The sequence below is a fragment of the Streptomyces umbrinus genome (assembly GCF_030817415.1).
In the GTDB taxonomy this organism is placed as follows: Bacteria; Actinomycetota; Actinomycetes; order Streptomycetales; family Streptomycetaceae; genus Streptomyces; species Streptomyces umbrinus_A.
Genome location: NZ_JAUSZI010000002.1, coordinates 2,284,354 through 2,399,696, shown reverse-complemented (window position 1 = coordinate 2,399,696; position 115,343 = coordinate 2,284,354). Strand labels below are relative to the sequence as shown.

At 66.8% G+C, this 115,343-nt stretch carries 75 protein-coding genes and 18 pseudogenes (2 of these 93 only partly in view); 50 read left to right on the top strand and 43 right to left on the bottom strand.

All coding sequences use genetic code 11. From position 1 onward, the window contains the following. A protein-coding gene (locus QF035_RS11160; protein WP_307519950.1) for an ISKra4 family transposase crosses the window boundary here: on the top strand, positions 1-846 show its 3' portion. Its footprint begins 693 nt before the window's first position; only the last 846 of its 1,539 coding nucleotides appear in the window; its start codon lies beyond the left edge, outside the window; it ends in the stop codon at positions 844-846. On the opposite strand, the gene QF035_RS11155 is transcribed toward QF035_RS11160, so the two are convergent. After that, complete coding sequence (locus QF035_RS11155) at positions 836-1,702, bottom strand: IS110 family transposase (protein ID WP_307519948.1); 867 nt, start codon at positions 1,700-1,702, stop codon at positions 836-838. The genes QF035_RS11160 and QF035_RS11155 overlap by 11 nt on opposite strands. A gap of 724 nt (positions 1,703-2,426) precedes the next feature. On the opposite strand from QF035_RS11155, the gene QF035_RS55715 reads away from it, so the two are divergent. From QF035_RS55715 to QF035_RS11140, 3 genes and pseudogenes are all read left to right on the top strand, one after another. Further along, on the top strand, positions 2,427-2,639 hold the full coding sequence (locus QF035_RS55715) for a restriction endonuclease (protein ID WP_373466630.1): 213 nt from the start codon (positions 2,427-2,429) through the stop codon (positions 2,637-2,639). Positions 2,640-2,696: 57 nt separating this feature from the next. Continuing rightward, on the top strand, positions 2,697-3,251 hold the full coding sequence (locus QF035_RS11145) for a hypothetical protein (protein WP_307519947.1): 555 nt from the start codon (positions 2,697-2,699) through the stop codon (positions 3,249-3,251). Between the two features lie 45 nt (positions 3,252-3,296). Continuing rightward, positions 3,297-4,829: pseudogene (locus tag QF035_RS11140) on the top strand (ISKra4 family transposase). 253 nt (positions 4,830-5,082) lie between these two features. Here the strand turns inward: QF035_RS11140 and QF035_RS11135 are convergent. Both QF035_RS11135 and QF035_RS11130 read right to left on the bottom strand, forming a co-directional pair. Then, on the bottom strand, positions 5,083-5,439 hold the full coding sequence (locus tag QF035_RS11135) for a non-canonical purine NTP pyrophosphatase (RefSeq protein WP_307519945.1): 357 nt from the start codon (positions 5,437-5,439) through the stop codon (positions 5,083-5,085). Next, on the bottom strand, positions 5,420-5,686 hold the full coding sequence (locus tag QF035_RS11130) for a non-canonical purine NTP pyrophosphatase (RefSeq protein WP_307519943.1): 267 nt from the start codon (positions 5,684-5,686) through the stop codon (positions 5,420-5,422). Before QF035_RS11130 ends, QF035_RS11135 begins: the two co-directional genes overlap by 20 nt. A 278-nt stretch (positions 5,687-5,964) precedes the next feature. On the opposite strand from QF035_RS11130, the gene QF035_RS11125 reads away from it, so the two are divergent. Then, the gene (locus tag QF035_RS11125) at positions 5,965-7,296 is read left to right on the top strand and encodes an IS701 family transposase (protein WP_307519941.1); all 1,332 of its coding nucleotides are present in this window, start codon (positions 5,965-5,967) and stop codon (positions 7,294-7,296) included. Positions 7,297-7,325: 29 nt separating this feature from the next. On the opposite strand, the gene QF035_RS11120 is transcribed toward QF035_RS11125, so the two are convergent. After that, positions 7,326-7,682 (bottom strand): reverse transcriptase N-terminal domain-containing protein, encoded by a 357-nt coding sequence (locus QF035_RS11120; protein ID WP_373466629.1) that lies wholly within the window; start codon positions 7,680-7,682, stop codon positions 7,326-7,328. Positions 7,683-8,318: 636 nt separating this feature from the next. After that, positions 8,319-8,597, bottom strand: a pseudogene (locus QF035_RS11115) (transposase); the annotation flags it as partial. Between the two features lie 278 nt (positions 8,598-8,875). On the opposite strand from QF035_RS11115, the gene QF035_RS11110 reads away from it, so the two are divergent. Then, positions 8,876-10,045, top strand: coding sequence for a sensor histidine kinase (locus tag QF035_RS11110; RefSeq protein WP_307519939.1), 1,170 nt, complete (start codon positions 8,876-8,878; stop codon positions 10,043-10,045). 45 nt (positions 10,046-10,090) lie between these two features. On the opposite strand, the gene QF035_RS11105 is transcribed toward QF035_RS11110, so the two are convergent. The 6 genes and pseudogenes from QF035_RS11105 to QF035_RS56235 form a co-directional block, all read right to left on the bottom strand. Beyond that, positions 10,091-11,518 (bottom strand): IS701 family transposase, encoded by a 1,428-nt coding sequence (locus QF035_RS11105; RefSeq protein ID WP_307519937.1) that lies wholly within the window; start codon positions 11,516-11,518, stop codon positions 10,091-10,093. A 1,363-nt stretch (positions 11,519-12,881) separates the two neighbouring features. Further along, positions 12,882-14,060 (bottom strand): IS4 family transposase, encoded by a 1,179-nt coding sequence (locus tag QF035_RS11100; protein WP_307519936.1) that lies wholly within the window; start codon positions 14,058-14,060, stop codon positions 12,882-12,884. Positions 14,061-14,237: 177 nt separating this feature from the next. Then, positions 14,238-15,008 carry an IS21-like element helper ATPase IstB gene (gene istB, locus QF035_RS11095; RefSeq protein ID WP_307519934.1) on the bottom strand — a complete coding sequence of 257 codons (771 nt, stop codon included), beginning with the start codon at positions 15,006-15,008 and terminating at the stop codon, positions 14,238-14,240. After that, entirely contained in the window at positions 15,005-15,484 is a 480-nt protein-coding gene (locus QF035_RS56245; RefSeq protein WP_444968448.1) for a Mu transposase domain-containing protein, read from the bottom strand. The genes istB and QF035_RS56245 overlap by 4 nt, the downstream gene beginning before the upstream one ends. Positions 15,485-15,487: 3 nt before the next feature. After that, positions 15,488-16,126: pseudogene (istA, locus tag QF035_RS56240) on the bottom strand (IS21 family transposase); the annotation flags it as partial. Positions 16,127-16,138: 12 nt separating this feature from the next. After that, complete coding sequence (locus tag QF035_RS56235; RefSeq protein ID WP_444968429.1) at positions 16,139-16,423, bottom strand: hypothetical protein; 285 nt, start codon at positions 16,421-16,423, stop codon at positions 16,139-16,141. Between the two features lie 747 nt (positions 16,424-17,170). Here QF035_RS56235 and QF035_RS11085 point away from each other — a divergent pair. Continuing rightward, the gene (locus QF035_RS11085) at positions 17,171-17,449 is read left to right on the top strand and encodes a hypothetical protein (protein WP_307519933.1); all 279 of its coding nucleotides are present in this window, start codon (positions 17,171-17,173) and stop codon (positions 17,447-17,449) included. 360 nt (positions 17,450-17,809) lie between these two features. On the opposite strand, the pseudogene QF035_RS55710 reads toward QF035_RS11085, so the two are convergent. Then, positions 17,810-18,505: pseudogene (locus tag QF035_RS55710) on the bottom strand (transposase). Continuing rightward, the gene (locus QF035_RS11075; protein ID WP_307519932.1) at positions 18,505-18,885 is read right to left on the bottom strand and encodes a transposase; all 381 of its coding nucleotides are present in this window, start codon (positions 18,883-18,885) and stop codon (positions 18,505-18,507) included. The pseudogene QF035_RS55710 and the gene QF035_RS11075 overlap by 1 nt, the downstream one beginning before the upstream one ends. A gap of 773 nt (positions 18,886-19,658) precedes the next feature. On the opposite strand from QF035_RS11075, the gene QF035_RS11070 reads away from it, so the two are divergent. The 11 genes from QF035_RS11070 (at position 19,659) to QF035_RS55705 (ending at position 39,776) form a co-directional block, all read left to right on the top strand. After that, positions 19,659-22,862: a non-ribosomal peptide synthetase gene (locus QF035_RS11070; RefSeq protein ID WP_307519931.1), complete on the top strand. Its 3,204-nt coding sequence runs from the start codon at positions 19,659-19,661 to the stop codon at positions 22,860-22,862. Further along, a complete protein-coding gene (locus QF035_RS11065) occupies positions 22,816-29,331 on the top strand; it encodes a non-ribosomal peptide synthetase (RefSeq protein WP_307519930.1) in 6,516 nt (2,171 codons plus the stop codon). Before QF035_RS11070 ends, QF035_RS11065 begins: the two co-directional genes overlap by 47 nt. Next, positions 29,321-30,145 (top strand): thioesterase domain-containing protein, encoded by an 825-nt coding sequence (locus QF035_RS11060; protein WP_307519929.1) that lies wholly within the window; start codon positions 29,321-29,323, stop codon positions 30,143-30,145. The genes QF035_RS11065 and QF035_RS11060 overlap by 11 nt, the downstream gene beginning before the upstream one ends. Before the next feature lie 140 nt (positions 30,146-30,285). Then, positions 30,286-33,312: an amino acid adenylation domain-containing protein gene (locus tag QF035_RS11055; RefSeq protein ID WP_307519928.1), complete on the top strand. Its 3,027-nt coding sequence runs from the start codon at positions 30,286-30,288 to the stop codon at positions 33,310-33,312. A gap of 151 nt (positions 33,313-33,463) precedes the next feature. Further along, the gene (locus QF035_RS11050; RefSeq protein WP_307519927.1) at positions 33,464-34,192 is read left to right on the top strand and encodes a hypothetical protein; all 729 of its coding nucleotides are present in this window, start codon (positions 33,464-33,466) and stop codon (positions 34,190-34,192) included. Then, complete coding sequence (lysA, locus tag QF035_RS11045; RefSeq protein ID WP_307519926.1) at positions 34,176-35,468, top strand: diaminopimelate decarboxylase; 1,293 nt, start codon at positions 34,176-34,178, stop codon at positions 35,466-35,468. The genes QF035_RS11050 and lysA overlap by 17 nt, the downstream gene beginning before the upstream one ends. Continuing rightward, entirely contained in the window at positions 35,465-36,619 is a 1,155-nt protein-coding gene (locus tag QF035_RS11040) for a pyridoxal phosphate-dependent aminotransferase (RefSeq protein WP_307519924.1), read from the top strand. The genes lysA and QF035_RS11040 overlap by 4 nt, the downstream gene beginning before the upstream one ends. A 90-nt stretch (positions 36,620-36,709) precedes the next feature. After that, on the top strand, positions 36,710-37,582 hold the full coding sequence (locus QF035_RS11035) for a 2,3,4,5-tetrahydropyridine-2,6-dicarboxylate N-succinyltransferase (protein WP_307519922.1): 873 nt from the start codon (positions 36,710-36,712) through the stop codon (positions 37,580-37,582). Continuing rightward, positions 37,579-38,250 carry a hypothetical protein gene (locus QF035_RS11030; RefSeq protein WP_307519921.1) on the top strand — a complete coding sequence of 224 codons (672 nt, stop codon included), beginning with the start codon at positions 37,579-37,581 and terminating at the stop codon, positions 38,248-38,250. The genes QF035_RS11035 and QF035_RS11030 overlap by 4 nt, the downstream gene beginning before the upstream one ends. Then, on the top strand, positions 38,247-39,458 hold the full coding sequence (locus QF035_RS11025) for a tryptophan dimethylallyltransferase family protein (protein ID WP_307519920.1): 1,212 nt from the start codon (positions 38,247-38,249) through the stop codon (positions 39,456-39,458). The genes QF035_RS11030 and QF035_RS11025 overlap by 4 nt, the downstream gene beginning before the upstream one ends. A gap of 99 nt (positions 39,459-39,557) precedes the next feature. Beyond that, positions 39,558-39,776 carry a transposase gene (locus QF035_RS55705; RefSeq protein ID WP_373466628.1) on the top strand — a complete coding sequence of 73 codons (219 nt, stop codon included), beginning with the start codon at positions 39,558-39,560 and terminating at the stop codon, positions 39,774-39,776. 59 nt (positions 39,777-39,835) lie between these two features. On the opposite strand, the gene QF035_RS11020 is transcribed toward QF035_RS55705, so the two are convergent. Further along, positions 39,836-40,207, bottom strand: coding sequence for a thiopeptide-type bacteriocin biosynthesis protein (locus tag QF035_RS11020; RefSeq protein WP_307519918.1), 372 nt, complete (start codon positions 40,205-40,207; stop codon positions 39,836-39,838). Between the two features lie 462 nt (positions 40,208-40,669). Here QF035_RS11020 and QF035_RS11015 point away from each other — a divergent pair, with 462 nt between their 5' ends. Together QF035_RS11015 and QF035_RS11010 are read left to right on the top strand one after the other, a co-directional pair. After that, entirely contained in the window at positions 40,670-41,677 is a 1,008-nt protein-coding gene (locus QF035_RS11015) for a tyrosine-type recombinase/integrase (RefSeq protein ID WP_307519917.1), read from the top strand. Between the two features lie 53 nt (positions 41,678-41,730). Next, positions 41,731-41,934: pseudogene (locus QF035_RS11010) on the top strand (helix-turn-helix domain-containing protein); the annotation flags it as partial. Positions 41,935-42,014: 80 nt separating this feature from the next. On the opposite strand, the gene QF035_RS11005 reads toward QF035_RS11010, so the two are convergent. Next, positions 42,015-42,377, bottom strand: a complete 363-nt coding sequence (locus QF035_RS11005; RefSeq protein WP_307531045.1) for a VOC family protein — start codon at positions 42,375-42,377, stop codon at positions 42,015-42,017. A 69-nt stretch (positions 42,378-42,446) separates the two neighbouring features. Then, a pseudogene (locus QF035_RS11000) lies at positions 42,447-42,677 on the bottom strand (IS256 family transposase); the annotation flags it as partial. An 88-nt stretch (positions 42,678-42,765) separates the two neighbouring features. On the opposite strand from QF035_RS11000, the gene QF035_RS10995 reads away from it, so the two are divergent. Then, positions 42,766-44,016 (top strand): IS701 family transposase, encoded by a 1,251-nt coding sequence (locus tag QF035_RS10995; RefSeq protein ID WP_307519916.1) that lies wholly within the window; start codon positions 42,766-42,768, stop codon positions 44,014-44,016. A 111-nt stretch (positions 44,017-44,127) separates the two neighbouring features. Here the strand turns inward: QF035_RS10995 and QF035_RS10990 are convergent. After that, positions 44,128-45,141 (bottom strand): annotated as a pseudogene (locus QF035_RS10990) (IS256 family transposase); the annotation flags it as partial. Positions 45,142-45,709: 568 nt separating this feature from the next. After that, on the bottom strand, positions 45,710-46,333 hold the full coding sequence (locus tag QF035_RS10985) for a hypothetical protein (RefSeq protein WP_307519915.1): 624 nt from the start codon (positions 46,331-46,333) through the stop codon (positions 45,710-45,712). A 101-nt stretch (positions 46,334-46,434) separates the two neighbouring features. Here QF035_RS10985 and QF035_RS10980 point away from each other — a divergent pair. Next, positions 46,435-46,935: pseudogene (locus QF035_RS10980) on the top strand (IS701 family transposase); the annotation flags it as partial. Between the two features lie 301 nt (positions 46,936-47,236). Beyond that, a pseudogene (locus QF035_RS10975) lies at positions 47,237-48,388 on the top strand (IS701 family transposase); the annotation flags it as partial. 353 nt (positions 48,389-48,741) lie between these two features. Here QF035_RS10975 and QF035_RS10970 read toward each other — a convergent pair. From QF035_RS10970 to QF035_RS55690, 5 genes and pseudogenes are all read right to left on the bottom strand, one after another. Further along, positions 48,742-49,302, bottom strand: coding sequence for a hypothetical protein (locus QF035_RS10970; RefSeq protein WP_307519914.1), 561 nt, complete (start codon positions 49,300-49,302; stop codon positions 48,742-48,744). A gap of 365 nt (positions 49,303-49,667) precedes the next feature. Then, positions 49,668-52,514 (bottom strand): AfsR/SARP family transcriptional regulator, encoded by a 2,847-nt coding sequence (locus tag QF035_RS10965; RefSeq protein WP_307519913.1) that lies wholly within the window; start codon positions 52,512-52,514, stop codon positions 49,668-49,670. Positions 52,515-53,200: 686 nt separating this feature from the next. Further along, positions 53,201-53,473 (bottom strand): annotated as a pseudogene (locus tag QF035_RS55700) (transposase); the annotation flags it as partial. 95 nt (positions 53,474-53,568) lie between these two features. After that, a pseudogene (locus QF035_RS55695) lies at positions 53,569-53,703 on the bottom strand (hypothetical protein); the annotation flags it as partial. Beyond that, positions 53,684-53,857, bottom strand: a pseudogene (locus QF035_RS55690) (transposase); the annotation flags it as partial. The pseudogenes QF035_RS55695 and QF035_RS55690, both read right to left, overlap by 20 nt. 237 nt (positions 53,858-54,094) lie before the next feature. On the opposite strand from QF035_RS55690, the pseudogene QF035_RS56230 reads away from it, so the two are divergent. Next, a pseudogene (locus QF035_RS56230) lies at positions 54,095-54,382 on the top strand (helix-turn-helix domain-containing protein); the annotation flags it as partial. A gap of 227 nt (positions 54,383-54,609) precedes the next feature. Here the strand turns inward: QF035_RS56230 and QF035_RS10950 are convergent. Further along, positions 54,610-55,326, bottom strand: coding sequence for a helix-turn-helix domain-containing protein (locus QF035_RS10950; protein WP_307519911.1), 717 nt, complete (start codon positions 55,324-55,326; stop codon positions 54,610-54,612). Between the two features lie 672 nt (positions 55,327-55,998). On the opposite strand from QF035_RS10950, the gene QF035_RS10945 reads away from it, so the two are divergent. The 5 genes and pseudogenes from QF035_RS10945 to QF035_RS10925 all read left to right on the top strand — a co-directional run. Continuing rightward, positions 55,999-59,694 (top strand): LamG-like jellyroll fold domain-containing protein, encoded by a 3,696-nt coding sequence (locus QF035_RS10945; RefSeq protein ID WP_373466627.1) that lies wholly within the window; start codon positions 55,999-56,001, stop codon positions 59,692-59,694. A gap of 112 nt (positions 59,695-59,806) precedes the next feature. Further along, positions 59,807-62,524, top strand: a pseudogene (locus QF035_RS10940) (RHS repeat-associated core domain-containing protein); the annotation flags it as partial. A gap of 92 nt (positions 62,525-62,616) precedes the next feature. Further along, positions 62,617-62,904, top strand: a complete 288-nt coding sequence (locus QF035_RS10935; RefSeq protein WP_123471932.1) for a transposase — start codon at positions 62,617-62,619, stop codon at positions 62,902-62,904. Between the two features lie 14 nt (positions 62,905-62,918). Further along, positions 62,919-63,818, top strand: a pseudogene (locus QF035_RS10930) (IS3 family transposase); the annotation flags it as partial. A gap of 32 nt (positions 63,819-63,850) precedes the next feature. Continuing rightward, positions 63,851-65,476, top strand: a pseudogene (locus QF035_RS10925) (RHS repeat-associated core domain-containing protein); the annotation flags it as partial. 4 nt (positions 65,477-65,480) lie between these two features. Here the strand turns inward: QF035_RS10925 and QF035_RS10920 are convergent. Further along, positions 65,481-66,689 carry an ISAs1 family transposase gene (locus QF035_RS10920; protein WP_307519909.1) on the bottom strand — a complete coding sequence of 403 codons (1,209 nt, stop codon included), beginning with the start codon at positions 66,687-66,689 and terminating at the stop codon, positions 65,481-65,483. Positions 66,690-66,883: 194 nt separating this feature from the next. On the opposite strand from QF035_RS10920, the pseudogene QF035_RS10915 reads away from it, so the two are divergent. From QF035_RS10915 to QF035_RS10910, 3 genes and pseudogenes are all read left to right on the top strand, one after another. Continuing rightward, positions 66,884-69,097, top strand: a pseudogene (locus QF035_RS10915) (polymorphic toxin-type HINT domain-containing protein); the annotation flags it as partial. 36 nt (positions 69,098-69,133) lie between these two features. Continuing rightward, positions 69,134-69,448, top strand: a complete 315-nt coding sequence (locus tag QF035_RS55685) for a polymorphic toxin type 50 domain-containing protein (protein ID WP_373466942.1) — start codon at positions 69,134-69,136, stop codon at positions 69,446-69,448. Further along, a complete protein-coding gene (locus QF035_RS10910) occupies positions 69,445-69,777 on the top strand; it encodes a hypothetical protein (protein ID WP_307519906.1) in 333 nt (110 codons plus the stop codon). The genes QF035_RS55685 and QF035_RS10910 overlap by 4 nt, the downstream gene beginning before the upstream one ends. Before the next feature lie 168 nt (positions 69,778-69,945). On the opposite strand, the gene QF035_RS10905 is transcribed toward QF035_RS10910, so the two are convergent. The 7 genes from QF035_RS10905 to QF035_RS10875 all read right to left on the bottom strand — a co-directional run bounded on the left by QF035_RS10905 (position 69,946) and on the right by QF035_RS10875 (position 77,340). Further along, a complete protein-coding gene (locus QF035_RS10905) occupies positions 69,946-71,952 on the bottom strand; it encodes an NACHT domain-containing protein (RefSeq protein WP_307519904.1) in 2,007 nt (668 codons plus the stop codon). 950 nt (positions 71,953-72,902) lie between these two features. Next, the gene (locus QF035_RS10900; protein ID WP_307519902.1) at positions 72,903-73,463 is read right to left on the bottom strand and encodes a hypothetical protein; all 561 of its coding nucleotides are present in this window, start codon (positions 73,461-73,463) and stop codon (positions 72,903-72,905) included. A 282-nt stretch (positions 73,464-73,745) separates the two neighbouring features. Beyond that, positions 73,746-74,204: a DUF4333 domain-containing protein gene (locus tag QF035_RS10895; RefSeq protein WP_307519901.1), complete on the bottom strand. Its 459-nt coding sequence runs from the start codon at positions 74,202-74,204 to the stop codon at positions 73,746-73,748. Positions 74,205-74,376: 172 nt separating this feature from the next. Then, positions 74,377-74,601 (bottom strand): peptidoglycan-binding domain-containing protein, encoded by a 225-nt coding sequence (locus QF035_RS10890; protein WP_307519899.1) that lies wholly within the window; start codon positions 74,599-74,601, stop codon positions 74,377-74,379. Between the two features lie 727 nt (positions 74,602-75,328). Next, positions 75,329-76,093 (bottom strand): hypothetical protein, encoded by a 765-nt coding sequence (locus QF035_RS10885; RefSeq protein ID WP_307519898.1) that lies wholly within the window; start codon positions 76,091-76,093, stop codon positions 75,329-75,331. Positions 76,094-76,225: 132 nt separating this feature from the next. Then, a complete protein-coding gene (locus QF035_RS10880) occupies positions 76,226-76,843 on the bottom strand; it encodes a hypothetical protein (RefSeq protein ID WP_307519896.1) in 618 nt (205 codons plus the stop codon). A gap of 29 nt (positions 76,844-76,872) precedes the next feature. After that, complete coding sequence (locus QF035_RS10875; RefSeq protein ID WP_307519894.1) at positions 76,873-77,340, bottom strand: peptidoglycan-binding domain-containing protein; 468 nt, start codon at positions 77,338-77,340, stop codon at positions 76,873-76,875. A gap of 350 nt (positions 77,341-77,690) precedes the next feature. Here QF035_RS10875 and QF035_RS10870 point away from each other — a divergent pair, with 350 nt between their 5' ends. Next, a complete protein-coding gene (locus tag QF035_RS10870) occupies positions 77,691-80,072 on the top strand; it encodes a sensor histidine kinase (protein WP_307519892.1) in 2,382 nt (793 codons plus the stop codon). Next, positions 80,069-80,725 (top strand): response regulator transcription factor, encoded by a 657-nt coding sequence (locus QF035_RS10865; protein ID WP_307519891.1) that lies wholly within the window; start codon positions 80,069-80,071, stop codon positions 80,723-80,725. Before QF035_RS10870 ends, QF035_RS10865 begins: the two co-directional genes overlap by 4 nt. Positions 80,726-80,765: 40 nt before the next feature. On the opposite strand, the gene QF035_RS10860 is transcribed toward QF035_RS10865, so the two are convergent. Then, entirely contained in the window at positions 80,766-81,203 is a 438-nt protein-coding gene (locus QF035_RS10860; RefSeq protein WP_307519890.1) for a hypothetical protein, read from the bottom strand. 746 nt (positions 81,204-81,949) lie between these two features. Next, positions 81,950-85,400 (bottom strand): annotated as a pseudogene (locus QF035_RS10855) (CARDB domain-containing protein). 510 nt (positions 85,401-85,910) lie between these two features. Between QF035_RS10855 and QF035_RS10850 the strand changes: the two are divergent. The 6 genes from QF035_RS10850 (at position 85,911) to QF035_RS10825 (ending at position 96,742) form a co-directional block, all read left to right on the top strand. Continuing rightward, the gene (locus QF035_RS10850) at positions 85,911-90,197 is read left to right on the top strand and encodes a discoidin domain-containing protein (protein ID WP_307519888.1); all 4,287 of its coding nucleotides are present in this window, start codon (positions 85,911-85,913) and stop codon (positions 90,195-90,197) included. 100 nt (positions 90,198-90,297) lie between these two features. Further along, a complete protein-coding gene (locus QF035_RS10845; protein WP_307519887.1) occupies positions 90,298-91,308 on the top strand; it encodes a LacI family DNA-binding transcriptional regulator in 1,011 nt (336 codons plus the stop codon). Between the two features lie 222 nt (positions 91,309-91,530). Beyond that, positions 91,531-92,952, top strand: coding sequence for an ABC transporter substrate-binding protein (locus QF035_RS10840; RefSeq protein WP_307519886.1), 1,422 nt, complete (start codon positions 91,531-91,533; stop codon positions 92,950-92,952). A gap of 145 nt (positions 92,953-93,097) precedes the next feature. Then, positions 93,098-94,060: a carbohydrate ABC transporter permease gene (locus QF035_RS10835; RefSeq protein WP_307519884.1), complete on the top strand. Its 963-nt coding sequence runs from the start codon at positions 93,098-93,100 to the stop codon at positions 94,058-94,060. Positions 94,061-94,080: 20 nt separating this feature from the next. Continuing rightward, entirely contained in the window at positions 94,081-94,956 is an 876-nt protein-coding gene (locus tag QF035_RS10830; RefSeq protein ID WP_307519883.1) for a carbohydrate ABC transporter permease, read from the top strand. A gap of 169 nt (positions 94,957-95,125) precedes the next feature. Beyond that, entirely contained in the window at positions 95,126-96,742 is a 1,617-nt protein-coding gene (locus QF035_RS10825; RefSeq protein ID WP_307519882.1) for a glycoside hydrolase family 13 protein, read from the top strand. 83 nt (positions 96,743-96,825) lie between these two features. Here the strand turns inward: QF035_RS10825 and QF035_RS10820 are convergent, their stop codons facing one another. The 3 genes from QF035_RS10820 to QF035_RS10810 form a co-directional block, all read right to left on the bottom strand. Continuing rightward, the gene (locus tag QF035_RS10820) at positions 96,826-97,317 is read right to left on the bottom strand and encodes a nucleotidyltransferase domain-containing protein (RefSeq protein WP_307531041.1); all 492 of its coding nucleotides are present in this window, start codon (positions 97,315-97,317) and stop codon (positions 96,826-96,828) included. 90 nt (positions 97,318-97,407) lie between these two features. Beyond that, positions 97,408-97,776, bottom strand: a complete 369-nt coding sequence (locus QF035_RS10815; protein WP_307519880.1) for a low affinity iron permease family protein — start codon at positions 97,774-97,776, stop codon at positions 97,408-97,410. Between the two features lie 17 nt (positions 97,777-97,793). Further along, positions 97,794-98,210, bottom strand: coding sequence for a hypothetical protein (locus tag QF035_RS10810; RefSeq protein WP_307519879.1), 417 nt, complete (start codon positions 98,208-98,210; stop codon positions 97,794-97,796). Between the two features lie 238 nt (positions 98,211-98,448). On the opposite strand from QF035_RS10810, the gene QF035_RS10805 reads away from it, so the two are divergent. Next, positions 98,449-98,799, top strand: a complete 351-nt coding sequence (locus QF035_RS10805) for a PRC-barrel domain-containing protein (RefSeq protein WP_307519877.1) — start codon at positions 98,449-98,451, stop codon at positions 98,797-98,799. 29 nt (positions 98,800-98,828) lie between these two features. On the opposite strand, the gene QF035_RS10800 is transcribed toward QF035_RS10805, so the two are convergent. Further along, positions 98,829-99,566: a DUF6585 family protein gene (locus QF035_RS10800; RefSeq protein ID WP_307519875.1), complete on the bottom strand. Its 738-nt coding sequence runs from the start codon at positions 99,564-99,566 to the stop codon at positions 98,829-98,831. Positions 99,567-99,768: 202 nt separating this feature from the next. Between QF035_RS10800 and QF035_RS10795 the strand changes: the two genes are divergently transcribed. After that, the gene (locus tag QF035_RS10795) at positions 99,769-100,653 is read left to right on the top strand and encodes a LysR family transcriptional regulator (protein ID WP_307519873.1); all 885 of its coding nucleotides are present in this window, start codon (positions 99,769-99,771) and stop codon (positions 100,651-100,653) included. A 69-nt stretch (positions 100,654-100,722) separates the two neighbouring features. On the opposite strand, the gene QF035_RS10790 is transcribed toward QF035_RS10795, so the two are convergent. Beyond that, positions 100,723-102,333, bottom strand: a complete 1,611-nt coding sequence (locus QF035_RS10790; RefSeq protein ID WP_307531039.1) for an ABC-F family ATP-binding cassette domain-containing protein — start codon at positions 102,331-102,333, stop codon at positions 100,723-100,725. 384 nt (positions 102,334-102,717) lie between these two features. On the opposite strand from QF035_RS10790, the gene QF035_RS10785 reads away from it, so the two are divergent. Both QF035_RS10785 and QF035_RS10780 read left to right on the top strand, forming a co-directional pair. Continuing rightward, on the top strand, positions 102,718-103,836 hold the full coding sequence (locus QF035_RS10785) for an NAD(P)H-dependent amine dehydrogenase family protein (protein ID WP_307519872.1): 1,119 nt from the start codon (positions 102,718-102,720) through the stop codon (positions 103,834-103,836). Between the two features lie 41 nt (positions 103,837-103,877). Next, positions 103,878-104,357: a carboxymuconolactone decarboxylase family protein gene (locus QF035_RS10780; protein ID WP_143633754.1), complete on the top strand. Its 480-nt coding sequence runs from the start codon at positions 103,878-103,880 to the stop codon at positions 104,355-104,357. Positions 104,358-104,447: 90 nt separating this feature from the next. On the opposite strand, the gene QF035_RS10775 is transcribed toward QF035_RS10780, so the two are convergent. From QF035_RS10775 to QF035_RS10765, 3 genes are all read right to left on the bottom strand, one after another. After that, positions 104,448-106,091 (bottom strand): GMC oxidoreductase, encoded by a 1,644-nt coding sequence (locus QF035_RS10775; RefSeq protein WP_307519871.1) that lies wholly within the window; start codon positions 106,089-106,091, stop codon positions 104,448-104,450. Between the two features lie 180 nt (positions 106,092-106,271). Continuing rightward, positions 106,272-107,402: an NAD(P)-dependent oxidoreductase gene (locus QF035_RS10770; RefSeq protein ID WP_307519870.1), complete on the bottom strand. Its 1,131-nt coding sequence runs from the start codon at positions 107,400-107,402 to the stop codon at positions 106,272-106,274. Then, positions 107,402-107,719 (bottom strand): RraA family protein, encoded by a 318-nt coding sequence (locus QF035_RS10765; protein ID WP_307519869.1) that lies wholly within the window; start codon positions 107,717-107,719, stop codon positions 107,402-107,404. Before QF035_RS10765 ends, QF035_RS10770 begins: the two co-directional genes overlap by 1 nt. 38 nt (positions 107,720-107,757) lie before the next feature. Here QF035_RS10765 and QF035_RS10760 point away from each other — a divergent pair, with 38 nt between their 5' ends. Next, on the top strand, positions 107,758-108,264 hold the full coding sequence (locus QF035_RS10760) for a TetR/AcrR family transcriptional regulator (RefSeq protein ID WP_307519868.1): 507 nt from the start codon (positions 107,758-107,760) through the stop codon (positions 108,262-108,264). Positions 108,265-108,339: 75 nt separating this feature from the next. Here the strand turns inward: QF035_RS10760 and QF035_RS10755 are convergent, their stop codons facing one another. Then, entirely contained in the window at positions 108,340-109,365 is a 1,026-nt protein-coding gene (locus QF035_RS10755) for a LacI family DNA-binding transcriptional regulator (protein ID WP_307519867.1), read from the bottom strand. A gap of 335 nt (positions 109,366-109,700) precedes the next feature. Between QF035_RS10755 and QF035_RS10750 the strand changes: the two genes are divergently transcribed. The 5 genes from QF035_RS10750 to QF035_RS10730 all read left to right on the top strand — a co-directional run. After that, a complete protein-coding gene (locus QF035_RS10750; RefSeq protein WP_307519866.1) occupies positions 109,701-111,074 on the top strand; it encodes an ABC transporter substrate-binding protein in 1,374 nt (457 codons plus the stop codon). Positions 111,075-111,198: 124 nt separating this feature from the next. Continuing rightward, a complete protein-coding gene (locus QF035_RS10745; RefSeq protein WP_307519864.1) occupies positions 111,199-112,107 on the top strand; it encodes a carbohydrate ABC transporter permease in 909 nt (302 codons plus the stop codon). 2 nt (positions 112,108-112,109) lie between these two features. Next, positions 112,110-112,997 carry a carbohydrate ABC transporter permease gene (locus QF035_RS10740; protein WP_307519862.1) on the top strand — a complete coding sequence of 296 codons (888 nt, stop codon included), beginning with the start codon at positions 112,110-112,112 and terminating at the stop codon, positions 112,995-112,997. Positions 112,998-113,049: 52 nt separating this feature from the next. Beyond that, positions 113,050-114,567 carry an arabinosylfuranosidase ArfA gene (gene arfA / locus QF035_RS10735; RefSeq protein ID WP_307519861.1) on the top strand — a complete coding sequence of 506 codons (1,518 nt, stop codon included), beginning with the start codon at positions 113,050-113,052 and terminating at the stop codon, positions 114,565-114,567. Positions 114,568-114,626: 59 nt separating this feature from the next. After that, positions 114,627-115,343 carry the 5' portion of a sialidase family protein gene (locus tag QF035_RS10730; RefSeq protein WP_307519860.1) on the top strand. The gene runs 480 nt beyond the window's last position, so the window shows 717 of its 1,197 coding nt (coding positions 1-717); it begins with the start codon at positions 114,627-114,629; its stop codon lies off the right edge, out of view.

The window sequence follows — 115,343 nt, the reverse complement described above, 5'->3', positions numbered from 1 at the left end:
GGACGGCGCGGACGCCTGGCTCCGGGGGAGAAGCCCAATCGCAAGCGCATGGCGACCGTGGCCTGCATCTTCGACATCGTGCCCGCCCCGCGCCGGCCGCACGACATCGTGCACCCGCCCGGCGGTCGCAGCCAGGCCCGGCCGCCGAGGCCGGGCCCGAAGGCGGAACAGAAATGGTGCACCGCCTCGGTGATCCGTCCTCCGGAACAGGTCGTCGCCGACGCCTTCGGACAGGCCGAGGCCCGCGACCCGCAGCAGCTGCGGGACTGGATCGTGCTCGTCGACGGCGCCCGCCACCAACTCGACCTGATCCAAGCCGAAGCCGCCCGCCGCGGCATCCACCTCAACGTCCTGCTCGACTTCGTCCATGTCGCCGAGTACTGCTGGACAGCAGCGCATGCTTTCCATCCGCCCGGCAGCCGTGCGGCTGAGACCTGGGCCGCGGACAAACTCACCGCGATCCTCGCCGGACATGCCGAGCGCGCCGCCACCGAGATGACCGCCCAGGCCGCAGCCGAACGGCTTCCCGCCGCCCGCCGCGAGGCAGTCACCACCTGCCACCGCTACCTCACCGGCCACCTCGATCAGCTTCACTACGACACCGCCCTCGCGGCCGGCTGGCCGATCGCCACCGGCGCCGTCGAAGGCGCCTGCCGCCACCTGATCGCCGACCGCCTCGACATCACCGGCGCCCGCTGGGGACTCGACGGCGCCGAAGCCGTCCTCCAACTCCGCACACTGATCACGAACGGCGACTTCGACAACTACTGGGTCTTCCACGCGGCCCGTGAACATCAACGCCTCTACCCCGGCCCCGACCAGCAGAAGTACAGCCTCACAGCTTGATCCCCACCCTCCCTTCAGAGGATCCGCACCCGCTGGGCACGGTCGCCTGGGGGTGCTGGGAGAGAATTTCCTTGATCTTGCTTTCCAGTTCCTTCAGGCGGACGTTCATCTGCGTGATCTTCTGGGCGAGTTCGGCTACCAGCTCGGCCGCCAGGTCCTCTCCGCTAATAGCTGAGTCCTGTGCCTTAGCGGCCGTCACTGCCTTCTCTGCGATGGTTGCCGCTTTCCTCACGCCGCGCTTGGCGAGCCAGGCTGTGAGCCTGCTCTCGCCCATCCGCCGAATGGCTGCTGGTGTCTGGTATCCGGAAAGCAAGACCAGCGGGCCGTCGGATCGGGCGAAATCGAAGGACCGCTCCAGCTCGGGGAAGATGCTGGTGAGCATGGCCCTCATGCGGTTGATGGTTCTGGTGCGTTCGACTGAGAGGCCATTGCGGTGGGAGAGGATCAGAGTGAGTTCCTTGGTGATCCTCGGAGGTGCTGGCACCGGGACTGTCTGCCGCCTGAGACAGCGGGCGAACTCGGCGATGACGTAGGAGTCTTTCAAGTCGGACTTGCCCTGGCCGCTGAAGCTCTTCTTGAACGCTGCGAACTTTGAGCCTGTGACGTACCGGGGACTCTGACCGTGGTTGGCCAGGGTCCCCAGCAGCAACGCTGCTGGCCCGTCAACGAGGTCAAGTGCCCACGTCACGTGGTCTGCTGTATCCATAACCTCACCGAATACGGTCAGGATGTCGGGCTCGGAGTTGATCACCTTGCGGTTCCACAGTGGGTCGCCATCGGCATCGACCACGGTGATCCAGTGATGTCCTTTCCCCACGTCGATCCCGGCCCATACCTGTGGCGGCCGTTGCGTCATCTCGCCTCTCCAGATCGAACACGAACAGGAAGTGCCAGGCCACCCCTGAAGCAAGTCCGTACGAGCGATCGAGGTCGCAGCTCTTAATCAGTTATGGCGGGTGACCAGAAGACTGGCCGACGGAGTCGACATGAGCCCCATGACGGGCAGGAGTACGAGAGCCGCATCCAGCCCTCCTGGCTATAGATGCAACGATCATCAGACAGTCGGGACACCCGCTGGCAAGTCCGTACGAGCGATCGAGTCGCCACTCTTAATCAGCAGTTACGGGGCGTCCCGGAAGGCCGGCCGACGGAGTCGTGAAGAGCCCTTTGATGGGCAGGCTGCTACGAGTCGCATCCGGCCTTCCTGGCCGGACGCGGAGTTTACAGCCCGACCGGGTGCCCACCTGCACGCCCGTACTGTAGCGATCCTGATCGCAGCTCTTAATTAGCAGCGAGGGCGAGCAGCAGCACCGGTGTCCCGGGGATGCCGCCCATGCCCGATCGAGCCTGATTGAAGGGTACGGGCTGCTACTCGGCCTCGTCTGCGCTGCAGCAGTCAGTAGCGCCGGTTGGTACCTGTGGGCTGCGCACCGCCGCGAACGCCACGGCGATCTCTCGTGGCGCCAACAGGACCAGCGCATGGCGCTGGAACGATCCATGGCTGTCATCGACGACATGACCTGGCAGGACTTCGAACGATACGTGGCTGAACTCTGTAGGCGCGATGTACCGAGGTCGCAGTGGTCGGCGGCTCGGGTGATCTGGCGGCAGACGTTGTCGGCAACCTGCCGGACGGCCGGCGCCTGGTTGTGCAGGTCAAGCACTATGCACCCAACCGTACTGTGCCCAGTGGTGACATGCAGAAGTTCGTCGGCATGGCGTTCGCCGAGCACAACGCGGATGGGTGTAGCTCTCCTCCGGGGAAGCCCTTGAGCTGGGAGAGCGCTGGTTGACGGTGTGGGCGGGGTAGGCGTCCTTCTACTGTGGCGGGTGAAGTAGGGGGGGCGTCGATGGTGTCGTTGATCGAGGAGTTGGAGGCGCGGGAGGCGGCTGCCCGTGTCCGGGTGGAGGAACTCGAGGCGGAGATCGCCGAGTTGACCTCGCGGTTGGTGGGTGAGCGTGAGGTGTGGTCGCGGCTGCGGGTGACGCGCGAGACGGTGGCCCAGGTGCTCGCTGAGCTGTCCGGGCAGGACGTGGCCGAGACTGCGCCGTTGCGGGAGCCGGTGGCGGCGAAGGCACCGGTGGAGCCCGAGGTGCGGGTGGTGGGGTCGATCATGGTGCCGCACTGGCGGGAAGGTCTCACGACGGTCGTGCTGCCGGATGTGTACCGCGACATCGTGGAGGTGATCGCGGACGCGTCGGGGCCGATGCAGGCCAAGCAGATCGTGCCCCGGATCGGGCTGCCCGCGGTGACCGCGAAGATCGAGGGGACGCGGGGGAAGCTGAAGCGGCTGGTGGAACGGGGCTGGCTGATCGAGGACCAGCCCGGACGGTTCGCCCCCGCACATCCGGGGTCGGGCGGGGAATCGGCGAACTCGCGGAACGATAAAGGCTCTTCTCTCTAACTTCGGAGGTACCACACCAAACCGAAGTCGCTGAAAGAAGAGCCGGTGGAACCCTACGACGCCTTCGATGCCATCGATCCATTCACTGCCGCGACAAGGGCCTTCGACTGCCTGAAAGGCGCGTTGGCCGGGCCGGAGTCGGCCGCGCTGTCCCATCACGAACTCGAGGACCTTGTCGGGCTTCAAGGCCGTGAACTGTTGCGGCTGCTGTTCCAAGCGCATCTCGATCTGCGGGAGAAGCGGGAGCGGGAACAACTGCTGCAGACGAAAGACCAGGTGGTCCGTGGTGCGGACGGACACGTACGCCCGCACCATGAGACGGGACATTCCCGCCTGCTGGCCTGCGTGTTCGGCACGGTCACCATCACGCGGTGCGCTTGGCGGGGCAAGGGCCAGAGCAGCGTGCACCCGGCCGACGCGGAACTCTCACTGCCCGCCCACCTGCACTCCCACGGCCTGCGTCGGCTCGCCGTCCTCGAAGCCGTTCGCGGCTCCTACGACCAGGCCAAGGAGGCAATTGACCGCAGCTGCGGGAGAGTTCTGGGCAAACGGCAGGCCGAACTGCTGGTCGTCGCCGCAGCGGTGGACGTCGATGACTTCTACCGGTGCACGATTCCGCACCCGTCGACCGCCGCGACCGCGCTCGTGATACAGGTCGACGGCAAGGGCGTCGTCATGCGGCCCGAGGCTCTGCGGCCCGCGACACTGAAAGCACACCTGAACGGCCGACGGGCTCTGCGCACCCGGCTGGCTCCGGGCGAGAAACCGCACCGCAAGCGGATGGCCACCCTGGCCTGCGTCTTCGATACCGACCCGGCCCCGCGCCGACCCCACGACGTGATCGCCCCGCCCGAGGGCCGCAGCACCACACGGACGCCTCGCCCGGGGCCAAGAGCACAGCGCAAGTGGCTCACCGCCTCCCTGGTCCACCCGCCCGAGCACGTGATCGCCGCCGCATTTGACCAGGCCGAAGCCCGTGACCGGGACCATCTGCGCGACTGGATTGTCCTGGTCGACGGCGCCCGCCACCAACTGGAGTTGATCCGAGCCGAAGCCGACCGACGCCATATCAAGGTGCACGTCCTGCTCGACTTCGTGCACGTGGCCGAGTACGTCTGGGCAGCGGCCCACTGCTTCCACAAGCCCGGCACTCCCGACGCCTAAGTCTGGGTCGCAGGTCACCTCACCACGGTCCTCCACGGGCAGGCAGACCGAGCCGCCGCCGAGATCACGGCAGAGGCCGACCGGGCCCACCTGCACGGAACGAGGCGCGAAAGCGCCGACGCCTGCGTCCGCTACCTCACCGGACACCTCGACCAGCTTCGCTACGACACCGCCCTCGCAGCCGGCTGGCCGATCGCCACCGGCCCGATCGAAGGCGCCTGCCGCCACTTGATCGGCGACCGCCTCGACATCACCGGCAGCCGCTGGGGACTCGACGGAGCCGAAGCCGTCCTCACGCTCCGAGCCCTCATCGACAACGGCGACTTTGCCGCCTACTGGCGACATCACCTCGCCCGCGAACACGAACGCCTCTACCCCACCCCCGACCAGCACAACTACAACCTCACGGCCTGATCAGGAACGTCCCTCAAGGAGAGCCACACCCAACGCGGATGTAGCCGTCTTCGTCGCGACCTGCGAGTTCAGCAGATCCGCTCGGGACCTCGCTCTCAAGCACAACATCGTTGCTTTGAACCGCAACCTCTTCGGTTCATGGAACAGCGGAGCGCCGTTCGTGTCCCTGCTTCCGCTCAGCGGCGCTGGCGGCGGACTGCGTCACGGCCGAAATGCGCGTCGGAAGAGGGGAAGGCAGGGCACGGCATAGCGGTCAGTGCCGAGGATCCACTTCGGCCAGCCAGGCACCCAGTGCAGCAACAACCGAGTTCCCTCGCCACTCAGCAAAGATCTGATCCTGATCAGTCGGCGGCAGCGCCGCCAGTGTCGACGTGGTGCCCTCTGGAACGAAGATCGACCACAAGTCGGACCAGGAACGCAGACCGGTCCCACGATCCGGCGCTGGAGCAATGGTGCCGGGCTTCCGGGAATCGTCGGCGAAGGTATGCAGTACCCCTTCCGCGTCAGCGTAGACGGCGGCGCTGGCGAACCGGCACGTCCGCTTCTCCGTGAGATCCGCGAGATGCGTAAGACCTGCAGGGCCGAATGCCTCAAGGGCCTGCTTCACCATTGGTCCCGGCCAGCCGCCGAACTCCTCGATGTAGAAGCCCGGAATCCTCCACAAACAGCGGTCGCTTGAGAACTTCGAACGCTTGCCCAGCCTTGTGACGCGCAATCTCTGCGACCGATGTCGTCTGGATCTCATCCAAGTCCAGTGCCACCTGCTCCACCTCAATTCCCCACGGGGCGAGGTGTTCTTGGGTCGTTTGGAACTTTCCTGGATATCCCGTACACATTGCCACCTTGAAGCCTGGCATGAGTGAAGTGTCTCCTTTTAAGAGTGATGTAGGACGAGACGCGGAGGGGGCAAAGCCGCGACCGGGGTCGATGTCAACTTGCCTGAAGTTCGGCCGCAATGCGTGCCGATTCATATCGAGCGAGCCCCCGCCTGGGGTCCTCGGCGTAGGCGTTAGGGCCGATGATGTGCGTGCAGTCACGGCAGCTGTAGATGCGGCTGCGTCGTGAGTTGAGGCTGGTCAGCGGGATGGCGGGGAGCATGCGGGCATGAGTACGGCCACCTTGATCATGAACGTTTGTGACGACGTTTCAGAACCAGGTGGCCGCGGAGGCCACGATAGCCGAGCAGACATGGACGGCGGCGTTGGGGGCGGTGAACGAGGAGATCGCGGACTGCTTCGAGCGCCGTGAACCACGCGCTGTGGTCCGGGAGATGACCGAGGCGATGCTGATGGAGCTGGACACGCGGAACTGCTGGACGCTTGCCGAGGCGCTCGGCCACCGCGGGCCGCACCGGCTGCAGCACCTGCTCTCCCGTGCCGCCGTCGACCATGATCTGGCCCGGGACCGGATCGCCGCCTGGGCGGCCGGTGAACTCGCCGATCCGGACGCGGTGCTGATCGTGGACGAGAAGTCCTCCACAAACTGCGTCGGCGCGGCCCGCCAATACTCCGGAGCATTGGGCGGTATCGGTCTGTGCCAGGTCGCTGTCCACCTCACCTACGCCGGCCGGCACGGGCACGCTCCGATCGACCGGGCCCTGTACCTCGGCGCCGAGTGGGCCGCTGACGAGGAGCGACGGCTGCTCACCGGTGTCCCCGACGACGTCGTGTTCGCCACCAAGCCGCAGTTGGCCGGCGCCCTGCTCGCCCGCACCCGCGACCTGGGCATCAAGGCCCGCCGGCTGGCCGGCGACGAGGGCTATGGAGGCAAGGAGCTGCGCCGGACGGCCCGCGCACTCGGCTTCGTCTACGCGCTGGCCGTCCGCACCGACCACCGCGTGGACACCGCCATCGGCCGTCTGACCGTCACCCAGCTCGCCGCCCGGGTCCCGAGGAAGAACTGGATGCGCCTGCGCACCGGACACGGCCTCAAGGGCGACCGCCACTACGACTGGGCCATGCTCGACATCCACCCCGATGACACCTCTGACGGGCACCGGCCCGGGCACGCCACCGTCCTGGTCCGCCGCCACCGCTACACCCGTGAACTCTCCTTCTACCGCTGCCACTCGGCCACTCCCGTCACCCTGGCCGATCTTGTGGATGTGGTGTGCTGCAGGTGGCGCGTCGAGGAGGACTTCCAGACCTCCAAGGGCGTCTGTGGCCTGGACCAGGGCCAGACCACCTGCTGGAACTCCTGGATGCGCTGGACTTTGATCAGCCTGCTTGCCGCCGCCGTCCTGGCCGTCATCCGCGCCCGCACCACCACGGCTACCACCACCGGCAGCGAACTCGTCCCGGCCAGCGGCCGCGAACTGCTCCGACTCCTGCGGATCACCGCCCTGCCTCGCCCCCGACGCGCCCGCGACCACCTCCTGCACTGGTCCGCCTGGCGCCGTCACCACCAATACCAGGCCGCCGAAGCCCACCGGAGATGGAACAACATCACCGCCACCGCAACGACCTGACCAGCCGTGATGCTCTGCCGATCAAGGAACTACAGCTGCCGTGACTGTGGCAGAAGTGCCGTCTTGCCGTCGATTCCCGCCGTCTTGCGACCGGCGTTGACCTCCGTGACCCGGCGCACGCTCGCAAGCGTGTTGGCGCGGGAGCGGAGCATCAGTTTCTGCAGGTTCCTGACCCTGGCCAGGTCCCCTGCCTGCGATGCCGCGAAGATGCGCTGCCGCAGACGCCGTACATCCTCCTCGACCTGCTGCCAGTCGATCGACGGCCAGTCGGTGGGGACGTCCTCCGGTCCGTTCACAATGCCGACGGCCGATGCAGGCTTCGCTGCCTCGGCCATGCGTGTCGTCATGTGTCTAACTTGCCCTTCGGTTCCGGTGCTGTCGGTCATTGACTCTCCACAGGCTCACCAGACCCACGTCAGCACCCTTTCGGGTCAGGACATCAGCCCCTATCCGGCCAGTTATGCGAGAGCCTCCGGCGAAGGTGCCGGAAACGCGGCTCCCGGTTTCCTGCTCCCTTTCGGCCACCGGCATTTGCTTGTTGGGTCCTCCTGCACCCGCTGAGGGATTGGTCCTTCCTTACGGTTGGCCTACCAGACTTCCGCCTGGACCTCATCGGGGTTGTCACGTTCCACATGTGTGAGATACGAGCGGGGTGGGCGCCCTCTGTACCCCGGGGACGGTGGTGCGCTACCGGCCTGGCGCTCTGTCTCCGACCGGCACCTGCCGCCATCCAACGGCTGGCCCCTGTTCTCCCGCTGGTACATCCCATCGACGAGAGTGAAATTGACGAGGCATCATCGAGGGTTCAGTGTTATTCACCCGTCCGCCCTTCCCCGTGTCTGTAGCCCCCGGATGGAGCGGGGCCCCTTGGACGTTTCCCTCAGGCTTCGCACCCCGCAATTACTCGCGACGCACGCTGAGGCGGGGACAGGCCATTGCGCACCGGCCTGGGACCTTCACCTTCGACAGCAGTCGAACCTCCTCGGTGATTTCCACTCAACACAAGCGACTTCGTGTCGCAACAGGCAGTATTTCCAGTCCAGCCGCCCGCGTACCGCGTCCGCCGCCTGCCGGTCCGTCAGCCCCTCGGCGTACTGCAGCACCGAGACCATCGCCAGGAACGCCGGCGGCAGCGCCGGGTGCCCACGCCGGGCAAACAGACCAGCGAACTCCGCATCCGAGAACACCGCGCCCAGCGAGTCCCGCACCCGCATCGCCAGTGACCCACGCGGGAACTCGGCACGAGCGACCAGACAGGTCCGCTCAGGAATCTCACGCATCGACCAAGGCCACAAGGACATCGAGGACCACCCCTCAGATTCCCCGCGCAGCATGTACCTGCCACCGTCGCACGAAGACAAAGATCACCGAAGCCGGTCATGTGAATTGGCCAGCAGGGTCGATCAAGGGAGAACTTCATGCAGCATTCTTGTCCTTATATATGGGGACCGGTGCACCTATGCCGTCCCCCGGGCGGGGGACAAGGCCTTGCCCACCACGGGGTGATGAAAGGCAACCCAGCTTGCCCATAGCATCGCTGGATGGTTGGCCGGTGGCCGGCCAACCACAGGAGGTCGTCATGTCGCATCAGATATTGCTATTGGGCAGTTGGTGGCGCGCCCGGGACGTTCTGGTACGCGACACCATGTTCGCTGTCGCTATGGTGGCGCTAACTCTGGCTCCCGGCGCTGCGCACCTCGGCGTGGCAATCGGTGACCTACCAGTACGACAGCTCGACGGGTGGGGTGTCGTACTGGTGGGGTTGCTGTCGGTACCGCTGGTGCTGCGCCGACGGAATCCGGCGTGGTGCCTCACCCTCGTGAGTGGCGGGTTCGGCGCGTACGAGCTTGTCGGGTACATCCCCACATTCGCCACGCTCGGCGTTTACCCCGCACTCTACGCGGCCGGAGCTTACCTGGAGCGCCGACGGGCCTGGACTGCCGTCAGCGTGACGATCGGCTACTTTCTGCTCGCGGTCGGACTGTCCCACCGGGGGTCGCCTCAGCATCTCGGCGACTACCTAGTGTTCTTCCTTGCTCTCGCGGCTTGTTGGGTGATCGGGGACTTGACGCGGACCCAGCGCTGCGCCGAGGTGGCCCGCCAGCAGGAGAGCGTGGCGGTCGCGATGACCCAGGAACGCGCCCGCATTGCCCGCGAGCTCCTGGACATTACAGCCCAACACGTGACCGCGATGGTGGTCCAGGCCGACGCCGCCCAGTGCCTGGTGTCCGAGGCACCCAACCGGGTCACGGTCGGACTGAGCGCGATCAGCGAAAGCGGCCGACGCGCGCTGACCGACTTGCGGGACCTGCTGGCGGTCATGCCTGCTCCGGAGCTGGCAGTAGACAGGGCGCCATCACCGACGTTAAGCCAACTTGCAGAGCTGGTCGCGAGCACTAGGGCGGCCGGCCAACCCGTGGAACTGGTCGAGGAGGGTGCCCCGCAGCGCAGCAGCGATGGTGCAGAGCTGACAGCATACTGGGTGGCACAGGAGTCGTTGGCCAACGCGCTGAAGCATGCCCCGGGTCGGCGTACCGTCGTAGGGGTTCACCACCTCGCTGAGGAGGTCTGCATCGAGGTGACCACAGCTCCGGGACCGAGTGGAACGGGCAGACGGCCAGCAGGTACGCACGGACGCGGTCTCATGGGCTGCTCCGAGCGAGTCAGCCTATACGGCGGTCATCTGAGTGCTCGTCAGCTTTTGGACGGCACCTTCCAAATCCGCGCCACCATTCCCCGGCGGATGTAGCTCTCCGGTAGTACAACCGCCGCTGTTCAGATTATCGGTAGTTCGTTAATCCGGCGGTAGAGGTCGATGCCGTGTCCGGTGGTGACTGCGTCGATCAGGGCCTGGAGTTCGGAGGGTGGGTCCTTGTCCGTCCAGGCTCGGCACCATCGGTTGAGAGTGACGGCGGGGGCAAGCCAGGAACGGATCGCCCGTAAGGCCCTGGGCCAGCAGGGCTGTTGGTGCTGCTGGGACGGGGCCGACCCCCCTCTCTGGCGCCTCGTTGGGGCACGGGTCCGGCGCGGTGGCATCCACGGGGCCGGGCGGGGCGGACCATTGGTCCCAGCAGAAGGAGGAGGCGCAGTTCACCAGTGTCTGATGTCGGCGGATGGCGCGGTCGGAACGTACTTGGAAGTCGGCCCAGCCGAGTTCGTTCTTGACCTGTTTGTAGCTCTGCTCGATCCACGGTCGCAGGCCGTAGAGGCGGACGATCTCGGCGAGGTCGGCTGGCGGGTGTGGGCTGGTGGCGGTGCAGGCTGCGTTGGGGTGGGGCAGGTTGGTGGCCAGGTGCCAGGTGGCCTTCTCCGGCAGGGTGGCTGGATCGGTGGTGGCCACGACCAGCCGGCAGGGTGAGTCGGGGCCGTAGCCGCCCAGTCGGGCGTCGGCGGCCCACCAGGTCTCGGTGTGCCCGTCGCGGAAATGACGCTCCACCGGTGTCCAGTCACCGGGGTGGTCGGCGTTCTTCCAGGTCAGAGTGTGTGCGGCGTCGATGGGGGTATGCGGCTGGCCGGCCGGGGCCCAGGTGCCGCGATGCGGTTTGAGCGCGACCACGTAGGCCAGGCCGGCCGCCCGCAGCGCTAGATACCAGTCATCACTCACGGAGTAGGCGCAGTCGGCGACCACCGCCCGGCAGCCGAAGCCCGCCGACTTCCCGCGGACCGCCAGAGCGGCGGCCAGCTGCGGTGTCGTGCGGAAGGCCGGGTCGGACCGGGCGCGGGCGAAGTGGTGGGCGGGGGTGTAAGGAGTCGCGTGGAGCGGGTAGTACACGCGGCCGTCCGTCCACACTGTGGTCACCGTGACGATGCCGTTGTCCGTCTTGCCCAACCGGCCCAGCCACTGCCGGCCCACGTTGGCGGTGGCCGTGCCGTCCTTGCGGCCCCCGGAGTCGTCGATCACGATGACCCCGCCGTCATGCGGAGCCGTCGCCGATTGCTCGCGCAGCAGTTCAAGCCGCCGGTCGTTGATCTGCTCGGCTTCCCATGGGGACTCGGACAGGAAGAATTGCAGCCGCTGCACCCCCGGCATCCCCGCGCCGGCCACCGGCTCAGCTCCTGTCAGGCAGGTGATCGTCTTGTTCCGCTCCCGCGGCGCCAGCAGCCCCGTCAGGTACTCACGAAAACCCCGCCGCTGAGCCAGGCCGAAGAAGAGGTCGTCGAACCGGGCCGCGTACTCCTCCAACGGCCCCGGCGCAGGCGGACACGGACGGCGAGCAGTCATCTTCAGCCCCCAGCCGAGCAGTTGACTCCTACCACCGGCCTACGACCAACCCGCCTCACCGTCAACCCACACCACCGCCGGATTTAACGAACTACCGTTATTAGCGTGTAACTGTGCTGGCACGTCCTGGGGTGAAGGCGTTCGTGTTCCTGACCGATGTGGTGGGCTCAGTGTCAGGGGGAGTCTCCGTTGGCGCGTAGCGGGCCCTCCGGGCGGGTGTCTGCTGCTCAGCATGGACTCGGAGTTGCAGGTCGCGGAGTTCGCGCGGAAAAGCCCACAGTGCTGGCACTGTCACGGGTGGAAGTGCAGCGGCCGCGGGCCGGGCAGGGGCGACACTGACTCTTGGCGCACTTCGCGACGATCAGTGGTGCGGCGGTGGGCGAGGAGGTCGGATAAGGAAGGCTGTGCCAGGAGCTGCTGACCTGGCCTTGGGGGCAGGTGCCTTGTCGGCGGTCGAAGTCGATGTGGAAGTCGACCCGGTCGAAGCCTCCATTCTTGCGGTGCTGGCGGGGTGGGTTGCCCGGTAGCGGCCCGGTGACGGTGACCTGGTGTTCGCGCATCGCTCGTTCCAAGTGGACCAAGTGAGGTGTACCGCCCTGGACCAGGTGTTCGGCGGGCAGTAGCCCGCGAGGGGCCAGGCGGGTGTGAGTGGAGGGCAGGGGGCCTGGCCGTCGTTGGTGGCGGCCGACGTGGTGGCCACGTCGGTGATCACGTTGACATCGTCAGAGGCACACGTCTCGGTGAGATGGGTGGCGAAGCCCTTCCAGCGGATGATGTGCCCGTGCCGCACGTAGCGTGCCGTGGTGTCGTAAGAGAGACGATCGCCGAGGAAGAGGGCCGGTAGCCCGTTGGCGTCGGCGTGTGCCCGCGCAGGCGTCCTGCCGCGTCGCGGCAGTAGTTCTGAACGATGATCTGCTGCAGCGCCTGGGCCGCTGGGCCGGGCCGGTAGCCCGATCCGGGCCGGTGGAGGCGTTCCGGCAGTCGACAGGCGTCCTTGCCGGCGGCGAGAATTCTAGTTTTGGGCGGGTGAGGTTCTTGCCCAGACGGACCGGGCGGCGTAGCGGCGCCCCCAGTCCTCGTCGACCAGGCCGACCAGCAGGTGTCCGGCTGTGCGGGCTACTTCTTCGAGCGCGGCCTAGACCCAATGCCGTTGCTTTACGGATCTGCTGGTTGGGGTCTGGTGATGAGGACTGCTCGCGTGCCGGTGCGGGTGGGCTGGGGCCAGTCATGGTGTTCAGGTCGCTTGAGCCGGTAGTTGGACATCTTGCGTTTCACGACGCGGGGCTGGCTGCGCAGGCGTCTGCTGGGCAGGAGCCGTTCCAGGAGGTCCTGTTCGAGCATCACCAGGGCTCTGACCAGTAGCTCAGGGGGAAAAGCTGCCGGGCGTGACGGTCACGCTGCGCCGGGCGGAGCGCAGGGTTTCGGTGAAGGAGACCTGGTCGGGGTCCAGACCACGGGTGGCAGCCGTTCTCAGCATCAGTTCGCGCAAGGCGTGGTGGACCAGGAGGTGTGCCCAGATCTGCTGGCGGACACCATCAGGGGTTTTGCTGCTGAGGACGACGCGTGCGCCGCGCTGATGGGTTTTGATCTCGGCGAAGACGGACTCGATCTCCCAACGTTCGCGGTAGAGGGCGGCCAGTTGCCGGGCCGGATACCGACGGGCGTCCAGCAGGGTGGTGACCAGGCGGTATACACCGGCTGCCTCCTCGCCGAGCTGGTCCTTGACCTGGTAGGCCAGGACCCGGACCACGACGGGCTCACGCCGGGCAGGGCCGCTGCTTGCGCGGACCTGTGACAGCCATGACCCGTCACGGAACTGCTTGGTGACGGGCAGGACGCGGTTCGCGGGCACCCGCCACAGGAGATCGGCGCCGGTGGCGGTGAATGCCTGCCACAACGGGACACCGAGGAACTCACGGTCGGCCAGGACGAGTTGGCCCGGGCCGAGCGACCGCGGCAGACGGGCCACCAGGGTGACTTCCCCGGTGCGGCAGCCGGCCAGTTCCGCGTCCAGCACCGCATGGCTGCCCACCTCCACCAGGGCAGCCAGCCGCACCTGCGGAAACGCGCTCCTGCCCGAGCCCCGACCGCTGCCCGGCCGATCGAAGGCGGCCCCGTTGGCTTCGGTGTCCGCGACGTCCCAGCAGGTCCCGTCCACCGCCAGCAGCCGCAAGCCACGCCAGAACGCCCCGGGCGTCGCCTCGGTGGCCATCGGCTTGGCCGTCGTGGCGAACAGCACCCGCAAGGGCTCGGAACCCAGCCGCTGCCGGGCCCGAAACAGCGAGGACTTCGCCGGCACATGCCAGGCGCCGAGCAGTCCCTGGTTTCGCAGACCCTCCACCAGGTGCCGCATCACTTCCAGATACGGAGCCGGAGAGAACAGCGCCAGCCCCAGTACGAAATACACCACCAGCCGGGCGGGAAGCAGTCGCTTGCGTTGTTCCGCGCACCCGCAAGCGGCCACCACTCGATCCACCAACCCTGGCGGATACACCCAGGTCAACAACCCCAGACCCGATAACTCAGAAACACTCGCAGCCACCCGAACCACCCCCGGGACCTACTGCTAAGCAGCCTACGCCCACCACCTAAAACAACGGCATTGGGCCTAGACCGCCTCGGAGACGAGTTCCAGCCGGGTCAGGTCGCGGGCAGCTAGAACATGTGTCGGCGTACGGACTTAAGTCCCCAGCCCTGTACGTTTCTTCGTCCCCAACTGTCAGGCCACGTCCGTCTCGCGCTCGATGGCCTGGAGGCGGTTCTTGAGCCGGTAGCTGGGGCCGTTGATCGGGACGACTTCGCAGTGGTTCAGGAGGCGGTCGAGGATCGCGGTGGCGAGAACTTCGTCGCCGAAGACCTGGCCCCATTCGCTGAAGGTCTTGTTCGAGGTGAGGATGATCGAGCCCTTCTCGTAGCGCTTGGAGATGACCTGGAAGACCAGGTTCGCCTCGGCGCGTTCGAGAGGCTGGTAGCCGACCTCGTCGACCACCAGGACGCTTGGCCGCAGGTAGGAGCGGAGTCTGCTGGTCAATCGCCCTGCCGCTTCGGCGGCTTTGAGGTTGCTGACCATGTCGTCGAGGCTGGTGAAGTAGATCGAGTATCCGGCCCGGCAGGCGGCGACGGCCAGCGCGATCGCGATGTGTGTCTTGCCGACTCCGGGCGGCCCGAGCAGGGCGGCGTTGGCCTTGGCTTCGACGAAGGACAGGGTGGCGAGGTCTTTGACCTTGCGCGGGTCGAGGTCGGGCTGGAACGAGAAGTCGTACTCGTCCAGCGTTTTGTGGTGCGGCAGCCTCGAGAGCCGCAGGCCCTGGCGGAATCGGCGGTCGTCGCGGACGGCGAGTTCCTCGGAGAGGACCAGGTCGAGGAAGTCGAGGTAGCCGAGCTTTCCCTCGTCCGCGCGTCGGGTGAGCTCGTTGATGGTTTCCGCGAGATGGGGCAGGCCGAGCTTGCCGGCCGTGGTGCGGATGCGGTTGCCGGTCAGCTCGCTCACGACGATTCCTTCGGGGTGCGGTGGGTGGTGAAGGGGCGGGTGCCGGTCAGTTCGTCATAGACCGACAACGGCCGGCGGCCGACCACGACCTGGGTGGCGGCAGCCCGGTTCAGCAGGGCCTGCAAGGATCTGGCTTCCTCGCCCAGGGGCTGATGGTGACGCGGCTGGACGGGGACTTCACCGGTGGTCGTCCGGCGGTTCTTGCCGGTGGGCAGGCCGTCCCAGTGCGTTTCCTCGACCACGCGTGCCCCGCGGCCGACCGCCCGCGCGTGTGTGGCCAGCAGTGTTTCGCCGTGCGGGTCGGGGACCGTGGAATGCAGCATGACCTGGGACTTCGTGGCCCGGATCTCGACGAGCTGGCGGGGGCGGACTTTGCGGGCGGGCACCGAGTAGAGGTTGCCGCCGAACGCGATCAGGCAGTCCTTGCCGACCGGCCGCAGGTGCCGTTCGGCCACCAGATACGGGGTTGGCGGCAGCGGTTTGAGCGCCGCATGGTCACCAGCTGCCCGCTCACCGATGACCTGCTGGTGAGTGCGGTGGGTCTGGGCCCGTCGCTGCGGAACCCAGGCCGCGAAAGCGGCGTCCATCTCCTCGACGGAGGTGAAGGACCGTCCGGAGAGAACGTGGTCGCGGACGATCAGCACCTGACGTTCGACCCGGCCCTTGCCGGTGGGCCGGTAGGCGGCCAGCACGTCGATGTCGAAGTCGTAGTGCCCGGCGAACCCGACCGCTTCCGGATGCAACGGAACTGCCTCACCCGGGGCGACGTGACGGCGCACGACGGTCTTGGTGCGGTCGTAGACGACTGTCATGGGCACCCCGCCGAAATGCGCGAACGCCCGCCGGTGGCAGTCGAAGAAGGTCTCCAGGTCCTGGCTCGTGGTGAAGCAGCAGAACGGATCACGTGAGTACGACAGGGTCATGTGGAAGGAATAGACCTTCCCGAATCCCATATGCGCGAGGATCTTGCCCTCGTCTCCCCAGTCCACCTGGGCCTGGGCGCCGGGGATCACTTCGAACCGGCGGTGCATGCCCGCCAGTTCCTTCGGCGTGATCCCGAGGTCCTCGGCGACCCGCGGGCGGGCTTCCTGAACGTAGAGCTTGACCCGCTGGTAATTCCCGGTGAATCCTTACTCCGAGACCAGCCGTTCATGGATGACCGCGGCCTTCATCAGGACCTCGGCCCGCAGCATCGCATCGACCAGCGGCGCAAACTCGTCGATCACCCTCGCCCGGGGCCGCCCGTTCGGCGCCCGCCGCGGCGGCGTCGTCGGGCCCGGCGACGAGAGGTACTTCCGGACCGTCTTGCGGTCCAGCCCCGTCTCCCGGGCGATCTCCGACAGGCTCAATGCCCCGGACTCCAACAGCCCACGGAAGCGCCGCAGTTCCAACCAGCGATGCGGGTCCAAGACCATCGTCAGCCACCCTCCACCGTCATACCGACAGCAGCAGAGTGCCGAGCCGCACGGTTCACCGCATCAACATCTGTCCCTATTCATCCGTACGAAGGTGGGGACGTAACTGTGTACGCCGACAACATGGGTAGAGTCGGCGCGCTGCGTGGTGCGCTCGCGTACGAGGCCCGCCTCTTTCCGGGGGGCGAGATCGAGGAGCGGTCGGCACGGTCGCCTCGGGTGAGACGCTCGCGGAAGTCGGCGGGCACGCTGTGCTGGAAGTCGGGATCATCCAGCTCCATAGCCAGGCTGACTTGAAGTCGATGCGCAGCGGACTCTTCCGCTGCCTGCCGGTCCGCCAGACCAGGCAGGAACTGGACGGTGGCCAGCTGGGCCGGCGAAAGCCCGGGGCATCCGTCGCGCGGATACCAGCCGGCGAAATCGTCGTCATCCCACGGTCCGTCGAGGCGGTCACGTACCCATATCGCCGTGGTCCGCCCGGGTTGCTCGCCCGCGCGATCTGGGCGGTCAGAGACGGGACCTGCCCACCGGAACGGGGACGGAGCGACGACGGGCACCTCGGCGACTGCATCGGCTTGCAGAACAGTCCGAGCATGCCCGCTGATCATGCTGCCGCACCGAGAAATTCCAAGATCCCCGACAGAGTCAAGCTGAGCCGGAGATCTGTCGGCGGGAGTGAGTAAAAGCTCGTAACACGATCTTGGTGGCGAGATTGGTGAGACGGATGCTGCTGGGATGATTGCGGGCATGATCCTGGACTGGTCCCGTCTGAAGCACGCCTATGGATCCGCATCCGACCTACCACGGCTCTTTGACGAGGTCGGTGATCCTGAGCTGGCTGACGTGGCGTGGGAGGAGCTGTGGGCTTCCCTCTACCACCAGGGCTCGGTGTATACGGCCAGCTTTGCCGCCCTGCCCGTTTTGGCAGACATCGCCACCGGTCGCAAGCCGGGCGGTCGTTGGCAGGCCCTTGGGCTGGCCGGCCGCATCCTCGTCGAGGAGCAGCAGCTTCACGAGCCCGGTTAGTCCAAGCTCGCTACCCGTCTGCGATCAACGAGCTGCACCAGCTGACGCAGAACCAGGTGATGGCAAGGCCCTTCGAGGGCGATGAAGACGACTTTCTGTACTGGCTGGAGCACCTCCTGGCTTTCGAGGGGGTGCCCATATGGAGGCGCAACTTGCGCCGCGGTGAGTACCCCGTGGTGTGCCCCTCCTGCGCAGGGAGCTTGGAGATCGACCTCTCCTACAGGCTCCAAGGCACTCGCCTTCGGGACCCGAACGCGCGTTTTCGGGTTGTCGGCCGCGAGGGACCTATACTCACCGGGGTCCGCCCGGCGGCCCCCGCGAACCTGCCGCCGCCGGCGTCTCGGCTGCACGGTCTGGCCGTCAGGGCCGGGCAGTCAGCGGCCGCAGACCATCTGACCCATCTGTTCGGCCGCACGACGTGTCCGGACTGTGCTTCAGAGTTCTCGGTACCGGACCAGATCGCGGTCTTCCAGGCATAGCAGCTCGTGGGCGATCTGGACAGGACCTCTTGAGGCGTCTCCAGCAGATGAGGCTGCAGGCAAGGGATACGAGGGCGTCATGCAGGGCGAGGCGGCGCTCCCAGCGGACGGCCAGGCGTTTGAAGTGATGCAGGAGCGAGAAGGTCTGCTCCACGACGTAACGGAGCTTTCCTAAGCGCTGTCCCGTAACTCCTTGGACCCCTGACCAGGGTCCGGTTCGACCCGATTGGGTGGGTCGCTGTTGAGACCATGAGTTGGGCCATAACCGGACAAGTCGATACGGCTACGGTGACACGCTGGCGCCTTCGTCGAGATGCGGGACAACTCTTAGGTCCTTGATGTTGGGGACGCCCTTGCGGGAGATCACCGGAAGGATCCGGCGTCTGCGCAGCTCGCGGCGGTTGGGGTTGCTGTCGTAGCCTTTGTCGCCGAGCAGGGCATCGGGCCGATGGCGTGGACGGCCGGGCTTGCCAGCCACGGGCGGGATGCCGTCGACCAGGGTCAGGGTCTGGGTGATGTCGTTGACGTTGGCGGCGGTAGTGATGACCTTGAACGGGGTGCCCTTCCCATCGCAGATCAGATGGTGCTTACTGCCTGTCTTCCCGCGGTCGACCGGTGACGGACCGGTGCCTTCGCCCCCTTTTTGGCGCGGATGTGGGAGGCATCCACGCAGGCCCGCGACCAGTCCAGCTCGCCGGCCGCGTGCAGCTCGGCGAGCAGAAGGCGGTGCAACCGGTCGAAGACACCGGCCTCATGCCACCGGCCGAGTCGGCGCCAGCAGGTCTGACCGAAGCCGAACCCCAACTCCAGCGGCAGCAGTTGCCAGCTCACGTCGTTGTAGAGGACGTACAAGATGCCCTGCAAGCAGAGCCGGTCGTCCATCGGCTTCGGACCAGGCGCCTTCTGCGGCCACGGCGGCAGCAGCGGCCCGATCAGCGCCCACAAGTCGTCGTCCACGATCCACGGCCGGTTCCTCACACCTCACGAACGATGGAATCGTCTTACTGGTCACGCCCAATCAGCGCACCGCAACAAGATCGTGTTACGAGCTCTAAGGGTTTTGAACGACCGATACGACCATGGCTGCGCCACGGACGAACACCGAGGCGTAGAAGGCATATCCAGTCGGACGCGACGGAAGAGTGATCTCTGTCACAGCAGCCCGCGGCAAAGGATCGCCAAGCGTAATGTGCACACTGCACTGAGCCCAACACACGCGGGGTCGATGACATGCCCAACAGCTGGATCACGTTAGACCAGCATGCATGGCTCGCTGGAAGAGTGCACCGACACGCAGAGCTGCGGCAATTGACCCGCCTGCCAGCGCGAAGTCGGCGGCCGAGCATCGGTCGGACCGGGCGTTCGTCCACAGCATCACGTCGGCGTGGCGCGGTGCCCGCTAGAGCGCCCCAAGTCACGCGTTCGCACTCACTGCCCGGAGGACCCCGGCAGTCCAATCGTTGCGCATCTCCCATGGCCGCCTCCGCATCGCTTTGCGACACGCGCGACAATCCAGGTGGTGGCGCGGCAGTCGTCGGCGCGAGCGTGCACGGAGACCGCTTGTCTACCGAACACAAACGGCAATGGTGTCCTCGTGGTAAGTCCGAGGATCACAACTCACCTCCCATATTAGATGTCGGAGCCGACGGTGCTGTAGCCGGTACGGCGTCCCAGGCCAGCGAAAAAATTACGTCCGATGCTGCAGCACATGCGATTGAGGGAGGGAATTCATGATTCCGTTGTCGTTTGCTCAGCGTCGCCTGTGGTTCACGGGGCAGCTTGAAGGGGAGAGTGCGACTTACAACGAGCCGGTCTTGCTTCGATTATCGGGGCAGCTCGACGTAGAGGCTCTGCGGGCGGCCCTTGGTGATCTCGTGGCGCGCCATGAGAGTCTGCGGACGGTGTTCCCGTCGGTGAGGGGGGAGCCTTATCAGCGGGTAACGCCGACTGGTGAGGTGAGGGTGCTTGTGGAATATGTCGAGGTGGCGGCAGGGGAGGTGGGTTCCCGGGCGGCTGAGGCCGCGCGTTACGCCTTCGATCTGGCGCGGGAAATCCCTCTCCGGGCGCATTTGTTCCGCACTGCTCCTGAGGAGCATGTGCTGCTTCTGCTTCTGCACCACATTGCGGGTGATGGATGGTCAATGGGCCCGATGCGCCGTGACTTGGCGGAGGCGTACAACTCCCGTCTGGGTGGAGCGGCCCCGCAGTGGGCGCCGCTACCGGTCCAGTACTCTGACTACACGCTGTGGCAGCGTGAGTTGCTGGGTGATAGGGGTGACGCTGGCAGTGTTGGGGCGCACCAGTTTGAGTACTGGCGTGCGCAGCTGGAGGGTCTCTCCGAGGAGCTTCAGCTGCCGCTGGATCGGCCGCGTTCGGCGGTGGCAAGCGACGTCGGCGGTATCCATAATTTTTGTATTCCCTCAGACGTGCATGTGAGTCTGGCGAGTCTGGCGGGTGAGAGCCAGTCGACCATGTTCATGGTGATGCAGGCTGCTCTCGCTGCGTTGCTGACCCGGCTGGGCAGTGGCACGGACATCCCAATCGGGTCCGTGATCGCCGGCCGTACCGACGAGGCCCTGGAAGATTTGATCGGTTTCTTCGTCAACACTCTGGTGCTACGGACCGATACCTCCGGAGACCCGAGCTTCCGTCGACTGCTGGAGCGAGTCCGGTCCACCGATTTGGGCGCTTACGCTAACCAGGACACCCCCTTCGAGCGGCTGGTCGAGGAGTTCAATCCGACCCGTACCTCGGCCCGCCATCCCCTCTTTCAAGTCATGTTCACCTTTCAGAACGCCGAAGGCGAACATCCTAGCTTTGCAAATCTCAGCACCACCTGGCACGACGTCGGTACTGGTACTGCGAAGTTTGACCTCGATGTGGGTATGGCGGAGACGTTCACGTCGGACCGGCAGCCGGCCGGTATCAGCGCGCACATCCAGTACCGTTCGGAGCTCTTCGATCATTCGACGGTGATGGTTATCGCTGAGCGGCTAGTCCGTTTACTGGAGGGGGTTGCTGCTGATCCGGACCTGCCGATCAGCCAGATCGATGTCCTTGGTACTGCGGAGCGGGAGTTGTTGCTGGGGGCGTGGAATGACACGGCGGTTGTCTTTGCCGATGAGCTGACGGTGCATGAGTTGGTTGAGCGGCAGGTGGCCCGGGTGCCGGGTGCGGTTGCGGTGGTCTGCGGGGAGAGTCAGCTCACCTACCGGGAGTTGAACGCGCGGGCCAATCAGCTGGCTCGTCACCTGATGGGGCAGGGAGCGGGTGCCGGGAGTCTGGTCGCGGTGTGTCTGGAGCGCGGCCCGGACATGATCATTGCGCTGCTCGGCATCCTGAAGGCTGGCGCGGCCTACGTGCCGATGGATCCCGACTATCCCGAGCAGCGCCTGGAGTTCATGCTTCGCGACACCCATGCGTCACTGATGGTCACCCAGGCGGCGCTGGTCCAGCGGTTTGCCGGTAGCGGCGTTGAGTGCGTGCTGATGGACCGGGACCGGCCGGTTCTGGACGCTCTCGCCGATGCCGACCTGCGGCCGCAGGCGACCCCCGACGCTCTCGCCTATGTCATCTATACCTCCGGCTCCACCGGGATACCCAAGGGCGTCATGATCGAGCACCGCTCGATGAGCAACCGCCTCCAGGAGATGCGGCGTAAATACGCACTGGGCGGCAGCGACCGGACCCTCCAATTCGCCTCGGTCAGCTTCGATGCTGCGGCCGAACAGATTTACCCCACCCTCATGTCCGGCGGCTGTATCGTCCTGCGCGACAGCGACAAGTGGACACCAGCCCGGATCGTCCGAGAGATTCATGACAACGGGATTACCGTCGCTGATCTCACCCCGTCGCTCTGGCAGCAGATCATCCCCCACCTCGCGGCCGACCCCGGACTGGGCTCAGCTTTCCGTCTCATGGTCCTCGGTGGTGAACAAATATCGGAAGACCTCCTCGGCGAGTGGTTCAAACACACGGTCATCCCCATTCACAACACATACGGACCGACTGAGACCACTATTACTTCTACCTCTCACCTCATTACTCAAGGAGCCCCTGCAGCTCTCATCGGGCGTCCGATTGCGAACACTGAGGTGTACGTGATGGATGAGTACGGGCAGCTCGCACCCATCGGGGTCCCCGGCGAGTTGTGGATCGGTGGGGTCGGCCTCGCACGTGGCTATCTGAACCAGCCCGAGCTCACCCGGGAGAAATTTGTCCCGCACCCCTTCTCCGCGGACCCGCACGCCCGCCTTTACCGCAGCGGCGACCGTGTCCGCTGGCTTCCCGACGGGAACCTCGAATTCGTCGGACGCGTCGACCACCAAGTCAAACTCCGCGGTCTGCGCATCGAACTCGGAGAAATCGAGACAGTACTCACCTCGCATGACCAGATCACCGCCGCCGTCGTCATGGTCCGCGAAGACACTTCCGGTGACAAGCGCCTCGTCGCCTACATCGCACCCACCGCCGGCGCTGACCCGGGCACACCCGCTCTGCGTGCCTGGTGCAAGCGCACCCTTCCCGACTACATGGTCCCCGGATGGTTCGTCAGCCTGCCGGCCCTGCCTCTCACCCCCAACGGCAAGATCGACCGCAAAGCCCTGCCCAAGCCTCCAAGTGAGCGTCCCGACCTCGCCGACACCTACACAGCCCCCCGCAACGAGATCGAAACCGCCATCGCCGACATCTGGTCCGACGTCCTCGGCATCGACCGCATCGGCATCCACGACAACTTCTTCGACCTCGGCGGACACTCACTCCTCGCAACACGAGTCATCAACCAAATCGAGTTCCTCACAGGCCTGAATATTTCCTTGAAGGAATTCTTCCTGGCCCCAACCGTGGGCTCACTGGTGCAAAAGCTTTTGGATCTCATTTCGAGCAGTGAAGCGGATCATTTCGTCAACGATGATGGATCCGGAAATTATTAGTTACCGCAAGAGCGGAGTAAGTATGGACAAGGCAGCTGCTGAGACGCTCCTGATTTCCCGAATGAATCGCGCAGGCGAGGGTTCTGTTATTTCTCCGCGAGAGGACTCTGGGCCAGCTCCGCTGTCCTTTGCTCAGCAGCGCCTTTGGTTCTTGGATCAGCTCCATCCGGGGCGCGCCGACTACGCAATGCCGACTGTATTTAGGCTTCGTGGACAACTTGAGGTGCTGATTCTCAAAAGCGCATTCCAGGACCTTGTGAATCGGCATGAATCGCTGCGAACGCGGTTCGAAGTATCTGAGAATGGAACTCCGGTTCAAATCGTAGACAGCGCAGCAAACTTCGAGTTTTCCGTCATCGATATGCGCTTGTCAGGGGGTCGCGCGTCCCGCATGGATGAGGCTTTAAAGCTAATTACGTCCGAAGTAGCTCGACCTTTTGACTTGTCTTCTGGAACTTTGCTGCGCGTCAAGTTGGTGCGGATGGCACCTGACGAGTACCTACTATTGGTGTCGCTGCACCACATTGTTGCTGACGGATGGTCTATGGACGTCCTGACAAGGGATCTCCGCGCCTTTTATTCGGCACGCATCTATGGGAACAATGTCGCACTCCCTGACCTCAAAATCCAATATGCGGACTTTGCATCCTGGCAGCGGCAGTGGCTCTCTAGTTCAGTGCAAGAACACCAGTTGTCCTACTGGCGTGAGAAGCTTGCGGACCTTGAGCCTGTAGAGCTCCAAACAGACCACCCTCGGCCTGCGGCACCTTCGGGAGCAGGCGACAGTGTGTCATTCGAAGTGCCGGCAAAGGTAGTTGCAGACCTGCGTGATGTCGCTGCCCGGCATGGTGCTTCACTTTTCATGGCGACATTGGCAGCCTTCAAAATCGTACTGCAGCGATGGACTGGGCGCTATGACATTTCTGTAGGAACCCCCATTGCCGGGAGGAACAAGCCTGAGGTAGAAAACCTGATCGGCTTCTTCGTCAATACCCTTCTAGTTCGTTCCAACCTAGGTGGGGACCCGACATTCAATAATCTGTTGGAACAGGTCAAGGAGACGACGCTGGAGGCATATTCTCATCAGGACTTGGCGTTCGATCTGCTCGTTGAAGATTTGGCTCCCGAGCGGGATTTAAGCCGCATTCCGCTCGTCAATTACACATTCTCCTTCGATGAAGCAAGCAGTGAAAGTTGGGACCTCCCCGGTTTGACGATAAATCCAGTCAAAGTCACTTCCGAAATAGCAAAGTTCGACCTCTCGGTCTTCCTCGGTGAAGACGACAGGGGTGTATTTTATGGCGATGTCCTCTACTCTACTGAGCTGTTTGATAAGGCGACTGTCAGGAACCTTGCGGACCAATATGTGAGGGTTTTGGAGGGGGTTGCTGCTGATCCGGACCTGCCGATCAGCCAGATCGATGTCCTTGGTACTGCGGAGCGGGAGTTGTTGCTGGGGGCGTGGAATGACACGGCGGTTGTCTTTGCCGATGAGCTGACGGTGCATGAGTTGGTTGAGCGGCAGGTGGCCCGGGTGCCGGGTGCGGTTGCGGTGGTCTGCGGGGAGAGTCAGCTCACCTACCGGGAGTTGAACGCGCGGGCCAATCAGCTGGCTCGTCACCTGATGGGGCAGGGAGCGGGTGCCGGGAGTCTGGTCGCGGTGTGTCTGGAGCGCGGCCCGGACATGATCATTGCGCTGCTCGGCATCCTGAAGGCTGGCGCGGCCTACGTGCCGATGGATCCCGACTATCCCGAGCAGCGCCTGGAGTTCATGCTTCGCGACACCCATGCGTCACTGATGGTCACCCAGGCGGCGCTGGTCCAGCGGTTTGCCGGTAGCGGCGTTGAGTGCGTGCTGATGGACCGGGACCGGCCGGTTCTGGACGCTCTCGCCGATGCCGACCTGCGGCCGCAGGCGACCCCCGACGCTCTCGCCTATGTCATCTATACCTCCGGCTCCACCGGGATACCCAAGGGCGTCATGATCGAGCACCGCTCGATTTGCCGACTCGTGGGAAGTAACTGGTTTGCCCCGCTAACTTCGGAAGATGTGGTGGCCCAGGCCGCGAGCTCCTCCTTCGATGCCTTTACATTCGAGTGCTGGGCTCCCCTGGTAGCTGGAGGCTCGGTGGCTGTCCTGGAAAAGGACACAGTACTCAATTCCGCATCTTTACAGGCTGCCTTGCGAAGTCATCGCGTTTCGGTGTTATTCCTGACGTCTGCGCTCTTTAACCAGCACATACTGGACCGCCCTGATGCGTTCGCCGGTGTCAGAAGAATTCTTTATGGCGGTGAGCTCGTCGACCAAGCCGTCGCGGTAGAACTTGGTGCAAGCGAGCATGGGCCGGAGCAGTTGGTCCACCTCTACGGACCGGCGGAGACGACTGTCATTGCGACTTCGTATCTGGTGGGGGAGAGATCTTCCAAGGGCCTGACGATGCCGATCGGGCGTCCGATTGCGAACACTGAGGTGTACGTGATGGATGAGTACGGGCAGCTCGCACCCATCGGGGTCCCCGGCGAGTTGTGGATCGGTGGGGTCGGCCTCGCACGTGGCTATCTGAACCAGCCCGAGCTCACCCGGGAGAAATTTGTCCCGCACCCCTTCTCCGCGGACCCGCACGCCCGCCTTTACCGCAGCGGCGACCGTGTCCGCTGGCTTCCCGACGGGAACCTCGAATTCGTCGGACGCGTCGACCACCAGGTCAAACTCCGCGGTCTGCGCATCGAACTCGGAGAAATCGAGACAGTACTCACCTCGCATGACCAGATCACCGCCGCCGTCGTCATGGTCCGCGAAGACACTTCCGGTGACAAGCGCCTCGTCGCCTACATCGCACCCACCGCCGGCGCTGACCCGGGCACACCCGCTCTGCGTGCCTGGTGCAAGCGCACCCTTCCCGACTACATGGTCCCCGGATGGTTCGTCAGCCTGCCGGCCCTGCCTCTCACCCCCAACGGCAAGATCGACCGCAAAGCCCTGCCCAAGCCTCCAAGTGAGCGTCCCGACCTCGCCGACACCTACACAGCCCCCCGCAACGAGATCGAAACCGCCATCGCCGACATCTGGTCCGACGTCCTCGGCATCGACCGCATCGGCATCCACGACAACTTCTTCGACCTCGGCGGACACTCACTCCTCGCAACACGAGTCATCAACCAAATTTCTAAATTTCTGAACTCGAATGTTCCGGTTCGTGATTTGTTTAGATTTCCGACAATTGCAGGGTTGGCATTTGAACTGTCGGCTGCTGTAGAGAAGTGCGGCCCACCTGCCATCCAGCGCGTGGCATCGGAAGAATTTGCGCTGTCATTTGCACAGCGCCGCCTTTGGTTTTTGGACCAGTTGGAGCCAGGGAGTCCAGAGTACATCATCCCAATGGGTTTCCAGATCAAAGGAAATCTCGAAATCGACGCGCTCGAAACAGCATTGTCTAACCTGGTCGCCAGACATGAGACGTTGAGAACCAAATTTGTGCGAGGCAGTAATGGAGAGCCAATCCAGGTCGTCGATGCCCCATGGCACGTCGAGATCAGCCTGCTGGACCTCTCCGCGGTGCCCGACGACAGGACCCGAGCAACCGAGGCTCGGGCGGCGGTTGATGCTGAGGCGTCCAAGTCCTTCGACCTGACATCAGGCCGACTGCTCCGCAGTATGGCTGTTCGCCTCGCTGGCAGCGAATGGTGGCTTACCATATCACTACACCACATCGTTGCAGATGGCTGGTCTCTAGGAGTTTTGACCCGCGAGCTCGAAGCACTGTATGAGGATGCGCTCACCGGCGCAGCAGCAAGGCTCACCGAACTGCCCGTGCAGTACAAAGACTTTGCTGCTTGGCAGAATGAGTGGTTGTCTGGTTCAACACTGGAACGGCATCTGGCTTACTGGCAGGAAGAACTAACTGATTTGGAGCCACTGGAACTCCCCACTGATCGAACTCGCCCTCCAATCCGGTCGAAAGCCGGAGGCGAGGTTTCGTTTGTGGTTCCTACATCGGTCGCTGTGAAGCTGCGGACCGTTGCACTCGAGCGTGGCGCTTCGTTATTCATGGTCTCTCTTGCAGTCCTCCAGGTCGTGCTTTCTCGCTGGAGCGGACAGCATGACATTTCGGTTGCCACCCCCATTTCTGGCCGGAACCAAGTAGAGGTTGAGAATCTGGTCGGTTTCTTTGTGAATACATTGATAATTCGCTCTGACCTGAGCGGGAACCCAACGTTCGGAGAGTTCCTCGAGCAGGTCAAGGAAACGACACTGCAGGCATATACACATCAGGATCTTCCGTACCAGAAACTCGTCGAGGCCCTTGCCCCTGATCGGGATCTCACGCTTGCGCCGTTAGTGCAAACCACCTTCGCGCTTCAGAATGGGAATCAAGGGAAATGGGTTCTTGGTGATCTCGATATTTCACCTCTCGAACTAACGACGCACACCTCCAAGTTCGATCTCTCTGTCTTCCTCACGGAACGGGAAGACGGGGAAATCGTCGGCAATGTGGAATATTCAACGGAACTTTTCGATCGGGCTACGATCGAGAGGCTGATGAAAAACTTTGTGGCCGCGCTGCAGTGCGTAGCAGACCGTCCGACTGTGCCTCTTGGGAGCATTGATATACTCTCGGCCGCGGAGCGGGAGTTGTTGCTGGGGGCGTGGAATGACACGGCGGTTGTCTTTGCCGATGAGCTGACGGTGCATGAGTTGGTTGAGCGGCAGGTGGCCCGGGTGCCGGGTGCGGTTGCGGTGGTCTGCGGGGAGAGTCAGCTCACCTACCGGGAGTTGAACGCGCGGGCCAATCAGCTGGCTCGTCACCTGATGGGGCAGGGAGCGGGTGCCGGGAGTCTGGTCGCGGTGTGTCTGGAGCGCGGCCCGGACATGATCATTGCGCTGCTCGGCATCCTGAAGGCTGGCGCGGCCTACGTGCCGATGGATCCCGACTATCCCGAGCAGCGCCTGGAGTTCATGCTTCGCGACACCCATGCGTCACTGATGGTCACCCAGGCGGCGCTGGTCCAGCGGTTTGCCGGTAGCGGCGTTGAGTGCGTGCTGATGGACCGGGACCGGCCGGTTCTGGACGCTCTCGCCGATGCCGACCTGCGGCCGCAGGCGACCCCCGACGCTCTCGCCTATGTCATCTATACCTCCGGCTCCACCGGGATACCCAAGGGCGTCATGATCGAGCACCGCTCGATTTGCCGACTCGTGGGAAGTAACTGGTTTGCCCCGCTAACTTCGGAAGATGTGGTGGCCCAGGCCGCGAGCTCCTCCTTCGATGCCTTTACATTCGAGTGCTGGGCTCCCCTGGTAGCTGGAGGCTCGGTGGCTGTCCTGGAAAAGGACACAGTACTCAATTCCGCATCTTTACAGGCTGCCTTGCGAAGTCATCGCGTTTCGGTGTTATTCCTGACGTCTGCGCTCTTTAACCAGCACATACTGGACCGCCCTGATGCGTTCGCCGGTGTCAGAAGAATTCTTTATGGCGGTGAGCTCGTCGACCAAGCCGTCGCGGTAGAACTTGGTGCAAGCGAGCATGGGCCGGAGCAGTTGGTCCACCTCTACGGACCGACGGAGACGACTACCTTCGCGACTTCGTATCTGGTGGGGGAGAGATCTTCCAAGGGCCTGACGATGCCGATCGGGCGTCCGATTGCGAACACTGAGGTGTACGTGATGGATGAGTACGGGCAGCTCGCACCCATCGGGGTCCCCGGCGAGTTGTGGATCGGTGGGGTCGGCCTCGCACGTGGCTATCTGAACCAGCCCGAGCTCACCCGGGAGAAATTTGTCCCGCACCCCTTCTCCGCGGACCCGCACGCCCGCCTTTACCGCAGCGGCGACCGTGTCCGCTGGCTTCCCGACGGGAACCTCGAATTCGTCGGACGCGTCGACCACCAGGTCAAACTCCGCGGTCTGCGCATCGAACTCGGAGAAATCGAGACAGTACTCACCTCGCATGACCAGATCACCGCCGCCGTCGTCATGGTCCGCGAAGACACTTCCGGTGACAAGCGCCTCGTCGCCTACATCGCACCCACCGCCGGCGCTGACCCGGGCACACCCGCTCTGCGTGCCTGGTGCAAGCGCACCCTTCCCGACTACATGGTCCCCGGATGGTTCGTCAGCCTGCCGGCCCTGCCTCTCACCCCCAACGGCAAGATCGACCGCAAAGCCCTGCCCAAGCCTCCAAGTGAGCGTCCCGACCTCGCCGACACCTACACAGCCCCCCGCAACGAGATCGAAACCGCCATCGCCGACATCTGGTCCGACGTCCTCGGCATCGACCGCATCGGCATCCACGACAACTTCTTCGACCTCGGCGGACACTCACTCAGAGCTGTGGCGGTTCGCGACTCGTCTACAGGATGTCGGCATCGACGTGTCGGTACGCCAGGTCATGCAGCACAGGTCCATCGCGGAGATCGCAGAGGCCGTCACGGGGCAACCGTGTTCATCGCTGGGGGCCTTGACCCTTGAGTTTGCGTCTGAGGAATCGGCGCTCACTAATGATCAGGTCTTGTTCTGCATTCACCCCAGCGGCGGTAGTGCCCACTGGTATAAGGCGCTCGCCCAGAAACTGGCAGGCTCCTGCCGAACCTACGGAATTCAGGCTGCGGGAATGGATCCCAGCGAGGTTCCGTACAGAAGCATACCGGAAATGGCGAACCGCTATTGGGAGGAGATGAAAAGAGTCCAACCGACTGGGCCTTACCGTGTGCTGGGATGGTCATTTGGCGGGCTGGTTGCCCACGAAATCGGTCAACAGCACCCGGATGAGGTGGACGCGATTTTCCTATTGGAGCCTCCGACAGTTCAGACCGGCATCCGACGCCGAATGCTCTATTATGGTGACGCATATCGTAAGGCTAGCGAGATCTGGCTCGAGGGGCGCGCGGCTAATGGTACTAGGCGCACTGAGATCGAAACAAAATTCCGGCGCTTCGTGGATTCCCTTGAATTTATGAATGAATCTCCCGGATTGGATGAATGGCTCCCGTTTGGCGCGCTGGGCGGAATCATGGAGGCTGCCGGAAACTACATGCCCGAGGTTTCCCGGGCCAACGTCACGCTGGTGATCAGCGACGACGGCCGAAGCGGCTCTGGCGAATCCAAGTACAGAGAGGGAGGGCCCGCGCAATACCTTGCATTCTGGAAATCGCTCTACCGAAACGACGTTCGAGTGGTCGATGTCTCTGGGGATCACATTGATATGATGACCAGAGATACTTCAATCGCGGAGATATCCCGGCAGGTCCGGATGTTCTTTGCCGGTCGTCGTGACCAGTCCTGACTACTCCGGAACTGTCACCCAATTTCCTGCGCAGATGCGATAGTTCCGGGCTGGGCCGCAATGTAAATACGACTCTTTCGACCGTTCTCCGAAAAAGCTCCGTTTACTGTTGAGCCGTAGCATCAGGGAGATTTAGTCCAATGAAGCAAGTTTTGCCCACCGAGCCGATGCGCCCGGCGCTGGAATCTAAGGTGCTATCCGAACGAGAGTGGCACCAGGTGCTGGTGGAGTGGAACCGCACACGGCACGAGGTCGAGCCAGCCACGCTGCCGGACCTGTTCGAGGCCCGAGTGGGGACCACCCCCGACGCAGTCGCCGTTGAGTTCGAAGACCACACCCTGACATATTCCCAACTCAACGCTCGGGCCAACCAGCTGGCCTGGTACCTGATCAGCCAGGGCATCGGCCCTGAGGACATCGTCGCTCTGGCTATCCCACGGTCGCACGAGCTGATCACTGCCGTTCTCGCAACCATGAAAGCTGGCGCTGCCTACCTCCCTCTGGACCCTGAATACCCTCCGGAACGCATCGCGTTCATGCTTCAGGACGCAGCGCCCGACTTGCTCCTGGCCACCGAAGCCGTCACGGTCGGTCACCCAGCCGGCACCCGTCTGCTGACCACCGATCCTGTCATCGCTCAGCAATCCACCACCAATCCGACCAACAGCCACCGAGTCCGACCCCTGCACCACCAAAACTCTGCTTACCTCATTTACACCTCTGGATCCACCGGCCTCCCTAAGGCCGTACTCGTCTCCCACACCGGACTCAGCAGCCTCATCAAAGACCACACTTCGCGTTTGGGGCTCGGTGAGGGAAGCCGTCTGCTGAACATTGTGTCGCCCAGCTTCGACGCATGGACCGCTGAAATCTTCTTCGGACTTGTCAGCGGCGCCACCGTGATCGTGTCTGACACAGACAAGCTGCTGGGAGAGGATCTGCTTCTGGCCCTGGAAAGCGAGAGGATCACACACCTCAGTGCCCCCGCTCCAGTCCTGGCCACCGTCCCAGCGCGAGACCTGCCCGAGTTGCGCACCCTGCTCGTCGGCGGTGATGTGTGCTCGGTGGAGTTGGTCAATGACTGGGCTCCGGGCAGGCGGATGCTGAACGGCTACGGCCCGACGGAGTCGACTGTTGCCGCAACACTGAGTTTCCCGTTGGTGGCCGGTGAGGTGCCTCCTATTGGCGCGCCGGTGTCGAACACACGGCTGTTCGTGCTGGACGCAGAGCTGCGCCCGGTGGCAGTGGGCGTTGCGGGTGAGCTGTATGTGAGCGGGGCGGGCCTGGCCCGCGGTTACCTCAACCATCCGGGCCTGACTGCGGAGCGGTTCGTTGCATGCCCGTTCGGCACAGGTGAGCGGATGTACCGCACGGGTGACATCGTGCGCTGGCGTTCCGACGGACAGCTTGATTTCCTGTCCCGGGCGGATGAGCAGGTGAAGATCCGCGGTTTCCGGGTCGAGCCTGGCGAGATCGAATCCGTCCTGACCGGCCACCCGGGCGTTGCCCGGGCCGTGGTCCTAGTCCGTGAGAACCAGCCCGGCGACAAATGCCTCATCGCCTACTTCATCCCAGAGCGGGACGCTTCCAACGGAAAGCAGTCTCAGTACTACATTAACGAGTGGCGGAATTTTCATGAGGAGCATTTTGAAACATCGAGCAGGGCTCCTTTCGGCAGAGGATTCGAAGGTTGGACAAGTAGTACAGATGGGTCCAGGATTCCCGTAGAGGAAATGCAAGAGTGGCGTGACGAGATCGTACAGAGGCTCATCTCGCTGAAACCACGACGCGTACTCGAAATCGGCGCTGGAGCCGGATCTATCTTGGAGAAGCTGGCTCCGCACTGTGAGGAATATTGGGCAACGGATTTCTCAGCAGTAGCAATGAAAAAGCTCTTGGAAGACGTTGCGGGAGTTTCAGAATTGCGCTCCAAGGTCCATATTCGAGTTAGAGCGGCGGACGACTATTCTGGGATCCCTGAAGCGTACTTTGATACCATCGTCATTAATTCGGTTATACAGTACTTTCCCTCTAGGTCGTATCTGGAGGATGTGCTTGCGCAAGCGTCTCAGGCTCTGCGGCCTGGAGGAAATATCTTTGTAGGGGACGTCCGCAATCTTCGCCTCTTGGATGAATTTCATGCTGCGGTGGCAATGGGCAAGGTTGGTAGCGATGTCGAACGGATTGCTCTGCAAAAGTCGACGAGCTTGGCGCGAGAGATTGAACTGCTAGTTGACCCGGCATTCTTCACTGCACTGGGCGACCGTATTCTTGCGTTCGAGAACGCTGACATCAGAATAAAAAGTGGCAAGGCAGTTAACGAGCTGACTCGGTATCGATACGATGTAATACTGCACACTAAGATGGCAGGCAAGAAGGCGCCTGAAACAAGGTTCCGGGACTACCGTTGGGGTGAGAGCGTCAGCAGTCTCGCGGAGCTTAGGGGGCTGCTGCGTGAATTGAGGGGAGAAACACTTCGGGTACTCAGCATTCCGAACCTGCGTCTCACAAGTGGAGCCTCTGGTCCAGGTCCGGGCCCAGAAAGTCCTAACGCCTTCTGCTCGCTTGGTGAAGGCCTAGGAATCGACGCTATACCGACATGGTCCGATCATCCTTATATGTTCGACGTGGTCTTTACGAATAAGGAAGCGGTGTCAAGCGACTGCGTCAATTGGCGACGAGTAGTTGATAGTGGTAGCCGCGAAGGTCTCACGAACTCCCCACACAGCGGTCAGACGGAGGCTGTAAGCAGTCTGGAGTTGGCCTCATTCCTGAGTGCTCGGCTTCCGTTGTATATGGTCCCTACCTCCTTCGTTTCGTTGGAGGAATTTCCTCTGACGCACAATGGAAAGTTGGATCGAAGTCAGTTGTCCGAACTTGGAGCGGCAGCGGTAATTAGTGAGCGCCAGCCTCAGAGTCCCGTAGTGGAAACTCTCTGTTCTCTCTTTGCGGAGGCCCTCGGGCTTGACGGATTTGGGGCAACAGACAATTTCTTCACGTCTGGCGGGCACTCATTGATTGCGACACGCCTAGTGAGCCGCATCCGAACATGCTTCGATATCGAAATGTCTCTGATGGTGCTCTTTGAGGCCCCAACGCCAGAAGAGATCGCGTTGTGGATTGCTGCTGCGGAGAAGCGGCGCAGGCCTGTACTCCGCCGGAAGTAGATAATGACAGTCCATTGAGATAGGCGACTCAGTTGGAGTGAATTATTGGTGAAAATAGAAGTTGTCAATACAGTACTGTAAGGTCGGCGAGCGAGGCTGAACGCTGTTCGCCGCAATCGCCCGGAACACAGACGTCTGAGAGGGAAGCCGCGTGCCCGACAAACTGGACGACCTCCGCCGGTTCTACCGGCCGCGCCGTGATAGCGAGCCCAATTTGTACGAGATATGGGAGCAGGGCCAGGCGCGTGGCGACTCTGTCACGCCGTCGACCTACTCGGCCCTCTATCGCAAATGGATCCACGACAAGCTCGTCACCGCACTCGAGGACCACGGAACGAGCCGGTTACTGAGCCTTGGCAGCGGCAACGCTGTCGTGGAGAAGGACATCCTGGACGACGGTTACGAGGTCCTCGCGGTCGACGCCCTGGACGAAGCGGTCGCGCTCGCGCGATCTAAGGGAATCACTGCGCAGCGTGAGGACGTCACCACCTGGGCTCCTTCTGCCGTGTGGCCCGTCACCTACGCCGACGGTCTACTCGGCCACCTGTACACCTCCGCCGTGGGCCTGTCCGGCCTTATGGCCCGCATCCGCCTATGGCTCACTGACGGCACGGGGCGCGGCACGCTGATCATTTCCAACGACAGCCCCCAAAACGGCGAACCCGTCCAAGCAGCGCCCGGAGTCCCGGGCTTCCACTGGCTGTCCGGTGCCTACCTGCGCGACGAGGCCCTGGCCTCAGGTTTCTCCGAGGTCACTGTCGAGTTCTTCGCGTACGAGCGGCCGCTGTCCGGCGAACGCATCCGGGCAGTGGTCACGGCGACTGCAGGAGAGCGGCCCGGCGATTCCTTGAGGGGTGGCAACCATGCCGATCAGCGCTGACTTCGATGGGCGGCTTAACGCCGTGCTGCCACGGGCTGCGGAACATTTTGGCACGCCATTCCATATCTACGACGAACAGGGTATCGAGGAGAACTGCGCAGCTTTCAACCGGGCGTTCGCCGATACGCCTTACCGAGAGTACTACGCCGTCAAAGCCAATCCGAACCCGGCCGTCCTTGAGCTGCTGGCCGCGCACGGCTTCGGCTTCGACTGCAGTTCGCTGCCTGAACTCACCGCGGCCGTCCGTGCCGGAGCGGTGGGACACGACATTTGCTTCACCTCCAACAACACCAGCCGTGCGGAACTGGACGCGGCGGTGCGGCTCGGCGTGCTCATCAATGTGGACGATGAGACCGTGCTCGATAAACTCACTGAACGCGGTGAGGTGCCCGACACATTGTGCCTGCGGGTGCACCCGGGCAATGCCGGGCGTGAGGCAAGCGCCTCGTACCTCGGTGACCCGCAGTCGGCGAAATTCGGTATCCGGGCCGACCGGCTATCCGTCGTATGCGCCAGGGCCAGGCAGATGGGCGTCGAACACATTGGGCTGCACATGATGCTGGGATCGGGCTATCTCACCCCGCAGCCCTTCCTGCTCAGTCTGGACCTGCTACTGGAACAGGCGGAGACGCTCCACCGCGATCTCGGCGTCCTGCCCAGCTTCGTGAATCTAGGCGGAGGCATCGGTATTCCGTACCGACCGGAGGAGGAGTCGTTCGACCTGCCTGCGCTGGGCGCCGCCGTCGGCGCGCGGCTGCGGGACTGGGAGCTGGCCACAGGACTGGCCCGCCCCCGCCTGCTGTTCGAGAGCGGACGCTATGTCACCGGCCCCCACGGTGTACTGGTGACCCGGGTGCTCAACCGGATGAGCAAATGGCGCGAGTACGTCGGGGTGGACGCCGGAATGAACGCTCTGATGCGCCCGGCGATGTACGGCGCGTACCACCACATCACCGTGCCGGGCGCATCTGACCGCTGGCAAGAGGTGGTCGACGTGGTCGGGTCGCTGTGCGAAAACAACGACAAATTCGCCGAGCAGCGGACCTTGCCCACCGTCACCGAGGGCGACTTGCTCGTCATCCACGACACCGGAGCCCACGCACATTCGATGGGCTTCACCTACAACGGGCGGCTACGTCCGCAGGAACTGCTGCTGCGGCGCGGGGGCAGCGTGGAGCGTATTCGCCGGGCGGAGAGCGAGGAAGACTACTTCGCCACGCTGCGGTGCCGAACCGATGTCCTCGCCCCGGTCGCGGACCCGGTTGGGCTCCAATGAGCCGAAACGAGCCGTGGCGCCGCGAGGAGGCGCTGGCCCTGGCCGTGCGAGGGGGACACGAGCCGCTGGACCTCTCCCTCGGGATCCCGAGGGACCCTCCCGCGCGTGTCCCGCGTCCGGCGTCCCCCGCGCCGATGCCAGGCCGGCCTCAGAGCGACGCCTTCCTGGCCGCGCCGGCCGAGTATCCGCCCAGCGCGGGAACCATGGAGCTGCGGGAGGCGGCCGCACGTCACATTCTGCGCCGTTACCGGGTGGCGGTGCCGCCGGAGGCCGTGGCGGCGTGCGTGGGTTCCAAGGAATTCATCTCCACGCTTCCGCTTTTCCTGCGTGACATGCGCCGGCCGAACACGCACGGGCCCGAGCGTGACACGGTGCTCATTCCAGCACTGGGCTATCCCGCCTACGAGTTCGGCGCACGGCTGGCCGGGTTGCGGGCACACCGGGTGCCTGTCGACGACGCGTTCCGAATGCGCCTGGACCTGCTCCCAGCGCGGGTCGCGGATCGGGCACTGTGTCTGTGGGTCAACAGCCCGGCCAATCCCACCGGGGTCGTCGAACCGCTCGGCCCGGTCGCCGACTGGGGCCGTGCGCACGGTGTGGTCGTGGTGTCCGACGAGGCGTACGTCGAGGCGACGTGGTGCCATGAACCACGCACCATCCTCTGCCACGGGCTCGACGGCGTCCTGGCCGTGCACAGCATGTCGAAGCGGTCCAACTCCCCAGGGCTGCGCGTGGGATTCTGCTTGGGAGACCCCTCGCTGGTGGCGGGACTGGCCAGGCGGCGCCGAGAGGCCGGCCTGATGGCGGCCGCCGCCTCACAGGAGGCAGCGCGCGCACTGCTAGACGATGACCGGCATGCCGAGGAGCAGCGGGCACGCAACGCACGCCGGGTCGCCGACCTGGTCGAGTGCCTGAACGATCACCAACTGGGGTGTACCGCGCCGGCCGGGGGGCTCTTCGCCTGGGTGCCCGCGCCCGGCGGCGACGGAGTGGCCTTCGCCCGCCGTGCGGCCGAGCAGGCGGGCCTGATCGTCCGGCCAGGCTGCGAGTATGGCCCCGCCGGGCATCCGTACGTGCGCTTCGCCGCCGTCCAGGACTCAGCAGCCGTCGCCTGGCGGTTGGATCTGCTGTCGAGATCACCCGTCCCGTAGACGCTGGCACGAAACCGGTCATGCCTGCCTTAGCACGGCCAGGAATCGGGTCGCGCCAGCGACCGAGCACACACGCCAAGGAGATCCGCCGTGACCACGAAACCTGTCCTGCAGACCGGATCCTCCGGCTCTCGCCTGGGCGACAGCCCGGTTCCCGGGGGTATCGACGAACTGTGGGAACGCCGTGCCGAGTTGACGACGGCAGACCACGCGCCACGCCAGTCCGTTTTGGAGGCGCTGGATCTACTCGACAGCGGCGCCGCCACGGTTGCCGCGGTGGATCCGGCGACGGACGAGGTGGTGGTTGACGAGTGGGCCCGCCGGGCCATTCTGCTGTCCTTCCGGTTGTTCGAGGTTGAGGAGTCCGAGGCGGGGCCGTTTCGCTACCGCGACCGGCTGCCGCTTAAACGGCGCTTCGACGGGGTACGTGTCGTGCCAGGAGCGATCGCGCGCTTCGGCAGTCACGTGGCGCGCGGGGCCGTGCTGATGCCGTCATTCATCAATGTCGGCGCATATGTCGGGCCTGGCTCCATGATCGACACCTGGGCGACTGTCGGCTCTTGCGCGCAGGTAGGGGCCAACGTCCACCTCTCTGGGGGAGCGGGCCTGGGAGGGGTGCTGGAGCCCGTCGGAGCAGTCCCGGTCGTGGTGGAGGACGACGCGTTCATCGGTTCCCGATCGATGATCGTGGAGGGCGCTCGGGTGGAGCGCGGGGCGAAGCTCGGCGCCGGGGTGCTGCTCACCGGCAATACCAGGGTGTTCGACGCCGAGTCGGGCCAGGAACTTCCCAAGGGGCGGGCCCCCTCCTGGTCATTGTGCGTCGGTTCCATGCGGATGCGGACCTTCCCCGGCGGCGAGTTCGGCACACCGTGCCTGCTCGTGGTCAGGCGGCTCCGAGAAGGCGAGACCTTGGACAAGCTCCGGCTCGACAGCCTCTTCCGCGAGCACGGCGGTGCCTCGTGACCGGCGGCCGCGGCGCATTCGTCGTATCGGTGTTGCTGCGGCGGCACGACCGCTGCGCCGCCGCAACCCTAGGCCCATCTGGGCTCGTCGAAGAGACGGACGCCATGGGTGAAAGCAATCGCACCGTTCTGCTGGTGGAATCGGTACGCAACGGCATGGGATACAAGGCAGCGGCCAGGGAACTGGGATCCGTAGTCGTGTCCCTGTATACGTTCGGCTGCAGCGGGTCCTGGACCGAGGACCACGAGGGTGACGACGCTACCCGCTACGCGTCTGACCCGGACACTGCGGTAGCGGAGCTGTCCACCGTCGGCTATGACATGAAGGCTGCGGTCCTAGGCATGGAAGCGGCCGTCCACTTGGTCGAATTCGTCGCGCATCGGCCCAACCTGCGTGGCAACGACGAGTCGCTCGCCTGGGCCCGGCGCACTAGGGCGGCCATGCGCCGCCGGAGCGGGCCTCGCCATCCCGCAGTTCCGTCTCGTACAGGCGTGGTGAACCACATATCCATTGCCACCGGCGCCGCTCAGCGTTACGCCACCTCGCTTCATCGCAGGAATCGCGCCTTCCCTATACGGAGCGAACCGGACGTGTCCGAAGTTGAGATACCCGTCTGCAAGGACGGGCATTTTCGCATGCCCTCCGACTCGTGGAGGGGGATCCGATGACCCCATCTCGCACCAGCGGCGGAAGTACGAGGCTAACCAAGACACTCGGCAGGTTCACGGCGGACCAGTTGCGGCGGCTGTGCGACGTCGTGGGGCTGGATGCAGCCGACGCAGAAACCTACGCTAGTGTCCTGGCCGAGTCGCTGGGCACGGCGGCCGAACGCCCACTGGACTTGCCGCCGCCCTCCCGCAGCTTCCTGTCCGACGACCACACGCCGGTGGAGTTTTCGCTCTCTTTCCAGCCCGGTGAGACCCCGACGCTGCGCGTACTGCTGGAACCGGGCTGCGATGCCGCCAGCCTGGTGGACAACGGACGCGTCGGATTACGCGTCATCCACGCGATGACGGAGCGCTGGGGGTTTTCTTCCCATCGCCTCGACCACCTGGAGGACCTGTTCTTCCCTCCCGCCTCGCAGGGCCCTCTGGCCTTGTGGTGCGCACTGGAGTTACGTCCGGGTGGTGTCCCCAGGCTTAAGGTGTATCTGAACCCTGCGGCATCCGGGCCGGAACGCGCTGGCGAGACGATCCGTGAGGCGCTGGGACGGCTCGGCTACCAGCAGGCGTACACCGCACTGCCCCCAGCCGACGGCTATCCGTTCTTCGCCCTGGACCTGGGCGACTGGGACGCACCCAGAGTGAAGATTTACCTCAGGCATCACAACTTGGCGGTCGCCGAGGCGGGCAGTCTGCCGCGCATGGATTCCGGCCCGGAGCAGGCGACCGTGGAAGCCTTCTTCCGGATCGCGGCGGGGTACCACAGCGGGACGCGCTCCGGGGCCGGAACCTCGGCGGACGCACGACTCTGCGGGCTGCCCGCCCTGGCCTGCCACTCCTTCACGGAGACGACGACCGGCCTACCGAGCGGTTTCACCCTCCACATCCCGATCCGGGATTACGTTCGGCACGACGGGGAGGCCCACGCGCGGGCAGTCGCCGTGCTCGCCCATTACGGTATGGACGCCACTCCGCTCGCCCGGTCGCTGGCCGCCGTCACCTCGCGCCAGCCGGCAGATGGGACCGGGCTCATCGCTTACCTGGCGCTGGCTTACGAACGAAGCAGACCACCACGGGTGACCGCGTACATCTCTTCCGAGGCATATGGGCTCCGGCCGCTGGCCGCCCCACTGTCTCCTCGGACAACGCCCTTGCTGAACAGCCTATCCCGGCTTCCGGGACACCGGCCGCGCAGCAGACACAGACAGGAATAGGGATCAGGTTGGAGCCGTATCGCATCGAGGACTGTTCTTGAGATCTCTCAGGAGTGGTTACGAGATCCCGTCCGATCGAGTCGATCCGGCGGGATCTCTATGACTCTTCGGTGGTTCGTCAGGTGTGGGTACTCGACCGTGGATCGTGGACACGACGTGTGGGCTCGGATCGAACCGTTGCTGCCGCCCTGGCCGGAGAAGGGGCCGGGCCCTCGCCCGGTCGCTGATCGGCTGTGTCGGCAGGGCATCCTGTACGTCCTCTACATTGATATTTCATGGCAACTCCTGCCCCCTGAGCTGGGGTTCGGCTCCGGATAGACCTGCTCGCGGCGCCTGGGCCGCTGGCAGAAGGCCGGTGTCTTGGGCCAGCTGCACCTCTATGCCCCGCTCTCCCCGTGGAGGATCGCTGCCCTGGCTGCCCAGGCCAGGATGCTCTGGCCTCGCATGGACAAGCCGAGGCGGTTCCAGTGGAAGATCACGTGGTAGCTGAGCATGTGCCTCAACCCGCGGTCCAGCGTCCCGGCCTGAACGGCACGGCGGAGTTCCTGCCCCGTGGTGCGGAAGGCGGCGGCCCACTCGGCGAGGGCTCCAGCAGGCCGCCGGGGCGCAGCAGGACATCGCTGTCGGCGAAGTGCAGGGGCCGGATCTCTTGGGCGCGGGCGTCGAGCCGGTCTGCTGGCACGTCGCTGTCGGTCGATCGGTGCTCTTCCGTGATCACGTGGTGCCAGACGTCCCCCTGCTCGTACCACTCCAGGCCAGCGGCGCGCATCATGATCGTGCAGAGGAGAACGGACAGTTCTCGCGGTCCCACGGTGAGGTGTCAACGGTCATTGAGATGCCCAGGTGGGTGGCCGTTGGAGGCCCAGGTTGGTGGCCATCAGAAACCCAGGCGTGTGGCCAGTGGTGTTCCCGGGGGTGGGGGTCAGGTCAAGGGGACAACTCCCTTCCCGGCGAGAGCCTCGGCGAGGCGATGCGAGTCGCCGGAGGTGGTCACGAGGTGAGCGTGATGCATGAGGCGATCGGTGCTCGCTCCCGCGAGAGTCTTGGGCATGATCGTGTCGAAGCCATCTGGGGCTGGCACTTGTTCCCTCACAAGGGTTGCCCCTGTCACCTGGCCGTTTCCCGTTCCTGCGGTCCTCGTTGGTTCTCGTGGCAGCAGCCCGAATGTCCAGGTGCTGCCTTGACCGTTCAGGTGCGAGGAAGGTGTGCCGGTGGCCGAGGCGAGACTGCAGGTCATCGCGGGCGGGGCTGTCCCGCAGGAGCCGCTGGCGACGGACCCGTGGCAGTTCCAGGCCGCGTGCGTCGACGCGTTCGTCGCCTCGTGGCGGGCCCGCGGGTTCAGCCCGGTGACCATCGACAACGACGTCGGTCTGCTGGAGCGAACCCTGGCTGCGCTGGGGCGGCCCGCGTGGGAGGTGACGCCGGAGGACATCGACCGCGTGGTCGGTGACTTGGGGGTGAGGGGTCGGGCGACGTCCACCCGGCGCGAGTATGTGCAGATCTTCAAGGGCTTTCACCGGTTCCTGCAGGCCCGCAAAGCTGTCGAGATCGAGGCCGCGTTCGGAGTCCGCCTCGTCTGCCCAGTCGACGAGTTCAACGCTTCCCGGCATGTCGGGGACGACTCGCCCGCTCTGCTGCCGCCTCCGACACCGGAGCGGGTGACGGAGTTCTTCGACTTCATGAAGCAGCGGATCGCCACCGCGAGAAAGTACGGACCCGCCGCCCGGGATTATGCGATGTTCCGGACGCTGTATCACGCTGGGCTCCGCTCCGAGGAAGCGTCGCTCCTGGAGAAGCCGGACCTGCACTTCACCCGAGGCCCGTTCGGCAAGCTCCACGTCCGCTTCGGCAAGGGAGCACACACGTCCGGGCCGCGGCCTCGGTGGGTGCCCATGCTCGACGGGCTGGACCTGGTGCTGCGGTGGTTCCTGGAGGACGTGCGGCCCAAGTTCCCCGACTCGCCGGTGCTCTTCGCCGACGAGTCCGGCGGCAGCCTGCATCGCGGGACCATCCGCAACCGACTCCGCTATCTGATGGAACTCGAAGGGCGCCCGGCATCCGAGCGGTTCAGCCCGCATGCTCTGCGAAGAGCCTGCGCGACGCACAACTACGAACGCGGCGTCGATCTCGTCGCGATCCAGCAGATGCTCGGTCACTGGACCGTCAGCTCGACCATGCGATATGTCCGGCCCTCCGCGACCTTCATCGAGGACGCCTAGCAACGCGCTGTCGCCAGCACATTGGCCGAGCTGACCGGGAAGGACACCACGGCATGAAGATCCAATGGCGGCTGCGGATGGCCGCCGCCCAGCGCGAGGTGTGGACCGGGACGGAACTGCGGCGGCTGCTGGCCGAGAAGGCCGGCCTGGAACTGTCCTCGGCATCGGTGTCCGCGCTGTTCACCAAGGAACCCTCTCAAGTGAAGATGACCACGCTGGCCGCGTTGTGCACCGCGCTGGAGTGCACCCCCAACGACCTGATCGAGGTCGACACCACCCCCGTCGAACGGGAGTCATTGTCAAGAGTTGTGGATCGAGTGACGTGCGATCCAGCCGGTCATCCCTCGTCCAGACACAGGCAGAAGGGGTGTCCGGCCGGGTCGAAGAGCACCCGGAGGCTCTCCTGCGGCTGGAACTCCGCCACCGTGGCGCCCAGGGCCACCGCCTCGGCGACCGCCGAATCCAGATCGCCGACCTGGAAGTCGAAGTGCATCATCGGGCGCTGTTCGCCCTCGACCGGAGGCCACACCGGAGCCCGATAGCCGTCCGCCTGCTGGAACACGAAGAACGGCCCTTGCGGGGAGGCGGCGACGATGGCCGTGCCCGGCTCCTCGTGCCCGATGTGCCAACCGAGGAGTTCGGCGTAAAACTTCGCCAAGCCGCTGGGGTCCGGCGCCTCGATCGCAGTTCCCCACCACATACCACCGGTTCGAGATCTCATCCCGGCAGCCTGCCTCATGATCCCGTGCTTGTCGTGCGTGAAGTGTGATCAGGCTGCGGTGGTCTCAGGGCGTTCGACGAGGTGACCGTTCTTGAAGCGGGCGCCGTTGCGGACAAGGGCGACGAGGTGGGGTGCGGTGATCGCGCGCCAGCGGGCCTGGGCGGACTCGGCCAGCTTGAACACCATGGCCAGGGCCGCGACCGCGCTGCCGGCCCCGCGGGTGACCTTGGTCCGGAGTTTCACGGTGCTGAAAGTACTCTCGATCGGATTTGTCGTGCGTGCACCCAGTAGGGCTTGGTCATCTTCACTTGTGGGTGCGTGTCTCCTGTCCCATGAGCGTCGTTGGATTGGTGTGACACCTGAGGAGATGGCCTCGGTCCGGGAGGACTTGGAGGCGTTCGCGGTGAAGTTGTTCGACGGGTTCTTCCGTGCGGATCAGCGGCGGTGGGGGCAGGCGTATGTGCGCGGGCTGCTGCTGGACGGGCGACGCAAGTCGGTGGAGCCGATGGCGGCCCGTCTGGGCGAGGACGGCAACCGGCAGGCACTGGCTCACTTCATCACCTCGAGTCCGTGGGATCCCGCGCATGTGCAGGCCCGGCTGGCCTGGCAGATGCAGGACGTGATCGGGGTGGAAGCGTTGATCGTGGATGACACCGGCTTTCTGAAGGACGGGGATGCCTCGGCGTGTGTGTCGCGGCAATACACCGGGACCGCGGGCAAGGTCACCAAATGCCAGGTGGGCGTCTCCCTGCACCTGGCCAGTGACCGTGCCTCCGCGGCCGTCAACTGGCGGCTGTTCCTGCCCGCATCCTGGGATCCCGCCTCGCCGGAGGCCGATGCGGACAAGATCGCCCGCCGCGGCCGCTGCGGGATTCCCGCCCGGGTGGGGCATGTGGAGAAGTGGCAGCTGGCCCTGGACATGATCGACGAGGCCCGGTCATGGGGCGTCGACGTTCCCCTGGTGGTCGCGGACGCCGGATACGGTGATGCCGCCGCCTTCCGCCTGGGCCTGGGGGAGCGCAACTTGCCCTACGCGGTGGGGATTTCCTCTCGCCATACCGCCCAGCCCGCGGATGCCCGGCCCGTCCAGCCTGCCTATGCGGGCACCGGCCGGCCGCCGAAAATTCAGTACCCCGAGCCTGCGCAGACCATGAAGGACCTGGTCATCGAAGCAGGCCGGGCGGCCGCACGGCCGGTGTCCTGGAGGGAAGGCTCCCGGCCGGGTAAGGGCCAAAGCGGCCTCAAGCGCATGTACTCGCGGTTCGTCGCCCTGCGGATCCGCCCGGCCGGACGCGGCATCCGCAAGGCCGGCGACGATCCTGAACTGCCCGAGCGGTGGCTGCTGGCCGAATGGCCCGCCACCGAGAGCGAACCGGTGCAGTTCTGGCTGTCGAACCTGCCCTCGGGGATGCCGCTGGCCACGCTGGTGCGGCTGGCGAAGCTGCGTTGGCGCATCGAGCACGACTACCGCGAGATGAAACAGGCCCTGGGCCTGGCCCACTTCGAAGGCCGCACCTGGGGCGGCTGGCACCACCATGTCACCCTCGTCTCCGCCGCCCACGCCTTCTGCACGCTGCAACGGCTGGCACGAGACCCAAAAGACGCGGCGCAGGTCTGAGCCTCTACCAGGTCGTCCGGGAACTACAGACACTCCTTGCCACCTGGGCCGGAGCCTGCCCCACCTGCCACCGCGACATACCCACACCACTACGAACCTGACCAAGCCCTACCAGTGCTCGGCGGGGAAGTCGTAGAACGCGAGGAGTTCGTCGACCTCGCCGGTAATCTTCTTCACTGCCTTCGGCCACTTTGCGCCGTAGACGCCCTCGAAGTCGCGGACGGCCTTCTCCGCGTGATCGCGGTCCTCGGCGTTGTAGATCTCCTGGAGGGCCTTCTTTGCGCCGGGCTGGGCCGACTTCGGCAGGGCGTTGATCACGTTGCGGGTTTTGTGAACCCAGCACCTTTGATGCCTGGCCTTCGGAAACACCTCCGCGAGGGCCCGCCAGAGGCCCATCGCGCCGTCACCAACGACGAGTTCGGGATCTCGCATGCCGCGCCGACGGCAGTCACGCAGCACATCCGCCCAGGACTCGGTCGACTCGCGCAGCCCCTCGGCGAGGGCGATGAGCTCCTTGCTGCCGTCCGTGCACACGCCCATGAGGACCAGGACGCAGGAGTGCACCTGGCCGAGGCGGACCTTGGGGTGGACGCCGTCGGCCCACACATAGACGTAGTCGGATTCCGACAGGTCGCGGGCCTGGAAGGCGGTGTGGTCATCCTGCCACTGCTTCGTCAGCCGAGTGATCGTTGCCGGGGAGAGCCCCGCCGCCGAGCCGAGGAACTGTTCCATCGCGGGCACGAAGTCACCGGAGGACAGTCCGTGCAAGTAGAGCAGAGGGAGCACCTCGCCGACTTTCGGGGTTTTCCGGCACCAGGGCGCGAGTATTTTCGACGAGAACCGCTTGCGCTCACCCGTCGCCTCGTCCACGCGCTTGTCGTTTACGCGCGGCGCCTTCACCATGACCGACCCGGCGGCTGTGGTCACGGTCCGCTCTCGGTGGTGTCCGTTGCGGACGACCAGACGGCGGCCAGCCTTGTCGCGCTCGCCCGCCAACTCGGCGATGTACTGGTTGACCTCGGCCTCCAGGGCCGCGGCGAGCATCCGCCTCGCGCCCTCGCGGACGATGCCGTCGATCAGGGAACCGGTCTCGGTGGTGCCGTCCTCGTTCACTACGCTCAGCAGTCGTGCCTTCCCGACCCGCGCAGCAACGCGGGCCTGCTCGATGACCTTGAGTCGATCACTCGGGAAGGTACGCCCTCCCCATCACGCGAAGCACCCCACCCGAGGTCGATCCACAAGTCCTGAGCATGACTCGTCGAACGGCCCATCACACCTCCTCATCCAGTAGCCGACCTGCCGCAGGCCGCCTCCGCCAGGGGCCGGTCGATGCCGCCTTTGTGACCGGCGGGCTGCTATGGGCAAGAAGCAACGCGACTGCGTCACCTGCGGTGCCCCGGTCGGATATCTCGACCGCCAGTACTGCTGCCGGTGCTGGCGCAGGCTGAACGAGCAGGCCGCCAAGGCGGTTTGCCCCGGCTGTGGCCGCGACCGCGTCCTGCAGCAGGACACCGGCCGCTGCATCATCTGCTCACGCGTCTGCGAGGAATGCGGCCACTCCGTCCGGTCATCGCAGAACGGTCTGTGCCGCGACTGCCGCCGCAAGGCCGAACAACGGGCTGCTCAGCAGACGTGTCCGCGCTGCCGCAGGCCCGGCTATCTGCGTGAGACGACCGGCTGGTGCGGCCACTGTTCACGGCCCCGGCCGCAGAAACAGCCTCCGAGGACCTGCCGCGAGTGCGGCCAGTTGCGGCGACATGCCGGACTGGGGCTGTGCTCGGCCTGCTAGCAAAAGCACCCTGGCCGTCCCTTCATCCGCGGGGAACATCTCCGCGACCGGCTCGCCGATCCACCCTCCTGGCTGGGGGACTTCGTCGCTCATGTCGCCGCCCGGCACTGCATCGCCAGAGCCTGCGGCTTCGTCACCGACCTCGGCCGGCTCCTGGAAGACGGGCACTCCACCTCGCCTCAGGCCCTGCTGGAAAGATCGCGCAGGCCCGGGCGGTCGATGGGCTCCTTCGCCCGCGCACTCGAGGACTTCTTCACCCTCCACCACCTGGCACTGCCCACCGACCAGGCCGAACGGCTCGCCGCCGACCGACGGCAACGACGCATCGAGGCCGTTCCCGAACCGCTGCGGCAAGCCGTTGCCGCCTTCAGCACCTCCCGGATGCGGGCCCAGGACAGAGCCCGCCGAGCGGGCACCCGTCCTCGCAGCAACCACACCCTGGAGACGGCCCTGGCCACCCTGCGTGACCTGGCCCTCTTCCTGGTCGATGAACGGGACAAGAACGCCTGGGCCCTCGTCGACGTGCACGACGTCGAAGCCTTCCTGTCCACCCTGCCGGAACATCCGGAGTCGGCTACGTCCTCGCCATCCCGAAGTCCCACTCCCTGGCCGGCCCGCGCATCGACATGGTGTTCGAGCAGGCCCCCGATCAGGCATGGGAGCGCCGTTCCTGTGGCGCGGGAGCGAAGGGGCAGCGCGAGTACGACTGGGCAGCAGTGCAGTTGCGCCCGGTTACCGAGTACGACCACCACGACGGCGTGTTGATCCGTCGACGGTGGGCGCTGGCACGGCGCAGCGTGAGCCGGCCGGACGAAATCGCCTACTACCTCGGCTATGCGCCGCTGGATGCCGGCGTGGACGAGCTGGTGCGGGTGGCCGGGTTCCGCTGGGCGATCGAGGAGTGTTTTTTCCAGGCAGCGAAGAACGAGTGTGGGCTGGACCAGTACGAAGTCCGTCGCTACGTGGGCTGGTACCGGCACATCACCCTCGCCGCGATGAGCGCGCAAGCAGCCGAAAAGGGGGATCCACCGGTGAGGATGCCGAGGTCATCGGGCTCACTGTGGCAGAAGCGCGGAGACTCCTGGCAGCTCACGCGCCCCGAGTCCCCCGCGCCCGCACCCGCGCGCTGAGCTGGTCGCGTTGGCGCCGCCGACGCCAGGCGGTGGCCCGCCGCTGCCACTATCGCCGTCGCGGGCACTCCTTCGAGGGATGGGCGGGCAGAAGCCGTCCATGACGGCACACTGACCGCTACACTCCCACCGCTCGACGTTCCCCCAGGTCAAGCCACGAAGTACTGCTGGAGTATTAGTACTCCAGTTGCGGTTCTCCATATGCCCTGGTCAGGTGGCTCTTTTGGTGTGTAATTGGCTGACGCCTCGTCAGGGCGGCGGTGGTTCGTGACTCACCCGATCGGGGTGCGTTGAACCGGTTATGGAGCCGGAGATCGATGTCGAAGTAGGCCTGTGGGATGCCGAGTTGGAGTCGCTGCTGCTCCGGGTGGGAGAGCGGTTCGGCCGCGTCGAGCCGCGGCGGCGGATGCGGGACTACGTCCGCGGCCTGTTGGGACCGGTAGGTCGGAAGAACAGCTGGCAGTTGGCCGAGCACGCAGGCAACGCCACTCCCTACGGGTTGCAGCGGCTGCTGTCGTGGTGCCAGTGGGAACCCGACGAGATCCGTGATGACCTGCAGAATTACGTTGCTGAGCGGCTCGGGCAGCCGGACGGTGTGCTGATCGTCGACGACACCGGCTTCCTCAAGAAGGGCACCATCTCCGCCGGAGTACAACGCCAATATTCCGGCACCGCAGGCCGCACGGAAAACTGCCAGATCGGGGTGTTCGCCGCCTACGCCTCCGCCAAGGGCAGGGCCCTGGTGGACCGCGAGCTCTACCTGCCCAAGTCCTGGACCGGAGATCCGGACCGGTGCCGCGCCGCCCGAATCCCGGAGGGCAGGTCCTTCGCGACCAAGCCGGAACTCGCACGCGCCATGGTCCGGCGGGCGCTGGACTCTGCCCTGCCGATCGCCTGGGTGACCGCCGATGCGGCCTACGGACAGGAGTGGCACTTCCGGCAGATCCTGGAGGAGGCCCGCGTCGGATACGTCCTGGCGGTGCCCAAGTCCCAGCAGGTCAAGACGCCTGCGGGCAGTTGGCGCATCGACCATGTCCTGGCCGGCGCCCCGGCCGAGGCGTGGGAGCGGATCTCCTGCGGGGACGGGGCGAAGGGGCCGCGGGTCCACGACTGGGCCGCGGCCAAGCTGCCCACCATCGACGGTTGCGATCCCACCCACTACCGCTGGGTTCTGGCCCGCCGCAGCCTGGCGCGTCCCGAGGAGATCGCCTACTACCTCGCCTTCGCCCAGGCAGACGTCACGGTAGCCGAACTCGTCCGGGTCGCCGGCGCCCGGTGGGCCATCGAGGAGTGCTTCCAGGCCGCGAAGAACGAATGCGGCCTGGATCAGTACGAAGTCCGCCGCTACGTCGGCTGGTACCGCCACATCACCCTGGCCATGCTCGCGCACGCCTTCCTGGCGGCGATGACCGCCCATGCCCTCGAAAAGGGGGCCGGAGAAACGGTTCGAGCAGCCTCGTTCCCCTCACCGTGGCAGAAATCCGAAGGCTGTTGGACCTTGCCCATTCCTCCGCAGCCCGGCACCACTCACCTCGGCGCCGTCTCCACTGGTCCCGATGGCGACGCCGCCACCAGGCCGTCGCCCGCCACTGCCACTATCAGCACCGCGCGCACCCCGATCGGGTGAGTCACGAACCACCGCCGCCCTGACGAGGCGTCAGCCAATTACACTCCAAAAGAGCCATCTGACCAGGGCATATGGAGAACCGCAACTGGAGTATTAGTACTCCAGCCGTAGATCGTGATCACGAGTTGAGTCGGCGTGGTAGTGGCCGTGGCGGGCTCATCAGTCATTACGGGTAAGGCTTACTGCCCGCCGAGTCGGAGTACAGCAACCACGTACAGGCTCCCGGACACCGTCAGAAGCAGAAGGGCGAGAACCGTGTGGACGACGAGCCCTCGCCCTGGGGCAAGGCCCAGATGCGCCCGGGCCGCACGGCTCACACGGGGCTTGGGGATACCTCGCGCGGCGTTCGCGTCCGCCTTCTCGATCGATCGCCACAGCTTCCGGCGGCTTCTCTCGGTCGTGATACCCAGGCGCACACCGTGGGCGTCGCGCACCAGCAGGGTCCGGTACGCGCTGCCGTACGAGAAGGTCGTCAGCAGCCGGACGGTGGTGATCTGGTTGAGGTCGACGGACCGTTCGCCGGTCAAGGTGTGCGCAGTCAGGTGCGACGATGAGTGCCGGAACGGGGCTCGCTCCTCGCACAGTGCGGGTAGGAGGACGAAGCTGGCGATCACGGACAGCAGGCCGAGCACGATCGGTGCGCCTTCGGGGACTACCCCCGCCCTGGCCAGCCCATAGCCGCCGAAAGGCAGCAGAAGGACCGTCACCGCCAGGCCCGATCCCATACGTGCACGCGCCACGCTGCGGGTTGTGGTTGCTTCCACTGACACCCCCGTGTCTGCCGGCAGACATCAGCATGCATGCGCGGCGGATCTTTGCGCATTGCCGGTGTCCGGCAATCTTGGGCGCGGGATCCATCGGGTCCAGGACCGCAGTACCAGCAGGACTCCGTGATCTCGTCGTTAGTCGCGGGAACAGGACGACCACCGCGTGATCTTGGTGAGGCGTGTGGACTCTTCAAGATAGTGCGGTGGCCGCGAGCCACAGCGTAGACCCTGCCCGCTGGCAGGAGGGGTTCGAGGCCCTGATGGACCCTGACACTCCCCGGCCGGAATAGGGACGGAGCGCGCATCGTGGGCCGGAGCCGTTCGTTGAGTGGTGGTGGTCACGTGACTGCGTTCAGTTTGGTGCGGATCTGTTCGGCGTCGGGGTGGTCGAGGTCGTCGAAGATGGTCAGGGCGCGCTGCCAGGTGTCGCGGGCCGTGGCTGTCTGGCCGGTGGCGTAGTGAGTGTCGGCGAGGCTGACGAGGGTGTCGGCTTCGTTGTAGGAGTCGCCGAGGTCCCGGTACAGCTTCAGGGCCTGGTGGTAGCAGTCGACGGCCTGGTGGTGCTGGCCGAGGTGGTGGTGGGCGTAGCCGAGGCTGTCCCAGGTGGCTGCTTCGCCGCTGAGGTCTCCGATGTCCTTCAGCAGGTGCAGGGCTTGCTGGCAGTGGGTGAGGGCCCGTTGGTAGTCGCTGAGTTGGGCGTGGCACCAGCCGATTGCGTTGAGGGCTCTGACCTCTCCGGCGGTGTGGGCCGTGGAGCGGTACAGGTCCAGGGCCTGCTGGGCGTGGTGGAGTGCCTGGTGGTAGTGGTCCTGGCGTATAAGGACGGCGCCAAGATCGAGGTGGGCATGAGCTTGGGCGGTGCGGTCGCCGAGGTCGCCGAAGAGTTCGACGGCGCGTTGCAGGTGGGGCTGGGCGTCGCCGTGGCGGCCCAGCAGGAGGTACGTACTGCCGAGACGACGCTGGATGTGGGCGTGGCCGGGCCCCTCGGGTCGGCGCTGCGTGGCATCCAGCGCGGTGCGCAGGGTGGTCAGAGAGTGGTGCCAGTGGCCGCGCCGCTGGAGGTAGGTGGTCAGGGCCGAGGCCAGCTGCCAGGTGTGGGTGTCCAGTCCGGCGTCGGCGGCCTGTTGTACGGCGGCGAGCAGGACGGTGTGCTCGTCGGTGAACCAGGCCATTGCCGGCGCGTGATCCACGATCTGCTCGGGGGCCACGCCGGGGCGGGGTGGGGCCAGGGTGATGGGGGCGTTGTGCGGGTTGAGCAGGTGGTCGGCGGCGTGGGCGGTGTGCAGGTAGTGGTCGAGTATGCGGTTGATGGCCGGGCGCTGTTCGGTGTCGGGGTCCAGGATGTGGGCCTGCTCGGTGGCGTAGGCGCGCAGCAGGTCGTGGAGGGTGTAGCGGCCGGGGGTGTGTTCGGTGACCAGGTGGGCACGGGCCAGTTCGGCCAGCAAGGGCCGTACCTGATGGAGCGTGAGGCCGGTGAGGCTGGCGGCGGCGGGGGCGGAGAAGTCGGGGCCGGAGTGCAGGCCCAGCAGGGCGAACAGCCGGGCCGCGCCGGGCCCCAGGGCTTGGTAGGACCAGGAGAACACCGTGCGCGCATCGGTCATCGGGTCGTCGCCGTCACCGGTGAACACCTCCAGGCCACCGTCGGCGGCGCGTAGCTCGCTGGCCAGGCTTGCGAGCGAGGGGGTGGGCCGGGTGGCGGCGCGGGCGGCCGCGATGGCCAGGGCCAGCGGCAGCCGGGCACACCGGGTGATGATTTCCTCCACAGCCTGTGGCTCGGCTGCCACCCGGTGCGCGCCGAGGCGGTGGGCCAGCAGGTCCCGGGCCTCGGCCGGAGAGAGCAGGTCCAGGGGGATCGGGTGGGCGCCCTCGGCGGCGACTAGGCCCGCGAGCCGGTTGCGGCTGGTCACCACGGCCAGGCAGCCGGCCGTACCGGGCAGCAGAGGGCGGACTTGTTCCGCGTCGCGGGCGTTGTCCAGCACCACCAGCACTCTCCGTCCGGCCAGCAGGCTGCGGTACAGCCCCACCCGCGCCTGCGGCTCCGCCGGGACGCGCTGGGCTGGTACGCCCAGCGCGTCGAGGAAGCCTCGCACCGCCTGGTCCGGCGTCACCGCCGCACCGGAGACGTCGAAGCCGCGCAGGTTCACATACAGCCGGCCGCCGGGGAAGCGGTTGGCTACCCGGTGGGCCCAGTGCACCGCCAGCGCCGTCTTGCCCACCCCCGCCGTCCCGGACACCGCCGAGACCACCACCGCGGTCGGCCGCCCCGCCGCCGCCGCCGCGGCCAGGATCCCGTCTAATTGGGCCAGCTCCTTTTCCCGGCCGACGAACCCCCGCGTTGCCAAAGGCAGTTGCGCCGGGACTGACCGGCCGAGCCTCGCGTCGGCGGGCTCCGGTGTGCTGGGGGCTGTGGGCCGGGCGGGTTCGCCGCGCAGGACTGCCTGGTGCATCTGCCGCGCCTCGGCGCCCGGGTCCGTGCCGAGCTCCTCGGTCAGCCGTTTCTGCAGGGCGGTGTAGCAGGTCAGGGCTTCCGGGCCGCGCCCGGCGGCCTGCAGCGCCCGCATCAGCGCCACCGTGAGCGGCTCGACCAGCGGATGTTCGTTGACCAGGGCAGTCAGCGGACCGATCACCCCCGCGTGATTGTTCACGCGGAGTTCGGCGTCGGCCCAGGCCGCGACCGCGTCGATGCGCTGCTGCCGCCAGTTGTCCCGGGTGCGTGCCGCCCACGCACCGGACAGCCCGGCCAGCGGCTCGCCGCGCCACAGCCCGAGCGCCTCATGCAGCAGGGCCGCCCGCGAGGCATCCGGCTGGCCCGGGTTGCGGGCCTGCTCGACCAGACGGCGGAACCGGTGCAGATCGACTTGGTCGGGCGGCATGTCGAGCAGGTAACCCCCCGGGCCACGCAGCAGCTGCGGCCCTGCGGCAGAGCCGTCAGTACTGCCGTCGAGGCGTGCGGCCGTGCCCGCCAGCATCCGGCGGATCCGGGCAATGTGAGCGTAGATCGAGGCGCGAACCTGAGCGGGCGGGTCTTCACCCCAGACTCGGTCAATCAGCGTCTCCACCGCCACCCAGCGGCCCGCGTCCACCAACAACACCGTCAGGACTGTGCGTTGTTTGGCCGGACCCAGATCCACCGAGCGGTCAGCGACCCGTAACTCCACCGGCCCCAGCAGCAGAAAATCCACCATGCCCCCGACGCTGCTCTGTATGGCCCGCCTCTCGGGTGCGGCCCCCCGCCAACACCGGCCCCCCCACCCAACCACCCGCTGACCAGCCACGCAAGGTTCTCGCAAGGTTATTGGCCACATCCGTGCCGCACCGTGTGACCAGCAGCCTGTGACGCCGGGGGGGAGTCACAGGTACACGGGCTGTCCACCGAAATCACCGTGGACAGCCCAGCCGTCCACGCATGACCTCATCAATTACGAGGCGGAGGAATCAATGGCGCGATTGAGGCCCAACATCACTCGGGGACTTTTGGCAGCGGGGGCAGCAACAAGCCTCGCCCTCTTCACTGCCACCACGGCGCAGGCGCACGCTGGGTCGGTTGACCTGACCCGTGGTAGCTGTGCGTACACGGGATACAGCGAGCACCACTACGCGTACACCCAGAAGCTCTCAGGCAGTTGCTCCGGCCATGCCTGGCTGCGGGTGACTATGAGGCCCACCGCTGGGGGCGCTGCCCGCACGAGCAGTTGGATTCATGACGCTAGAAAAGCTGACGCTCCGACCCCCAGCGGATACACGTTCACGAAGACAGAGCACAAGAGCTGCGAAACCTGTCAGGTGAAGACGATCACTCATTGAGTGACCACTGGGTCCGTGTCTGTCTGCACGGACCCAGTGTATTTTCGTTTAAGAGCTCGTAACACGATCATGATCGGTATTTCTTGAGGCGCCGCCAGCAGATGAGGCCGCAGGCGAGGGAGACGAACGCGTCGTGGAGTTCGGTTCGGCGTTCCCACCGGACAGCGAGCCGTTTGAACTGGTGGAGCAGAGCGAAGGTCTGCTCCACGACGTAGCGGAGCTTGCCCATGCCCTGGATGTTCGGGGCGCCCTTACGGGAAATGACCGGCAGGATCCGACGCTTGCGAAGCTCTTCCCGGTTGGGGTTGGAGTCGTAGCCCTTGTCGCCGAGCAGAGCCTCCGGACGCCTGCGTGGACGGCCGGGCGGCCGGCGACGGGCGGGATGCCGTCGACCAGGGCAAGAGTCTGCGTGACGTCGTTGACGTTCGCCGCAGTCGTGATCACCTTGAGCGGGGTGCCGCGTCCGTCGCAGATCAAGTGGTGTTTGCTGCCCGTCTTCCGCCGGTCGACCGGCGACGGACCGGTGTCGGCTCCCCCTTTTTCGCGCGGATGTGGGAGCCGTCCACGCACGCTCCAGCGGCAGCAGTTGCCAGGCTATGTCGTTGTGCAGGACGTACAGGATGCCCTGCAGACACAGCCGATCAGCTACCGGACGAGGCCCCGGCGACTTGTCCGGCCAGGGCGGCAGCAGCGGCTCGATCAGAACCCACAAGTCGTCGTCCACGATCCACGGCCGAGTGCTCACACCCCCACGAACGGCCGAATCACCCCACCGGTCACGCCTAACCAGGGTACTTCAACAAGATCGTGTTACGAGCTCGTAGGAGCCAACGCTCACGAAGTCGCGGCCCCTACAGCCCTCTGGGATCAAGGCCCGATAACGGCCCCAATAGATACTCAGGTTGAACTCGCGGAGTCCGGGGCCCGTGACGGTTCTTGATCGTTGCGGTACGACGTCGTCATGCGGTACGCGCATGGGGGCGGGCTGACGCCCAAGCAGCAGGAGAAGCGGGAACGGGTGCGCTTGGAGGCGGCCGAGCGGTTCGCTCGTGGGGAGAAGTCCGAGGCCGTCGCACGGGAGCTTCGGGTGACGTCGCGGTCGGTGCGGCGTTGGCGGCGGGAGTGGGAGCAGGGCGGTGCGGACGCCCTGCGCTCGAAGGGGCCGGTCTCGGTGGAACGACTGAGCCGGTCGCAGTGGGAGCGGCTGGAGCGGGAGTTGAAGCGGGGCCCGCTCGTGAGCGGTGGTGATCACGCCATTGCCGCCTCGTGCCGGACTTCAAGACCGCGGCTTGACGGCGTGCCCGAGACGGAGCGTCCATGGTCGACGCCCGGTGCGGCAGCCAGGCAGCGTTCGGGGTCAGTTGCGTCCGATACCCCTGCCACGACTGCGCTCAGTCAGTCTGCAAGGTTGTCGCAGCGAACCGGGCTGGTTCCCAACTTCCCTGGGGGCTAGCTCGGTTCGCTGTGGCCGGTCTGTTATCCGTTGTGTTCCGGCGTTGCCAGACGGTAGGTGCGCGGGCGTTCGCTCACCTGCTCGGCAATGTCCTGCCTGACCAACTTTTCCAGGGCGTTGTTGATGGCGCCGGAGGAGCGGTCGATCGTGCGGCTGATCCTGGTGGTGGTGAAGGCTTCGCCGGGGTGTGCGTTGAGATGGTCGATGACGAGCTGGCGAAGACCTCCGGGGGCGAGGCGCTTGGTTCCGCCGGTCAGGGCAGTCGTGGGGGCACGGTGGGACGGTTGTGAGGGTTCGGTCCGCTGGGCGGGCAGGGTCGCGGCTGGGACAGCCTGGGCGGGCACCGTCGTGTCGCTCTTCTCCTCGGGGGCGTTCGCGGTGGGTTGGTCCGGCTCCGTTGCTGGCTTGGTGGTGTCCGCGACGGGTTGGCTGGTGGGTGCGGGTGCTGTCGGTTCTTCCTGGGCCGGGGCCCAGTTGGGCGTCGGGGCGGCCTTGGTGTGGTTGGCGCGCCAGAGGTCGGGGCAGCGGTTGGGGCCGTTCTGGATGCCGCGGTCACGGTGGGCGAGGCCGCGTTTTTCGAGAGTGACGAGGGCCTTGAAGGTGCTGGAGCGGGCGGTTTTTGCTGCCTGGGCGATGTCGTCGACGGTGGCTGGTTCGGTGAAGGTGACCAGTTGGGTGTAGATGGTGAGAATGGCGGGGGACAGGTCCGCCAGCTGCTCGGCGATTGTGGTGTCGGACATGAAGGGGCCTCGTTTCCTGCGGGGATGAAGCGGGTGAGGTCCCCGGCCGGGGATGCGGTCCCGTGGGGCCGCTGGTGTCGCCCGACGCGTGCGCATCGCGGGTGTTCCGGGCGGACATGGTCGACGGCGTAGGCGATCGGGGTGGTCCGTGATCGGCGCGGCGGGTCGGCCACGACCATGGACGCTCGGACGCGGGCAGGAAGTCAAGCGCCGGCAGCGGATCGGTGTCGGCCCACGTCAGAGTGATTCGTCAGGCGTGGCTGTGGGTGTCGAGCCTTCGGCGCGCCGCTCGTGGATCCGGGCTGCTGAGTGCGGACCGAATGGCTGGTCGGGGACGGTGCATAGGCGACCTGACGTCGGCATCGGCGACTTGTGGCCATTCTGTGCGCAGAATGTGCGTTCGGTGCGCCGGGTGGGGGTCGGTTCGCTTCCCGTGAGAGCGGGGCAATGGTGGCTTGAATCGCCCCTGAATATGTCGGTTTTGCTGGGTGGCTGACCTGTCGTTGGTTCCTTAGAACGCTCCGTTGTCGTGTGGTTTTCCGGGTCTGAGAGTTCGGCTGTAAGTGGACATAACCCTTGACGGTGGTCAGTCATGGGCGTTCAATCGCCTTCACTTTTTGAAGATGTTGTGACTCGGGGGGCGGGGTTCAACTCGTGGGGTGGACAAATCTTGTGGGGCGTCTCAGTGGAAGACGTGCCAGACGTGGGGTTGGAGGGGGTGCTGCTTTATTTGCGGTACTTGTCTCCGCAGTGGTGGTGCCGGTCAGCTCGGCAGGGGCGGTCGCGGCGGTGGAAGCTCCGGGACTTTCGGAGGGGCAAAAGGCGCTGGCCGAGGCGCAGGCCTCCGGCACACAGGTCGAGGTGGCCAGCGAGCGCTCTGAGCGCACGACTGTCCTCGCCAACCCTGACGGGTTTTCGTTCACGCTGCGCGAGTCCTCGGTTCCGGTGCGGGTGGCCAAGCCCGGCGGGGGCTGGCAGGCGCCGGACGCGACGCTGGAGAAGCGCGCGGATGGTTCGGTGGCGCCGAAGGCGGCGGCACCGCAGATGGTGTTCTCCGGCGGTGGCGATGGTGATCCGCTGGCGCGGATCGCCAGTCGGGGCCGCTCGTTGGAGCTGAAGTGGCCGGGCGAGCTGCCCGAACCGCAGCTGGGCGGTGCCAGCGCCCTCTACCCCGAAGTCCTCCCGGGCGTCGACCTGAAGGTGACCGCGACGGTGGAGAGCTTCCAGCATGTGCTGGTGGTGAAGACTCCCCAGGCCGCGGCGAGTGAGGAACTGAAGAAGCTCACCTTCGGACTGAAGACCGCGGGCCTGAACGTGCGGGAGGGCGCGGCAGGCAATCTGGCCGCGGTGGACGGCGATGGCCAGGCGGTGTTCAAGGCGCCGCGGGCCCAGATGTGGGACTCGGCGGGCCAGGACGTCAGTCAGGCCCCGACCGCGGCGGCCAAGAGCGCGTTGGCCGAGGCCGACCAACCGTCGGACCCGTCGGAAGCAGCCCCGTCGGGCGAGGGACTGGAGCCCGGCCAGGGCGATGTGGTGTCCCCCATGGACGTGCAGGTCGACGAGGGCTCCCTGGAGATCGTGCCGGACACCAAGATGCTGACCGGCACGGCCGCGTCGGCGTACCCGCTGTTCATCGACCCCAGCATCACGTGGAGTGAATCCGAGCGCACCCTGCTGCGCTCGGACGGCTACGAGGACTACGCCTGGGGCAACGGCGAGGACGACCTGGGCAAGGGCGCGGGCAAGTGCGGCATCTGGAACAACTACTACTGCGGGCCGGGCTATGTGCAGCGGCTTTACTTCGAGTTCTCCCCGGCCGCGCTGAAGGGCAAGAAGGTCCTGGACGCCACGTTCCGGGTGACCGAACCTTGGGCGTTCCAGTGCGACCCGCGCTGGGTGGACCTGATCCGCACCAGCGACAACATCTCCTCCGCCACCACCTGGAGTTCACGTCCCGGCGGCTGGGACACGATGGGGGACCGACATGTGTCGGCGGGCCGGGGCTCGTTGTGCGATCCGGATTCTCCGGACGCGCCGATCGAGTTCAACGACAACCCCGAGGAGTCCAACGAGAACCTGACCCCGACCGTGCGGGACTTCGCGGCGGGCAAGTTCAAGAACCTCACCCTGATGATCAAGGCGCACGACGAGACGGACACCTCGGCGTGGAAGCGATTTCGCAACGATGCGGTCCTCGAGGTGAACTTTGTCGGCCTGCCGGACAAGCCCACCGGCGTGGGCCTGGTCACCGGGACGGGCACGGTGTGTGAGAAGGACGCATCCGACCCGGCGATCGTCTCCGATCCGACCCCGGGCCTGGCGGCCACCACGCAGACCAAGCCGGGTGGTGAGCGGGAGGCCCAGCTGAAGATCTTCTTCGATCTGGATCACCAGAACACCGACAAGACCTGGTCGGACACGACTGCCGGCAATGGTGACGTGCGGCCCTCGGGCGACGCGTATGCCGGCGACGGCAAGAAGCAAACGATCACCTGGTCGACACTGGCCGATGCCAAGCTGTACCGGTACCGGGCGTGGGTGCAGTCGTACTACAACGGCGGCAAGAGCCACTTGGCCGGCCCATCGAATGCCTCGACCACCGGCTGGTGCTACTTCAAGGTCGACAAGACCGCCCCCAAGGCACCCCAGGTCACCCTCGGCGCCCCCTACACCCCGTGCCTGCCGGACAGCTGCGCGGCCAAGGGCGGTCCCGGACAGAAGGCGACGTTCACCTTCGCTCCGGCCAGCGGGGACACGAACGTGGTCGCCTACGAGTACAAGATGTCGTCCGCGGCCGCCTGGACCCGCACCACAGCGAAATCCGCCACGTTCACACCACCGCGCTCAGGTACGTACCACATCTATGTCCGGGCTGTCGACAACGTAGAAGAGGGGAGGCCCGGCGCGCAGAGCACCGTGGATTTCTTGGTCAACTCGGGTGAAGGGCCCCTCGGGCGCTGGCGATTTGACGAAGCCAGCGGTGCGGCGATCGACACGGGGACGGCCAGCGGCACCACGCGGCACAACGCCACGCTGGCGGGCGGCGCGGTCCGTGACGACCGGGGCCGGCGCGGGCAGATCACGCATGACGCAGAAGGGCTTCCGCTAACGGACGTGATCACCGACAAGGGCCTCGCTCTCAACGGCAGCTCCGGAAATGCCGCCACCAACGGCCCCGTCTTCGAGCCCCGCGCCGCGTATACCATCTCCGCCTGGGTGCGCCTGGACTCGATGGCGAAGGACGCGGCGGTGCTGGGGCAGAAGGGTCCGGACGGCAACCCGTTCGCGCTGTGGTACATCGCCTCACAGAAGAAGTGGTACTTCGGCGTACGTAACGCCGACTCCACCAGTTTCACCGGCAGGTACTCGGTGTACGAGGCTCAGCCCAACGTCTGGACCCATCTCGCGGCCACCTATGACCCGGACACCGGGCAGCTGGCGTTCTACGTGGACGCCCGCCGACAGGGCGACCCGGTGGCAGTGTCCAAGACGATTGCCTCCGACGGGCCACTGCAGTTCGGCCGCCTTCAGAGCGCCAGTGGCACCAGCTACAGCAACTACTTCCCCGGCTCCATCGACGAGATCGCGATTTGGCAGCGGGCCCTGTCCGGCGAACTCATCGACGACGAGGCGAAACTGCAGACCTCGGCTCAATTCGCGGGGGTGGAGATGGTGGCGGACTGGGACGCTTCCCGCGGCAGCGGCACCACCGTGGCGGACTCCACCTCCGGCTACGGCAAGAACCTGACCCTGCAGGGCGGAGCCTCACTGAGCGGCGGGGAGATCGTGCTGGACGGTGTCGACGACGCGTCAACTGCGCCTGGTCCGCTGGTGTATGACCATGCGGCGTTCACCGTGTCCACCTCGGTCAGCCTGAACAGCGCCCAGCTCGCCACCAAGAACATCGGCTACATCGGCCAAGTCCTCGGCCAGCGCACCACGGACGGCGCCTCCTGGGGCCTGTGGTTCGAGATGACCGGCAAGAAGACCGAAACCGTCCCCGATCCGGACACCGGCGAGGACATCGAAAAGGTCACCCCCTCGGGCCGTTGGCACTTTGGTCGGCTCAACGCGGACGGCACGTTCAGCTCCGTGGTCTCCGACGAGGTAGCCGCCCTGGACAGCCCTGTCAGGCTCACCGGAATCTACGACTCGCTGAACGGCACGATCAGCCTGTACCTGGGTCACAACCAAAACGGCGACAACACCGCCTACAGCGTCAAGCTCGGCACCGGCGACTTCGCCATCGGCAAGGCCTTCGACGGCGGCACCTGGAAGCACTACCTACCGGCCCGGATCTCCGATGTCCGGCTGTGGGCCGGTGCGATGGCCAGCTCCGAACAGATCGACGCCCACGTCGGCGACTGACCTGCGATAGGTGGGCCGGGCCAAAGCCCGGCCCACCCCGCGGCTCCTCAGTGCGGCCGCGTACACGACTTGAGTCACTTTCCTTCTTCATGAACTGGGCGGGGTAGATCTGATGGCGTTTGGCATAGGCACCTCAAGGCGCCGAAGAGTGGAGAGTCGGCGCTGGGGCCGCACCTTGGTGGTGACCACGTTGGCGGCCGCGTTGTTGGCCCCGGTGGGCCAGACCACCGTGGCGGTGGCCGAGGACAAGGGGCTGGGCAAGCCGGACCTGCCCGAGCAGCGTGTCACCAAGGTCAAGGTGATGGACGAGCTGGGTGCCAAGGAGGCCCGCGCCAAGGTCGCCAAGGACCGCAGGGCCAATGATGCCCAAGGAGACGAGGCCCGCCAGGAGCAGAAGGCCACCTGGCCCAAGCAGGGCACCGCCACCCTCGACCTGGCCGGCGCCCAGGCGATCAAGGCCGCACCGAGCGGCATGCCGGTCACCCTGAACCCGAAGGCGAGCAAGAAGGCACAGGCTGCCGACGGCCAGGCCCGCATCACCGTCCTGGACCAGAAGGCTGCCCGCAAGGCCGCCCTCACCGGCGTCCTGCTGACCGCCACCGCCGACGAAGCAGGCGCGGCCAACATTCAGGTCGGCTATGGTCAGTTCGCCTCCGCAGTGGGTGGCGGCTGGGCCGAGCGCCTGCACCTGGTGCAGCTGCCCGCCTGCGTCCTCACCACGCCAGAGAAGCCCGAATGCCGCGAGCAGACCCCGCTGAAGTCGGCCAATGATGTCGTTGAGCAGCGCGTCTCGGCGCAGGTGACGCTCCCCGCAGCCGAAGTAGGCAAGCAGGCGTCAGCCGGTTCGGATGCGGTGGTGCTGGCGGTGACCGCCGCGGCCGTGAGTGGTCAGAATCCCAAGGGCACGGGCGACTACTCCGCCACCGCCCTGTCGAACTCGACAGCCTGGCAGGCGGGCGGCAGCTCCGGCTCGTTCACCTGGTCCTACGACTTCACCCTGCCGCCCGCGGCGGCTGGGCCCGCTCCCGGAGTGTCGTTGTTGTATGACTCCGGGAGCATCGACGGACGCACCGCCACCACCAACAACCAGGGCAGCGCGGTCGGCGAGGGCTTCAGCATCTCGGACTCCTACATCGAACGCAGCTACGGCCGTTGCGACAAGGACGGCCACGCGGACACGTACGACCGCTGCTGGAAATACGACAACGCCCAGCTGGTCCTGGACGGCAAGTCCAACCGTCTGATCAAGGTGAGCGACAGTGTGTGGCGTCTTTCCGGTGATGACGCCTCCAAGGTGACCCGCTCCACCGGGGCCGACAACGGAGACCAGGGCGACACCGGCAAGGACGGCGAGTACTGGACCGTCATCACCGGTAATGGCACCAAGTACGTCTTCGGCCTGAACAAGCTCGACGGTGCGACGGACCAACGCACCAACTCCACCTGGACCGTGCCGGTGTTCGGCGACGACAGTGGCGAGCCGGGCTATGAGAAGGGTGACGCATTCGCCGACCGGGCGCTGACCCAGGCCTGGCGGTGGAACCTCGACTCCGTCGAGGACACCAGCGGCAACGTCTCCACCTACTGGTACACGAAGGAATCCAACCACTACAAGAAGAACAAGGCGACCACGGCCAACGCCTCCTACACCCGCGGCGGCTACCTCAAGGAAATCAAGTACGGGCTGCGCAAGGACGCCCTGTTCACCGACGACGCCGACGCAAGGGTCACCCTCGACCACGCCGAACGCTGCACCGTCGGCGCCTGTGCCGAGCTGACCAAGGACACTGCCAAGAACTGGCCGGACGTCCCGTTCGACACGATCTGCTCGGATGGTGACACCGAGTGCAACGCATCCGGCCCGTCCTTCTTCTCCCGCAAGCGGCTGACAGGCATCAACACCCACTCCTGGAACGCCACCGCGAAGGCCTACGACCCGGTGGACTCCTGGACGCTGGGCCAGGACTACAAGGACGCAGGCGACATCGGGGACACCTCCGACCACGTACTGGTCCTGGAGTCGATCAAACGGACGGCCAAGGCCGGCACTGATATCCCGGTCAACCCGATCTCGTTCACGTACCAGTTGCGGCCGAACCGGGTGGACGGCACGGATGACATCCTGCCGATGAAGCGGCACCGCATCTCCACCGTCACTTCGGAGACCGGGGCCATCACGACGGTCAACTTGTCGTCCCCGGAGTGCAAGCGCAGCGAAGTCCTTACCGCACCGGAGGACACCAACACCCGTTCCTGTTATCCGCAGTACTGGAACATCAACGGCGCCGAGAACGCATCGGTGGACTGGTTCCACAAGTACCGCGTCCTGGCCGTCACCGTGGCCGACCCGACCGCGCAGAACGAGGCAGTCGAGCACCATTACGACTACTCCGGTGCGGCCTGGCATCACAGCGACGACCCGTTCACCCCCAAGGACGAGCGGACCTGGTCGGACTGGCGCGGCTACCGGCAGGTGACTGCGTACACGGGCGCCGAGAGCACCACCCGCTCCAAGGCTGTGTCGCTGTTCATGCAGGGTATGGACGGTGACAAGAAGAAGGACGGCACCACCCGCTCTGTCACCCTCGCTCCCCTCGCGGCGCCTTCCCTCGGCGTCGCCGGGATCGCCGACAGCGACCAGTACGCCGGCCAACTGCGCCAGCAGGTCACCTACGACGGTGCTACCGCCATCGGCGCGCAGGTGAACGAGCCGTGGTCCAAGGAGACCGCACGCCAGACCGTGCCCGATGCGGCCGACCACGCAGCCCGCTACGTCCGTACCAAACAGACCACCACCCACACCTATCTGACCGCCGCGAAGAAGTGGCGCGCCCTGAGGTTCCCCCTGCCGGTCGGACAGCTTGATACTGGGACGGATGGTCCCGGAGGAAGCAGTCACAGGTAGTGAGCCAGAAGAGCAACATGAGTAAGCGGTACACGGCCGAGTTCAAGCGGGACGCGGTCGCCTTGGCGTTGTCCTCGGAGAAGACGGTCACCGAGGTGGCGAGGGATCTGGGCGTGAGTCCGGAAGGGCTGCGCGGGTGGGTGAAGCAGGCGAAGATCGACCGCGGTGAGGGGCCCGCCGGGGCTTTGACCACTGCGGAGCGTGAGGAGCTGGTCCGGCTGCGGCGGAAGGTCCGCGAGCAGGAGGCCACGATCGAGGTTCTGGGAAAAGCGACCGCCTTCTTCGCTCAGGACAAGATGAGGTAGGCACCGCGGCACGGTGTCACCTCATCGATGCGGAGAAGGCATCGGAGGGGAATCTCGCAGGTCACAGCGTTGCGTTTCTGTGCCGTGTGCTGGGGGTGTCCCGTTCCACCTACTACGCGCACAGGGCGGCAGGGCCGGCCCGGGCGGTGCGGGAGCGGGCCGAGGAGGTGCTGGTGGGCGAGATCCGGGTGCTGCATGCCGGATCTCGCGGTGCCTACGGGGCCCCGCGTGTCCACGCCGCCCTGCGGCGGGCCGGGCGGGCGGTGAACTCCAAGAAGGTCGAGCGGCTGATGCGCAAACACCGGATCGCCGGGATCACCCGCCGCCGGCGTCGGGGCCTGACCCGGCAGGCGAAGCGGGCGGTGTTCGCGCTCGACCTGATCGGCCGGGACTTCACCGCACCCCGGCCCGGGATGCGCTTGGTCGGAGACATGACCGAACTTGTCACGCTGGAAGGCAAGTTGTATCTGGCGACCTGCATCGATCTCGCGACGCGGGAGGTGGTCGGCTGGGCGATGGCCGACCACCACCGCGCCGAGCTGCCGGTCGCTGCCCTGCGGATGGCGGCCGGGCGTGGCGGCCTGGAGTACCGCTGCATCATGCACACGGATCGCGGCAGTGAATACACGAGTGACGAATTCCGCACCGAAATAGGCAAGTTGCGCATGAGGCAGTCGATGGGACGCGTCGGCTCTTGTTACGATAACGCCGCCGCGGAAAGCTGGTTCGCCATCCTGAAAGCGGAGATCGGGACGACCGTGTGGGAGACCCGCGAGGCGGCCCGGGCCGACGTTTTCCGCTACATCGAGGTCGAGTACAACCGCAGCCGACTCCGTCGGCACCCCGACTACGGGTACGTCACCCCGCTCGAAACGAGATCCCTGCTCAGGCAGAACCTCGCCCCGGCAGCGTAAACACCCGCTGTCCAGTTCGCGGGGGGAACTTCACCCACACTGTGGCCACCAGTTACGACGACTACGGGATGGCGAACAAGGTCGAAGACCGCGGTGACGACGCCAAGACCGGAGACGAAACCTGCCAGGTCACCTGGTATGCCCGCAACGACGAGGCGGGGCTGACCAGCCTGGTCTCACGCTCACGCACCGTCGGCAAGCCCTGCGCCGTGGCTAACGAGGACCTCGCCCTGCCGGCGGACGACGCCGAGCGCGGCGATGTCCTGTCGGACACCGCCACCGCGTACGACAACATCGCGTACTCCTCGACGATGAAGCCGACCAAGGGCTTGGCCACCTGGACCGGTCGCGCCAAGGCCTACAGCTCGACCGCCGTGGTCACCTGGCAGAAGGTCTCCGCCACCGCGTACGACGAACTCGGCCGTGCTACCAGCGTGAGCGGCGCCGACAGCACCATCCCTCCCGCCACCACCGCCTACACGCCCGCCACTGCCGGCCCGTTGACGAAGACCATTTCAACGGACGCCAAGGGCTTCAAGGGCATCAGCTACCTTGATGCGCGCCGTGGTCTGGTGCTGCGCAGCTTCGACGCGAACACGAAGAAGACGCAACTCGCCTACGACGCTCTCGGCCGTCTCACCGATGTGTGGTTGCCCAACCGGGACAGCGGCACCCAGGGCCCCAACAGCAAGTTCGCCTACCACATCGACAACAAGAGCCAGTCCTGGGTGTCGAGCTCGGCCCTGAAGAAGGACGGCACCACCTACAACACCAGCTACGCAATCTATGACGCGCTGCTGAGGCCGCTGCAGACCCAGTCCCCGACCCCACAGGGCGGACGGCTACTGACGGACACTCGCTACGACACCCGCGGTCTGGCCTACGAGACGCACGCGGACATCTTCGACATCCTCAGCACGCCCAACGGCAAGTATGCCCGCGCCGCCTACGGCAAGGCCCCCAACCAGACCGAGACTGGCTTCGACGGCGCAGGCCGCCCGGTCACCAGCAGCCTGCTGGTCATGGGCGTCAAGAAGTGGTCCACGTCCACCAGTTACACCGGGGACTCCACCGCCACCTCGGCGCTCGACGGAGGATCGGCCGCCCGGACCATCACTGACGCCCTCGGGCGCACCGTAGAAACCCGCGAGTATGCGGGCAACAACCCTACCGACAGCGACTACGGCGACAGCCTCGGTGCCACCTATACCTCCACGAAGTTCGGCTTCACGCTGGACGGCAAGCCGCTGACGATCACGGGCCCCGACAAGGCCGAGTGGGGCTACACCTACGACTTGTACGGGCGGTTGGACAAGGCCACGGATCCGGATACGGGCACCACGGACACCGACTACAACATTCTCGACCAGGCCATCAAGGCCACCAACGCCGAGGGCAAGTCGGTCGTGACCGACTACGACGCCATCGGCCGCATCGAGGGCACCTGGGCGGGCTCGCAGACGGATGCCACCCAGCTCACCGGCTACACCTACGACACCGTCCTCAACGGCAAGGGACAGCCAGCCACCTCCACCCGCTATGTCGGCGGCAAGGCGGGCCAGGCCTACACCCAGACGGTCACCGTCTACGACAGCCTCAACCGCCCCACGGCCACCAAGCTGGACCTTCCTGCCAATGACCCCTTCGTCAAGCAGGGCTTGATCAAGTTCCGTAGGTGTCCGGATCGTTGGTGATGCCCAGGATGGGGAGTGCTCGTTGGGGTTCGTCGCGGATCGCCCGGGTGGTCTTGGCGATGTTGTCGGCTCCGAGGGTTTTCAGCACGCCGATGGCGAGGTTGCGGAGGGTCGCCATGGCCCGTGGTGCGGTTCCGGCGTGGACGGTGGAGGCGTCCTCGGCGAAGGTGACATCCCTGATGTGGTGCGAGGAGTTCTCCACTCCCCAGTGCCCGCGAATCGCGGTGGCCAGTTCGGAGGGGCGGGCTTGGTGGGCGTCGAGGCTTGTGACGGCGTAGACACTCTCACGGGTCTCGCGCTTGCCGGTCTGCTTGCGGCGGCGGTGGACGCGGATGGCCAGGCGGGCGTGGGGAAAGGCGATCCCGCCGAGTTCGTCCGCGACGGCGCAGGTCTTGATCGAGCGGGACTCGCGCCTGCCGTGCCCGGAGGCGGAGGCGGTGTGCTGGACGGCGATGTCCCGCCACGGCAGGGCCGCGAGCTGGCTGTGGGCGGTCGGCTGGTTGGTCTTGATCACGGCGATGTAGTGGGCCTTCTTGGCCTCGACCAGCCAGGAGATGTTCGTCTTGACCGAGTGCAGGGCGTCGAAGGTGACGACGGTGCCGGCCAGGTCCAGCGGTGCCAGGAGCGGTTGGAAGTGTGTGGTTTCGTTCGTCTTCGCGCCGACCTCCACCTGGGCGAGGGTCACGACGGTGCCGTGAGTGACCGCGGAGAGCAGATGCCGGCGCGTCGCGGTGAGACGGGCTGATCCCTTGAGTGCTTTGCCGTCGACAGCGATCACGCGCGGCCGCCCGGACGCGGACGGCGACGGCGCCTGGTCGGGCTCGGTGGCAGCGCGATGCCGGTCGGCCAGGTAGGCGCCCACCGCCCGGTCCAGGGCGTCACCGTCAACAGCCCCCAGCACACGGCCGATCGTGGCCGGCGACGGAGTGCGCCGCCATCTGAGCAGGTGGCGCCGGATCCCGATGACTGTCAGCAGTGCGTTCGAAGCACGCTGGCCCCACTCGGCGAGTTCGTCGATGCTCCTCGCTCCCGAGACGACCGCGCAGGCACACACCAGCAGGATCGATGTCAGCGAGTACCACCGGCCCCGCCGGGAGCGCGGGTCGGGCACCGAGTCGAAGTAGAGGCGCAGGTCAGCGACCCGACCGGCATCCAACGGACCCAGCTTCACCAACACGGCGGGAATGGGAGAAGATACAGCGGCAGGCACGGGCCACCTCATGATCATCGGGCTTAGACACCACAATGATCACGAAGCCCGTGCCTGCCCTGTTATGCACCCCAACCGGTCACAGCCCGACCAGCCGCACGCCCCCGGAACTTGCAACCGCCCTGTTCGTCAAGGCCGGAGCCCCGCAGACGCTGGAGTACTCCAGCTACTACAACATCGACGGAACCCTCCAGAACACCAAGGAACCTGCGCTGGGGGGACTGCCTTCCGAAATCGTTGAGTACGGCTACAACGGCCTCGGTCAGCCCACCACACTCGGCGGCAGCACCGGCTACATCCTCGACACGCACTACACCGCGCTCGGCCAGGTCGACCTGCAAACCCTGGGCACCGCCAACAACGAGGAAACCAAGAAGAGCTACCTCGCGAACACCTTCGAAGAAGGCACCGGGCGCGTCACCCGCAGCTACATCAACGCCCAAGCTCACCCGAGCCCGCTTCAGGACCTCAACTACAGCTACAACCAGGCCGGCAACGTCACCTCCATCGCCGACACCTCCACCCTCGGCGGCGGCGCGGAAACCCAGTGCTTCACCTACGACGGCCACCGCCGCCTGACCGAAGCCTGGACCCCCAGCTCGCAGAAGTGCTCCGATCCCCGCAGCGCCGCCAGCCTGTCCGGGCCGGCCCCGTACTGGACCTCGTATGAGTACAACAGCGCGGGCCAGCGCCGCCTGGAGACCACACACAAGGCCACTGGCAACACCAACACCACCTACTGCCACGAGAAAGCAACCCAGCCGCACGCTCTCACCGGCACCAGCACCAAAGCCGACTGCACCAACCCCGATCGCACCTACAGCTACGACGACACCGGCAACACCACCAGGCGCCCCGGCCCGAACACAACGCAGGAGCTTCTCTGGTCCGAAGAGGGCAAGCTCGCCAAACTAACTGAAGACGGCAAAACCACCGACTATCTCTACGGCCCTGACGGCTCCATCCTCGTCCGCACCACCCAGGGCGGAGAACGTGTCCTCTACGCCGGTACAACGGAGCTGCACCTCAAGGCAAATGGCACCTTGTGGGCCCAGCGCTATTACGGGTCGGCTGCAGTCCGCTCCAACGCAACCGGCGCCAACAAGCTGACCTACCTCGCCGGCGACCACCACGGCACCCAGTCGCTGGCCATCACCGCCGACAACACCCAAACCCCGAGCAAGCGCTACCTGAGCCCCTTCGGCGCCGAGCGCGGTAGGCCCACCGGAAACCCCTGGCCCGACGACAAGGGATTCCTCGGCAAAACCAACGACATCACCACAGGCCTCACCCACATTGGAGCCCGCCAATACGACCCCGCCATCGGCCAATTCATCAGCGTCGACCCCCTCCTCGAGGCCGACAAACACCAAACACTCAACGGCTACGGATACAGCGCCAACAACCCCCTCACGTTCAGCGACCCCAGCGGCCTCCGCCTCGCCTGCGGTGGCAATTTTGCTGAAGCCTGCCCCACGCGGCCTGACGGAACACCAGGCAACGGACGTCCCAACGAAGCCGTCGACTACAGCAAGCCGCGCCCGTACCACCCCTGCAACAGTGGCTGCGGCAAGTCAGTTGAAAAGCGTTTGCTGGAGCTTGGACCGCAGACAGATGATCGCGACGCCCTGCTGCGTTACTTCTACGCCTACGGCAGTGGAACATCGGGAGCTGGTGACTTCTGGGCAACCGCGGTGGGAGAGGGCGACCGACTGTCCATGGCCTGTTATGGGCGAGCTGGGTGCCGGGCGGCACATAGCTACTTGCTTGGCCACGATGACGTGGACGGTGCGAAGCGAATAGCGGCGACATACTGCCTTGAACACGCAAAGGCATGCGCATCAGAGGCGACTTGGGAGGAATTTACTGCCGGCTCCATGCGTCAAGCCCTTGAGTTGGTAGCGATGGGCGTCGGGGGAGGTTCGTACGGCTGCAAGTGCTTCCCTGGTGACACGAACGTGCTGCTTTCCGACGGAAAGACAAAACCCATCAAGGACGTCAAGGTTGGCGATACAGTCCTTGCAACCGATCCAAAGACTGGGGAAACCGGGCCCAGGAAGGTCACTCGCCTCATCCGCACCGAGGATGACAAGCACTTCAACACGCTGTCCATCGCCACCGAGGATGGCATTGAAAAGCTCACGGCAACCCACGAGCATCCCTTCTGGTCACCTTCGGAGAAGGGCTGGGTCGAAGCAGGTGACCTCGAACCGGGCATGACCCTGCGCACCGACGACGGCGACACTGTCATCGTCACCGGCAACAAGCCCTTCACTAAGCACGCCATCACCTACAACCTCACCGTCGAAGGCCTCCACACGTACTATGTGCTGGCGGGGGCCACGCCGGTACTCGTACACAACTCGTCGTGCCCGCGGTTCGTTGCGGACTCCTCCGGTAATGTCATCGAATTGCCGCAGGTTAAATCGAGCATCAGTAGTCAGAAGCAGGGGAGACACATCCTCGGCGGGAGGGGATATAAGGGCGGCGGTTATTTCAATTCGCAAGAAGACGCGCAGGCGGTGCTCGACGCCTACCATTCAGGAGCGGTACAGGTCATGGGGATAACAAAGACGGGTAATATTCAAATTCGAGTCCCTTCCGTCGTGGGCTACGACAATAATCCAGCTATGAACCGTTTCGGAGTTCCCACGAATATTTTCATGATCAAGGGGACTAAGAGTCCGAGCGTTGTGCCGATGAATCCCCAGGCGGGCGCGCCGTGACCGGCAATCAAAGGCATCAGCGCGAGAACGAGGTCACGCTTCTTGCAATGCAAGCACTGCTTGGCATGATTTCGCCTGATGTGATCGCCGTGGCTGTGCGTGTTGAGGAAGCTCGCGTGGAACTGATCTTCTGGACTCATCGCCAATCGAGTGAAATTGAAGACGATGCCGAAGAGGTTACCTTCGAGCTGGACGCCCTGTTTTCCGAAGATCACCCGATGATCGAGTACGTGATCAAGATCGGCGAACCGGATTCGAAGTCAAATGCGTCTGGGTATCGCATGATCTACTGGGCAAAGCCAGACTCCGCACAGATTAGTGATGAATAGGCAGGCGTGCTGAAGTTTTATGAGGTCCCGCTGGGCTGCACTCCGGCGGGACTTCAGACGTGCCTGACGGCCATGGCCCGAGCACCTTGTCAGCGCCTACTCGGCGGTGTCCGCCGCGGAGCACATCACGCTGCCCGGACAGTCAACCTTCGGCCTCGCAAAATTCCGCTATGGGCTTGGGTTCCGTGCCAGGTAGTCCTGCAGTTCCCGATGCCGGAATTGGTAACTGCTGCCAGCCATCCTGATCAGTTCTGCGTCGTAGCACCAGTTCAGGAACCGTCCCAGCCGCCATGGTAGCCACCGGTTGCTCCATCGCCGGGTGCACAACAGCAGAGCGATATACCGTGTGCCGGCCAGCCCACCTGCGAGACCGAGTACGGGACCGCCCCCGATCCCGATCGTGAGCCCACCGGCCAGACAAGCAGTGAGAACACCGGCGAGCGTCCCGGCGTGCTCGGCCGTTACCACACCCATGAGCGTGACGGCGCCGCCTCCTGCCAGGCCGAACATGGCCCCCGACGCGACGGTGCCGAACGCCTTGCCCGCTACTCCGCCAAGGACTCCGCCCGCAAGGGCCATCATGATCCCGCCCGCAAGGCCGGCGAGGCCAGCCGTTAGTCCGGCAGCGAGACCGACCAAAAGGCCAAAGCCCAGCCCGAAGGCGAGGTCGGCCCGCACCATGTCTCTTGGGTCTCCCGCTCCGATCGTCCCCGGGGCAGCAAGTCCCGCGGAGACTCCAGCCACGAGAGCGGTGACAAGCCCAACCACCACCCCAGAGGGGACACCGGCCGCAACCCCCACCCCAGCCCCAGCCACGCCCCCACCTGAGAGTCCCACCGGAACGCCTGACGACAAACGGCGCACCCCGGAAATCGTCCGCAACCGGTGTAGGTCAGCTCGTGTCGTCTCGGGCCACACGTCATGCCACGCAACGAACGCCGGCCAGAGGGTTGCCAATGCCCACAGCGTCGCAGTGAACAGCAACAAGGGATTGGAAGACATCGGTGCTTGAGTCAGCACTGCTGCGGCACCCGCACTCCACGCCCCTACAAGCAGGGCCGCGTGAACCGCACGGGGAGGGCGGGCACCGGCAAGAGGCCACAGTTCGTGCAGAACCACATCGGTACTTGACAGCGGTCGCCCCGCCACACTCCGCCCAGTGATCGCGTTGTGATTCATGTAGGAGGCAAGGACAGCGAGCCAGGCATGGACTCGCTCTGGGGTGTAGGAGCCGCCTTTGGGAGGTGGATGTATGAACGTGGCGGCTGGGATGAACAGGCCCAGTAGATGATCACGAACCGTCTCGGCGGTGTTCAGCTCCTCATCGAGTAGAGCCGTGGGGACGTGCAAGTAGCTGCCACTTCGTGGGTTGCGCTGCTCGTAAATGGTCACTGCCAGCGTGAGCCGCCAAGGCGTCGATAGGCCTTGGGCCAGCGGTCCGGATGGGCTGTGATCGATCCTCTGCAGTACCTGCTGCCACCGGGAGAGATCGGTGACCCGGTCTTTGAGGAATTCGCGCGCTTTGATGGCGCTGACCGGGCGGATCTCCACACGCGCGGCATCCTGCGCCCAAACGCCCATCGCCTCCAGTGCCTCGTAGTGGCTGCTGCGGCATGTCAGCACCATTTCGGCCTTGCTCCGCCCATGCTGGTAAGCGTTGAGCCCGCGCAGGGCCTGAGCGGCACGGGAATCGAAGGTGAGAGCGGGGTCGTTGTCCATCTCGTCCACACCGTCCACCACGGGTAGCACCCGGCGCGCAGCGACCAATTCCCTGGCCGTGGCGTGAGGCACCCGGTAAACCTCGACCAGGTGTGCCGATAGCCACGCCTCCACCGGTTGGTCGGTGTTCCAGGCGGCTGCCGACAGCCGTACCGGCACAGGACCCTCTGGTGCCCGGCTTTCCAGCAGACCCAGTATCAATTCCACCGCGAGTACGGTCTTGCCCGCCCCCGGTGTCCCAGTGATCACCATCCGGCGCGGACGTAACTGCTCGTAATAGGCAACCACTTCCGTCAGATGCCCGACTGGCCCAGCACCCTCAGCGTCATGTGCCGCCGCTAGGCGGAGGTCGAATTCGACATCAATTGTTTTGTCATGTGCGCCGAGTAACTTGGTTCGCGCATCCCGCTCCGCGACTACCACCGCCCTGGCCAGCAGTGCAGCAGCCGTGGTCACGTCGGTCTCCTGTAACCGTAGTGCCCGCACCGACAGCCGCCCAGCCCAGACGCTGACAGATAGTGCCAGCAATCCGACAACCGCAGAGACAGGGTCGACATCCCCCACCCCAATCCGCGGCATCGGCTTGACCAACAGCAGCGCTAGCGCAATCACTAACGTGCCAATCACCCCACATCCAAGCGCCCACCAGCGCGCTCCACCCCTACGCATGGCCACATAGCATGACGGACGGAACGCAACCGGCGTTAAGAAATGGCTCTGCAGATTCCATGTCCGGTAGCACATCGGCCGACCGCGCGCCCCCAAGCGCGCCCGGCGCAAAGGCCAGAGTAAACCGCTCCGGGTCTCGTGGAGGCTCCGGACTGCCCCGAGTTGGGTGGAGAGGCGGGCCGTCCCCGGTGGTGTCGAGCATTGCATGGTGTTTCGAGTCGACTGGTTGGTCACACAGAGGGGCGACAGGAACACATGTGCCCTTTGGTGAAGTGGAACTGACTCGTATCGGAACGGGTGACACGAAGTGATGGGCGTCGTCACGCGCGGCCCGGCCGGCTTCCAGTCAGCTCGAGCCTTCCCTGTGCGATCACGACCGTATCGTCAGTGGTCGAATCCCCCCTCGGACACAATCTTTACGCACACGGATGGTGCTGGCCGGTTTCGGCCAGCACCATCCGTGTTTCTTGGTCGTAGGGCGGGTGCGGGCCGAGCCGGCGGCAGTGCTCGGCCGTGTTCGCGGGGGTCGGCTTGGCGGAGGAGTAGCAGCAGGCCGCCGAAACCCTCCACGATGCCGCGGACCTCTTCGCGGCTGATGGTGCGGGGCGGATGCACGCGGGTCGGGTGCGGTGCGTGTCTGTTCCGTTTCAGTGAGCGACCGCGCCCGGATGGTCGATCTTGTTGGCCAGGGCGTATTTCTTTGGGGAGCGGCACCGGTAGCAGGCGCGGCCGACCGGTCACTTCTTTCTGGCGTCCCATGAGCCGGCGGCGAAGGTGTGCAGCAGGACGATCAGGGTGGCCCCAAGTCGCCAGTCCAATCCCGGCGAGTGCAAATGCAGCTTGTTGCCGCGGGATTTGAACTCCAGCGGGATCTGCCCACCCGCGCGCCACCTGATGCGCCGGGGGCCGCGTGCGACGCCACCCTCATTGCCGGGGACACTGTCGAAAACGCTGAACACGAGGATCAGCAGCTGCATGGGAAACGACAGCCACCACATGAACCACCAGAAGATCCGGCCCTTGAAGCCCACAGCCTCAGGGCCGCCGAGCTGAGTCACGGTCCAGCGGGTGCGCAGGCCCCTGCCGCGGAGCGCCTTCTCGCGCACGAGCGTGCCGATGAGCTCGCCGCGCGCTCCAAGCGCCTGAAACGTCGCGACACCGCCGGTGGCTGACAGGGTCACCAGGGTGGCCACCCGCTCCCGGCGGTGCTCGTCGGCCCACAGGACGAAGGAACGAGCGCCGCTGCTGCGGGCCGCGAGGTATGCGGGGATGCCGCCCGGCGGCAGCTCGCGCTCCACGTACGCGACCACCCGGGACGGTCCCGATCCGTCGGAGAAGTCGACCCAGTCCTTGACCGGCGCCGGAGCGCCTGCGTGGACTCTTTCCCGGGAGGCTCGCACGGTCAGTACATTGCTCACCCGACAAGCTCCTTCGTGCTTGGGCAGATGGGGCGCCAGTAGCGCCCGTTCAACATCCGTCAGACAACTTCGCACGGGCTGACTCCGGACCAGGCCGAACTGGCTGGCAACCTATTGGACCTGGGGCTTTCGTTCTCCGAGTGGGTCGCGCGGGTTCTGTGTTCACTCGGTGCTGTCGTCGACCTTGAAGTTGTAGTTGACCTGTTTGCCGTTGACCGAGGTGGCGGTGACGATGACCCCGAGGGTGTCGCTGCCGGCAGTGAGCTCGCAGCGGATCGTGGCGCCGACCCGGGCCGGGAGGTGCTCAGGGCAGGTGACCCTGTCGGGACGCTTGCCGGTGTCCGCAGCGAGCTTGTCGGAGATCGTCTGCGCGACTCGGGCCTTGTGGACGGCCCCGCCCTCGTTGGCGCCCGTGTTCTCGGGCTCCGCGGGATCGTCACCGACCGGCTGTTCCTCGGCTGTCGGCTGTTCCTCGACGGCGGCTGCGCTCTCACTGGCCGTCGCCTCACTCTTCTTCTCCGCGTCGCCAATGCTGAAGGAGCATCCAGTGACGAGAAGTACCGTCAGTGCGCCCAGCACCGCCGCGGTCGAAATCCTCTTGTTGCGCCCCGTGTTCTGCATTCCGTCCCCGTGTTTGTAGGTGATGAGACAAAGATTCAGGACTGCACAATCGACTGAATCGGTTCTGCGTACGAAGGAGGTGCGGTCGCCCTTGATACGACGAACGCACCTCCCGTGACGCCGAAGTTCCCGCGACTTGTCGCCGGCATCCCGGCGGTGGATCAGCTGTTGGTCAGTTGCAGCTGATCCGCGCCCCGGTTTCCACGCTGTAGTTCGCCCACGCCATCGCATCCCGCGTATTGGGTCCGTAGTCGCCGTCCGCCGCGACGCCCACCTTCTTCTGAACGGAGATGAGCGCCGACTCGGTGAGAGCTCCGAAGACCCCATCCGTGGCCAGCTTGTACCCGTAGCAGGAATTCAGGTTCTTCTGAAGGGCGCGGACTGCCGTGTTGCTCATCCCCCGGTCCAGCCAGCAATCGGACCAATCGCCGGTGACGTAGGGGATGTACTTGTAGGAGGTGGGGTTTGTGACTTTGTTGTAGACATAACTCCCGTGGCTGCAAGGTGAGTCAGCCGCGGACGCGGACGGCGCGCCGGCGAGAGTGCCGCCGAGGAGTCCGGCCAGAAGGGCCCCAGTGGCCATTGCCGACTTGGCGCGCCCGCTTCGGATTTTGATCAACTCTGCTCCACCTTTCGATTTTCGGACCGATTGCCCGAGTTCCTACAGGACAGAAATGCGGGATGGCCCTGCCAATGCCGACTCCCCGGGCGCATGAACGAGAAAGGGAAAGTGAGGTCTTACGCCCCCGCCGAAGTCGGTGCCAGCCCCATTACGACGGTGACGTTAGCCCGGCCCGGTCGCTGAGTGTGCCGGTCGTTTGCCCCACAAGCCCTGCAGCCGTAGTTCGGTTGGATAGCTGTAGTTCAGGGCGGCGGGGGTCATGCGGGGGAGCGGCTGCTCGATGACAGGCGCGGGGGTATGCGCGGGCGCAGGCGCGGGCCTGGTGGCAGCGCCGCCCGCTGGACCAGTAAGGCCGTGCCGGAGCCGGTGGGGTCAGCCTCTCCCCCGGACGCACACCCGCCCGCTTCCGGTGGCGCAGATCCGCCCGGGGCACAACTCCCCGGCCTCCAGCAGGAGATCCTCCAGTCCGTGCCGGTCGATCCAGCCGGCGCCCCGCCCGCGCTCAGCCCGCGCTGTCGCTGGTGACCTCGACGGCGGTGCCGAGGTTCGGCGCCGCGCTTCTGGCGAGTTCGACGGCATCGTCCCGATCCACGCCCTCCGCCACGACGATGCTTACCGCCGATCCGGACACGGCATCGCGTCGCAGAGTCGCGCCGACGACCGGGTACTGGGCGAGCACCGCCTCGTACGCGGCGATCGCCTCGGCAGGGAAACCGTCGTTGAAGTCACTCTCCACGAAGAGCCCCGGCCCTCTGACCCTCAGGACCATCACTCCAGCCAGTGGCCGGTGGCGGTCGCCCTTGGCGTACATGTCCTTGAACACCGCCAACGCGCCGGTGGCATCGACCGCGGTGACCTCGATCCGCCAGCGGTCGGTTGCTTCTTTCCAGGGCTCGTCATTGATGTCGGCGTCCGCCACCCGGTCGTCGGCCGTCAGTGACCGCCACAGCGCCAGGACCTGTCCGGTGCGCCCCTTGTCCGCGACAACGGTGAAGGTGATGCCGTCCGCCGCGATCCGACCGGTGATCTTGTCGTGACGGGCGACGTACTCCCTCATCTCGCCCACCAGTTTGGTCACGCGGTCGGCTGAAGTGCCGTCCTTGAGGATCAGGGTGCCGGTTGACGATCCTTTGAAGGGCAGCGTGTTGTTCTTGGTGGTGTGGATTTTCGCCACGTCCGGCGTACCGGCCCAGTTCTCTTCGAAATCCGAGGCGAGTGCCGTGCCCTTGTCGATGGCGCAGCCGGTCAGCGAGGGCAGGCTCAGCACGAACGCGATGATCAGTACCGGCCACCGCAGGGCGCTTCTTCTCAGTGTCGTCTCCTTGGAAGCGGGTGAGCACGCCAGGGCCGATCAGCCCCGGAAGGGGTGGCCGCCCCTGACGAAAACCGTCCGGGACTGTCAGTTCCTCAAGTCCGGCCTCGGCCGACCGTTGTGGTGCAGCCGGAGCCGACGCCGGGGGTGCGAGCGCAGTACCGGATGGAGGTTCCAGCCCCGCTCCGAGGCGACGCGCAGGACGTAACCGGCGCCGGCGCCCCGGAAGTAGTGTGCTCCGAGTTCCAGGTCGCGGTGGTACTCGCGACGGTGCCGGGAGGTCTCCACCCGCCGGGTCTGCTTCTCGACGCGCCGGTCCACTCTCGCCCGGTAGAACGCCGTGTCGCCCTCCCGTACCAGCGCCACCGGGGGCACGCACCAGAGCGGGACGAACGGCACGCGGCCCAGCGTGGCGTCCAGCATCCGTATCGCACCGTTCTCGGCACGCGGCACCATGTAGACGATCAGCTCGGCCACCGGCGCCACGCAGTAGAAGCAGGCGGCGAGGAAGACCCACACCACCCACCACAGCGGCAGGAACACCAGGGTCAGGGGGAGAAGCAGCAGCCAGCGAAGTGCGGCCGGACGGACGGGAAGCGGCCCCCAGGCGGGGTCGTCGTAGTCATGCACGGATGGTGTCTTTTCCTCGCCGTTGACGCTGCTGTTGCGCCCCGGGCCCTCGCAGCCGTCGGGGTCGTACCGCATGGTGCAGGGACTTCTTCAGGGGCAAGCGGCTAGAAGTCGCGGCTGGCACAGCCGTTGCGTGTCCCGTCCTGCTTGTACCTGGCCCACTTCAGGTTCTCGAACACCTGCTCGCCGTACAGCCCGTCAACGGTGATTCCCTCTTGGCCCTGGGCGTATTTGAGGGCGTCTCGTGTGGCCGGGCCGAATTCGCCGTCGACGGCAATGGATCGCCCGTAGCACGACTTGAGGGCGAGCTGAAGAGCCTCGACGCCGACGCCGGCACTGCCGTAGTCCATCCAGCAGCGCACGTTGTAGTACCCCTGGTACCACACGTCCGGGATCTTGATCGACTGCGATGAGGTGGTGTTGTAAATGATCTTGTGGCTGGACGAGCATTCCCCGACGTACGTCCACGCTGCCGCCGAAGGAGCGACGGCAACGGCGCCGCCGAGGAGGCCGACGGTGAGGGCTCCGGTCGCCAGAAGGGATCTGGACCGCTTGCCGAGACGAATGGACATGGTTGTACCTCTCGTTGAGGGGAGGAAGTGAACTGACCGTGCGTCAGGCGCGCACTCGCACCCGCCTGGATGCGGGCCCGCCACGGCCGGTGTCAGTCCCGTACGACGGGGACTACCCGTGTCAGTCCCGTACGACGGGGACTGCCGGTGTCGGCCCCGTACGACGGGGACTGCCGGTGTCGGCCCCGTACGACAGGGACGTTAGCCCGGCCCGGTCGGTGAGTGTGCCGGTCGTTCGCCCCACAAGGAACGGCCGCCGCGCGCACCGGAGGCGAATGGGCGTTCTACCTTGATCGTGGGGCAACTACCCTTGTTTCCGTGCGACATGGGGGATACGAGGGGGAACAGGGATGGCCGCTGAGCCGATAGAGGGCCCCAGGTCCAGCGAGCGCCTGTTGATCCTGGCCCTTGAACGGTTCGGGGTGTGGCTCCGGTCCATCGTGGTCTGCCTGTGCGGTGCGCTGGGCGTCGTCTCGGCGGATGCGGCGGAGGTTCCCCTGGCGTTGTCTCTGCTGGTGCCCGCTTTCCTCGCCTGTGGTGTGCGCCTCTACTCACTGCGCCGCCCGAGCCTGTTCCCGCTCGCCCTGCTGTGGACGTTGGACGCGGCCGTGGTCGTGTTGACGGGGCTGTCCCAGCCGGTGATCGGCGGCGAGTCCGCGAATGTGATGGTGGAGGCGATGGTCGGCATCAGCGTCGTCGCCTTCCAGTACGAGTGGGCGACGCGACCGGTGGCCGGGGCCGCCCTGGCCGCGTTGGGGGCCGGTGTCTGCGTGCTGGGTGACGTCCTCTCCTCGCCCGGGCACAGCCCCGACGTGGTGCCGCTGGTGCGCATGCTGATCCAGGTGGGCCTGTCGAGGGCTGCGTACGTCATCGTCCGGGGGCTGGCCAGGGCGGCTGACCGGTCGGCCGCGGTCAGGGCGGCGGCGCGCCGGGAGATGGAGGTCGCCGCCGCGCGGAGGGCGACCGAGCGCGAGTACCTGGCGACCCTGCACGACACGGCGAGCGCGACGCTGCTGATGGTCTCCCAGGGCGACGGCCGGGACTGGTCGTGGCTGCCTCCGCGTGCCAGACAGGATCTGGAGGCCATGTCCGCCGTGCCCGGATTCGAGACGGGGAGCGTCGACCTCGCGGCTCTTCTCGGCTGTGTGCCCGAGGGCGAGGGACAGGTCAGGGTGCGCCTCAAGACGCGCATCGACGGCCCGCTCGCGATTCCGTCCGGCCCCGGGCTCGCGATATTCAACGGGGTCCGAGAGGCCGTCACCAATGTGGGACGCCATGCCGGGGTGCGGGAAGCGGAGCTCCGGGCATGGACGGAGGGGGACGGCGCCGTCGTCGAACTGTCCGATGCGGGACGGGGTTTCGACCCGGAGTCCGTCCCCGCGCGGCGACGGGGCATCAACGGTTCCATCATCGGCAGGATGCACGCGGTCGGAGGCTCCGCCACGGTCACCTCCCGTCCGGACGCCGGGACCCGCGTGCAGTGGCGCTGGCACGGCCAAGCCCTGGCGTCGCAGGCAGGGGACAGAGCACAGGTGACCGGCGTACCGCACCCGCCCCGCGCCCAGGTACAGCACACGGCCGACGTCCGCTTCATCCGCGGGCGGCTCCTCTACGGGACCCAACTGGCCGTGCTGCTGATCAGCCTGGTGTGGCAGTTCACCATCTCGCTGCGTCGGCTCGTGGTTCACCAGGACGTCTACCGCCCCGCATGGGCACAGACGGCTGCCTTCGTCTGCCTTGCCGCCGTCGCGGTGATCGGGGGTGCCTATCTGCTGCGTGGCAGGCGGATCCCGCCGAGGGTGCGCTGGTTGGGCCTGGGCTCGGTGCTGGCCGTTTCGGCGGTATGCGCGTTCACGCTCCCGCCGGAGCAGTCGACAGGCGCGCCGGACTGGGCGTTCGGAGTGGTCGGCTGGCATGCGCTGTTCCTGCTGGCAGACCTGCGGGCCGGGGTGTTCGCGGCGTTCCTCGGGGCACATGTGGGGCTCAACGCGACCGCTGTGTTCCTGTCCGGGGAGCCAACCGTCGCCCAGTGGGCCATCATGGGGATCTCCACGATAGGCAGCTGCGGCTTCCAGCTCTCCGTCGGTGTACTGATGACGTACCTGCTCCACGGTACGGCGCCGGCAGCCGGGACCGCGGCCGCGCGGGAGGAAGAACTGCGTACCCGGGAACGTATCCACGAGGACATGCAGCGTGATCACAAGGAGCGCTATCGCGCGCTGACGGCGACGACCGTGCCGCTGCTCGTGGGCCTCGGCCATGGTGTGCTGAGCCCGCACGACGAGGAGGTCAGGCTGCGGTGCGGCGTGGAAGCCGCCCGTATGCGCCGCCTGTTCGCGGAAAGCGATGCCGTCCTGGACCCGCTGCTGAACGAGTTGCGGGCGTGCGTCGAGGTGGCCGAGCACCAAGGGGTGACTGTGAGTCTGGCAGTACGAGGCCGGCCGGGTGAAGTGCCCGTGGAGGTACGCCGGGAGCTGATCGACCCGGTGGCGGTGATTCTGGGCCGTACCCGCTCGACCGCGAGGGTGACTGTCGTGTGGACACCCCATGCGGTACGCGTGAGCGTGGTCAGCGAGGACTGCGCCGGCGGCCGGGGCACGGACGAGGCCGCTCAGACACCCGGCCGTGCCACCAACGCGCAGGTGGCCGTGGAGCGAACGATCCGCGGCGGAAGTGTGTGGGTGGAAGCCGGCTGGAGAAGACCGGCGGCCTCCGGAGTTGACCTCACATGAGTGACAACGCACCGGTCAGCGTGGTCGTCGTCGACGACCATCCCGCCATCCTCTCGGGCATAGAGGCGTGGTACGCCGCAGCACGGCGGCCCATCACCGTGGTCGCGGCCGGCGACTCCGTACGGGAAGCCTGGACCGCGCCGGGCAGCACGGCCGACGTCGTCGTCCTGGATCTGCAACTGGCCGAAGGCGGCCCGGCCTTCGGCAGCCTCCGAAGACTCGTCGACGCCGGGCGCCAGGTGGTCGTCTATTCGATGCGGGACGACGAGAAGACAGCGCTCAACTGCCTGGACCTGGGAGCCGCGACCTATCTGACCAAGAGCGAGGGCCGGGACCACCTGGTCGAGGCGACGCTGGCAGCAGCGGACGAGCGGCCCTACATGCCGCCCGCACTGGCCGGCGCGCTGGGAACGAACACCCGCGCCGACCGTCCCCAGCTCTCCGTGCGCGAGGAGAACGTGCTCATCGAGTGGTTCCAGTCGGAGTCGAAGGAGTTGGTGGCGCAGCGTCTCGGGATCTCCGTACGAACGGTCAACTCGTATCTGGACCGGGTGCGCATCAAGTACGCGAACGTCGGCCGGCCCGCGCGGACCAAGGCAAGCCTGGTCGCCCGCGCCATCCAGGACGGGCTGGTCGACGTGGACGACCTCTGACCGGGCGGCCACTGACCCTCACGGCGCGTTGCTGTGGCTGCTACTTGCCCCTGCCCTCGCACAAGCCCGCCTCGCCCACCTGCTCCTCGAAGACCGCGATGTGACCGATCCCCTGACCGATCGGATTCTCCATGGTGGTTCTGGGCAGGGGCGCGCGTTCATCCAGACCGGTTGACGTCCGAGTCCAGTCGTTTCCGTTGCTGTCGATGAAGTACATGAACGTGACGGCCCAGCGAAAGGCGGGATCGGAGAGCTTGGGCCGGTCCGCTCGGGGCATGTCGGCCGTACCCAACAGCAGACTGGGCGCCGGGTACACGATGTCGGCGCATGGGGGCACGTTGTCCAACTGCATGAACGCCGGGTGGTCGTTGACGTGAAGCATCAGCCGAACTCCGGAGACCGGGTCGGGCGACCTGTTCAGGACATGGATCTTGACGTTCTCGCGACGTCCCCACGGGTTCTGGACCCAGTAGGTCACTTTCGACGCTTGGTCTCGCTTTTGGAGAGCGCCTTCTTCCTTGGACTGGGCCAGCTGATCCCTGGCCGTCTGCTGGCTCCAGTACGACGCGACGGCTTGGGCCCAGAGCCCTCCGACGGCCGCGACGGCAGCGAGAGCTGTCCCGGTGACCGTGATGATGTGCGCCCAGTTGTCCCGCCGTATGCGTTGCCAGGCCCTTCGCGCCCGCGAGGCCCCAGGGCCAGAAGCCGGCTCCGGACCGGGAGGCTCCTCACGGAGCCGTGCCCGGACGTGGTTCGGCGCCGGCCGATGCCGTGCGCGACGTGATCGGGCCCGTCTCTGCGGTGCGCTGGTCACTCGTCCTCCTCGGCCCGGCAGGGGCGTTGATGCTCCCGCGGCTCCCGCAGATCACTCGCTGGGTCCCCGCTCGTCGACCATGCCAGAACCTGAGCGGTGTCCGGGTACGAGAAGGCGAACACACGGCGCCCGAGGTCAGGGCAACAGCAGCCCGGACAGCAGGGCCACCGTGTCGGTCGCCTCATCGAGAATCTGTTCCACGGGGAGGCCCGGCGTCAGGCCCGCAGTCCCCGGGGCACGATGTCGGAGGAAGGGAGCCTGCGCGCTTCCGGTCTCGGAGTCCTTGGGGAGTGCGGCCGGTGCCCCGCCCTCCGAGGGGAGTGCGAGGCACCGGCGTCCTGGGTCGATGGTCGGGACAGGTGTGCCGACGGGGCTCCGGCGCCCGTCGCCGGTGGCCGGAGACCCCTGACTCAGCGGTTCATACGGGCGGCGGACGCCCCGTTGGGCGTGCCGGTGATGGTGAACTGCGAGCCCGGCTCGATCAGTACGCTCCCTTCGGCCGAGTTCGTGATCGTGACGTTCGTCAGGGTGGCGCTGCCGCGGGCCCCGCTCATCGCGAGGATGCCGGACCCGTTGTTGGACCCGTCAATCTTGACGTCGGTGATCTTCACGGCCGGCATCGCGCCGCCACCCGTCTTGAACTGGATGCCGTCGTACGTCGAGTCGAAGATCTCGGTGTCACGGATGGTCACGCCAGGGATGTCCTGGCCCTGGGCGAAGAGGGTGATGGCGCCGAACTCCTGGTCCTCGTTCCAGAACGCGCCGCCCGTCCGGTGCAGGGCGTTGCCCGCGATGAGGGTCTGCCCGGAGAACGGGAGCGGGTCGTGGTCGGTGGCGAGCATGATGCCGGGGTAGTTCATCGTGTCGGCGATGACGTTGTTCTCGATGGTGTTGCCGTAACCGCCGTACACCGCGATGCCGTTGGCCCGCCACGGCAGCTGGATCGTGTTGTTGCGGAAGTGGTTGTCGTGGCCGACGTCCACCGAGGTGTCCTTCACGTACTTGCTGGCCCACACGGCGAGCGCGTCGTCGCCGGTGTTGCGGAAGGACGAGTTGTAGACGGTGGAGTTGCGGGTGCCGTTGGCGAAGTTGATGCCGTCGGCGTAGGTGTTGCGGATGCGTACTCCCGAGAACTCCAACTCGTCGCCGGGGCCCCACAGTTCGGGAATGTTGGAGTAGTCGCGGCCGGCCCACACGCCGACGTTGGCGTGCTCGATCCACACGTTGGTGATCTTCGTGCCCTTGCCGAAGCGGCCGTTGAGTCCCACGCCGCCCTCGTGGTTGCCGTCGCCGCCGCGGATGGTGCCCGAGCCGAAGATGGCGATGTCGGAGATCTGGGTGTTGTGGTCGATGTCGAAGCCGAAGTTGCCCTCGTGCGGGTGGTTGATGCCGCCGGCCTGGTGGGGCGGGGTGAGCGTGTAGAGCTGGGAGTGCCACATGCCCGCGCCGCGGATGGTGACGTCCCGGATGCCGACCTGGTTGTACTGGCCCCGGTTCAGCGGGTCGTCGGTGAGGATCTTCTGTTCCTGGCGCCACTGCCCGGCCGGGATCCACACGCAGGAGATCTGGCCGTTCTGGTCGGCGGTGACCGCCCGCTGGATGGCGTCGGTGTCGTCGAGCCCGTCGCCCGGGACGGCCCCGTACTCTGTGATCGAGGTGCAGTTGGCCGGCTTGGCGGCCGCGGGCGCGACCTGTTCGAGGTCGACGAGGTCGATGACGTAGAACGCGGCCGTGTCGCCCGCGTCCCGCTGGAGGCGGAACTTGGTGCCCACCGGGTAGCTCTGCGACAGCAGCGCGTGCGACTCGTCGAACAGCCGACGGGCGTCGCTGCCCGGCGTGTTGGTCAGACCCTCGGGGTCGTCGGTGGTCCCGTACAGCCAGCTGTGCTTCGACGACAGGTTGAGCTTCTGTACGAAGGTGCCGTTGGCGTACAGGCTGATCGTGGCCTGTGCGCCGCCGCCGCCCGAGGCGTCCGGGATGGAGTTGCGCACCACGATCGAGTTGGAGGGAGCCGTCGAGGTGAACTCGACGAACTGGCCGGTGGAGTTGAGCCTGACCGACTTGCGGCCCGAGGACTCGGTGGCGAAGTTGGTGTGTCCGAAGGTCCGCTTGGCGTCGGCGGTGAGCAGGGTGCCCTCGTAGCGGCCGTCCTCCGCCTCCAGTTCGGTGTACGGGACGGCGGCGCCACGGCCGACGACGAGGGACCTGGCGAGCACGTTGTTGTTCTCGTTGGTCTCGTCGACGATCCCGGTGGCGTCGGCGGTGGCCGTGAGGGTGGCTCCGCCGCTGGTCGCCGTCCACGTTCCGCTGATCGCCACGTTCGCCGTGGCGCCGGATGCGATCTGGCCGGTCGTGCCGTTGAGCGTGGTGGAGCCGACCTGGAGCCTGGTCACGGAGCCGGCCGGCGCCGCGGTGGTGCCGCGGTTGTGCACGGCGACGGTGAAGGAGACGGACGAACCGACGGCCGGGTTGGCCGGGTTGGTGGTGATGCCGCGTACTTCGAGGTCGGGGCCGGGTGCCTGGCCGACGACCAGCCGGTTCGCGGCGGTGCGGCTGTTGTTGGAGTCGTCGAGTTCGGCGACCGTGTTGCGCGGGTCGACCACGGCGGAGACGCCGTAGTTGCCGGCCGGACGGGTGCCCGCGGCGACGGCCACCGTGGCGGAGGCGCCCGGGTCGAGCGCGGGTACGGTTCCGCTGCCGGCGACCGTTCCCTCCAGGCTGACGTCTGCGGTCGTGGCGGCCGAGCGTGCCGTGCCCGCGTTGCGGACCGTGGCGTTCACGGTCACCGCGTCCCGCTCGGAGGGGGCGGCAGGTGTCCAGACCAGGCCGGTGACGGTCAGGTCGGGTGCGGGTGCGGCGGTCCCGACGACCTGGAACTCGGCGACCTGGCCGCCCGGTGCCCCGGTGTTGGAGAAGAATCGGAGCCGGAGGTCGGACCAGCGGCCGGTGACCGGGATGGTCACCGAGTTGTTGTCCCGGGAGGGACTGAAGGCGTAGTCGGCGCGGTCGCGCAGCGAGGTGAAGCCGCTCGCGGAGTGCTCACGGCCCAGCACCTGGATGCTCTGGGTCCTGGCCGCCCACACCTGGTCCGGGTTGAGCTTGACCACCACGGCGTCGACGTCGGCGTCGGCCCCGAGCTTGACGGTGAGGTCGGAGGGATGGCCCCGCCGCCTCCCAGTAGGTGGACGTGGAGTCGTCGGTGGCGTTCGCGGCGACGAAGTTGTGCACCGAGGAGGTGGCCTCGACGGGCTTGTTGCGGGCCAGGTTGGTGCCGGTCGGCGGGGGAGTGGTGCCGCCGTCGTCGCCGTACACCTCCAGCTCGGAGAGCTGAGCGGCGTTCCAGCCGGTGTTCCCGGTGATGTGCACGCGGACGTAGCGCGCCTCGGCGGGGGAGGCGAGGCCGACCGGGACGGTGTTGGCCTGCGCGGGGTTGAACGCCCGGCCGGTGGAGGCCTCGAGCGTACGGAAGGTGGAGCCGTCGGTGCTGGCCTGCAGGGACAGCGTCTGGTTACGGCTCTCCCAGGCGGCGGGCAGTTTGAGCACCACCTCGTCGACGGTCCGGGTCGCACCGAGGTCGACCTGGACCCACTGCGGGAAGGAGCCGGCCGGCCCCTCCCAGTAGGAGGCCTGGGTGCCGTCGGTGACGTTCCCGGCGGTGTAGGGGCCGTTCGAGCCGCCCGCGGTGGCCGGACGTCCGAGCGCGAGGTTGACGACGGCCGCCGCCTTCGCGCGGTCGCTGTCCACCGGGGCGGTGGCGGCCCGGGCGCTCGACGTGACGGCCAGCGGTATCAGCCCGGTCGTCATGAGCGCGGCTATGACGGCGCCGGTCAGTGACCGGCGGCCGAGGGGTCTCCATCTCATGGGGTCCTCTGTTCCGTGGGGGAGGCGGAAGCGCGACAGACGGGCCGGGCACGCCGGGGCAGGCACGGGGGAGTTCAGAGGGGGAGTGGAGTGTCCGTTGAGGAATGCACCGGCCTTGCGCGCAAATTGAGCTGCTCAGTCGATTCTTTGCGGAAACTACGCCCACAGGTTTCTAGCCCGTCTCCGCTTTGTCAACGGTCCCGGTATTACCGGTAGTTGACGTGGAAGCGGCTTGCGTGACTTGCGTGCTCGCTTGCGCTTTTCCGACAGCCCGCGCGAAAGTCGCTGGCCCGGTGGTGCAGCAGGTCGAAAGGGCTCGGGAGGCGTGTATTTCGGGCATGCTCACGCCATAGACGTACCGTCGAGCGTCTGCAACTCTCTGATCGATCGACGCAAAAGGGAGTGTTCACCACTGCACATTGAGGCGCGACGCACCACCCCCACGGACACCCACCCACACAGCCGCCCCGGGGCCGCCCACATCCGGTTCGGGACGGAGATCGGGGACACATGAGACCGCAACGCCGGGGATGGCGGGGGATTGCCGCCGTCCTCACGACCGCTCTGCTCCTGCTGGGCCTGCCGTCGCTGACCGCCGCCGCGGCGGCCGCCGGGCCCAACCTCGCCGCCGGACGGCCCGCCACCGCCGGCAGCGCCCACGCCGAGTACGCCGCGGGCAACATCACCGACGGCGACCAGGGAACGTACTGGCAGAGCGCCGGGAGCAGCCTCCCCCGGTGGATCCAGACGGACCTGGGTGCCACCGCCCGCGTGGACGAGGTGGTGCTGAGGCTGCCGGCGGGCTGGGAGAGCCGCAATCAGACCCTGTCCGTCCAGGGCAGCGCGGACGGCACGAGCTTCACCACCCTGAAGACCTCCGCGTCCTACGCCTTCAGCCCCGGCAGCGCCAACACCGTGACGGTGACCTTCCCCGCCGCCCAGGCCCGGTACGTACGGATCCACATCACCGCCAACACCGGGTGGCAGGCCGCGCAGCTCTCCGAGCTGGAGGTCCGCGAGTCCGGTGACTCCTCGGCGAACCTGGCGCGCGGCCGCACGCTCACCGCCGCCAGTCACCACGAGACCTATGTGCCGGCCAACGCGGCCGACGGCAACAAGGCCACCTACTGGGAGAGCCGCAACAACGACCTGCCGCAGTGGATCCAGGCGGACCTGGGCTCCTCCCTGCGCGTCGACCGGGTGGTGCTGCGCCTGCCCGACGGCTGGGGAGCCCGCAGTCAGACCCTGAAGATCCAGGGCAGCGCCAACGGCACCGACTTCTCCGACCTGACCGCCTCCAAGGCCTGCGCCTTCACGCCGGGCGACGGCAACTCGGTGACGATCTCCTTCGACCCGACGACCACCCGGTACGTGCGGGTGCTGGTCACCGCCAACACCGGTCAGCCCGCTGCCCAGTTGTCCGAACTCGAGGTCTACGGCCCGGCGAGCGGCGACACCGAGGCGCCGAGCGCCCCCGCGGACCTCGCCCACACCGAGCCCGCCACCGGCCAGATCCGGCTGACCTGGAAGGCGTCCGACGACAACACCGGTGTCACCGGCTACGACGTGTACGCCAACAACGAGCTGCTCACCAGTGTCGCGGGCACGGTCACCGCGTACACAGACAACCGTCCCGCGAGTGCCACGGTCTCCTACTTCGTGCGGGCCAGGGACGCCGCCGGGAACGTGTCCGGCGACAGCAACACCGTCACCCGCCGCGGCGAGAGCGGTGACACCCAGGCACCCACGGCACCCGCGAACCTGGCCCTCACCGAACCGGCCGCCGGGCAGATCCGGCTCGCCTGGAACGCCTCCAGCGACAACACCAGCGTGACCGGCTACGACGTGTACGCCAACAACAGCCTGCTCACCACGGTCGCCGGTACGGTCACCGCGTACACCGACAACCGCTCCGCGAGTGCCACGGTCTCCTACTTCGTGCGGGCCAAGGACGCCGCCGGGAACGTGTCCGGCGACAGCAACACCGTGACGCGCAACGGCAGTTCGGGCCCCGGCTCCAACCTCGCGGTCGGCAGGCCGATCACGGCATCCTCGACCGTGCACACCTTCGTCGCCGAGAACGCCAACGACAACAGCACCTCCACCTACTGGGAGGGCTCCGGCCACCCCGCCACCCTCACCGTGAAGCTCGGAGCCAACGCCGACGTCTCCTCGCTCGTCCTCAAGCTGAACCCGGACAGCGCCTGGGGCGCCCGGACCCAGAACATCCAGGTCCTCGGCCGCGAGCAGGACGCCACCGGCTATTCCGGCCTGGTCGCCGCGAAGGACTACGCCTTCAGCCCGTCGAGCGGCAACAGCGTGACCGTGCCCGTCACCGCGCGGGTGGCCGACGTGCAGTTGCGCTTCACCTCCAACACGGGCGCCCCGGCCGGGCAGATCGCCGAGTTCCAGGTGATCGGTACCGCCGCACCCAACCCGGATCTCGAGGTCACCGCGCTGACCGCCTCGCCGGCCTCACCGGTCGAGTCCGACGAGATCACCCTCACCGCCACCGTTCGCAACAGCGGCGAGGTCGCCGCGCCGGCCAGCGCCGTCGCACTGCGCCTGGGCGGCACCAAGGTCGCCACGGCCGCCGTCGGCACCCTCGCGGCCGGAGCGCAGCACACCGTCACCGCCTCCATCGGGGCACGCGACGCGGGCACCTACCAGCTCAGTGCCGTCGCCGACGACGCCGGTGCGGTCATCGAGCAGAACGAGACCAACAACACCTACACCAGCCCCGGTTCACTCGTCGTACGCCCGGTCAGCAGCTCCGACCTCGTGCCGGTACTGACCACCTCACCGTCCGGCCCGGCGGACGGCGACACCGTCACCTTCAAGGTCGCCCTGCGCAACCAGGGCACCATCGGCTCGGCGGGCGCCGCGCACGGCATCACCGTCACGCTGGTCGACTCCAAGGGCGCCACCGTTCGGACCCTGACCGGCTCGTACGACGGCACGATCGCGGCCGGTGCCACCACCGGCGCCGTCACGGTGGGCACCTGGACCGCCGCCAACGGCTCGTACACGGTACGTACGACCGTCGCCGCCGACGCCAACGAACTGCCGGTCAAACGGGAGAACAACAGCGCCACCCAGTCCCTGTTCGTCGGACGCGGCGCGAACATGCCCTACGACATGTACGAGGCGGAGGACGGAGCAACCGGCGGCGGAGCGGCGACCGTCGGGCCCAACCGGACCGTCGGCGACCTCGCGGGCGAGGCGTCGGGCCGCAAGGCGGTGACCCTCAACAGCACCGGTGAGTACGTCGAGTTCACCACCAAGGCGGCCACCAACACACTGGTCACCCGGTTCTCCATCCCGGACTCCGCTGGCGGCGGCGGCATCGACGCCACCCTCAACGTCTACGTCAACGGCACCTTCCGCAAGGTGCTGCCGCTCACCTCGAAGTACGCCTGGCTGTACGGGGCGGAGGCAGGTCCGGGCAACTCCCCGTCCGCGGGAGCCCCGCGCCACATCTACGACGAGGCGCACCTGATGCTGGGCGAGACCGTTCCGGAGGGTGCGAAGATCCGGTTGCAGAAGGACACGGCCAACACCTCCCGGTACGCGATCGACTTCGTCAGCCTGGAACAGGTCGCGCCGGTCGCCAACCCGGACCCGGCCGCGTACGCCGTCCCGACCGGCCTCGGCCACCAGGACGTACAGAACGCCCTGGACCGGGTCCGCATGGACACCACCGGCAGGCTCACCGGCGTCTACCTCCCACCGGGCGAATACCAGACGGCCGGCAAGTTCCAGGTGTACGGCAAGGCCGTGCAGGTGGTCGGCGCCGGGCCCTGGTACACGCGGTTCCACGCCCCGTCGGGCCAGGACAACACCGACGTCGGCTTCCGGGCCGAGAACTCCGCGAAGGGGTCCTCCTTCAGGAACTTCGCCTACTTCGGCAACTACACCTCGCGCATCGACGGTCCCGGCAAGGTGTTCGACTTCGCGAACGTGTCGGACATCGTCATCGACAACACCTGGACCGAACACATGGTCTGCCTCTACTGGGGCGCCAACACGGACCGGGTGACGATCAGCAACTCGCGCATCCGCGACACGTTCGCCGACGCCGTCAACATGACCAACGGCTCGACGGACAACCACGTGGTCAACAACGAGTCCCGGGCTTCCGGCGACGACAGCTTCGCGCTGTTCTCCGCGATCGACGCGGGCGGCGCCGACATGAAGGACAACCTCTACGAGAACCTGACCTCGATCCTCACCTGGCGGGCCGCGGGCATCGCCGTCTACGGCGGCTACGACAACACCTTCCGCAACATCCACATCGCCGACACCCTGGTCTACTCGGGCATCACGATCAGCTCGCTGGACTTCGGCTATCCGATGAACGGGTTCGGCACCGGGCCGACGACCGTGGAGAACGTCTCGGTGGTCCGCTCAGGCGGCCATTTCTGGGGCAGTCAGACCTTCCCCGGAATCTGGCTGTTCTCCGCCTCGAAGGTGTTCCAGGGCATCCGCGTCAACGACGTGGACATCGTGGACCCGACCTACAGCGGGATCATGTTCCAGACCCAGTACGACGCCGGCGGGCGGCCGATCAACCCGATCAAGGACACGATCCTCACCGACATCTCGGTGACGGGCGCCCGCAAGAGCGGGGACGCCTACGACGCGAAGTCCGGGTTCGGACTGTGGGCCAACGAGCTGCCGGAACCGGGTCAGGGCCCGGCGGTCGGTGAGGTCACCTTCAACGGCCTGCGCTTCAACGGCAACGCCGTGGACGTCCGCAACACCACCTCCACCTTCAGGATCAGCATCAACCCCTGACCTGTTCGCCGAAAGGCGTCCACCGGTCCCTCACGGAGACTGAACGGAGGCACAAAGGCTGGCGCAAGCCGTTTGCGCGGCTTGCGCTAGCCTTGCGCTCATGACGCGACGACTTGCTCAGGTAGCCAAGAAGGTAGGTGTCAGCGAGGCCACGGTCAGCCGAGTCCTCAACGGCAAGCCCGGAGTCTCGGACACCACCAGGCAGTCCGTGCTCACCGCGCTGGACGTCCTCGGCTACGAGCGTCCCACCCAGCTGCGCGGCGAGCGGGCGCGTCTGGTCGGCCTGGTCCTGCCCGAGCTGCAGAACCCGATCTTCCCCCTGCTCGCCGAGGTCATCGGCGGTGCGCTCGCCCAGCAGGGACTCACCCCGGTGCTGTGCACCCAGACCAAGGGCGGAGTCTCCGAGGCGGACTACGTCGACCTGCTGCTCCAGCAGCACGTGTCCGGAGTGGTCTTCGCCGGCGGCCTGTTCGCCCAGGCCGACGCCCCGCACGACCACTACCGGCAGCTCGCCGAACGGCGCATCCCGGTCGTGCTGATCAACGCCCCGGTCGAGGAGCTGGACTTCCCCTGTGTCTCCTGCGACGACGCCGTCGCGGTCGAACAGGCGTGGCGGCACCTCACCCTGCTGGGGCACGAGCGCATCGGCGTGGTCCTCGGCCCGGCCGACCACATCCCCTCCCGGCGCAAGCTGGCCGCCGCGCGGGCCGGCGCCGAGGCGGCCGGCAAGTCCCTGCCCGACGAGTGCGTGGAGCGGTCGATGTTCTCCCTGGAGGGCGGCCAGGCGGCGACCACCCGCCTGCTGGCCCGGGGTGTCACCGGCATCATCTGCGCCAGCGACCCGCTCGCCCTCGGCGCCATCCGCGCGGCCCGCCGGCGCGGCCTAGCGGTACCCGAGCAGGTCTCCGTCGTCGGCTTCGACGACTCCGCCTTCATGAACTGCACCGAACCCCCGCTGACCACCGTGCGCCAGCCCATCGAGGCCATGGGGCGGGCCGCCGTGGACCTGCTCTGCACCCAGATCCAGGGTGGTGAAGTCCAGCCAGGTGAGCTCCTGTTCGAGCCGGAGCTGGTGGTCCGCGGCTCGACGACACAGGCTCCTCGGGGCTAGTCCGTACGACCGAAGCGCGGTGAGGCCGGACCCGGCCTCACCGCGCTTCGGCTTGCGCGCAACCGTCCCCTTGAGATCAACCGTATACGTCCTTCTGTCAAACATTTACGAAGGCTGCGCGAGATATTGCGGTCAGTTGTTCGTGGTGGTTGAGTGTGCGGCGCCCCACATCGCACCGGCGATGAGGGCGCCTTCCACGTTCATGCCCGAAGGGGACCACCCATGAGAAGAGCTCGGTTCCGCCGCACCCGCCGCGCCGGCGCGGTCACCCTCGCCTCCGCGCTCACGCTGACCGCACTCGCCGCCTGCGGTACGAGCAGCAGCAGCGACGACGACGGCGACAACGGCTCCGGCAACAGTGCGAAAGCCGACCCCGCCGCACCGCTGGACCCGAAGACCAAGGTGTCCATCACCATCGACTGCATGCCCCCCGCGGCGAAGGCGGCCGAGCTCAGGCAGTGGAACGAGGACGTCAAGGAGTTCAACAAGAAGTACCCGAACGTCAGCATCAAGGGCCGCTCCACGCCGGGCCAGTGTCTGGAACCGCCGCGCTTCACCGCGATGCTCAAGGCGAAGTCCCAACCCGACGTCTTCTACACGTACTTCACCGACCTGCCCCAGGTCCTCGACAACGACGGCGCCCAGGACATCACCGCGTACGTCAACGACAAGAGCGTCCCGCTGCTCAAGGACATCGACCCCGACGTCCTCAGCTCGCTGAAGAAGGACGGGAAGCTCTACGGCCTGCCCACCAGCAACTACCGCATGGGCCTGCTCATCAACCGCAAGCTCTTCACCGAGGCCGGCCTCGACCCGGACACCCCACCGGAGACCTGGGAGGAAGTCCGCACCGCGGCCAAGAAGATCGCGGACCTCGGCGGCGGTGTCGCCGGATTCGGCGAGTACAGCGCGGCCAACACCGGCGGCTGGCACTTCACCGCGCAGATGTACAGCCTCGGGGGCGACGTCGTCGACGCGAGCGGCAAGAAGGCCGCCTTCAACGACGCGACCGGCAAGCAGGTCGCCGAGAACCTCCACGCCATGCGCTGGGACGACGACTCCATGGGCAAGACCCAGCTGCTGAAGTGGGGCGACCTGCAGAAGCAGATCGCCACCGACAAGCTGGGCATGTTCCTCGCCGCGCCCGACGACGTCACGTACATGGTCCAGCAACTCGGCGCCAAGTACGAGAACTTCGGCATGGGACCCATCCCGGGTGGTGAGAACACCCTCGCCGGCGGCAACAACTACATGATCAAGCAGGGGATTTCCGCCGACAAGGTCAAGGCCTCCATCGCCTGGCTGAACTTCAAGTTCACCACGGTCGGCAAGGGTCAGTACGACTGGAAGCGGTCCAAGGCCGACGCCCTGCCCGTGGGGCTCCCGCAGCCGAACCTGTGGCTGAACGGCTCCAAGACCAAGGACGACGCCGCCCGCAAGGAGTTCGCCACCATGCCGGTGGAGAACTTCAAGGCATTCACCGACAACCCGGTCCCGGGCAAGGCCGAACCGCCCAAGGCCCAGGAGATCTACAAGGTCCTCGACAACGTCATGTCGGGCATCCTCACCAACAAGGACGCCGACATCGGCAAGCTCCTGTCCACCGCCGAGTCCCAGGTCAACAAGGTCCTCGCCACCCAGTGACCACGCGGCGGCCGGGCGGTGTCACCACCGTCCGGCCCGCCCGCGCGCCGCCGTTCACCGGCGGCGCGGGCGAGCGCCCGACCTCCCACGGCATGTGCCCGGACCCGATCCGTCCGGCGGCACCGCAGTACGTCAAGGAGCGATCATGTCGGCCCCCATCCTCACCAAGGACCCGGTGGTCAAGGACCGCCGCCCCCGCAGGCCCCGCGCCGGTGCCCCGCACCTCCCGGACGGCGAGTTCGGCAAGAACCTGCGCCGCAACATCACCGCCCACGGCTTCCTCATCGGCGCGGTGCTCTGCTTCGCCTTCTTCTCCTGGTACCCGATCGTCAGGGAGTTCCTCCTCGCCTTCCAGAAGACCGAGGACGGCAACGTCAGCTGGGTGGGCTGGGACAACTTCGTCACCGTCTGGAACGACCCGGCCTTCGGCCAGGCCTGGCGCAACACCCTGTGGTTCACCGTGCTGGCGCTGATCCTCGGCTTCGTCGTACCGTTCGTCACCGCCCTGATCATCAATGAATTCCGGCACGGCCAGGGCTACTTGAGGCTGCTGGTCTACCTGCCGGTGATGCTCCCGCCGACCGCGTCGGTCCTGCTCTTCAAGTACCTGTACGACCCCGGGTACGGCATGTTCAACGAGATGCTCGGAGTCTTCGGCGTCCCCGCCCAGCAATGGCTCCAGGACCCCGACACCGCGATGCTCTCCGTGGTGGTCGCCTCGACCTGGATGAACATGGGCGGCGCGACACTGATCTACCTCGCGGCCCTCCAGGGCGTGCCCGGTGAACTGTACGAGGCCGCCGAACTCGACGGCGCGGGACTGCTCCGCAAGGTCTGGCACGTCACCGTCCCGCAGACCCGGCTCATCCTGCTGCTGATGCTCCTCATGCAGATCATCGCCACCATGCAGGTCTTCATCGAGCCGTTCCTGCTCACCGGCGGCGCCGGGCCCGAGGGGTCCACCACCACCGTTGTGTACCTGATCTACCAGTACGCCTTCAACTTCAACAACTACGGCGCCGCGGCGGCACTCGGCCTGCTCCTGCTCGTACTCCTGGCCGGTTTCTCGGCCGTGTACACCAGGCTCAACCGCGCCGAGCAGGACTAGGACCCGGGGGAGACACGGACATGTCCACTCGCACGCTCATCTCACCCGCCCAACTGGCCCGCCCTCGTGGGAAGGCCCTGTACTGGGTGTGCTTCGCGCTCGTCGTCGTCCTGTTCACGTTGGCCTTCCTCGGCCCGCTGTACTGGATGGTGTCCAACGGGCTCAAGACCACCCAGGAAGCCGTCCAGACCCCGCCCACCTGGGTGCCGGGCTCCGTCCACCCGGAGAACTACCAACGTGCCTGGGAGGTCATGGACCTGGCGAAACTCCTGATGAACACCCTCTACTACGCCTTCGGCGCGCTCGCCTTCCAGCTGGTGCTCGACGTCGCCGCGGCCTACTCGCTGTCCAAACTGCGGCCCGTACTCGGCAAGATGATCCTGGGCCTGATGCTCGCCACTCTCATGATCCCGGCGACCGTCCTCGTCGTACCGCAGTACCTCACCGCGCTGGACGTGCCGATCGTCGAACGCAACCTGCTCAACTCGCCCTGGGCGATCTGGCTTCCGTCGGTCACCAACGCCTTCAACATCTTCCTGCTCAAGCGGTTCTTCGACTCGATACCCAAGGAACTGCTCGACGCGGCGTCGATGGACGGCGCCGGCCCCCTGCGCGTCCTGTGGTCCATCGTCCTGCCGGTCTCCCGGCCCATCCTCGGTGTGGTGTCCATCTTCGCCGTCGTCGGCGTCTGGAAGGACTTCCTCTGGCCGATGCTCGTCCTGCCGGATCCGTCGAAGCAGACACTCGCCGTCGGTATCTACTCGCTCGCCACCAGCGTGCCCGAGAACGTGCTGATCGCCTCCCTGACCATCGCGTCCCTGCCCACGCTGATCCTGTTCCTCGTCTTCCAGCGCAACATCATGAGCGGACTGACGGCGGGCGGCCTCAAGGGCTGACCGAGCACACGCCGTACGGGCACCACCCGCGGTCACCCGCAGTCCGGGCACCACCCGCAGCGAACACCACGCAGGTGCCCCCACCGATCCTCCGCCGCCGCCCCGTTCCCGACGCCTCGCTGTCCGGGACGGTGGCGGAGAACCACCCCTGCCCCGAAAGGACCGACACGTGGCAGCCCCTCAGCCCGGTAAGACCCCCGGCCACACCGACGACTGGTGGCGCGGTGCCGCCATCTACCAGGTGTACCCGCGCAGCTTCGCCGACGGCGACGGCGACGGCACCGGGGACCTCGCGGGCGTACGGTCGAGATTGCCCTACCTCGCCGAACTGGGCGTCGACGCGATCTGGTTCACCCCCTGGTACCTGTCCCCGCTCGCCGACGGGGGTTACGACGTCGCCGACTACCGCACCATCGACCCCGCCTTCGGCGACCTCGGCGAGGCCGAGCGACTGATCACCGAGGCCCGCGGGCTGGGCATCCGCACCATCGTCGACATCGTGCCCAACCACGTCTCCGACCAGCACCCCTGGTTCCGGGCCGCGCTCGCCGCCGGACCGGGCAGTCCCGAACGCAAGCTCTTCCACTTCCGTCCCGGCCGCGGCGAACACGGCGAACTCCCGCCCAACGACTGGCCGTCACAGTTCTCCGGCCGCACCTGGACCAGGGTCGAGGACGGCGAGTGGTACCTGCACCTGTTCACGCCGGAGCAGCCGGATCTCAACTGGGCCCATCCCGCGGTGCGGGAGGAGCACGAAGAGGTGCTGCGGTTCTGGTTCGAGCGCGGGGTGGCGGGCGTACGTATCGACTCCGCGGCGCTGCCCGCCAAGGACCCCGACCTGCCCGACTTCGTGGAGGGGCGTGACCCCCACCCGTACATCGACCGGGACGACCTGCACGAGATCTACCGCTCCTGGCGGCGGATCGCCGACGAGTACGACGGCGTCTTCGTCGGCGAGGTGTGGCTGCCGGACTCCGAACGGTTCGCCCGCTACCTGCGCCCCGACGAACTGCACACCGCGTTCAACTTCTCCTTCCTGTCGTGCCCGTGGGAGGCGGCCCGGCTGCGCGCCGCCATCGACGACACCCTCGCCGAACACGCCCCGGTCGGTGCGCCGGCCACCTGGGTGCTGTGCAATCACGACGTGACCCGCACGGTCACCCGATACGGGCGGCAGGACACCGGTTTCGACTTCGCCACCAAGGCCTTCGGTACCCCGGCAGACCTGCGGCTCGGCACCCGCCGGGCGCGTGCCGCCGCCCTGCTCACCCTCGCTCTGCCCGGCTCCGTATACCTCTACCAGGGCGAGGAACTGGGCCTGCCCGAAGCGGAGATCCCCCGGGACCGCATCCAGGACCCGATGCACTTCCGCTCCGGCGGCACCGACCCGGGCCGCGACGGCTGCCGTGTCCCGCTGCCGTGGACGGCCGACGCTCCGTACGCCGGTTTCGGCTCACGCACAGCACCCTGGCTGCCACAGCCCGACGGCTGGCCCGCCTACGCGGCCGACCGCCAGGCCGACGACCCCGACTCCATGCTCAACCTCTACCGCGCCGCACTGGGCCTGCGCCGCGCCGACCCGGCCCTGGGCGACGGCCCGCTGCAATGGCTGCCCTCCTGCGACGGCGTACTCACCTTCCGCCGCTCCCCGGACCTGATCTGCGTCGCGAACCTGGCCGACACCCCGGCCGCCCTGCCGGACCACACGGAGATCCTGCTCGCCAGCGGTCCACTGGACACCGACGGAAGGCTGCCCTCCGACACGGCGGTGTGGCTGCGCACATGAGGCACCGGAAGGTGGCCGGCGCCATGCAGGGCTTTCCCGACGTCCAGTGACGCCCGGTCAGAAGGACGCCCTGTGACGCCCGGTCAGAAGTGGGTGGTGACGCCGAAGACCCGTCGGAGCTGAGCCATGTCATGGAGGTCGTGGTCGGCCGGTTCGTACCCCTGATGGAAGTAGACCTGCTGCTCGGCCGAGAGACAAGGGACGGCGGTTCCCCGGATCGCGCCGCTGACGAAGCACGGGGCGGGATAGACGAACGGGCGGCGCGGGTCGGGGGACGCCTGCACCGCGGACCCGTCCGCCGCGAAGACCAACGGGTGCAGATCGATCTCGCGACCGCGCGGGTCCGTGACCACGAACCGCACGGGACGCCAGTCGAGCGTCTCGACGAACCCGGCCTCCGCGAGAGCCGCCACGACGGCCTGCTCCTGGTCCTCCCGGTGCATCAGGTCCAGGTCGCGGTGCCGACGCGTCTGCTCCCCGACCAGAATGTCGATGCCCCACCCGCCGCCCACCCAGACCTCGACATCCGCGGCACGCAACAGGGCGAGAACGGACAGTACGTCAGCGGCGGTCATCACGCGGGCACGGTAACGGCTCAGCGACCGGGCGGGCGAGCGGATTTGTGGTGGCGACGGGCGGGATCGGCCGGGCCGCACCGGGGACGGTCAGGTCTGCCTCTCCATGTTGATGGCCTTGCGGAGTTCCTCGCTCGCGGCTCCCGGTTCCTCCCGCCGGATCTCCAGCAATGCGGCGGCGATGGCGTCGAGTTTGCGCTGGATGGCGTGCTCGGCGCGCCGTTCGGAGTTCTTCAGAAGGGCCAGGAGCAGCAGTGACACGGCGGACATCGCCTCGCCCACCACCAGCAGCCACTGCGTCGGCAGCTTCAGCGCGTGCGCGGTGATCGCGCCCGCGACCAGAACGAGGCACACGCCGAAGAAGCCGGGGGAGCTGGTGAAGTTCGAGGCGTGTTCCGCCAGCCGCGTGAACCGGCCCGGTCGGTCGCCGTCACGGTGTGCGGGGTGCTGAGGTGCCATGCGATCGCCGGCCGTTCTCATGAGGCCGGCCGGTCGGCGGGCGCGCCCAGGGACCAGCCGGACACATCCCCGAGCCGTCCGCGCCACAGGGGAGCCGTCGTGGTCCCCGGCACGGACAGGAACGTGACGTCGACCAGGTGGATGAACGAGTGCAGTCCGTCGCCGGTATCCGGCTCCGTCTGTTTCAAGGCGGACCGGACGGTGTGCGCCAGATGCGCCATGTGGTCGGCGCGGTCCTGCGCTCCGGTGGCCGCCGACACCGCGGTCTCCCAACGGTCGGCCCACGTGCGGGACCCGACCAGGCTGCCCGCGACGATCCCGCCGGGCGTCGTCAGACAGATCGTCAGGCTGGCCTCGGGCTGCGCGTCGATCAGCCGCAGCAGTATCTCCAGATACGCGTCGACCGCCGGTGGGGCGGCGCCGTGTTCACTCACCACAGGGTCCTTTCTGCTGGTTCGGGTGAGACACGTGTGCCCGTTCACGACGCCAGTATGTGACCGGCAGGGTCCTGGGCTGTCTGAAAAACCTCGCACAACGGGTTGGATTTGAGGCACGCGGTTTTCTGATGATTACCGTCGAGGGCGATGGGCACCCGAGGCGAGAGGAATTCAAGAGAATATCGGTCGGGACAATTTATTCGGCCGTCAAGCAATTGATGAAGGAGTTGTTTTCGTGAGTGCGGACATGTGGGGCTATCTGCCCACCACCGGCTACACCGCCGGCAGCAGCCTGATCGGTTACAAGGTCGAGGCGACGGACGGGAGCATCGGCAAGGTCGACAAGCACTCCGACGACGTCGGGGCGTCCCACCTCGTGGTCGACACCGGGGTGTGGATCTTCGGCAAGCACGTACTGATCCCCGCCGGCCTCGTCAGCGGCATCGACACGGCCGAAGAGAGGATCTACGTCGACCGGACCAAGGAGCAGATCAAGAACGCTCCCGAGTTCGACAAGGACAAGCATGCCGGGGACGCGGGCTACCGCGATGAGCTCGGCGGCTACTACGGCGGTCACCGGGCGTAGCACCTGGCTGTCCGAACGGCCTTCGCGGGCTATCGCCGGCAGAGGTTTCCGGCGATGGCCAGCAGGAGGTGGAGGTTCGCGATGCCGCTGACCGGGACGGTGGACCACGGACCGGACGCGCCGGACCTCATGACGTGGACGCTGCCTCCTCTCACGAGGATCTCCTGGATCTCGCTCCAGGGGAGACGGCCCTTCCCGGTGGCGGCCATGCCTGTGCGGGAGAGTGAGAGGGCGCCGAAGTCGACTGCCCCGCCCTCCAGGATCGCGTCCAGAGACTTCTGCCCCTGGGCGCGCAGCACGGCATCCTGCATGCAGGGGCCCCAGGTCTCGGGCTTCTCGTAGAACTCCGTGATCTCCGCGCCGCCGAAGCCCGTGGCGGTCACGGAGTAGACGTATTTGGTGGGGGTGGGGGCACCGTTGACGAACAACTGCGTGATGTCCTGGCGGAGCTTGACGGAGTCCCAGCGAAAGGCGGTCATGCCTTCTCCGAACTGCGGTTGCACGATCAATCCGTGCTCGAAGAGATAGAGGCGCTTGGCCGCCTGTTTCCTGCTGAAGTTCGGGAAGCGGCGCAGCCACCAGAAATAGAGCAGACCGGGCACCAGGAAGAACGCCGAGAAAGTGACGAGCACATTGATGTAGAGGACGACCATCGGTATACCGAGGCGCTTGGGAGCGAACGCGCTCTCGAGCAGCCCGAGTTGATGACGGGCGGCCAGAGCGGCGACCTCGGACGGCGGTGACGGCGGTGACGTCGGTGTGGTCATCGGCCTCTGCTTCGGATGGGCGTGACGGACGTTGGGCAGCTGGGCCGCGGAGTCCGATTCCCCGGGGCGCCGCGGCGAGAACGACGTTAGGGCGGGGCAATGCATGCCACCAGCGACTGGATTGCATGGGACCCATGCGCCTGAGGAATGTGTTGGGGGAAGATGGTGATGACCGCGGGAGGATCCTGGAGACGGGACGGGCATGTTCGAGATCGACGCGCTGCGGCTGCTCGTGGCCGTGGCCGAGACCGGATCGTTCACGAAGGCGGCGGTCCGGCTCAACTACACACAGTCCGCGGTGTCCCGACGCATCGCCGCGCTCGAACAGCAGGCAGGCGGCCTGCTGTTCGAGCGACTGCCCCGGGGCGTACGCCTCAATCCCGCCGGCCGAACGCTGCACCGGCACGCCATGGAGGTGCTCGACCGGCTGTCGCGGGCGGAGCGGGAGCTGGCCGTGCTGCATGCGGGGCACGGCGGGCTGCTGCACCTGGGCGCGTTCGCCACCGCCAACATCTCGCTGGTGCCCACCGCCCTGCGGGCTCTCCAGGAAGCCCGGCCGGATGTCGAGGTCGTCGCGGTCGAGGGCTGGACCGACACGCTGATGGAGCGCCTCGCGGACGGGGCGCTGGACCTGGCCGTCGTCAGCGACTACCCGTCAGGTCTGCCGCCGGCTGACGGGGTCACGACGACCGTGCTGTGCCAGGACGAACTGTTCGTCGCTCTGCCGCGCGGGCATCGCCTGGCCGGAGCGGCGACGGTCGACCTGTGTGAACTGCGCGACGAGGCATGGCTGCACAGCGCGTACGGAGATCGCCCCACCATGCTCGCCGACGCCTGCGCGCGGGCGGGCTTCACCCCAAGGAAGATCGTCCGGATCGCGGAGTGGACCGGGAAGTTCGGCTACGCGGCAGCCGGGCTGGGAGTGGCGCTGGTCCCTTCGCTGGCCGCCCGGGCGGTCCCCGACGGACTCGTCCTGCGCCGCCTCACCGACCCGGCCCTGCGCCGGACCGTGCAGGTTGCACTGCCCGCCGACCCCATCCCGGCGGCATTGAAACTGAGGAATCTGCTGCGAGACGCCGCCGACTGAACCACTCCCGGGACAGGCGGTTCTTGGACGTCAGTCCTGGCGTGACATCGCGGCGGTCCAACGCGGCGTCTACTCGGCGGGCAGGGGTAGTTCGAGGCGGGGCCCGTGGAAGCGTTCGCGCAGGAGTCGGTCGTGCGTCACCACGACCAGCGTGCCGGTGTAGCGGGCCAGGGCTGCCTCGATCTCTTCCACGAGGGTGGGGGCCAGGTGGTTCGTCGGCTCGTCGAGCAGGAGCAGATCGAGTGGGCCGGCCGTCACGAGCCGGGCCAGTTCGAGCTTGCGGCGCTGCCCGACGGACAGGTTCCGTACGGGAACTGCGAGGTCGGCGGCGTGGAACAGGCCGAGCGCGAGGAGTGCCTCGGCGTGCTCGTCGGGGTGCCCCGCTCTGCCGGCTGCGAATGCCGCGAGCAGCGTTCGGGTGTCGAAGGCGTCGTCGGGCGCGCTCTGCTGACGCAGGAATCCGATCCGGCGCGGTCGGCGCACGATACCGGCGTCGGGCGTCAGTTCACCTGCCAGCAACTGGAGCAGGGTGGTTTTGCCGGCGCCGTTGGGGCCGGTGACGAGGAGCCGGTCACCCGGGGCGAGTTTCAGGGACGGAACGTACAACCGCCTTTCGGCCAGGACACCTTCCAGGTGCACTGCCGTTGGTGGATCCTCGGCAGTCGGTGTCGGTGTCGGTGTCGGTGTCGGTGTCGGCGGCGTGCCTTCGACGCGGCCGGTGAACCGCAGTGGCTGCGGAGGTGGCGGCACGGGGTGCTCGATCAGCCGTTGCAACCGCTCGCGTGCGTTGCGGATGCGGCTCTGGGAGCCGTGTGTCCGTGAGCGTGCCCGGAAGGCGCCGGCGCCGCTGAACGCCCGCGGCGACTTGCGGGGGATCTCGGCCAGCATGCCGATGCCGGAGTCGGCGAGGTGTTCCTGTCGGGCGACCTCGTTGCGCCACTGCTCGTGATCCCACGCCCACCGGGCCCGGGCCGCCGCCTTGGCGGCGAGAAAGCCGGCATATCCGTTGCCGTAGCGCCGTACCGTGCGCCGATCGGGGTCCACTTCCAGGATGGTGTCGGTGACGCGTTCCAGGAACGCCCGGTCGTGCGTGGCCACGACGACCGTGCCCCGATGACGGTGCAGATGCCCTTCGAGCCAGGCCACGGCTTCGTCGTCCAGATCGTTGGTCGGCTCGTCGAGCAGCAGCAGTTCGGGGGCCAGGGCCAGGGTCGCGGCCAGCGCGAGCCGGGAGCGCTGCCCTCCGGAGAGGGTGCTCAGCGCACGCTCCCGGTCCAGCGGCGCGTGCTCGCCGAGTCGTCGCAGGCTCACCTCGACCCGGCGATCAGCTCCGTGCCCGCCCCGCGCGTCGAACTCGGCCACCAGCGCCGCGTAGTGCTCGAACTCGGCGGTGCCGGCCGCGCCCAGTGCCGCCTCGGCGACACGAATACGGCGCTCCAGGGCGCGTAGTTCACCCAGTACGTGATCCACGGCATCGCCCACGCGCGCGGAGGCGGGCAGATCGAGGGTCTGGCGGAGGTGGCCGATCCCGCCCGGTGCGACGACGGTCAGGCTGCCGTTGTCGACCGGTTCCTGTCCTGCCAGCAGCCGCAGGAGCGTGGACTTCCCGGAGCCGTTGTCCCCGACGATCCCGACCCTTTCGCCCGGCCGGACAGTGAGGGACACCCGGTCCAGCACCATGCGGTCGCCGTAGCGCTTGGTCACCTCGGCGAGCGCGATCTGGGACGTGGCGAGAGTCGCGGTGAGAGGAGAAGCGGTGACGGTGGTGTCGACGGAAGCACAGTGCAAGTGCGGTCCTTTGCTCGGTGAACAGGGTCGTGCGGCCGGTGGTTGGAGCACTGGATGCCAGCCGATGAATGAAAATCTAGACGATACGGTCCGTCTCGTCAAGCCCTCAGGGTTGTAGCGCCCGGCGTCGAGGTGCGCCCGTGTGCGCTGCCATGCCCGGCATCGAAGCGCACCCGCGTGCGCGCGATTGAGGTGCCCCGTGGCCCGTCGGAGCCCGCTGCGGGAGGGCGGCGCAAGGGTATAGAAACTGACGACTCGTCAGGTTACGCTCCGTGCATGATTTCCACGGTGGTCTGGGGAACCGGAAATGTCGGCCGTGCGGCGATCCGCGCGGTCGACGCGCATCCGGCGCTCGATCTCACGGCGGTACTGGTCCACAGTCCCGGGAAGGTCGGCCGTGACGCGGGTGAACTCGCCGGTCTGGACCGGGTTCTGGGTGTCGCGGCGACGGACGATGTCGCCGCGGTGCTGGCAGCGGGGTCGGGTGCGGTGGTGTACGCGGCGTCGGGTGACATCCGGCCCGACGAGGCACTGGCCGACATCGGCTCGGCGATCCGGGCGGGCGCGGTGGTCGTCACTCCGTCGTTGTATCCGCTCTACGACCAGCGCAACGCCCCGCCCGAGTTCCGCGACCCCGTGCTCGCGGCGATCGCGGACGGTGGCGGGTCGCTGTTCGTCTCCGGTGTCGACCCGGGCTGGGGCAATGACGTACTGCCCCTGCTGATGAGCGGACTCGGCACGGTCGTCGACGCCGTCCGCTGCCAGGAGATCTTCGACTACTCGACGTACGAGCAGGAGGAGTCCGTCCGGCATCTGATCGGCATGGGTCACCCCATGGACTACCAGCCGCTGATGCTCGCGCCGTCGATACCGACCATGGTGTGGGGCGGGCAGATACGGCTGATGGCCAGGGCCCTCGGCGTCGAACTCGACGAGATCCACGAGACCTTGGAGCGACGCGCGCTCGACACCACGGTGAGCACCCGGACCATGGGCGACTTCGAGGCCGGCACCCAGGGCGCCGTCCGCTTCGAGGTGCAGGGCATCGTGAAGGGCGAACCCCGCCTGGTCATCGAGCACATCACCCGCATCCACCCGAGCTGCGCCCCGGACTGGCCGTCACCGCCCAACGGCGACGGAGCGCACCGCGTGATCATCGAGGGCCGTCCGCGCATCGAGATCACCGTCGAGGCCACCGACGAGGGCGACAACCGGTCCGCCGGCGGCAACGCCACCGCCGTCGGGCGTCTCGTCGGAGCCATCGACTGGCTCGTCGACGCGGAACCCGGACTCTACGACGCCCTCGACGTTCCGCTGCGCCCGGCGGTCGGCAGACTCGGCGTGCCCACACGGCTCGGAGCACCCGCACCGCTCGGAGCACTCGGAACCAAGTGACATCGCCGGCCGAGGCCGGGAACGTGGACGAAGGAGTCCGGATGAACGTCGACATCCCCGAGGGCAAGAACCCGATCGAGTACGTGTGGGGCGACATGGTCCCCGGCATCGGACCTGCCGCCGCGAACTTCTCACTGGCCGTCTACGCCCATACGACCCTGGGACTACGCGAGTTCGAGGCGGCACGGCTTCGGATCGCGCAGATCAACGGCTGCCTCTTCTGTCTCGACTGGCGGACCGAGCGGGACGGCCACAAGGTCGAGGACGACTTCCCCGATGCCGTCGAGCACTGGCGCACGACCGACGCGTTCGACGACCGCACCCGACTGGCCGCCGAATACGCCGACCGCTACGCCCTGGACCACCACGGCCTCGACGAGGAGTTCTGGGACCGGATGACCACGCACTACAGCCAGACCGAGATCGTCGAACTGACCATGAGCCTGGGCTCCTGGCTCGCCTTCGGACGGCTCAACCGTGTCCTGGGACTCGACGCCATGTGCGTACTGCCGGGGCACTGAGCCGGTTCGGGGCTGCCCGGCAGGTCCGGGTGGCCCCGACCTCGACCCCCTCGTCTCCCGGCCGTGCACGTGCACGCGCTCGGGTCGTCGCTACAGGTCCGCCGCGATGATCTTTTCGATGTTCCGTTCGGCGAGCGCCGTGATGGTGACGAACGGATTGACGCTGGTGTTGCCCGGGATCAGCGCGCCGTCGATGACGTACAGACCCGGATGTCCGTGCAGGCGGCCGTAGTTGTCGGTCGCCTTGTTGAGCACCGCGCCACCCAGGGGGTGGTACGTGAGGTGGTCGCCCCAGATCTTGTAGGCGCCGAAGAGGTCGGTGCGGTAGATCGTCCCCTCCTTGGCGTTGATCTTGTCGAAGATCGTCTTGGCCATGTCGATGGACGGCTGCTTCCAGGCGGTCTGCCAGTTGAGCTCGGCCTTGCCCGCCGACGCGTTCCACGAGAACTGGGCGCGGTTGGGGTTCTTGGTGATCGACAGATAGAACGAGGCGAAGGTCTCGATGCCGGTGGGCAGCGGCGCCACCTCGGCGAACGCGCCGCCCGCGGCCCAGTTGTCGATGCCGGAGCACGGGATGGACGACTGCACGGCACCGGTGGGGTCCCACAGGTGGTTGGCGCGGCCGCACATCACGTTGCCGTTGTCGCCCCAGCCCTTGCCCACCTCGCTGTTGAGGCCCGGCAGCGCGCCCGTGGCCTTGAGCTGGACCAGCAGCTTGCTGGTGCCGACGCTGCCGGCCGCGAAGAACACCCGGTCCGCGGTGACGGTCTTGGTGGCCGTGGTGTTGCCGCCGGTGTCGAGCCGGTCGATGACGACCGTGTAGCGGCCGCCCGTCGCCGGAGCGACCGAAGTGACCTTGTGCAGCGGTGAGATGGAGACCCGGCCGGTCGTTGTGGCCCTGGCGAGATAGGTCTTCTGCAGGGACTTCTTGCCGTAGTTGTTGCCATAGAGGATCTCACCCGCGAGTGCGGACTTCGGTACGGTCCCGGCGGCCTCCTGTTCCATGTAGTCCCAGTCGTACACGTCGGGCACGAAGACGAAGGGGAAGCCCGAACGCTGGGCGTGCTTACGGCCGACCCGGGCGTACTGGTAGCAGTCCGCGGTCTCGAACCAGGTCAGGTCGACCGTGCCGACGCCGAGGCCGGAGTTGGCACGCGGGTAGTAGACGGAGTACATCTCGTCCGCGTTGACCGACGGCAGGACGGCGCCGAAGTTCTCCCGCCTCGGAGTGACCGCCATCCCTCCGTTCACCAGTGAGCCGCCGCCCACGCCGCGGCCCTGGTAGACGATGATGCCGCCCATCTCCTCGGCGTCCAGGATCCCGGTGTAGCGAGGGACGTCCTTGTCGATGGGGAAGCCGAGGAAGTTGCTGAGCGGCTGCTTCGTCCTGGTGCGCAGCCAGTAGGAGCGGTAGTCGGGGCTCGTCGTGTTGGCGAAGATCTTGCCGTCCGACCCGGGGGTGTCCCAGGCCATGCCCATCTCGACCATGTGGACGTCGACACCCGCCTGGGCCAGGCGCAGAGCGGCCACGGAACCGCCGTATCCGGTGCCGATCACGAGGGCGGGCACATGCGCCCCCGGCTCGATGACGGCGGCTGCGGCTGTCGTGGCGGCGTGCGCCGGCAGTACCTGGCCGGCGAGTGCCGCCGACCCAAGAAGAGAACCAGTTCCAGTGATGAATCTCCGACGAGATACGTCTCTGAGGCGCGTCCCACGTGGGGAATCGTCGTTCATGCGCGGCTCCTCACTCTCCATAGAGTGAAACGGGTTCTAATCCCACCCCTGTAAGAAGTCACGCCATACCCTGAGGTAACTTTCAAACGATCACAAATTGGGCATCACGCGCAACGCGAGACGACAGAGCATGACTGGAACACGCGTTGACACGGGGGAGGGCCGACCCTCGGTTGCCGGTCAGGACCCGTGGTTCGCCGCTTTCTCCCGGGCCGTGTGTCTGTTCGTTCGCCCGGTCGTCAGTACAACTCGACCGTGTCCACGCGGTTGAGCAGGCCCTCTCCGTCGAGGAGGCGGGTGGCGTTGGTGGCGAAGAGTTCGGCGATGAGGCGGTCCTCGGCGGGGCTGAGGGCGGCGGTGTGGGGGCTCACCAGTACGTGGTCGTGGTTCCAGAGGGGGGCTGTGGGACGGGAGGGGTTCCGTCTCGAAGACGTCCAGTGTGGCGAAGCCGACCCGGCCGGAGTCGCGGGCTTCGATCAGGGCGGTCTCGTCCACGACGCTTCCGCGGCCGACGTTCACGAGGGTCGCGCCGGGCCGGAGGGCGTCGAAGAACCGCTTGTCGAGCAGGTGCTCGGTCGCCGCGGTGCCGGGGAGCGTGTTCACGACGGCGTCCACCGTCGGTGCGATCTCGGCGATCCGGTTCAGGGGTACGACCTCGTGGACCCCGGGAACGCCGGTGCCGCTCCTGCTCGTTCCGATGACCCTGGCACCCAGTGCGTGCAGCTTCTGGGCGACGACCCGGCCGATGCCGCCGAGGCCGAGCAGCAGGATCGTCTGCTCGCTGACCTGTCCCATCATCCAGCGGCCGCCCCACTCGTGATCGCGTTGCCCGCGAAGCAGACGGGGGAGACCCTTGGCTCCGGCGAGTACGCCGAAGACGGCGAACTCCGCGAGCGGCTGCCCGTGCACTCCGGCGGAGGTGGTGAAGAGGACCCGCCCGAGTTCGTCGGCGGTGAGCCGCGCGGCCTTCACCTGGCTGCCGCCGCCCGCGGCCATCGTGTGCACCCAGCGCAGCCCCCGGTTGGCGCGGACGGTTCGGGCCAGGGCGGCCGGGTCCACGTCGGGGATGCCGTAGAGCGCGTCGGCCGAGTCGAGGGACTCCTCGTAGGCCTGTTGCTGTGCCGGCGTGCGGTGCCAGGACGGGTCACCGGCGAAGTCGGCGGGCCACCGCATCGGCGGGAGCAGGGCCTGGTCGACGACGAGGTTGATGCGCGGTTCCAGCGCGAGGATCCGCGCGCGGTTGTCCTCCGACAGTGGCGCGGCGACCGCGACGCGGAGCCTGCGGGGGGGGGCTCGTTCCTCGGTTCCCATCAGGCGATTCGGCTCCGCAGTTCCGCGACCTCGGTGTCGAGGTCGGCCTCGCGGGCGACGATCGCCTCGACCGCCGTCAGCGCCTCGTCGGCGCGATGGGGCGGGATGACGATGACGCCGTCGTCGTCGGCCACGACGATGTCGCCCGGGTTCGCCACGACGCCGCCGAGAGCGACGGGTTCGCCGATCGTGCCCGGTCCGTTCTTGAAGGGGCCGGCGGGTGTCAGCCCGCGTGCGAAGACGGGCACGCCGAGCTTCTCGATGATCGCGCCGTCACGGACGTAGCCGTCGACGACCGCGCCGACGGCGCCGAACACGTCGAACCGCGCTGCTGTTCGAGAACTCGCCGACGCCCGTGAGCCTGGCCGAGATCGCCAAGCAGGCCGAGGTGTCGACCGCCACGGCGTACCGGCACTTCTCCTCCGTCGAGGAGATCCTGCACGCGTTCCGCGCCCAAGTCGGCTCCGAACTGCGCGACTTCAGCGCCCGGCAGACCACCCGGGGCATGGAGAGGCTGGAGGCGGTGTCCCGCTGCTGGGTGTCGCTCGTCCTCGAACACGGCGGGGCGATGGCGCAGATGCGTTCGCACCGCGGATACCTGGAGCGGCTGCGCGAGGGCACCGGTTATCTCGCCCCGCAGGCCGAGGCACTCGCCGAACCGCTGCGGCAGACCACCGAGGAACTCGGCCTCGGCGACCTGGGCGACGAGGCCCTGTTCCTGTGGAACCTCCTGTTCGACCCCCGCGACATCCTCGACCTCATCAAGAGCGGGCACACGGAGGACGAGGCCGCCACCCGCCTGGTGGCGGCACTGCGCGGCGCCCTCGTCGGGTGGTCCGCGGCGGCGGACGGGAATCGCTGACGCCGCTCCGGAGCAGGGACGATCCGGGGGACCGGGGCGGGAGACGATGGGCGGGGCCTCGCGTGCAGCCGTCCGTCACCCCGGCGGCGAATCCGGCTGCGTGCTCTCCCGTACCACCAGCGAATGCCCCGCGGTGAGTCTCGTGTGGGGGGCCTCCGCGTCGGCGGTGATTCTCTGCAGCACCGCGTCCACCGCCAGTTCGGCGATCTCTCGCTTGTTGGGCGACACGGTGGTCAGTGACGGCACGCTGTAGCCGGTCTCCTGGATGTCGTCGAAGCCCACGACCGCCAGGTCGCGCGGCACCCGCAGGCCGTGCTCGTGCGCCGCGCGCACCGCGCCGGAGGCGAGCAGGTCGCTGAAGCAGAAGACCGCGTCCGGTGGCTCGTCCAGACCGAGCAGGACCCGCATGGCGGAGGCGCCGTCGGCGCGGGTGAACGCCACGGTGTCCGGGGCCAGCCTGGGGTCGTGCGGCACACCCGCGGCGTGCAGCGCGGTCAGAAAGCCGTGCATGCGCTGCACCGTCGTCGCATGGGCCCGGTCCGACGGCTGGCCGATGACTCCGATGCGCCGGCGGCCGAGCCGGAGCAGGTGCTCGGTCGCCTCCTGTGCCGCCGCGGAGTTGTCGATCAGTACATGGTCCGCCGGGATCCTGTACGACTGCTCTCCCAGGAGTACGAGGGGCACGCGGCGCTCGCGAGTGGCGAGCATCGCCTCGTCGAGGCTGAGGGGGCTGAGCAGCACACCGTCGATGAGCGGGTCGCTCAGGCCGCAGGCGATACGCAGTTCCTCCGCGGGATCCCCGCCGGTGTCCTCGATGAGCACGGTGCAGCCGCGCTTCTTGGCGGCCGCGATGACCTCCGCGGCCAGCTCCGCGAAGTACGGCGCGACCAGCTCGGGGACGGCCAGCGCGATGATGCCGCTGCGGCCGGTGCGCAAGTGGCGTGCGGACGCGTTGGGCTGGTAGTCGAGCTCGGCGATCGCGCGCAGTACCCGCTGCCGGGTCTGCTCCGCGACACGGATCTCGCCCCGGACGACGTTCGACACAGTCTTGATCGACACGCCCGCGCGTTCCGCGACGTCCTTGAGGCGTGCACCTGCCATGACGCTCGCCCTCCCTCCCCGGCATTCCTCCGGCCGCCCTCGTCGTCGACGCACTACGAGAGCCGATGCCGGTGTGCCGACCAGCGTAATCCATGTTGCAACGTTGTAAGAGGCTCGCGTCCTACGTATGAGATTCCCGTCCCGCATGGGTGATATATCCCGATTGGGAGCCCGCTCCCTGACGAGCAACCAGTTTCCGCACAGGTGTTGACGTCGAATTTCCGCAGGGATACAACGTTGGAACCGCCTCCGTGCATCGATCGAGCCGTTCGAACCTGTCATCCATTCCAACGTTGTACTCGTTGGGTCTCCCTGCCGTGGAAGGACGCCTGCCCATGCGGGACCGCACACCGCACGCCACCCCGCCTCCACCCCCACCGTCCCGGCGCGCACTTCTGCGCGGCACCCTGTCGCTCGGCGCCGTCGCGGCCTCGTCCGTCGCCCTCGGCGGCTGCGGCAGCACGTTCGCGCAGGGGTTCACCGGAGGGTCGCCCGCGCCGACCCGGCTGAACTTCTGGAATCCCTTCACCGGTGGTGACGGCGAGCGGCTGCTGGCCATGGAGGACGTCTACCGGGCCCGGCACCGGGCCACGGACCTGAAGTCGGCGACCTTCGTCTGGGGCAGCCCGTACTACACCAAGCTCACCCTGGCGACGCTCGGCGAGCGGCCCCCGCAGGTCGCCGTCACTCATCTGTCGAAGGTGCCCACGCTCGCCGAGGCGGGACTCCTCACCGAACTGCGGACGTCCGATCTCGCCCGACACGGGCTCACCGAGGACAAGTTCGACCCGCGCCCATGGAAGAAGTCCCAGGTGGACGGGAAGCTGTACGCCGTCCCGCTCGACACCCACCCCTTCGTGCTCTACTTCCGGACCGACATCGCCGAGAAGGCCGGACTGCTCGACGGACAGGGCCGGTTGACGGACGTGGACGGGCCCGACGCGTTCATCGACGCCCTGCGCGCCGCGAAGGAGGTGACCGGGGCCTGGGGCGGCTCGGTCGCCTCGGTGAAGGACGCCTCGACGCAGTTCCGGCTCTTCTGGTCGTTCTACCGGCAGATGGGCGGCGGCGACCTCGTCGCCGACCAGGGCAGGAAGGTCGTCATCGACACGGCGGCCGCGGCCGAGGCCCTTGCGTACATCCGCCGCCTCACCCAGGAGAAGGTCGTCCCCACGAGCACCGACAGCCCGGGCGCCATCACGATGCTCACCACCGGCAAGGCCGGCTTCCTGATGGACGGCGTCTGGCAGGTCCTCACGGTCCAGGGCGCCAAGGTGAAGTTCGACGTACGGCCGCTGCCAAGGGTCTTCCACGACGCGCCCTACGCCTGCGCCGCCGACTCGCACTCCCTGGTCCTGCCCAAGGCCCCCTCCGCCGCGGCACAACGCCTGGACCTCTCCCTGGGGTTCGTCGCCGCCCTGCTCAACTCCAGCAAGCTGTGGGCGGAGGGCGGACACGTCCCCGCGTGGCTGCCCACCCAGCAGTCACCCGGCTACCGGGACCTCGCACCCCAGTCCCACTACGCCGCTGCCGCCGATGGCGCGGCCTACGACCCGGCCGCCTGGTACAGCGGCGCGGGCAGCACGCTGCAGGTCGTCGTCGGCAACGCCGTCACGTCCGTGTTCACCGGCGCCACCAGCCCCACGGCCGGAGCCGCACGCATGCGCCGCGAACTGCGCGAACTCGCAAGCCGCCCCGCACCCCTGTAAGCCGCATCCCTGTACTCCGCACCGCTGTAGGCCGCCCTGCCCGGCCGCCGACTGCCGCTGTCACGGCCCGCATCGGGCCCCGCACGTCTGAGATTCCGCATGTCCTGACTGAAAGGGCCGTCCCATGGCCACGACAACCGCACCGACCAAGGCCCCCGGCAGAGGTGACCGCTGGGCCGGTCCGGGGATGCTGTTGCCCTTCGCCCTGTTCTACCTGGTCTTTCTGGTGGGGCCGCTGATCTATACGGTCATCGCCGGCTTCTTCGACGCCAGCCTGCTCAAGAAGGGCCTCGGCGACTTCGCCGGGCTGTCCAACTACACGGCCGTGCTGGGCGACGACGAGTTCTGGCGCACGCTCAAGAACACGTTGTGGTTCACCGTGCTGACCACTGTTCCGCTCGTGCTGCTCAGCCTGGTGCTCGCGATTCTCGCCGACCGCTTCGTACACGGACGCTGGTTCTTCCGCTTCGCCTTCTTCGCGCCGTTCGTGCTGCCCTCGGCGGTCATCTCGCTGATCTTCACCTTCATCTACGCCGATCAGGTCGGCCTCGCCCAGCAGGCCGCGAAGTGGATCGGCGTGGACACCCCGCCGTCCTGGCTGGGTGATCCGGACTGGGCGATGATCTCCATCGCCGCCGCCACCGTGTGGTGGACGATCGGCTTCAACTTCGTCCTGTACCTGGCCGGTCTGCAGGACATCCCGCGTTCCGTGCACGAGGCCGCGGCCATCGACGGGGCCGGGCCCTGGCAGCGCATCCGCCATGTGATCGTGCCGATGCTCGGCCGCACCACGACCCTGGTGACGGTCCTCCAGGCGGTCGCCTCCCTGAAGGTCTTCGACCAGATCTACATGCTGACCATGGGCGGCCCCGACGGGAGCACCCGCCCCTCCCTCCAACTCATCTACGACACGGGCTTCGTCGAGGGCCGCGTCGGCTACGCGTCGACCGTCTCGCTGCTGCTCTTCGTGGTGATCCTGCTGGTCTCGCTCGTCTGGTTCGCACTCGTCCGCCACGCCGAGAAGGAGCGCTGATCATGACCGCCATCGCCACACCGCCCGTGACCGAGCAGGAGAAGACCACTGCCGGGCCCCCTCGCAGGTATGACGCCGAGCGCCTGTTCAACCGGGTGGCCCTCGGCGCCCTCATCGCCTTCGCGCTGCTGTGGCTGGTGCCCCTGGCCTGGGCGCTCGCCACTTCCATACGGCCCGCGCAGGAAGTCGTCACCGACCCGACCAACTGGTTCACGGCCAACCCCACCCTCGCGGCGTACGGGGACATCTTCGACGCGGGGAAGCTGCCCTACTGGTACGCGAACAGCTTCATCACGTCGATCCTCACCACCGCGCTCACGGTGGTCGCCGCGTCGCTCGCCGCCTTCGCCCTCTCCCAGACCCGCTTCAGGACGCGCCGCGCCGCGTTCGTGGTGCTTCTGGCCGGGATCATGATTCCGGGGCAGATCCTCATGATTCCTCAGTTCCTGGCGCTCCAGTCGGTGGGCCTGCTCAACACCTACTGGGGAGTGGTGCTGCCCCAAGTCCCCAACGTCGTCGCCGTGTTCGTGTTCAACCAGTTCTTCGACGGCATCCCCAGGGAGCTGATCGACGCGGCACGCGCGGACGGCGCGGGCTGGCTGCGTACGTACCGGCAGATCGTCATGCCCATCTCGCGTCCGGTGATCTCCGCGGTCACGATCTTCGTGTTCGTCGGGGTCTGGAACAACTTCCTGTGGCCCCTCCTGGTCGTCACCGACCCGGAAATGATGACTCTTCCGGTCGGACTGACCTCGGTCCAGGACGTCTTCGGCGTGCCCTACGCCCAGTTGATGGCCTCCGCCGTACTCGGCGCCATCCCGCTCCTCGCCGTGTTCCTGCTGTTCCAGCGCCGCATCGTCGAGGGCATCGCCGGAACCGGCCTCAAGTAACCATCCCCGATTGCCAGTTCACACCCTTCGCCATACCGAGAAAGGCTCCAGCATGCCGCACACCGCACGGTTCACCGTCGACCCCGAGTTCACCATCGGGGAGGTGGACCCGCGCCTGTACGGAACGTTCGTCGAGCACATGGGGCGCTGCGTCTACACCGGCATCCACGAGCCGGAGCATCCCTCGGCGGACGCCGCCGGATTCCGGACCGACGTCGCGGACCTCGTACGAGAACTCGGCACCGGCCTGGTCCGCTACCCCGGAGGCAACTTCGTCTCCGGATACCATTGGGAGGACGGGGTCGGTCCCACCTCCGAGCGGCCGCGCCGGCTCGACCTGGCCTGGCGCTCCATCGAGACCAACCAGGTGGGCACCAACGAGTTCCTCACCTGGGCCCGGCAGCTCGGTCTCGACCCGATGATGGCGGTCAACCTCGGCACCCGCGGCATCGACGCGGCCCGCGCCCTGGTGGAGTACTGCAACCAGCCCGGCGGCACCGCCTGGTCCGATCTGCGGATCAAGCACGGCGTCCCCGAACCCCACGACGTCAAACTGTGGTGCCTCGGCAACGAGATGGACGGCCCCTGGCAGACCGGCCACAAGACGGCCACCGAGTACGGACGGCTCGCGGCCGAGACGGGCAAGGCGATGCGCCAGGTCGACCCGTCCATCGAACTGGTCGCCTGCGGCAGCTCCAACGCGGCCATGCCGACCTTCGGCACCTGGGAGCGCGAGGTCCTGGAGCAGACGTACGACGAGGTCGACTACCTCTCCCTGCACGCCTACTACGAGGAGTTCGACGGCGACCGTGCCAGCTTCCTGGCGTCCGGGGCGCACATGGACCAGTACATACGCGATGTGGTCGCCACCGCCGACCATGTGCGGGCCGCGCGCCGCGCCAAGAAGCACATCAGGCTCTCGTTCGACGAGTGGAACGTCTGGTACGCCGCCCGCTTCGTCGGGGAACGCAACCTGGAGACCGCCGAGACACCCCGCCTGATCGAGGACACCTACAGCGTGACCGACGCCGTCGTCGTCGGCTCGCTGCTCATCACGCTCCTCCGCAACGCCGACCGGGTTGCCATCGCGTGTCTCGCCCAACTGGTCAACGTCATCGCCCCGATCCGCAGCGAACCGGGCGGCGCGAGCTGGCGGCAGACCACCTTCCACCCGTTCGCCCAGGCGGCCCGGTTCGCCACCGGGAAGGTGCTGCGCACCGACGTCACCGGGTCCCGCATCGACACGGCGCGGCACGGGGACGTATCGGCGCTCGACACGGTGGTGACGTACGAGGAGGAGAGCGGCGCGCTCACGGTCCTCGCCGTCAACCGCGGCCAGGAGCAACCCCTGCGCCTGCGGGCCGAGTTGCGCGGCGCACTGTCGGGATACCGGGTGCTGGAGCACCTCGTACTCGCCGACCAGGACCCGGACGCCGTCAACACCGAGGCCGAGCCGGAGCGCGTGACGCCGCGCGGTGGGGGCGGAGCCCAGGTCACCTCCGACGGGGCACTGGAGGCGGAACTGGCCCCGGTGTCCTGGAACGTCATCCGCCTGGCCCCTGCCCGGTGACGTCCCGCCCGACGGCACCGTCCGAACAGATCCAGCCCGCACCCCGATGGGAGAATCTGATGTCGGCAAGACCCCGTACGCTGCTTCATCCGCTCCAACTGGCTGCCCTTGTCGCCGGGTTGATCGCCCTCCTGGCCGCTCTGCTCACCGCCCAGTCCGGAACCGCGGACGCCGCGACCGGCACCGCACTGCGCAACGACACCGGCCTGTACCCCCGGGCCGTCCGCGTCGCGCACAACGCGGGCGCCAACGGCCGCGTTCTGTCGTCGGTGGTCACCTTCTCCGGAAACAACGGCCTCGGTGCCATCTACGAGAGCACCGACTCCGGCGCGTCCTTCCGTCAGGTCGGCACCGTCACCGATCCGGAGGCGGCCGGCGGGCAGGGACTCTGCTGCTCCACTCTCTTCGAACTCCCGCAGAGGGTCGGTGAGTTGCCCGCCGGCACGCTGCTGTGGTCGGCCTCGGTCGGCCAGGACGAGACGAACCGGCGCATGGCCCTGCGCGTCTTCAAGAGCAACGACGTGGGACGCACCTGGAGTTACCTGTCCACCATCGCGACCGCGGGCAGCACCGGAGGCCTGTGGGAGCCCGAGTTCTCCGTCGACGCCACCGGCCGACTGGTCGCCCACTACTCGGACGAGACCGACTCCGCGCACAGCCAGAAGCTCATGGCCGCCCGCACCTCGAACGGCGTGACCTGGACCGGACATCGCGCCACCGTCATCAGCCCGCTCGCCACCGATCGCCCGGGCATGGCAGTCGTCCGCAAGCTCGGC

Excerpts from the sequence above, each read along its gene's own strand:
- QF035_RS11155 (WP_307519948.1), bottom strand. The coding sequence starts at position 1,702 with ATGACGCAACGGCCGCCACAGGTATGGGCCGGGATCGACGTGGGGAAA.
- QF035_RS11145 (WP_307519947.1), top strand. The coding sequence starts at position 2,697 with ATGGTGTCGTTGATCGAGGAGTTGGAGGCGCGGGAGGCGGCTGCCCGT.
- QF035_RS11135 (WP_307519945.1), bottom strand. The coding sequence starts at position 5,439 with ATGGTGAAGCAGGCCCTTGAGGCATTCGGCCCTGCAGGTCTTACGCAT.
- QF035_RS11130 (WP_307519943.1), bottom strand. The coding sequence starts at position 5,686 with ATGCCAGGCTTCAAGGTGGCAATGTGTACGGGATATCCAGGAAAGTTC.
- QF035_RS11120 (WP_373466629.1), bottom strand. The coding sequence starts at position 7,682 with ATGACCGACAGCACCGGAACCGAAGGGCAAGTTAGACACATGACGACA.
- QF035_RS11110 (WP_307519939.1), top strand. The coding sequence starts at position 8,876 with ATGTCGCATCAGATATTGCTATTGGGCAGTTGGTGGCGCGCCCGGGAC.
- QF035_RS11105 (WP_307519937.1), bottom strand. The coding sequence starts at position 11,518 with ATGACTGCTCGCCGTCCGTGTCCGCCTGCGCCGGGGCCGTTGGAGGAG.
- QF035_RS56235 (WP_444968429.1), bottom strand. The coding sequence starts at position 16,423 with ATGGTCTTGGACCCGCATCGCTGGTTGGAACTGCGGCGCTTCCGTGGG.
- QF035_RS11085 (WP_307519933.1), top strand. The coding sequence starts at position 17,171 with ATGATCCTGGACTGGTCCCGTCTGAAGCACGCCTATGGATCCGCATCC.
- QF035_RS11070 (WP_307519931.1), top strand. The coding sequence starts at position 19,659 with ATGATTCCGTTGTCGTTTGCTCAGCGTCGCCTGTGGTTCACGGGGCAG.
- QF035_RS11055 (WP_307519928.1), top strand. The coding sequence starts at position 30,286 with ATGAAGCAAGTTTTGCCCACCGAGCCGATGCGCCCGGCGCTGGAATCT.
- lysA (WP_307519926.1), top strand. The coding sequence starts at position 34,176 with ATGCCGATCAGCGCTGACTTCGATGGGCGGCTTAACGCCGTGCTGCCA.
- QF035_RS11040 (WP_307519924.1), top strand. The coding sequence starts at position 35,465 with ATGAGCCGAAACGAGCCGTGGCGCCGCGAGGAGGCGCTGGCCCTGGCC.
- QF035_RS11025 (WP_307519920.1), top strand. The coding sequence starts at position 38,247 with ATGACCCCATCTCGCACCAGCGGCGGAAGTACGAGGCTAACCAAGACA.
- QF035_RS55705 (WP_373466628.1), top strand. The coding sequence starts at position 39,558 with ATGACTCTTCGGTGGTTCGTCAGGTGTGGGTACTCGACCGTGGATCGT.
- QF035_RS11005 (WP_307531045.1), bottom strand. The coding sequence starts at position 42,377 with ATGTGGTGGGGAACTGCGATCGAGGCGCCGGACCCCAGCGGCTTGGCG.
- QF035_RS10995 (WP_307519916.1), top strand. The coding sequence starts at position 42,766 with ATGGCCTCGGTCCGGGAGGACTTGGAGGCGTTCGCGGTGAAGTTGTTC.
- QF035_RS10965 (WP_307519913.1), bottom strand. The coding sequence starts at position 52,514 with ATGGTGGATTTTCTGCTGCTGGGGCCGGTGGAGTTACGGGTCGCTGAC.
- QF035_RS10950 (WP_307519911.1), bottom strand. The coding sequence starts at position 55,326 with ATGTCCGACACCACAATCGCCGAGCAGCTGGCGGACCTGTCCCCCGCC.
- QF035_RS10935 (WP_123471932.1), top strand. The coding sequence starts at position 62,617 with ATGAGTAAGCGGTACACGGCCGAGTTCAAGCGGGACGCGGTCGCCTTG.
- QF035_RS10895 (WP_307519901.1), bottom strand. The coding sequence starts at position 74,204 with ATGCAGAACACGGGGCGCAACAAGAGGATTTCGACCGCGGCGGTGCTG.
- QF035_RS10890 (WP_307519899.1), bottom strand. The coding sequence starts at position 74,601 with ATGAGCAACACGGCAGTCCGCGCCCTTCAGAAGAACCTGAATTCCTGC.
- QF035_RS10880 (WP_307519896.1), bottom strand. The coding sequence starts at position 76,843 with ATGCGGTACGACCCCGACGGCTGCGAGGGCCCGGGGCGCAACAGCAGC.
- QF035_RS10875 (WP_307519894.1), bottom strand. The coding sequence starts at position 77,340 with ATGTCCATTCGTCTCGGCAAGCGGTCCAGATCCCTTCTGGCGACCGGA.
- QF035_RS10870 (WP_307519892.1), top strand. The coding sequence starts at position 77,691 with ATGGCCGCTGAGCCGATAGAGGGCCCCAGGTCCAGCGAGCGCCTGTTG.
- QF035_RS10865 (WP_307519891.1), top strand. The coding sequence starts at position 80,069 with ATGAGTGACAACGCACCGGTCAGCGTGGTCGTCGTCGACGACCATCCC.
- QF035_RS10850 (WP_307519888.1), top strand. The coding sequence starts at position 85,911 with ATGAGACCGCAACGCCGGGGATGGCGGGGGATTGCCGCCGTCCTCACG.
- QF035_RS10845 (WP_307519887.1), top strand. The coding sequence starts at position 90,298 with ATGACGCGACGACTTGCTCAGGTAGCCAAGAAGGTAGGTGTCAGCGAG.
- QF035_RS10840 (WP_307519886.1), top strand. The coding sequence starts at position 91,531 with ATGAGAAGAGCTCGGTTCCGCCGCACCCGCCGCGCCGGCGCGGTCACC.
- QF035_RS10835 (WP_307519884.1), top strand. The coding sequence starts at position 93,098 with ATGTCGGCCCCCATCCTCACCAAGGACCCGGTGGTCAAGGACCGCCGC.
- QF035_RS10830 (WP_307519883.1), top strand. The coding sequence starts at position 94,081 with ATGTCCACTCGCACGCTCATCTCACCCGCCCAACTGGCCCGCCCTCGT.
- QF035_RS10820 (WP_307531041.1), bottom strand. The coding sequence starts at position 97,317 with ATGACCGCCGCTGACGTACTGTCCGTTCTCGCCCTGTTGCGTGCCGCG.
- QF035_RS10815 (WP_307519880.1), bottom strand. The coding sequence starts at position 97,776 with ATGGCACCTCAGCACCCCGCACACCGTGACGGCGACCGACCGGGCCGG.
- QF035_RS10800 (WP_307519875.1), bottom strand. The coding sequence starts at position 99,566 with ATGACCACACCGACGTCACCGCCGTCACCGCCGTCCGAGGTCGCCGCT.
- QF035_RS10795 (WP_307519873.1), top strand. The coding sequence starts at position 99,769 with ATGTTCGAGATCGACGCGCTGCGGCTGCTCGTGGCCGTGGCCGAGACC.
- QF035_RS10790 (WP_307531039.1), bottom strand. The coding sequence starts at position 102,333 with ATGGTGCTGGACCGGGTGTCCCTCACTGTCCGGCCGGGCGAAAGGGTC.
- QF035_RS10785 (WP_307519872.1), top strand. The coding sequence starts at position 102,718 with ATGATTTCCACGGTGGTCTGGGGAACCGGAAATGTCGGCCGTGCGGCG.
- QF035_RS10780 (WP_143633754.1), top strand. The coding sequence starts at position 103,878 with ATGAACGTCGACATCCCCGAGGGCAAGAACCCGATCGAGTACGTGTGG.
- QF035_RS10775 (WP_307519871.1), bottom strand. The coding sequence starts at position 106,091 with ATGAACGACGATTCCCCACGTGGGACGCGCCTCAGAGACGTATCTCGT.
- QF035_RS10770 (WP_307519870.1), bottom strand. The coding sequence starts at position 107,402 with ATGGGAACCGAGGAACGAGCCCCCCCCCGCAGGCTCCGCGTCGCGGTC.
- QF035_RS10755 (WP_307519867.1), bottom strand. The coding sequence starts at position 109,365 with ATGGCAGGTGCACGCCTCAAGGACGTCGCGGAACGCGCGGGCGTGTCG.
- QF035_RS10750 (WP_307519866.1), top strand. The coding sequence starts at position 109,701 with ATGCGGGACCGCACACCGCACGCCACCCCGCCTCCACCCCCACCGTCC.
- QF035_RS10745 (WP_307519864.1), top strand. The coding sequence starts at position 111,199 with ATGGCCACGACAACCGCACCGACCAAGGCCCCCGGCAGAGGTGACCGC.
- QF035_RS10740 (WP_307519862.1), top strand. The coding sequence starts at position 112,110 with ATGACCGCCATCGCCACACCGCCCGTGACCGAGCAGGAGAAGACCACT.
- arfA (WP_307519861.1), top strand. The coding sequence starts at position 113,050 with ATGCCGCACACCGCACGGTTCACCGTCGACCCCGAGTTCACCATCGGG.